108 protein-coding genes and 2 riboswitches (2 of these 110 running past the window's edge) are annotated in these 112334 nt (G+C 70.4%); of the genes, 47 read left to right on the top strand and 61 right to left on the bottom strand.

Translation table 11 applies throughout. From position 1 onward, the window contains the following. On the top strand, window positions 1-566 hold the 3' portion of the coding sequence (locus tag KME78_RS30650; RefSeq protein WP_219532857.1) for an aldo/keto reductase. 418 nt of this gene lie to the left of the window's left edge; 566 of the gene's 984 nt are visible here — the last part of the coding sequence; the start codon falls outside the window, past its left edge; its stop codon occupies window positions 564-566. Between the two features lie 9 nt (window positions 567-575). Beyond that, window positions 576-1544 (top strand): aldo/keto reductase, encoded by a 969-nt coding sequence (locus KME78_RS30645; RefSeq protein WP_219532856.1) that lies wholly within the window; start codon window positions 576-578, stop codon window positions 1542-1544. Here the strand turns inward: KME78_RS30645 and KME78_RS30640 are convergent. From KME78_RS30640 to KME78_RS30630, 3 genes are all read right to left on the bottom strand, one after another. Beyond that, a complete protein-coding gene (locus KME78_RS30640; protein WP_219532855.1) occupies window positions 1459-2034 on the bottom strand; it encodes a class I SAM-dependent methyltransferase in 576 nt (191 codons plus the stop codon). The genes KME78_RS30645 and KME78_RS30640 overlap by 86 nt on opposite strands. An 11-nt stretch (window positions 2035-2045) precedes the next feature. Then, window positions 2046-4400 carry a penicillin acylase family protein gene (locus KME78_RS30635; RefSeq protein ID WP_219532854.1) on the bottom strand — a complete coding sequence of 785 codons (2355 nt, stop codon included), beginning with the start codon at window positions 4398-4400 and terminating at the stop codon, window positions 2046-2048. Window positions 4401-4509: 109 nt separating this feature from the next. After that, window positions 4510-5796, bottom strand: a complete 1287-nt coding sequence (locus KME78_RS30630; RefSeq protein WP_219532853.1) for an alpha/beta hydrolase family protein — start codon at window positions 5794-5796, stop codon at window positions 4510-4512. A gap of 237 nt (window positions 5797-6033) precedes the next feature. Here KME78_RS30630 and KME78_RS67365 point away from each other — a divergent pair, with 237 nt between their 5' ends. Both KME78_RS67365 and KME78_RS30620 read left to right on the top strand, forming a co-directional pair. Then, a complete protein-coding gene (locus KME78_RS67365) occupies window positions 6034-7515 on the top strand; it encodes a sensor histidine kinase (protein WP_308127195.1) in 1482 nt (493 codons plus the stop codon). Beyond that, window positions 7506-8201, top strand: coding sequence for a response regulator (locus tag KME78_RS30620; RefSeq protein WP_219532852.1), 696 nt, complete (start codon window positions 7506-7508; stop codon window positions 8199-8201). The genes KME78_RS67365 and KME78_RS30620 overlap by 10 nt, the downstream gene beginning before the upstream one ends. 136 nt (window positions 8202-8337) lie before the next feature. Here KME78_RS30620 and KME78_RS30615 read toward each other — a convergent pair whose 3' ends face one another. The 4 genes from KME78_RS30615 to KME78_RS30600 all read right to left on the bottom strand — a co-directional run bounded on the left by KME78_RS30615 (window position 8338) and on the right by KME78_RS30600 (window position 11380). Continuing rightward, window positions 8338-9303, bottom strand: a complete 966-nt coding sequence (locus tag KME78_RS30615) for a methyltransferase domain-containing protein (protein ID WP_246652110.1) — start codon at window positions 9301-9303, stop codon at window positions 8338-8340. A 378-nt stretch (window positions 9304-9681) separates the two neighbouring features. Continuing rightward, window positions 9682-10143, bottom strand: coding sequence for a hypothetical protein (locus KME78_RS30610; protein WP_219532850.1), 462 nt, complete (start codon window positions 10141-10143; stop codon window positions 9682-9684). A gap of 9 nt (window positions 10144-10152) precedes the next feature. Further along, window positions 10153-10407 (bottom strand): hypothetical protein, encoded by a 255-nt coding sequence (locus tag KME78_RS68465; RefSeq protein ID WP_246652106.1) that lies wholly within the window; start codon window positions 10405-10407, stop codon window positions 10153-10155. A 178-nt stretch (window positions 10408-10585) separates the two neighbouring features. Continuing rightward, window positions 10586-11380 (bottom strand): L,D-transpeptidase family protein, encoded by a 795-nt coding sequence (locus KME78_RS30600; RefSeq protein ID WP_246652101.1) that lies wholly within the window; start codon window positions 11378-11380, stop codon window positions 10586-10588. Window positions 11381-11514: 134 nt separating this feature from the next. Between KME78_RS30600 and KME78_RS30595 the strand changes: the two genes are divergently transcribed. The 4 genes from KME78_RS30595 (at window position 11515) to KME78_RS30580 (ending at window position 13984) form a co-directional block, all read left to right on the top strand. Next, window positions 11515-11991 carry a YbaK/EbsC family protein gene (locus KME78_RS30595; RefSeq protein WP_219532849.1) on the top strand — a complete coding sequence of 159 codons (477 nt, stop codon included), beginning with the start codon at window positions 11515-11517 and terminating at the stop codon, window positions 11989-11991. Between the two features lie 10 nt (window positions 11992-12001). Continuing rightward, the gene (locus KME78_RS30590) at window positions 12002-12721 is read left to right on the top strand and encodes a GNAT family N-acetyltransferase (protein WP_308127194.1); all 720 of its coding nucleotides are present in this window, start codon (window positions 12002-12004) and stop codon (window positions 12719-12721) included. A 186-nt stretch (window positions 12722-12907) separates the two neighbouring features. Next, window positions 12908-13399 (top strand): hypothetical protein, encoded by a 492-nt coding sequence (locus KME78_RS30585; protein ID WP_219532848.1) that lies wholly within the window; start codon window positions 12908-12910, stop codon window positions 13397-13399. 141 nt (window positions 13400-13540) lie between these two features. Continuing rightward, complete coding sequence (locus tag KME78_RS30580; RefSeq protein ID WP_219532847.1) at window positions 13541-13984, top strand: hypothetical protein; 444 nt, start codon at window positions 13541-13543, stop codon at window positions 13982-13984. A gap of 164 nt (window positions 13985-14148) precedes the next feature. On the opposite strand, the gene metF is transcribed toward KME78_RS30580, so the two are convergent. Next, window positions 14149-15072 (bottom strand): methylenetetrahydrofolate reductase [NAD(P)H], encoded by a 924-nt coding sequence (gene metF / locus KME78_RS30575; RefSeq protein WP_219532846.1) that lies wholly within the window; start codon window positions 15070-15072, stop codon window positions 14149-14151. Window positions 15073-15145: 73 nt separating this feature from the next. Here metF and KME78_RS30570 point away from each other — a divergent pair, with 73 nt between their 5' ends. Then, complete coding sequence (locus tag KME78_RS30570) at window positions 15146-16213, top strand: polyprenyl synthetase family protein (RefSeq protein ID WP_219532845.1); 1068 nt, start codon at window positions 15146-15148, stop codon at window positions 16211-16213. 30 nt (window positions 16214-16243) lie between these two features. Here KME78_RS30570 and thiE read toward each other — a convergent pair whose 3' ends face one another. Genes thiE through KME78_RS30555 form a run of 3 tightly spaced genes read right to left on the bottom strand, consistent with a single transcriptional unit; the run spans window position 16244 to window position 18425 of the window. Next, complete coding sequence (gene thiE / locus KME78_RS30565; protein ID WP_219532844.1) at window positions 16244-16879, bottom strand: thiamine phosphate synthase; 636 nt, start codon at window positions 16877-16879, stop codon at window positions 16244-16246. Continuing rightward, window positions 16857-17231 (bottom strand): Rv2175c family DNA-binding protein, encoded by a 375-nt coding sequence (locus tag KME78_RS30560; RefSeq protein ID WP_219532843.1) that lies wholly within the window; start codon window positions 17229-17231, stop codon window positions 16857-16859. The genes thiE and KME78_RS30560 overlap by 23 nt, the downstream gene beginning before the upstream one ends. Before the next feature lie 30 nt (window positions 17232-17261). After that, window positions 17262-18425, bottom strand: a complete 1164-nt coding sequence (locus KME78_RS30555) for an NAD(P)/FAD-dependent oxidoreductase (RefSeq protein WP_308127193.1) — start codon at window positions 18423-18425, stop codon at window positions 17262-17264. A gap of 58 nt (window positions 18426-18483) precedes the next feature. Continuing rightward, a riboswitch (TPP riboswitch) is annotated at window positions 18484-18601 on the top strand. On the opposite strand from KME78_RS30555, the gene KME78_RS64800 reads away from it, so the two are divergent. The 4 genes from KME78_RS64800 (at window position 18591) to pknB (ending at window position 23388) form a co-directional block, all read left to right on the top strand. Continuing rightward, window positions 18591-20036, top strand: a complete 1446-nt coding sequence (locus KME78_RS64800) for an FAD-dependent oxidoreductase (RefSeq protein WP_246652098.1) — start codon at window positions 18591-18593, stop codon at window positions 20034-20036. It overlaps the preceding riboswitch by 11 nt. After that, window positions 20033-20233 (top strand): sulfur carrier protein ThiS, encoded by a 201-nt coding sequence (gene thiS / locus KME78_RS30535; RefSeq protein ID WP_219532841.1) that lies wholly within the window; start codon window positions 20033-20035, stop codon window positions 20231-20233. The genes KME78_RS64800 and thiS overlap by 4 nt, the downstream gene beginning before the upstream one ends. Next, window positions 20226-20981: a thiazole synthase gene (locus KME78_RS30530; protein ID WP_219532840.1), complete on the top strand. Its 756-nt coding sequence runs from the start codon at window positions 20226-20228 to the stop codon at window positions 20979-20981. Before thiS ends, KME78_RS30530 begins: the two co-directional genes overlap by 8 nt. 484 nt (window positions 20982-21465) lie before the next feature. After that, complete coding sequence (gene pknB, locus KME78_RS30525) at window positions 21466-23388, top strand: Stk1 family PASTA domain-containing Ser/Thr kinase (RefSeq protein WP_308127192.1); 1923 nt, start codon at window positions 21466-21468, stop codon at window positions 23386-23388. A 13-nt stretch (window positions 23389-23401) separates the two neighbouring features. On the opposite strand, the gene alc is transcribed toward pknB, so the two are convergent. The 10 genes from alc to uraD all read right to left on the bottom strand — a co-directional run bounded on the left by alc (window position 23402) and on the right by uraD (window position 31860). Further along, window positions 23402-24346, bottom strand: a complete 945-nt coding sequence (alc, locus tag KME78_RS30520; protein WP_219532838.1) for an allantoicase — start codon at window positions 24344-24346, stop codon at window positions 23402-23404. Next, window positions 24347-25657 (bottom strand): allantoinase AllB, encoded by a 1311-nt coding sequence (allB, locus tag KME78_RS30515; RefSeq protein WP_219532837.1) that lies wholly within the window; start codon window positions 25655-25657, stop codon window positions 24347-24349. It lies immediately after the preceding gene. A gap of 48 nt (window positions 25658-25705) precedes the next feature. Next, the gene (locus tag KME78_RS30510; protein ID WP_308127191.1) at window positions 25706-26845 is read right to left on the bottom strand and encodes a glycerate kinase; all 1140 of its coding nucleotides are present in this window, start codon (window positions 26843-26845) and stop codon (window positions 25706-25708) included. A 66-nt stretch (window positions 26846-26911) separates the two neighbouring features. Then, on the bottom strand, window positions 26912-27127 hold the full coding sequence (locus KME78_RS30505; RefSeq protein WP_219532836.1) for a hypothetical protein: 216 nt from the start codon (window positions 27125-27127) through the stop codon (window positions 26912-26914). A gap of 284 nt (window positions 27128-27411) precedes the next feature. Next, window positions 27412-28788 (bottom strand): 8-oxoguanine deaminase, encoded by a 1377-nt coding sequence (locus tag KME78_RS30500; protein ID WP_219532903.1) that lies wholly within the window; start codon window positions 28786-28788, stop codon window positions 27412-27414. Between the two features lie 74 nt (window positions 28789-28862). Next, window positions 28863-29336 (bottom strand): (2Fe-2S)-binding protein, encoded by a 474-nt coding sequence (locus KME78_RS30495; protein WP_219532835.1) that lies wholly within the window; start codon window positions 29334-29336, stop codon window positions 28863-28865. Next, window positions 29336-30196 carry an FAD binding domain-containing protein gene (locus KME78_RS30490; RefSeq protein WP_219532834.1) on the bottom strand — a complete coding sequence of 287 codons (861 nt, stop codon included), beginning with the start codon at window positions 30194-30196 and terminating at the stop codon, window positions 29336-29338. The genes KME78_RS30495 and KME78_RS30490 overlap by 1 nt, the downstream gene beginning before the upstream one ends. Before the next feature lie 4 nt (window positions 30197-30200). Further along, the gene (gene pucL, locus KME78_RS30485; protein WP_219532833.1) at window positions 30201-31073 is read right to left on the bottom strand and encodes a factor-independent urate hydroxylase; all 873 of its coding nucleotides are present in this window, start codon (window positions 31071-31073) and stop codon (window positions 30201-30203) included. Window positions 31074-31075: 2 nt separating this feature from the next. Then, window positions 31076-31378: a hydroxyisourate hydrolase gene (gene uraH, locus KME78_RS30480; protein WP_219532902.1), complete on the bottom strand. Its 303-nt coding sequence runs from the start codon at window positions 31376-31378 to the stop codon at window positions 31076-31078. Continuing rightward, complete coding sequence (uraD, locus tag KME78_RS30475; protein ID WP_219532832.1) at window positions 31375-31860, bottom strand: 2-oxo-4-hydroxy-4-carboxy-5-ureidoimidazoline decarboxylase; 486 nt, start codon at window positions 31858-31860, stop codon at window positions 31375-31377. Before uraD ends, uraH begins: the two co-directional genes overlap by 4 nt. Before the next feature lie 147 nt (window positions 31861-32007). Here uraD and KME78_RS30470 point away from each other — a divergent pair, with 147 nt between their 5' ends. Beyond that, window positions 32008-32847: a deoxyribonuclease IV gene (locus KME78_RS30470; protein WP_219532831.1), complete on the top strand. Its 840-nt coding sequence runs from the start codon at window positions 32008-32010 to the stop codon at window positions 32845-32847. Window positions 32848-33533: 686 nt separating this feature from the next. Here the strand turns inward: KME78_RS30470 and KME78_RS30465 are convergent. The 3 genes from KME78_RS30465 to KME78_RS30455 form a co-directional block, all read right to left on the bottom strand. Beyond that, complete coding sequence (locus KME78_RS30465) at window positions 33534-34274, bottom strand: LytR/AlgR family response regulator transcription factor (protein ID WP_219532830.1); 741 nt, start codon at window positions 34272-34274, stop codon at window positions 33534-33536. A gap of 66 nt (window positions 34275-34340) precedes the next feature. After that, window positions 34341-35504, bottom strand: a complete 1164-nt coding sequence (locus tag KME78_RS30460) for a sensor histidine kinase (protein ID WP_219532829.1) — start codon at window positions 35502-35504, stop codon at window positions 34341-34343. A gap of 44 nt (window positions 35505-35548) precedes the next feature. Beyond that, window positions 35549-36145 carry a molybdopterin-dependent oxidoreductase gene (locus KME78_RS30455; RefSeq protein WP_219532828.1) on the bottom strand — a complete coding sequence of 199 codons (597 nt, stop codon included), beginning with the start codon at window positions 36143-36145 and terminating at the stop codon, window positions 35549-35551. A 254-nt stretch (window positions 36146-36399) separates the two neighbouring features. Here KME78_RS30455 and aroF point away from each other — a divergent pair, with 254 nt between their 5' ends. Together aroF and KME78_RS30445 are read left to right on the top strand one after the other, a co-directional pair. After that, the gene (gene aroF, locus KME78_RS30450) at window positions 36400-37431 is read left to right on the top strand and encodes a 3-deoxy-7-phosphoheptulonate synthase (RefSeq protein WP_219532827.1); all 1032 of its coding nucleotides are present in this window, start codon (window positions 36400-36402) and stop codon (window positions 37429-37431) included. A gap of 110 nt (window positions 37432-37541) precedes the next feature. Beyond that, window positions 37542-37832, top strand: a complete 291-nt coding sequence (locus KME78_RS30445; RefSeq protein ID WP_219532826.1) for a YiaA/YiaB family inner membrane protein — start codon at window positions 37542-37544, stop codon at window positions 37830-37832. A 60-nt stretch (window positions 37833-37892) separates the two neighbouring features. Here the strand turns inward: KME78_RS30445 and thiI are convergent, their stop codons facing one another. From thiI to macS, 3 genes are read right to left on the bottom strand one after another with little or no spacing between them, the layout of a single operon-like run. Beyond that, entirely contained in the window at window positions 37893-39089 is a 1197-nt protein-coding gene (gene thiI / locus KME78_RS30440; protein WP_219532825.1) for a tRNA uracil 4-sulfurtransferase ThiI, read from the bottom strand. A gap of 58 nt (window positions 39090-39147) precedes the next feature. Further along, entirely contained in the window at window positions 39148-39789 is a 642-nt protein-coding gene (locus KME78_RS30435) for a response regulator (RefSeq protein WP_246652093.1), read from the bottom strand. A 26-nt stretch (window positions 39790-39815) separates the two neighbouring features. Continuing rightward, window positions 39816-40916 carry a MacS family sensor histidine kinase gene (gene macS / locus KME78_RS30430; protein WP_219532824.1) on the bottom strand — a complete coding sequence of 367 codons (1101 nt, stop codon included), beginning with the start codon at window positions 40914-40916 and terminating at the stop codon, window positions 39816-39818. Window positions 40917-41029: 113 nt separating this feature from the next. Here macS and KME78_RS30425 point away from each other — a divergent pair, with 113 nt between their 5' ends. Together KME78_RS30425 and KME78_RS30420 are read left to right on the top strand one after the other, a co-directional pair. After that, entirely contained in the window at window positions 41030-42001 is a 972-nt protein-coding gene (locus tag KME78_RS30425) for an MHYT domain-containing protein (protein ID WP_246652090.1), read from the top strand. A gap of 137 nt (window positions 42002-42138) precedes the next feature. After that, window positions 42139-42915, top strand: coding sequence for an MHYT domain-containing protein (locus KME78_RS30420; RefSeq protein ID WP_246652089.1), 777 nt, complete (start codon window positions 42139-42141; stop codon window positions 42913-42915). Between the two features lie 136 nt (window positions 42916-43051). Here the strand turns inward: KME78_RS30420 and KME78_RS30415 are convergent, their stop codons facing one another. After that, entirely contained in the window at window positions 43052-44077 is a 1026-nt protein-coding gene (locus KME78_RS30415; RefSeq protein ID WP_219532822.1) for a 6-phosphofructokinase, read from the bottom strand. A 77-nt stretch (window positions 44078-44154) separates the two neighbouring features. Between KME78_RS30415 and KME78_RS30410 the strand changes: the two genes are divergently transcribed. The 4 genes from KME78_RS30410 to KME78_RS30395 all read left to right on the top strand — a co-directional run bounded on the left by KME78_RS30410 (window position 44155) and on the right by KME78_RS30395 (window position 48206). Then, on the top strand, window positions 44155-44754 hold the full coding sequence (locus KME78_RS30410) for an IS607 family transposase (protein ID WP_219532821.1): 600 nt from the start codon (window positions 44155-44157) through the stop codon (window positions 44752-44754). 173 nt (window positions 44755-44927) lie between these two features. After that, window positions 44928-46439 carry a glycerol kinase GlpK gene (glpK, locus tag KME78_RS30405; protein ID WP_219532820.1) on the top strand — a complete coding sequence of 504 codons (1512 nt, stop codon included), beginning with the start codon at window positions 44928-44930 and terminating at the stop codon, window positions 46437-46439. A gap of 30 nt (window positions 46440-46469) precedes the next feature. Continuing rightward, window positions 46470-47414, top strand: coding sequence for a hypothetical protein (locus KME78_RS30400; RefSeq protein WP_219532819.1), 945 nt, complete (start codon window positions 46470-46472; stop codon window positions 47412-47414). A 57-nt stretch (window positions 47415-47471) separates the two neighbouring features. Beyond that, complete coding sequence (locus KME78_RS30395; RefSeq protein ID WP_219532818.1) at window positions 47472-48206, top strand: Clp protease N-terminal domain-containing protein; 735 nt, start codon at window positions 47472-47474, stop codon at window positions 48204-48206. On the opposite strand, the gene KME78_RS30390 is transcribed toward KME78_RS30395, so the two are convergent. Together KME78_RS30390 and KME78_RS30385 are read right to left on the bottom strand one after the other, a co-directional pair. Continuing rightward, window positions 48203-49549 carry a N,N-dimethylformamidase beta subunit family domain-containing protein gene (locus tag KME78_RS30390; protein WP_219532817.1) on the bottom strand — a complete coding sequence of 449 codons (1347 nt, stop codon included), beginning with the start codon at window positions 49547-49549 and terminating at the stop codon, window positions 48203-48205. The genes KME78_RS30395 and KME78_RS30390 overlap by 4 nt on opposite strands. Window positions 49550-49603: 54 nt before the next feature. Further along, window positions 49604-50521 (bottom strand): lactonase family protein, encoded by a 918-nt coding sequence (locus tag KME78_RS30385; RefSeq protein ID WP_219532816.1) that lies wholly within the window; start codon window positions 50519-50521, stop codon window positions 49604-49606. A gap of 22 nt (window positions 50522-50543) precedes the next feature. On the opposite strand from KME78_RS30385, the gene KME78_RS30380 reads away from it, so the two are divergent. Continuing rightward, window positions 50544-51455 carry a bifunctional helix-turn-helix transcriptional regulator/GNAT family N-acetyltransferase gene (locus KME78_RS30380; RefSeq protein WP_219532815.1) on the top strand — a complete coding sequence of 304 codons (912 nt, stop codon included), beginning with the start codon at window positions 50544-50546 and terminating at the stop codon, window positions 51453-51455. On the opposite strand, the gene KME78_RS30375 is transcribed toward KME78_RS30380, so the two are convergent. After that, window positions 51424-53649, bottom strand: a complete 2226-nt coding sequence (locus KME78_RS30375) for an MMPL family transporter (protein WP_246652087.1) — start codon at window positions 53647-53649, stop codon at window positions 51424-51426. The two genes, KME78_RS30380 and KME78_RS30375, sit on opposite strands and share 32 nt — an antisense overlap. A gap of 93 nt (window positions 53650-53742) precedes the next feature. Here KME78_RS30375 and KME78_RS30370 point away from each other — a divergent pair, with 93 nt between their 5' ends. Beyond that, window positions 53743-54336: a TetR/AcrR family transcriptional regulator gene (locus KME78_RS30370; RefSeq protein WP_219532814.1), complete on the top strand. Its 594-nt coding sequence runs from the start codon at window positions 53743-53745 to the stop codon at window positions 54334-54336. A 348-nt stretch (window positions 54337-54684) separates the two neighbouring features. On the opposite strand, the gene KME78_RS30365 is transcribed toward KME78_RS30370, so the two are convergent. Then, a complete protein-coding gene (locus KME78_RS30365; RefSeq protein WP_219532813.1) occupies window positions 54685-55707 on the bottom strand; it encodes an alkaline phosphatase PhoX in 1023 nt (340 codons plus the stop codon). Between the two features lie 468 nt (window positions 55708-56175). Beyond that, window positions 56176-56643, bottom strand: a complete 468-nt coding sequence (locus KME78_RS30360; RefSeq protein ID WP_219532812.1) for a Dps family protein — start codon at window positions 56641-56643, stop codon at window positions 56176-56178. A 108-nt stretch (window positions 56644-56751) separates the two neighbouring features. Here KME78_RS30360 and KME78_RS64795 point away from each other — a divergent pair, with 108 nt between their 5' ends. From KME78_RS64795 to KME78_RS30345, 3 genes are all read left to right on the top strand, one after another. After that, a complete protein-coding gene (locus KME78_RS64795) occupies window positions 56752-57666 on the top strand; it encodes a helix-turn-helix domain-containing protein (RefSeq protein WP_246652085.1) in 915 nt (304 codons plus the stop codon). Then, window positions 57663-60212 (top strand): VIT domain-containing protein, encoded by a 2550-nt coding sequence (locus KME78_RS30350; RefSeq protein ID WP_219532811.1) that lies wholly within the window; start codon window positions 57663-57665, stop codon window positions 60210-60212. Before KME78_RS64795 ends, KME78_RS30350 begins: the two co-directional genes overlap by 4 nt. Window positions 60213-60473: 261 nt before the next feature. Continuing rightward, window positions 60474-61727: an RNA-guided endonuclease InsQ/TnpB family protein gene (locus tag KME78_RS30345; RefSeq protein ID WP_308127190.1), complete on the top strand. Its 1254-nt coding sequence runs from the start codon at window positions 60474-60476 to the stop codon at window positions 61725-61727. Window positions 61728-61779: 52 nt separating this feature from the next. On the opposite strand, the gene KME78_RS30340 is transcribed toward KME78_RS30345, so the two are convergent. Beyond that, a complete protein-coding gene (locus KME78_RS30340) occupies window positions 61780-62046 on the bottom strand; it encodes a YciI family protein (RefSeq protein ID WP_219532810.1) in 267 nt (88 codons plus the stop codon). Between the two features lie 72 nt (window positions 62047-62118). Between KME78_RS30340 and KME78_RS30335 the strand changes: the two genes are divergently transcribed. The 3 genes from KME78_RS30335 (at window position 62119) to mmuM (ending at window position 64629) form a co-directional block, all read left to right on the top strand. Continuing rightward, window positions 62119-62814 carry a Crp/Fnr family transcriptional regulator gene (locus KME78_RS30335; protein ID WP_219532809.1) on the top strand — a complete coding sequence of 232 codons (696 nt, stop codon included), beginning with the start codon at window positions 62119-62121 and terminating at the stop codon, window positions 62812-62814. A gap of 42 nt (window positions 62815-62856) precedes the next feature. Continuing rightward, window positions 62857-63675 (top strand): trehalose-phosphatase, encoded by an 819-nt coding sequence (gene otsB / locus KME78_RS30330; RefSeq protein WP_219532808.1) that lies wholly within the window; start codon window positions 62857-62859, stop codon window positions 63673-63675. Between the two features lie 87 nt (window positions 63676-63762). After that, on the top strand, window positions 63763-64629 hold the full coding sequence (gene mmuM, locus KME78_RS30325; RefSeq protein WP_219532807.1) for a homocysteine S-methyltransferase: 867 nt from the start codon (window positions 63763-63765) through the stop codon (window positions 64627-64629). 146 nt (window positions 64630-64775) lie between these two features. On the opposite strand, the gene KME78_RS30320 is transcribed toward mmuM, so the two are convergent. Then, entirely contained in the window at window positions 64776-65204 is a 429-nt protein-coding gene (locus KME78_RS30320; protein ID WP_219532806.1) for a DoxX family protein, read from the bottom strand. Window positions 65205-65287: 83 nt separating this feature from the next. Here KME78_RS30320 and KME78_RS30315 point away from each other — a divergent pair, with 83 nt between their 5' ends. Next, entirely contained in the window at window positions 65288-65743 is a 456-nt protein-coding gene (locus KME78_RS30315) for a MarR family winged helix-turn-helix transcriptional regulator (protein WP_219532805.1), read from the top strand. Window positions 65744-65747: 4 nt separating this feature from the next. Here KME78_RS30315 and KME78_RS30310 read toward each other — a convergent pair whose 3' ends face one another. Further along, entirely contained in the window at window positions 65748-66449 is a 702-nt protein-coding gene (locus KME78_RS30310; protein WP_219532804.1) for a lysophospholipid acyltransferase family protein, read from the bottom strand. Between the two features lie 147 nt (window positions 66450-66596). On the opposite strand from KME78_RS30310, the gene KME78_RS30305 reads away from it, so the two are divergent. Beyond that, window positions 66597-67355 carry an alpha/beta hydrolase gene (locus KME78_RS30305; RefSeq protein ID WP_219532803.1) on the top strand — a complete coding sequence of 253 codons (759 nt, stop codon included), beginning with the start codon at window positions 66597-66599 and terminating at the stop codon, window positions 67353-67355. 46 nt (window positions 67356-67401) lie between these two features. Beyond that, window positions 67402-67866: a hypothetical protein gene (locus KME78_RS30300; RefSeq protein WP_219532802.1), complete on the top strand. Its 465-nt coding sequence runs from the start codon at window positions 67402-67404 to the stop codon at window positions 67864-67866. A gap of 31 nt (window positions 67867-67897) precedes the next feature. Here KME78_RS30300 and KME78_RS30295 read toward each other — a convergent pair whose 3' ends face one another. The 7 genes from KME78_RS30295 to KME78_RS30265 are packed head-to-tail and all read right to left on the bottom strand — an operon-like array spanning window position 67898 to window position 73513. After that, window positions 67898-69031: a hypothetical protein gene (locus KME78_RS30295; protein ID WP_246652083.1), complete on the bottom strand. Its 1134-nt coding sequence runs from the start codon at window positions 69029-69031 to the stop codon at window positions 67898-67900. Between the two features lie 38 nt (window positions 69032-69069). Continuing rightward, window positions 69070-69762 (bottom strand): endonuclease/exonuclease/phosphatase family protein, encoded by a 693-nt coding sequence (locus KME78_RS30290; RefSeq protein ID WP_219532801.1) that lies wholly within the window; start codon window positions 69760-69762, stop codon window positions 69070-69072. A gap of 14 nt (window positions 69763-69776) precedes the next feature. After that, a complete protein-coding gene (locus KME78_RS30285) occupies window positions 69777-70709 on the bottom strand; it encodes an ROK family glucokinase (protein ID WP_219532800.1) in 933 nt (310 codons plus the stop codon). Window positions 70710-70724: 15 nt separating this feature from the next. After that, window positions 70725-71135 (bottom strand): DUF5304 domain-containing protein, encoded by a 411-nt coding sequence (locus KME78_RS30280; protein WP_219532799.1) that lies wholly within the window; start codon window positions 71133-71135, stop codon window positions 70725-70727. Then, the gene (locus KME78_RS30275) at window positions 71128-72285 is read right to left on the bottom strand and encodes an ArsA family ATPase (RefSeq protein WP_219532798.1); all 1158 of its coding nucleotides are present in this window, start codon (window positions 72283-72285) and stop codon (window positions 71128-71130) included. Before KME78_RS30275 ends, KME78_RS30280 begins: the two co-directional genes overlap by 8 nt. Before the next feature lies 1 nt (window position 72286). Further along, window positions 72287-72724: an SRPBCC family protein gene (locus KME78_RS30270; RefSeq protein WP_219532797.1), complete on the bottom strand. Its 438-nt coding sequence runs from the start codon at window positions 72722-72724 to the stop codon at window positions 72287-72289. A 21-nt stretch (window positions 72725-72745) separates the two neighbouring features. After that, window positions 72746-73513, bottom strand: coding sequence for a metallophosphoesterase family protein (locus tag KME78_RS30265; RefSeq protein ID WP_219532796.1), 768 nt, complete (start codon window positions 73511-73513; stop codon window positions 72746-72748). A gap of 104 nt (window positions 73514-73617) precedes the next feature. Between KME78_RS30265 and KME78_RS30260 the strand changes: the two genes are divergently transcribed. Continuing rightward, window positions 73618-75387, top strand: coding sequence for an AMP-dependent synthetase/ligase (locus tag KME78_RS30260; protein ID WP_219532795.1), 1770 nt, complete (start codon window positions 73618-73620; stop codon window positions 75385-75387). 143 nt (window positions 75388-75530) lie between these two features. Beyond that, window positions 75531-75872, top strand: coding sequence for a hypothetical protein (locus KME78_RS30255; protein ID WP_219532794.1), 342 nt, complete (start codon window positions 75531-75533; stop codon window positions 75870-75872). Between the two features lie 56 nt (window positions 75873-75928). Here the strand turns inward: KME78_RS30255 and KME78_RS30250 are convergent, their stop codons facing one another. From KME78_RS30250 to KME78_RS30235, 4 genes are all read right to left on the bottom strand, one after another. Beyond that, window positions 75929-76756: a carbohydrate ABC transporter permease gene (locus KME78_RS30250; protein WP_219532793.1), complete on the bottom strand. Its 828-nt coding sequence runs from the start codon at window positions 76754-76756 to the stop codon at window positions 75929-75931. Beyond that, the gene (locus KME78_RS30245) at window positions 76756-77706 is read right to left on the bottom strand and encodes a carbohydrate ABC transporter permease (RefSeq protein WP_219532792.1); all 951 of its coding nucleotides are present in this window, start codon (window positions 77704-77706) and stop codon (window positions 76756-76758) included. Before KME78_RS30245 ends, KME78_RS30250 begins: the two co-directional genes overlap by 1 nt. 63 nt (window positions 77707-77769) lie before the next feature. Further along, entirely contained in the window at window positions 77770-79062 is a 1293-nt protein-coding gene (locus KME78_RS30240) for an ABC transporter substrate-binding protein (protein ID WP_219532791.1), read from the bottom strand. A gap of 186 nt (window positions 79063-79248) precedes the next feature. Then, window positions 79249-80016 (bottom strand): DeoR/GlpR family DNA-binding transcription regulator, encoded by a 768-nt coding sequence (locus KME78_RS30235; RefSeq protein ID WP_219532790.1) that lies wholly within the window; start codon window positions 80014-80016, stop codon window positions 79249-79251. A gap of 212 nt (window positions 80017-80228) precedes the next feature. Between KME78_RS30235 and KME78_RS30230 the strand changes: the two genes are divergently transcribed. Genes KME78_RS30230 through KME78_RS30220 form a run of 3 tightly spaced genes read left to right on the top strand, consistent with a single transcriptional unit; the run spans window position 80229 to window position 83307 of the window. Next, entirely contained in the window at window positions 80229-81521 is a 1293-nt protein-coding gene (locus tag KME78_RS30230) for an ABC transporter substrate-binding protein (protein ID WP_246652081.1), read from the top strand. Next, complete coding sequence (locus KME78_RS30225; protein ID WP_219532789.1) at window positions 81521-82393, top strand: carbohydrate ABC transporter permease; 873 nt, start codon at window positions 81521-81523, stop codon at window positions 82391-82393. Before KME78_RS30230 ends, KME78_RS30225 begins: the two co-directional genes overlap by 1 nt. Then, entirely contained in the window at window positions 82390-83307 is a 918-nt protein-coding gene (locus KME78_RS30220) for a carbohydrate ABC transporter permease (protein WP_219532788.1), read from the top strand. The genes KME78_RS30225 and KME78_RS30220 overlap by 4 nt, the downstream gene beginning before the upstream one ends. Here the strand turns inward: KME78_RS30220 and KME78_RS30215 are convergent. The 6 genes from KME78_RS30215 to KME78_RS30190 all read right to left on the bottom strand — a co-directional run bounded on the left by KME78_RS30215 (window position 83304) and on the right by KME78_RS30190 (window position 91488). Next, window positions 83304-84389 carry a glycosyltransferase family 4 protein gene (locus KME78_RS30215; RefSeq protein WP_219532787.1) on the bottom strand — a complete coding sequence of 362 codons (1086 nt, stop codon included), beginning with the start codon at window positions 84387-84389 and terminating at the stop codon, window positions 83304-83306. The genes KME78_RS30220 and KME78_RS30215 overlap by 4 nt on opposite strands. After that, complete coding sequence (locus KME78_RS30210; protein WP_308127200.1) at window positions 84386-85600, bottom strand: M48 family metallopeptidase; 1215 nt, start codon at window positions 85598-85600, stop codon at window positions 84386-84388. Before KME78_RS30210 ends, KME78_RS30215 begins: the two co-directional genes overlap by 4 nt. 512 nt (window positions 85601-86112) lie before the next feature. Then, entirely contained in the window at window positions 86113-86904 is a 792-nt protein-coding gene (locus tag KME78_RS30205) for a basic secretory family protein (protein ID WP_219532785.1), read from the bottom strand. A gap of 677 nt (window positions 86905-87581) precedes the next feature. Further along, a complete protein-coding gene (locus tag KME78_RS30200) occupies window positions 87582-88100 on the bottom strand; it encodes a C40 family peptidase (RefSeq protein ID WP_219532784.1) in 519 nt (172 codons plus the stop codon). A 73-nt stretch (window positions 88101-88173) separates the two neighbouring features. Continuing rightward, window positions 88174-88331: riboswitch (cyclic di-AMP (ydaO/yuaA leader) on the bottom strand. 775 nt (window positions 88332-89106) lie between these two features. Further along, window positions 89107-90066 carry a C40 family peptidase gene (locus tag KME78_RS30195; RefSeq protein ID WP_219532783.1) on the bottom strand — a complete coding sequence of 320 codons (960 nt, stop codon included), beginning with the start codon at window positions 90064-90066 and terminating at the stop codon, window positions 89107-89109. Between the two features lie 99 nt (window positions 90067-90165). Then, window positions 90166-91488 carry an NYN domain-containing protein gene (locus KME78_RS30190; RefSeq protein ID WP_214637816.1) on the bottom strand — a complete coding sequence of 441 codons (1323 nt, stop codon included), beginning with the start codon at window positions 91486-91488 and terminating at the stop codon, window positions 90166-90168. Window positions 91489-91641: 153 nt separating this feature from the next. On the opposite strand from KME78_RS30190, the gene KME78_RS30185 reads away from it, so the two are divergent. Then, window positions 91642-92718, top strand: coding sequence for a phosphotransferase family protein (locus KME78_RS30185; protein ID WP_219532782.1), 1077 nt, complete (start codon window positions 91642-91644; stop codon window positions 92716-92718). Here the strand turns inward: KME78_RS30185 and KME78_RS30180 are convergent. Both KME78_RS30180 and KME78_RS30175 read right to left on the bottom strand, forming a co-directional pair. Further along, window positions 92693-93349 carry a response regulator gene (locus KME78_RS30180; RefSeq protein ID WP_219532781.1) on the bottom strand — a complete coding sequence of 219 codons (657 nt, stop codon included), beginning with the start codon at window positions 93347-93349 and terminating at the stop codon, window positions 92693-92695. The genes KME78_RS30185 and KME78_RS30180 overlap by 26 nt on opposite strands. Next, entirely contained in the window at window positions 93346-94542 is a 1197-nt protein-coding gene (locus KME78_RS30175) for a sensor histidine kinase (protein ID WP_308127189.1), read from the bottom strand. The genes KME78_RS30180 and KME78_RS30175 overlap by 4 nt, the downstream gene beginning before the upstream one ends. 111 nt (window positions 94543-94653) lie before the next feature. Here KME78_RS30175 and KME78_RS30170 point away from each other — a divergent pair, with 111 nt between their 5' ends. The 3 genes from KME78_RS30170 to KME78_RS30160 are packed head-to-tail and all read left to right on the top strand — an operon-like array spanning window position 94654 to window position 96925. Further along, window positions 94654-94881, top strand: coding sequence for a hypothetical protein (locus KME78_RS30170; RefSeq protein ID WP_219532780.1), 228 nt, complete (start codon window positions 94654-94656; stop codon window positions 94879-94881). Further along, a complete protein-coding gene (locus KME78_RS30165) occupies window positions 94878-95366 on the top strand; it encodes a PH domain-containing protein (protein WP_219532779.1) in 489 nt (162 codons plus the stop codon). Before KME78_RS30170 ends, KME78_RS30165 begins: the two co-directional genes overlap by 4 nt. Next, the gene (locus tag KME78_RS30160; protein WP_219532778.1) at window positions 95363-96925 is read left to right on the top strand and encodes a PH domain-containing protein; all 1563 of its coding nucleotides are present in this window, start codon (window positions 95363-95365) and stop codon (window positions 96923-96925) included. The genes KME78_RS30165 and KME78_RS30160 overlap by 4 nt, the downstream gene beginning before the upstream one ends. A gap of 271 nt (window positions 96926-97196) precedes the next feature. Here KME78_RS30160 and KME78_RS30155 read toward each other — a convergent pair whose 3' ends face one another. From KME78_RS30155 to KME78_RS30145, 3 genes are all read right to left on the bottom strand, one after another. Further along, window positions 97197-98717 carry a hypothetical protein gene (locus tag KME78_RS30155; protein ID WP_219532777.1) on the bottom strand — a complete coding sequence of 507 codons (1521 nt, stop codon included), beginning with the start codon at window positions 98715-98717 and terminating at the stop codon, window positions 97197-97199. A gap of 74 nt (window positions 98718-98791) precedes the next feature. Next, window positions 98792-100219, bottom strand: a complete 1428-nt coding sequence (locus KME78_RS30150; protein ID WP_219532776.1) for a serine/threonine-protein kinase — start codon at window positions 100217-100219, stop codon at window positions 98792-98794. After that, a complete protein-coding gene (locus KME78_RS30145) occupies window positions 100209-101717 on the bottom strand; it encodes a serine/threonine-protein kinase (protein WP_219532775.1) in 1509 nt (502 codons plus the stop codon). Before KME78_RS30145 ends, KME78_RS30150 begins: the two co-directional genes overlap by 11 nt. A gap of 86 nt (window positions 101718-101803) precedes the next feature. Here KME78_RS30145 and KME78_RS30140 point away from each other — a divergent pair, with 86 nt between their 5' ends. Then, entirely contained in the window at window positions 101804-103504 is a 1701-nt protein-coding gene (locus KME78_RS30140; RefSeq protein ID WP_219532774.1) for a DEDD exonuclease domain-containing protein, read from the top strand. A 10-nt stretch (window positions 103505-103514) separates the two neighbouring features. Beyond that, window positions 103515-103802: an Lrp/AsnC family transcriptional regulator gene (locus KME78_RS30135; protein WP_214637825.1), complete on the top strand. Its 288-nt coding sequence runs from the start codon at window positions 103515-103517 to the stop codon at window positions 103800-103802. Between the two features lie 360 nt (window positions 103803-104162). Here KME78_RS30135 and KME78_RS30130 read toward each other — a convergent pair whose 3' ends face one another. Beyond that, complete coding sequence (locus KME78_RS30130) at window positions 104163-104873, bottom strand: hypothetical protein (RefSeq protein WP_219532773.1); 711 nt, start codon at window positions 104871-104873, stop codon at window positions 104163-104165. 132 nt (window positions 104874-105005) lie between these two features. Between KME78_RS30130 and KME78_RS30125 the strand changes: the two genes are divergently transcribed. Together KME78_RS30125 and rph are read left to right on the top strand one after the other, a co-directional pair. Further along, entirely contained in the window at window positions 105006-107102 is a 2097-nt protein-coding gene (locus KME78_RS30125; RefSeq protein ID WP_219532772.1) for an ABC transporter substrate-binding protein, read from the top strand. A 469-nt stretch (window positions 107103-107571) separates the two neighbouring features. Beyond that, window positions 107572-110169 (top strand): rifamycin-inactivating phosphotransferase, encoded by a 2598-nt coding sequence (gene rph, locus KME78_RS30120; protein ID WP_219532771.1) that lies wholly within the window; start codon window positions 107572-107574, stop codon window positions 110167-110169. A 20-nt stretch (window positions 110170-110189) separates the two neighbouring features. On the opposite strand, the gene KME78_RS30115 is transcribed toward rph, so the two are convergent. Next, a complete protein-coding gene (locus KME78_RS30115; protein WP_219532770.1) occupies window positions 110190-110750 on the bottom strand; it encodes a TIGR03086 family metal-binding protein in 561 nt (186 codons plus the stop codon). Window positions 110751-110818: 68 nt separating this feature from the next. On the opposite strand from KME78_RS30115, the gene KME78_RS30110 reads away from it, so the two are divergent. Then, window positions 110819-111460, top strand: coding sequence for a TetR/AcrR family transcriptional regulator (locus tag KME78_RS30110; RefSeq protein WP_219532769.1), 642 nt, complete (start codon window positions 110819-110821; stop codon window positions 111458-111460). A 76-nt stretch (window positions 111461-111536) separates the two neighbouring features. Here KME78_RS30110 and qcrB read toward each other — a convergent pair whose 3' ends face one another. Further along, window positions 111537-112334, bottom strand: the end of a protein-coding gene (gene qcrB, locus KME78_RS30105) for a cytochrome bc1 complex cytochrome b subunit (protein ID WP_219532768.1). Its footprint extends 861 nt past the window's final position; only the last 798 of its 1659 coding nucleotides appear in the window; the start codon falls outside the window, past its right edge; its stop codon occupies window positions 111537-111539.

Raw genomic sequence — 112334 nt, 5'->3', positions numbered from 1 at the left:
AAGAGCAGGTGAGCACCCTCGACCACATGGTGCGCACCGGCCGCGTCCTCTATGTCGGGGTCTCCAACTTCTCCCCCGAACGTACGGCGGAGGCCGCCCGGCTGGCCCGTGACCTGGGCACCCCGCTGGTGGTGCACCAGCCGGTGTACTCGATGATCAGGCGCGGCATCGAGGAGTCGCTGCTGGGCGTGCTGGAGCGCGAGGGCATGGGCTGCGTGGTGTACTCGCCGCTGGCCCAGGGCCTGCTCACCGACCGCTACCTGAACGGCATCCCGGCCGACTCGCGGGCGGCCGAGGGCCGTTTCCTCACGGCCGACCGGGTCACGCCCGAGGTGCTGACGTTCGTCCGCGCGCTGGGCGAGCTCGCCTCGGCCCGCGGGCAGACGGTGGCCCAGCTGGCGCTGGCGTGGGCGCTGCGGGACCCGCGCATCACGTCGGTGCTGGTGGGCGCGTCGAGCCCCGAGCAGCTCGCGGCGAACGTCGCGGCCGTCGACCGGCTCGACTTCACCACTGACGAACTGGCCCAGATCGACCGGGCCATCAAGGAAGCAGGTGTCGATGCGTAGCGGCACACGGTGACTCCCTCACTCGCCCTCCCCAGGGTGGGCCTGGGCGGCGGACCCCTGGGCAACTACCTCCAGCCCATCTCCGACGCCCAGGCCCAGGCCGTGATCGACACGGCCTGGGCGGCCGGGATCCGCTACTTCGACACCGCCCCCTTCTACGGCCTCGGCCTGGCGGAGCGGCGCCTGGGCCGGGCCCTGCGCTCCCGCCCCCGGTCGGACTACCTCCTGTCGACCAAGGTCGGCCGGCTGGTGAAGCCCGGCTCCAGCGGGTCGCGTGAGGCGAGCATCTTCGCGGTCCCCGACGACCACCATGTCGAGTGGGACTTCACCCGCGACGGCGTCCTGCGCAGCGTCTCGGACTCCCTGGACCGCCTCGGCCTGGACCGGATCGACATCCTGCTCATCCACGACCCCGACCACCACTGGCCGCAGGCTCTGGACGAGGCGTACCCCGCCCTGGCGGACCTGCGCGCCCAGGGCGTGGTGCGGGCGATCGGCGTCGGCATGAACCAGTCGCGGATGCTCGTCGACTTCGTCAAGCACGCCGACCCCGACCTCCTGCTCGCCGCCAACCAGTGCACGCTGCTGCGCCGGTCGGCGTTCGAGGAGCTGTTACCCCTGTGCCAGGAGCGGGCCATCCCGGTCGTCGCGGCCAGCCTCCTGCATCGCGGCCACCTGACCAGCCCGCCCCCGGACTCTGCTTCACCGGAGGTCCAGCGGATCGCCGCGGCGTGCCAGGACCATGACGTCCCGCTGACGGCCGCGGCCCTGCAGTTCCCCCTCCAGCACCCGGCGGTCCACTCCATCCTGGTGGGCGCCCACGAACCAGCCCAGATCACCACCAACCTCACCGCCCTGGACCATCCCATACCCGAGGCCCTCTGGCGGGCTCTCACGCCCGGTAAACCAGCAGGTAGCGCCAGAACAGGAGGCGGCGGATCGAGGCTCCGGGAAGCAGCGTCGCCGCCTCCGCCTTGATCTCCGGCAAGGTCATCATCGCCTTGGCGACCACCATCTCCTCCTCTTTCGCACCGGTCCTCGACAGCAGGCGCGCGACCGCGTTCACCGGCACCGCGCACAGGCTCGTCGCGTAATCCGCCGGTGTGCTCTCCCGGTAGCAGCCGAGGATCGCCAGCACCCCACCGGGAGCGAGCGAGCCACGCAACAGGCTCACCGTCTCGAACGGCACATGGTGGATGCTCGCCAGACACGAGACGAAGTCGTACCGGCCGCTCGGCAGCTCGGCCAGGGCGATGTCGGCCTGCTCGTACCGTACGGATCCCGGGAGCGAGCGGGCCATCTCGATGGCTTCCGGGGACGAATCGATCGCGTCCACTTCGAGCCCCCGCCCGGCCAGGAGACGAGCGAACCGGCCGGTCCCACAGCCGACGTCCAGGGCGGTACCGGCCCCTTCCGGGATCTGCTTGAGCAGCAGCGGATGATAGTGATCATTGTGATTGAACGCCATGACACGCGAAGCTAGCGCGCGGGTCCACCCGGCCGCAGCGTGATCCTGATCGCGGCGTACCGGTCCACCTGGGCGCGGCTGTACAGCAGCGGGAAGTACTCGCCTGACCTCCAGCGTTCGGCCAGGTCCCGGTAGTGCGGGCTCCGCGGATCGCCGGACTGGCCGGGAGCGTTGACCGCGCGGGAGTTGTCCCACTGACCGACGTCGAGCACCATCTTGAACGACGCTCCGGACGACTGCCGGTACGTGGCCGAGTCGTAGGTGGAGGCGTCCACCGTGTACGCCGAGCCGCCCCGGGGGAAGGGACCCACGTTCGCGCCGACAGGACCGGCGAACTCGGTGTACTGCAGCGCGCCCCACTTCCACACTCGCGGGTCGGCACCGAGCCGCCCGGCGACCTCGCGGTAGGCGGCGGCCAGGGTCGTGGCCAGCAGGTCGTCCCGCGCGGCCTTCCCTCCGGAGCCGAACCAGCGTTCCGGGTTCTCCAGCGCGTCGACCAGCAGGCGGGCATCGGTGACCGGGATGAAGTCCGCCACCGCCGGCGGCAGCACCGCGCGGCGGAAGGCCGGCACGAGCTGCCGCGAGAACCACGACTCGAACAGGGCCGCCGCCGGCGAGTCCGCCTCCGCCGCCCCGTCGTAGGACCGGAGCAGCTCCAGCGCCCGCGCGGTGTCCGGATCCGTGCTCGTCAGACCGGCGAGCACGCGTACGATCCGCTGGGCGGGCTTGGACACCTTGTCGGCCTGGAGGCGGATCGAGTTCGCGACCGAACTGCGCGGGCTCGACGCGAGCACCTCGTCGATCCGCTGTTTGCGGTAGGGCGGATCCCACTCGTACCCCACCTGCACGGGGTGGTTCGCGGGCAGGTCGAACTCGTTCGCCGAGGTGACCAGGCCCCGGCGCGGATTGTAGGAGCGGGGCAGGCGGGCGCCGTCGTAGAAACCGTCCCATTCGTAGCGGCCGTCGCCCGGGACGGGCAACAGGCCGTCGTAGCCGGTGCGCTTGGGAGTGAGGCCGCCCGGCACCCAACCAATATTGCCCGATTTATCGGCGTAAACCTGGTTCTCGGGTGGCCCGCCCCAGGTGCTCATGGCCGCGGCGAACTGCGTGAAGTCGCGGGCGCCCATGTACGTCAGGCTGCCGAAATAGGGCGACGTGCCGGGCTCCAGCCAGGTGGTGCGCAGGGCGTACGCGAGGTTGCGCTGCCGGTCGATCTTGAGCACGGGGCCGTGCCTGGTGAAGGGCAGCTCCACCTCGACCGGCGCGCCGCCCGCGACGGGCACCTGCTCGGTCGTCGTCCTGAAGCGCTCCCAGCCGTCGCCGTACCGGTACCTGCCCGGGTCGTCGGGGTCGAGCTGGTAGACGTAGAGGTCCTCCTGGTCGGTGCCGAAGATGGTCAGGCCGAACGCGACGGTGCCGTTGTGCCCGATCGAGATTCCCGGAAGCGCGGGTTCACCGGCCCCGATGACGTCGAGCCCGGGGGCCGACAGATGGGCCAGGTAGCGCAGCGAGGGCGCGGTCAGCGACCGGTGCGGGTCGCTGGCCAGGATCGGGCGGCCCGTGGTGGACCGGCCCGGCGAGATCGCCCAGGCGTTGCTGCCTTCAGTGCCCGCGGGGTCGGCGGGGGCTTGGCGTAACGTGCCGTTTTGGACGACCACCCCCCGCGTGGCCAGGTCGTACGTCCGCAGCACGTCCACGGGCACGGCGCAGGGGTCGAGTCCCTTGGGCAGGGCTACGGTCCATGCGGGTTCCAGCTGCCACAGGGATCCGGCGGCCTTGATGCCCCCCGCGCAGACGAGGAGCGATCGGAGGACCTCGCTGAAGACGTTCTTGGAGATGCCGTGGCTTCTGATCCGCACCACGTCCTCCGGCCGCCAGAGCGCGGGCGCGTACTCGAGCTGCTGGAACTCGGGCGGCATGCTCTCCGGATTCGCCGCGAGCCACCGTACGTAGGCGTTGATGCCGTCGGTGAAACGGGTCGCGGCCTGTTTCGCTCCGGGGCCGTAGCTCGACCATTCCCGGTCCATGTCTCCGCGGTACAGGAACATCCTCGTCGCTCTGTCCTGCTCCACGTAGGCGGAGCCGAACACCGCTGACAATTCGCCCAGTCCGCGCCGCCGCCAGAGGTCGATCTGGAACAGCCGGTCCCTGGCGGCGTTGAATCCCTGGGCGAGGAAGAGGTCGTCGGTGTTCTGGGCGTAGATGTGCGGCACACCCCACTGGTCCACCAGCAGCTCGACCGGCTGCCGGAGCCCCGGGACGTACTGCTCCGTGGCCTGCCGCGACTGTGCCGCGACGGACGGCGCCGTCAGGCTCACCACGAGTCCGGCGACCAGCGCCACTCCGGCACGCAGGCGTCTCCGCATGGCACAGCACCCCTCGTTCCCCTCGGCGACTTCCATGACAGGACGCCTGAGGTGATTTCGGCCAGCGAATTCGGGATATTTAGGGGGCGCGGAGGGGTCGGTTAGGGGGCTAAGCGCACGTCTTCTGCTCGACGTCACACAGCTTGACCGCGGGGAAACGTGATGACGGCCCGTTGAGCAGCGGCTGCGGCTTCGCGCGCAGGTGCAGGTCGAAGAACGCCGCCACGTATGTGCGGGTGATCTCCATGGAACGGGCAGGGGGCAGGGCGGTGTTCCGGTAGATGCCGATCTGTTCGCCCAGCACGGCGATGTCGGTGAACGAGACGTGCTCCGCCCCCGCCACCACGAGCCAGCGCTTCCACCCCGCCAGGTTCTTCCAGGCGGCGTCCCACGTGACGTCTCCGCCCGGGCTGTGTTTCGCCTGCGTGCCCAGGAAGAGGAACGGCCGCGCCAACCCGCTCTCCGGAACCGGGACGAACGCGGTGCCGTCGATGTCGATCCCCGCGCGTACCCTCGAGTCCTTGAGCATGGCCCCCACAGCGCTCGCGCCGCCCGCCGAGTGACCGGCCATCGCGATCCTGGCTGGGTCGATCTTCCATGTGGAGTGTGCGCGCGTCAGCTCGTCCAGCACGAAGGAGACGTCGGCCGCCCTGGTCGCCCCAACCTTGTCCCAGAAGGTCTGGTCCTTCTTCTTGACCTGGCATGCCACACAGGTGGTGATCCGTCCGCCGGGGAAACTCGTCGCGGTCTCGTACGTGTGGCCGATGGAGACCACCGCGAACCCTCTGCTCGCCAGGTCCTCGGCCAGTGCGGTGAGCGAGCTCCGGGGCTCGGTGAAGCCGGTGGAGAGCACCACCAGCGGCAGTCCGCGCCGATGACCCGCCGGTTTCGCGTCGATGGTCGCGTTGGTTCGCGTCTTGCTGAGCAGGTCGGGCGGCAGATCGGTTATCCCCCCGTCCTTCATGAGAAGTTCTGATTCCTTGGGAGTCATGTACGGGGCTGTCTTCCCGCCACGGGATCTCGCCGGGTACCACAGGGAGATCATGAGTTCCCTCGCCTTCACGCTGGGCACCCAGGGGTCGGCGCGGGAGGTGTCCTTGAGGTACAGGGACGTGGTGCCGACCGGCTGGGATCCGGTCGGTTTGGGGAGGTACGGCGCGCCGCCGCGGAGGGACGCCAGACCGGCGGAGGCGGGCCGGCTGGAGGCGGACGACGGCGTGCGCGAGGGCCCAGCGGAGGCGAGCCTGGCAGAGGCGGCGGACGGCGTACGCGAGGGCCCGTCGGATCGGAGCGGGCCGGCCGCGGACGCGGGGGCGCAGGAGGTGGCGCCCACGAAGGCGAGCAGAGCCGCGACGGCGGTGACGCCCCGATGCCCTGTTTTCCGCGCATAACCCATGAACTGTTGTCCTTTCTGATCGGAGCGGCCGCCTCGATGGAGTCTCCACGGGCGGCCGATGGCAGCAAGCAAGCTATGCGCGCAGGAGATTCGCCCGCGTCGGCTGTCCTGCCGATATCGGCCCCTTCTTGAGGACGACCGCCGGCCGGGTCATCCCTGAGATGTACTCCTGGAGGACGTCGGGCCCGGTCACCGAGGCTGACGCGGGACGTACCGTGCGGTCGGGACAATGCATCCGTGACAGTGAGCGAACGACGCGGATGGTGGCAGCTCGGGCTGGATGTGCTGCGCCCCGAGCAGAAGCCCGCCCGGCCCTCGCGCCGGTCCCTCCTCGCCGACCTGCTGCTCGCGATCGTCCTGACGGTGGTCGCGGTGGCCGCGACCACGGTCAGCACGCCAGACGGTGGTCTCCATCGCGTCGAAGGGCAGCCACCCTCCCTGACAGCGCCCTTGCGGCTGCGGCCCGCTCCGCAGCCACGGAGCAGCGCTGTCCGGCCTGACAGTCCGATACGGCCGGACAATCCCGCCGCCGACGCCCCAGCAGGCTCTGCGAACGACCCGGCAGGTTCGGGCGCCGACCCGGCAGGTTCGGGCCCGCTTCCGTTCCTGGTGGTGCTGACCGCGTTGCCGCTGGCGGTGCGGCGGCTCTATCCGCTGGTCACCTTCTGGGTGGTGCTGGGCGCGGCGTTGGCCACCCATGACGACGCGACCTGGATCACCGTGCTGACGTTCGCCATCGCCGCATATGGCGCCGTGGCCCACAGCCGGCACCGGGCGCTGGCGATGGGCGGTCTCGTCCTCGCGACCGTCCTGGCCGGCGCGGCCTTCCAGGATTCCGTACCGCCGTTGCCGAGCTGGCTGGGGCCGTTCGTGGTGCTGCTGAGCGCCGGAGTCGCCGCGAGTTCCGGCCGGTTCTGGAGGCAGCGGCTCGACGCCGGCCGTCGCCGGTTCGCCGCGCTCCAGCAGGCTCAGGAGGAGGCCATGCGCAGGGCCGTCGAGGTGGAGCGCTCCCGGATCGCCGCCGAACTCCACGACGTCGTCACCCACAATGTGAACGTGATGGTGATCCAGGCCGGAGCGGCACGCAAGGTGATGGACACGGCCCCGGCCCAGTCGAAGCAGGCCATGCTGGCGGTCGAAGCCGGCGGCCGGGCCGCCATGGCCGAACTCCGCCACGTCATGGGCCTGCTCGCCGGTCCGGAAAGCACGCGGGCGGGCGCGGACGGGCTCGAACCCCAACCGGGACTCGACCAGCTGGACTCCTTGATCAAACGGGTTCGCGCGGCCGGAGTTCCGGTCAGCGTCGAGGTCGCTCCACCGCCCGGCCCGCTGCCGCCGGGGGTGGATTTGGCCGTTTACCGCGTCGTACAGGAGGCCTTGACCAACACGATCAAGCACGCGGCCGGCGCGACGGCGTCCGTCACGATCGGCCACAGCGGCGACTGGCTGGAGATCGAGATCACCGACACCGGCGGCGGGCAGCCGATCGACGTCCCCAACCCCGGCAGCGGGCAGCCGATCGACGTCCCCGACCCCGGCGGCCGACAGGCGATCGATGCCACCGACACCAGCGGCAGGCAGGCGATGGTGGCCGGAGACGGCCAGGGCAGGGGTTTGATCGGGCTACGGGAGCGGCTCGCGCTCTACGGCGGCACCCTGCGGGCGGGACCAAGGGACGGCGGCGGCTACCAGATCAAGGCGAGGGTTCCATGGACGTGAACAGGCCACTGCGCGTGGTCATCGCCGACGACCAGGCGCTGGTACGCAGCGGGTTCGGGATGATCCTCGCCGCCGACGGCATCGAGGTGGCGGCCGAAGCGGCCAACGGCGCCGAAGCCGTCGCCGCCGTCTGGCGCACCCGGCCCGACGTCGTCCTCATGGACATCCGGATGCCGGAGATGGACGGCCTCGAAGCCACCCGGCAGATCATGGCAGGCGCCGCGGACGAGACCCGCGTCCTCATCCTGACCACCTACGACCTCGATCACTATGTCTACGCCGCGCTCACCATGGGGGCCAGCGCGTTCCTGCTCAAGGACGTCACGCCCGAACACCTGGTGGCCGCGGTACGCCTGGTCCGCGCGGGCGACGCCCTGCTCGCCCCGACGATCACCCGCCGCCTGGTCGAACGGTTCGCCCGCCGTGACGAGGCCAGGGCGGCCGTCCACCGCGACCTGTCGGAGCTGACACCCCGGGAGCTGGAGGTGCTGCGCCTGCTCGCCACCGGGCTGAGCAACGCCGAACTCGCCGGACGGCTGAGCCTCAGCCCGACGACGATCAAGACCCACGTGGCGCGCATCCTGTCCAAACTCGGCCTCAGGGACCGGGTTCAGGCGGTCGTCCTCGCATACGAGACGGGGTTGATCACCCCGGGCTCGGAACGCCCCTCAGCTCCTCAAGCATGATGGACGAATCGAACTGCCCGCCCCGCACACCGTCCAGGAAGGCGTCCGGTCCCCGCTGTGGCGCACACCGCGTCCGGCCACCCTGGGGATGTGGTCGCCTTGAACGCCATCGATGCCGGAGCTTCGATGGGGACAGTCAGCGGATAACGCCCTTCCAGGTGCCCCGCCATACGCGAATGACCCCCTTGGGCGTAATGGAGACGCGAGCGCCGTACAACGGCAGTGACCCGCTGGCCAGCCAATGGAAACGGAGATCGTCGAAGATGTCCCACAACCTGCGAGGTCCCGCCTGGTGCACGGTCGGACAGTCCGTCCCCTGCGCACTGGCCCGAGCCCACGACCCGTCTTCGTGCAGGAGCCAGGCCGTCCGACGACCGTCCTCATCCTCTTCGTAGCGGTCCTCGATCCCCGGTGCCGTGACCTCCAGCATTGACCGCAACTCCCACCCGGCTCCAGCGTCGACGACGGGATACCGCCCCTGCCGGACATCCTCGCCGGACTGGTCGCGGATCGCCTCGTACATGTCGGTAAGCCGCGACACGTATGCTCCGCTGCCCGAACGGGTGGGCATGAACATCGCCCAATCACGTTCGATCTGCCCGTGTGCCCAACCGTCGTCGGTCTTGTTCGCCGTAACGATCAGCGAGGTGTTGGCGATGCACGTGACCAACCGCCCTCCGGGGCGCAGGGCTTCCAGCCAACTCACGGGTATCGGCCGCACCGCGACCATCGACACGATCCGGTCGTACCGGCCGGGCAGCGGGCCGTTCCCATCACAGGTGACGACCTTGGGGTGCAGACCGACGCGGTCGAGCCGCTCGGCGGCGGCCTCCGTCAAATACGGGTCTACGTCAATGCTGGTGACGTGCGCATCGCCCAGCAACCGAGACAGCAGCGCGGCACTGTAGCCCGAGCCTGTAGCCAGGTCGAGCACGTCCGCGCCGTCGTAGATCTCCCCGTGGCGCAACATACGAACAACCAGACCAGGCAGTGTGGAACTGGAGGTCGGCCGCCCGGTGAGGACCTGTCCGGGGGCGGCATGATCGGCGTGCACGCCCGCCACCTGCGTGATCAGACTCTCATCACGGTAGCCCGCCGTCATCCACTCCTGCTCGTCAGCGAGCCCGTCGCGCAGTTCCCAGTGGCCGAACGAGACGCCGACTGGGGTGTCCCACCACCGGGGAACGAACAGGTGGCGGGGAGTGGTCGTGACGGGCTCGCGCCACCGTGACCCACGCGGAGTCACGCTGGCGGCGAGCCGAGCGGCGTGTTCATGCCAGGTCACTGATGGATCCTCAGGAGTCGGGGTCGCAGAACGAGGGATCACATGCCTCGGTCTCCGCGGGTGCACAGTCTGATCCGTCTCCTGTGCCCGGTTTGCACTCGGGATTGCATATGTTGGTGAGGCTGCGGGCAGCCGGGATCGTTGAAACGAGCTGGCGGCACGCTTCGCTGCCGATGATCGCCGTCAAGGGCGCACCTAGAGAAGCGGCGTTTCACCAATGGCGGCGAGTAACAGGATCGGGAACTCCGGATCAGCCTGACCGACCGCGAGTGCAACCCATCGGCCGGCGCCCGGATGCCAGACGGACATCCTGCCGCTGAACTGGCTGAGCTCGTTCATCGGCTCAGGCACTGGCGGGCTATCACCCCCCAGGTCACGCCACAGATCGACTACTTCGGGCCGTCCCCAGCGCGACGTCAGTGCGGTCACCAGCGCCTCGAGGGCGGCGGCGATCTCTTCCTCCGCCGCCTGGACGACATCCTCGCTGCGGTCGTCCCAAAAGTCCTGGCTGGCCATCAAGAAGCACAAGTGGCTGCGCTGTCCACTGGAGCGATACCCCTCCCACGTCTCGCTGGCCGGCGCCGCTCGTTCTTCTTCTATCGGAAAAGGGCGGGCCAGTAGACCATCGATAGTGGCGAGTCGGTCTTCCATGGTCATGCGGCAAGGCTAGTGCGGTGACCACGAGCGTTCACCGGGTTGGTTGATCAAGCGGCTCGGGTGGTGGTGGGCCGTCCCCAGCGGCGTTGTTTCTCGCTGGGGATTCGGGCGCGTTCGCGCCGTTGGGCGGCCAGCACTGTGGTCGGCGCCTTTGCGGGTGCGGGTGATGCCCCACAGCTGATCGTCGCCCAGGCTGTAGCAGCCGTGGAAGTAGCGGATGCCGTGGGTGCGCCGGTAGATGGCCGGCAACCGGTCCATGTTCATCAGCGATCGACTCCTTTCGAAGCGGTCCGTCGATACGCTCACGGTTAGTGGGAACACGCTCCGTGACGGAACTTTTCGGGAGTTGCCCAGCGATCATCTGCAGCACCCAGGATGCCAAAAGGTCCGCGAACTCCAGGACGATAACTTCCCGAAGCTCACGGACCTATCGCCGGCGCAGCTAGCGTCGCACGTGCACCGGTACGCCCTTGCCCAGCAGTCCAGGCAGTTCGACCGCCACGTTCATCGGCATCCGCACGCACCCGTGAGACGCCGGGTACAGCGGCACCGACAGCGCGCCGTGGAAGGCGATGCCGCCGTTGAAGAAGATCGGGTTGTACAGCTGCCCCAGGTACGACCGGTGCCAGCCCTTCGCGCGCCACGTCGTCTTGAAGTCGCCCGTGGGCGTGCTGGCCGAGCCGCAGAAGCGCTGCTTCTTGCCCTGCCACGTCGCCGTCTCGCAGTAGGGGACGCCGCTGCCGGAGGAGATGTGGGTGATCAGCTTCACCTCGCCGCCGACGTACAGGACCATGATCTGCTTGGTCAGGTTGACCTCGGCGCGGGTCGGCTGGCCGTTCTTGACCAGGACCTTGGGGGTCCTGGGGTTCTCCAGCGCGGTCCACGTGCGCTTGGCGATCGTGCTGGTCGGCCTGATGCCGTTGACCTTCTGGAACGCCCACACGGCCGTCAGCGTCGAACCGCCGTAGCGGCCGTCGGCCTTGCCCGGGCGGTAACCGAGCCCTCTGAGCCGGTTCTGCAGCCACATGACCGCTTCGCCCTTGGCGCCCAGCTTGAGCGTCCGCTTCGGCGCGGCGATGGCACTCGGTCCCGCTGTGGCGGCCGCCGCGGGAGCCGTCGCCGTGGGCGTTGCCGCAGTGGGCGTTGGCGTGATGGAAGTGATGGCGGGCGCGGCGGCCAGCCGCACCTGGGTCGCGGATGTACCGCACCCCGTCAGGAGTACTGCACCAACCGTCAAGAGAGCAGCCACGCCGGGCAGCCGTCGGTCCCCCACCCCGTACCACCTCTCATACCATGAACATTCGAATCAAAGGACCCTACACCACCACCATGTCCAGGTAATGCAATGGTCAATCTGTTTAGAGTGTGCCCATGTCTGAGAAGTTGCCGGCTAACGCCGTTCTGGTGGAAACCGCCCTCCGCGCGCTGGGCGCCGAGGGAGAGATCATCGTCCTGCCGGAGAAAGCTCCCACTGCGGCCACCGCCGCCGCGCAGGTCGGCTGCGAGGTCGGCGCCATCGCCAACAGCCTCATCTTCGATGCGGACGGCGCGCCGCTCCTCGTGCTGACCAGCGGTGCGCACCGCGTCGACGTCGAGTTGATCGCCCGCACGGCGGGGGTTCTGAAGGTACGGCGGGCGACACCGGAGTTCGTCAGGGCCGCGACGGGCCAGCCGATCGGCGGCGTCGCGCCCGTGGGGCATCCGGCCCCGGTGCGGACGCTGGTGGACAACTGGCTGAGCAAGCACGAGGTCGTATGGGCCGCGGGCGGGCACCCGCTCACTGTCTTTCCCACCACATTCGATGAGCTGGTGCGTATCACCGGTGGTACGCCCGTCGACGTCGAGTAGTGTGCGACGCGTGATCGAGTTTCGCGGGGCGGGCCAGGCGGAGTTCACCGAACGTCTGGACACGGTGATCGACATCTATACCGCCGCCATGCGCCCGCCCACGGACCAGATCACCGGCCGCAAGGCCATCATGCGAAATCACGGCACATATCCCTACTTCCAGTGCTACTTCGCTGAATTGCGTGGCGGCCCGGAGACTCCGGACGCGCCTTCGGCCTTCGCCGAGGTTCCCGGGGCCGGGGTTCCGACGCTGAGTGAGCGCAGGCGGTGGTTCACGGCCTCGGCGCCGGGCACCTCGCCGAGCAACGGGATGGGCGCAGACCCGAACGCTGGAACGCGACACCCCGGCGACGCGTCCAGCCCGAAGATCGTCGGCTTCGCCTACGGTTTCCGGGGCGCCCCGGGCCAGTGGTGGCACGACGTCGTGTTCCGCGCGCTGGAGAGCCGCGCGGGCAGGGAGGCGGCCGAAGCCTGGCTGGGCAACGCGTTCGAACTGGCCGAGATCCACATGCACCCCGACTACCAGGGCAAGGGCATCGGCCGGGCCATGATCACCACCCTGTGCGCGGGCCGCCCCGAACGTTCGGCGGTCCTGTCCACGCACGACCGCCCCACCATGGCCCGCCACCTGTACGCCAGCATGGGCTTCACCGACCTGCTGAGCCCGTTCCTGTTCCCCGGCGGTTACGAGCAGTACGCGATCTTGGGCCGACGCCTCCCCCTGACCTGATCCTCGGGCTATCCAAGAACAGCGGAACGTACCAGCGCGGCTCCCTCCCGTCCGCGACACGATCGACATAATCGAGCTGATCAGCCTGGTCAGGCGGGATACTCGAGGCCACTCCCCCTTCACCGACACCCGTGACACGCCACTCGGCGAGTATGCCGCCGCCCGGGCGTCCGGCAGGAGGAACACATGCGTCTCGTCGCACAGATCGGCCTGGCCGCCACCCTCATGATGAGCCCAGGCGCCCCACTCACCGCTACAGCCGGAGTTACGACGTCGCCGTCCTCCTCAGACGACGGCAAGGGCCCCATTCCCAAGGCGCTGAAGAAGGTCGCGTGGCTCCGTATCCTCCCTGGGAACCCTCGCCAGGCCAGCCATGTCCGGATATTCGTGCACTGCCCCAAGAAGGCCAATCACGCGATCATCGGCTCCACCGCGTTCCAGTTGAAGGGGTCGAGACGTATCTACCGGGAGGTGGGGATGGGATTCTCCGACCGGGGCCTGGGGCACCGCGGCGTGTCCATCTCGTACTACGCCCTGCCGGGGTGGCACAAGGCGCTCCTGAAGTGCGTCAAGGTCACGATCAACAAGAAGACCCGCATCAGCAGGACCCGGGTGCTCGGCCGGGACGCCATCCCCCTCTACGTGCGCAGGTTCAGCATCTGGCAGTACTTCGGCTAGGCCATCACGTTCAGGCAACCGACAGCGGTCTGCATGCGGACGTAAGCCCGCTGTAAGCACGCTACAGGCGACCTGCGCATCAATGGTGACGCAAGCCTTCAACGGGCCCGCACGGTTCACGCCATCACATAGGAGATCCCGATGAACCGCACCATCCGCAGCCTGCTCGGAGTCACCGCCACCGCCGGCCTCCTCGCCCTGGGCGTCCCCGCCCTCAGCGCCGCCGCGAACGCGTCGACCACCTCCACCGCGGGCATCACCAGCGCGACCTTCGAGGGTCTCCGGCAGGCCCAGCCCTTCCTGTTCACGTACACCTTCAACGGCCACCTCAAGGTCGCCGGCGGCAATTTCACCGTCAACCGCCGCGTCTACCTGGCCGTCAAGTTCACCACCGGCCGGGTGGCGTTCGCCAAGTGGGAGATCGCCCGGCCGCACCCCATCACCCCCGGCGGGGCCATCTATGTGGAGACGACGATCGCCGCTCCCTGCTCCGGGTTCAAGAACGGGTACGCCCGCGCGTACGACGAGGCCACCAAGACGTGGTCTCCTCAGCTGCCGGTGGAGATCTGCCAGCGGATCGACTGACCCGGGTCAGCGCGCAGACCACGTAGACGGTCAACAAGGCGCACGTCACGGCGGCAAGCTGGGGAACCTCGTAACCGTTCCCCTGGACAGGCCCCAGCCACGGTCGGCGGTTGGGGCCCACCGGGCTTAGCCGTACAAGAAACTGCTTTTCCGTTGAACGCGCATCACGCGGACAGCGCCTCCACCACCGACAGCCGCTCGAACACCTCTCGCGTCGCGCTCGACCGGTTGAAGGTGATGAAGTGGATGCCCGGCGCGCCCTCATTGAGCAGCCGCTGGCAGAGCTCCACCCCGTGATCGATGCCCAGCCGCCGCACGGCCGCCGGGTCGTCGGCCACCTGCTCGAAGCGGGCCGCCAGCTCGGGCGGGAACGGCGCCCCCGACAGCTGCTCCGACCTGGCGATCGTGCTCATCTGCGTGACCGGCATGATGCACGGGATGATCGGCGTGTCGCAGCCCTGCGCCGCCACCCGGTCGCGTAGCCGCAGGTAGTCGTCCGCCTGGAAGAACATCTGGGTGATCGCGTAGTCGGCCCCCGCCCGGCACTTACGGACGAAGAAGTCGGTGTCGGACTCGATCGACGGCGAACGCGGGTGTTTGTACGGGAACGCCGCCACGCCCACGCAGAAGTCGCCCACCTGCCGGATCAGCCGCACGAGCTCCTCGGCGTAGAGGACGCCCTCAGGATGCTGCACCCACTCCCCCGTCGGGTCACCCGGAGGGTCGCCCCGCACGGCGAGGATGTTGCGCACCCCCGCGTCCGCGAAGCGGCCGATCAGGTGGCGCAGCTCGCGGATCGAGTGGTTGACGGCGGTGAAATGCGCCACAGGAGTGAGCGTGGTGTCGTGGGCCAGCCGTTCGACGATGTCGACCGTGCGGTCACGGCTGGAGCCGCCCGCCCCGTACGTCACGGACACGAACGTCGGCCGCAGCGACTCCAGCTCCCTGATCGCCCGCCACAGCTGCCGCTCCCCCTCATCGGTCTTCGGCGGGAAGAACTCGAAGGAGAACGACCGTGCACCGGAGGCGAGTAGCTCGCGGACGGTGGGGACACGATCGGGCAGGATGGAGGGTCGACCAAGCGCCATGGGAACCAGGCTACCGCCACATGCCCCGTCCCTGGAGATCCGCCTTCGCTGCCTGACCACTAGTCTCAGTGCTATGACCACTGACGCCGCGAGCCTGGACGCCCTGCGTACCGAGGTGGACGCCGCGCTGCGGAAGTTCGTCGAACGGCAGCTGCCCGCCCCCGGCGACACCGAACTCGAACCACTCCGCGCGGCCGCCGACGACCTGCTGTCCGGCGGCAAGCGGCTGCGCCCGGCCTTCTGCTACTGGGGCTGGCGTGGCGCGGGCGGCACCGACGTGCCCGAGATCTTCACCGCCGCCGCATCGCTGGAGCTGCTCCAGGCCAGCGCCCTGGTGCACGACGACGTGATGGACCGGAGCGACCTGCGCAGGGGTATGCCATCGGCGCACCGCCGCTTCCAGGCGATCCACGAGAAGTCGGGCTGGCACGGCTCGGCGGAGCAGTTCGGCGAGGGCGCGGCGATCCTGCTGGGCAACCTGCTGCTGATCTGGTCCGGCGAGATGTGGCGCAGCAGCGGCCTGCCGCCCGAGTCGCTCGCGGCGGCGCAGCCGGTGCACGACCACATGCGTACCGAGCTGATGTGCGGCCAATACCTCGACCTGCTGGAGCAGGCGCACGGCGAGAACACCTTCGAGTCCGCCCTGCGCGTCGCCCTCTTCAAGAGCGGCAAATACTCCGTCGAACAACCGCTCCGCCTCGGCCTGGTGCTCGCCGCCGGCAGGCTGGCGCCGTGGATGGACGAGCTCTGCATGGAGTACGGCCGGCGCGTCGGCATCGCGTTCCAGCTGCGTGACGACATCCTGGGCGTGTTCGGCGACCCGGCGCAGACCGGCAAGCCGGCGGGCGACGACCTGCGCGAGGGCAAGCGGACGATGCTGGTCGCCAGGACGCTGGCCGCGGCCTCGCCCGGCGACGCCGAGACCGTGCGCGCCCTGCTCGGCGACCCGGGGCTCGACGAGCACGGGGTGAGCGTGCTGCGGGGCATCATCGAGGGCACGGGGGCGCTGCGGGAGTGCGAGGACATGATCGGCGACTACCTCGGCGAGGCACTGACGTTCCTCGGCAAGGCGCCCATCACGCCGGAGGCCCGCGCGGCCCTGTCGAGCCTGGCGGTGGCCGCCACCTCACGCACCACCTGACCCCGGCGACCGCACGAAGGACGCGCGGAATCAGTTGGCCAGGCGCTTGGCGAACTCCGCTGCCGCCGCGCCCGGATCGTCGGCGTCCGTGATGGCGCGTACCACCACGACCCGTTCGACCCCGTACGACCTGACCTCGTCGAGGTTGGCCAGATCGATCCCGCCGATCCCGAACCACGGCCGCCCGCCGCCGAGCGACGCCGCGTGCCGCAGCAGCGACGGCCCCGGCGCGTGGCGGCCCGGCTTGGTCGGCGTGGGCCAGACGGGACCGCAGCAGAAGTAGTCGACGCCCTCCTCCACGGCCGCGGCGGACGCCTCGGCGGTGGAGTGGGTGGACCGTCCGATGAAGACGTCGTCGCCGAGTATCTCTCGCGCGACCTTCACCGGAAGATCGTCCTGCCCCAGGTGGAGCACGTCGGGCCGGGCGGCGTAGGCGATGTCGGCCCGGTCGTTGACCGCCAGCAGCCTGCCGTGCCGGTCGCAGGCGTCGCGGAAGACCTCGAGGAGCGCGAGCTCTTCGCGCGCCTCAAGCCCCTTCTCCCGCAGCTGGACGATGTCCACGCCGGCGGCCAGCACCGCGTCGAGGAAGTCCGCCAGATCACCGCGTTCGCGGCGGCCGTCTGTGCAGAGGTAGAGGCGGGCGTCAGAAAGCGAGGGCTTGGGCACGCCGCTTGACCTCGGTATGACGACCGGCCTTGATGGCGTCGACAGGCGAGCCGGGCAGGGAGTCGTCGGGGGTGAAGAGCCACCGGAGCGACTCGACATCGTCGTAACCGGAGTCCCGCAGCACCGAGAGGGTGCCAGGCAGGCCCTTCATCACGTCCTTTCCGTCAAGGAACACCGCGGGCACTTGAGGCCCGCCACCACCCCGGCGTACACCCAGCAGCTTGCGGTCCTTGAGGAGTTGCTTGGCCCGCCCCATGGAGAGGTCGAGGCGCGCGGCCACTTCGGGGAGAGTGAGCCACTCGGCGACGAGTTGGTCGGTCTCCCGGTCGATCTGCGCAACAGAAAGCGTCACGAAACCACAACTACCACATGCCGTGCTTGCTCAAACAACACAATCCCGTAGGGAGACGTCGGGATCTACCAGGCGTTCGGCGTCTACGCGGTGGCCGCCTTCGATGATTCTGCGGCCCTGTACGAGATCCCGTGGCCGATCCACGGCGAGGACCGCAGCGAGAGTGTCGTCCGAATTGAGCCAGCAGGCCGACCATTTGCCTTCGAGCTCGCCCCGGTAGAGGAGGCGGTCTCCGGCCGGGTGGTGGCCCGCGTACTGGACCATGTGGCCGAACTGCTCGGACCAGAAATAGGGCACCGGGTCGTACACCGAATCCCCGCCCAGCAGCGTGACGGCGGCCACCTCGGGTGAGTTGAGCGCGGCGTCCCAGTGCTCGACCCTGAGCCGGGTCTGGAAGCGGCGCGACCACCAGGCGGCGCAGTCGCCCACCGCCACGACGTTCGGCAGGGAGGTGCGCATGTGTTCGTCGGTGATGACGCCGTTGTCCAGGTCGATGCCGGAGCCCGCCAGCCAGCCGACGGTCGGGCGCACCCCGACGCCGGTGACGACGACGTGCGCCTCGATGAAGTCGCCGTCGGCCAGGGTGACGCCGCCCTCGTCCACGGAGCCGACCAGGGTGTCGAGCCGCAGGTCGATGCCCTCGTACCAGCCCTGGGTGCGGGCACCGATCTCGGGCCCGACCGCCTGGGCGAGCGGGGTGGGGCCGGCCTCGATCACGGTCACCTGGCAGCCGGCCCGGCGGGCGGCGGTGGCCACCTCGGCGCCGATCCAGCCGGCGCCGATGATCACCACGCGGGCGCCCTTGACGAGCCGGGCGCGCAGCTCCAGAGCGTCGTCCAGGGTGCGCAGCACGTGCTGCTGGCCGTCGCCGGGCAGCGTGATCGGATCGGCTCCGGTGGCGATGACCAGACCGTCATAGCCGAGCTCGCCCTCGGAGGTCTCGACGACGCCCGGCCGCAGCGACTTGGCCGAGACGCCCGGCCAGAAGTCCACCTCCAGCACCGCGAGGTCGGCGTCGACGAAGCTGGAGTCACTGCTGCCGGACAGGACCGCCTTCGACAGGGGCGGGCGGTCGTAGGGCCGGTGCCGTTCCTGCCCGATGAGGGTGATCCTGCCGTCGAACCCTCTCGCGCGGAGCGCCTCGACACTACGTACGCCCGCCAGTCCGGCGCCTGCCACCACGACATGATTCACGCTCAAGACCATAACGGGGGCCGTGCCGCATCGTCGCGCCGAGGCCGTAGGCTGGGGACGTAAGACGCGCGGGAGTCCGGCCGTTTACCGGGCTGAGAGGAAGGCTGCACCGGGCCTTCGACCGCAAGACACCTGATCCGGATCATGCCGGCGAAGGGAGCGGATATGGACATCGTCGTAGGCGGCGGGATCGTCGGGCTGTCCATCGCCTGGCGCCTGGCCCGCTCCGGGCGTTCGGTCACCGTGGTCGACCCGGCTCCGGCCTCGGGGGCCTCGCACGCGGCGGCCGGCATGCTGGCCCCGGTGAGCGAGGTCACGTACACGGAGGAACCACTGCTCCGGCTGGGCCTGGCCGGCCTGCGCCGCTGGCCGTCCTTCGCCTCCGAACTCGCCGCCGACGCCGGCCTTGACGCTGGTACGGGCCTTGGGGCTGGTACGGCTGGTACGGAACTTGGGGCTGGGACGGGACTTGGCGCCGATGCCCGTGTCGACAGGCCTGGGGCGGATGGCAGCGAGCCCGGCGGGTCGAAGGCTGGCGGCAGCGGGTCTGGGGAGGCCGTGAGTGGGCTCAGCGACGCGGCGCGGGCCGGGCTGGACTTCCGGGTCGATGGGACGCTCGCCGTGGCGTTCGGGGCCGACGATCTGGCGGCGCTCGGGGAGCTGGCCGCGTTCATGGAAAAGTTGGGGCTACCGGTCGAACGGCTGACCGGGCGCGAGTGCCGCCGCCTGGAGCCCATGCTGGCGCCCTCCGTCCGTGGCGGGCTGCTGGCCCGGAGTGACGCGTGGGTGGACCCGCGCCGCGTCACCACCGCACTCCTGGCCGCCCTCGAGCGCCTGGACGTCCCGCTCGTACGGGCTCGCGTGAGCGACCTGCTCCGCGACGGCAACCAGGTCGTAGGCGTACGCCTCACACCCCCGGACCGGCCACCGACCCCGGACCGATCGCCCGTTTGGAGCGGGTCACCCACTCTGGACCAGGAGTCGGCCCGACGCACGCCCCATGCCCACCAGCCCTCGGGCGAGGACCCCATGCGACCTGCGCCTCCGATCGGCGAGCCCGCCATACCCGTGGGCGGCCTCACCCAGGCGAACGTGCCCGACGAGATCCGGGGCGAGCGGGTCATCCTGGCGGCCGGGGCGTGGAGTGCTGGGCTGGTCGATGTCCCGGTGCGGCCGGTCAAAGGGCAGATCATGCGGCTGCGTTCCCCCCAGCCGCTGCTTGGCAGGTGCGTGCGCGGGACGGTGCACGGGGCGTCCGTCTACCTGGTGCCGAGGGGTGATGGGGAGCTGGTGGTCGGGGCGACGCAGGAGGAGCTGGGGTTCGACACGAGGGTGACGGCGGGCGGGCTGTACGAGCTGCTGCGGGACGCCCGCGAGCTGGTGCCGGGCGTCACCGAGTTGGAGGTGGCCGACGTGGAGGCGGGGTTGCGGCCGGGCACTCCGGACAACGTGCCGCTCATCGGGCCCAGTGGCACACCGGGACTGGTGCTGGCCACCGGGCATCACCGGGGCGGGGTGCTGCTGGCCCCGCTCACGGCGGCCATTGTGCTGGGCGAGGAAGGCGAGCTGGCGGAGCTGTGCTCGCCGCTGAGGTATCGGGATATTTCATGAATGTGACCATCAACGGGGCCGCGCATGAGGTGCCCGACGGCACCACCGTGGCGCAGGCCGTACTCACTCTGACTGCGGCCACGACCGGCGTGGCCGTGGCCGTGAACGACGAGGTGGTGACGCGGAGCGCCTGGGAGACGACGGCGCTCGGCGACAGCGACCGCGTGGAGGTTCTGACGGCGGTGCAAGGTGGATGATCTGCTGATCGCCGGGGAGAAGTTCTCCTCCCGGCTCATCATGGGCACCGGCGGCGCGCCGTCGCTGGAGGTGCTCGACCACGCGCTGGTCGCGTCCGGCACCGAGCTGACGACCGTCGCCATGCGGCGGCTCGACCCCGGTGCGCCCGGCTCGGTGCTCGACATACTGCGCGAGCGCGGCATCAAGGTCCTCCCCAACACCGCCGGCTGCTTCACCGCCGGCGACGCCGTGCTGACCGCCCGGCTGGCCAGGGAGGCGCTCGGCACGAACTGGGTCAAGCTCGAGGTCATCGCCGACGAGCGGACGCTGCTGCCGGATCCGATCGAGACGTTCGACGCGGCCGAACGGCTGGTGGCCGACGGGTTCGTGGTGCTGCCGTACATCGGTGACGACCCGGCGCTGGCGCGCCGCCTGGAGCTGGCGGGGTGTGCGGCGGTGATGCCGCTCGGCGCGCCGATCGGCTCGGGCCTCGGCATCCGCAACCCGCACAACATCGAGCTCATCGTCGAGGCGGCCTCGGTGCCGGTGATCCTCGACGCGGGCATCGGTACGGCCAGCGACGCCGCCCTGGCCATGGAACTCGGTTGCGACGCCGTACTCCTGGCCACGGCCGTCACCCGGGCACAGCGGCCGGACCTGATGGCGACGGCCATGAGAGCGGCGGTCCAGGCGGGCCGGCTCGCCCACCAGGCGGGCCGCATCCCCCGCCGCCGCTACGCGGAGGCCTCCTCCCCAACGGGCCCGTAGCCCCGGGCCCGGACCACTGACCCGCAGGCTCACAGACCCACAAACCGCCGACCCACAAACCGCGGGCCCGTAGACCGCGGGCCCGTAGACCGCGGGCCCGTAGACCCAACACCTCGTCGGCGGTCTTCCGCTCGGACTGCGCATCCGAACCTCGGCGCGCCCCCCGGCGGCCGCAGCATCAGACCGGCGCCCGACGGTGCCCGGCCGGGCCACGGTCTTCCGTCCGGATGGGGAGCCGCTCGAACACCCGGCAGCGCCCGCAGACCTCACGCCCGCAGACCTCACGCCCGCAGACCTCACGCCCGCAAACCCCACGCCCGCAAACCCAACCGCCCGCAGGCCGAGGCCCGCCTGGGAGTGGCGGGACGTCGGTGCCTTATGTCCGGATTAGGCGGAAAATGAGGGCATTCCATCGAGCACGGCTCGGCATCAGTTTCGGATGGTCAGGCCTTGCCAGTGGCAAAACGCCCGTAAACTCAGCGGGGTGGACACGACGACTGCGGACCCCCTGGTCGGCCGGCTGCTCGATGGGCGCTATCGCATCGAGTCCCGGATCGCGCGGGGCGGTATGGCGACCGTCTACCTGGCGCTGGACGTCCGGCTTGACCGCACGGTCGCGCTGAAGGTCATGCATCGCTCGCTCGCCGAGGACCCGGCGTTCGTGCGGCGATTCATCGGCGAGGCCAAGTCTGTGGCCAGCCTCTCCCACCCCAACGTGGTGCACGTCTTCGACCAGGGCACCGACACCGACGTGGTCTATCTGTCGATGGAGTACGTCCCCGGCAAGACGCTCCGCGACACCCTGCGCGACCGGGGCAGGCTGCCCGCCCGCGAGGCGCTGGAGATCATGATACCGGTGCTCGCGGCCTTGGGCGCGGCCCATCAGGCCGGGATGGTGCACCGCGACGTCAAGCCCGAGAACGTGCTGCTCACCGACGACGGCCGGGTCAAGGTGGTCGACTTCGGCCTGGCCCGGGCGATCGAGGCCACGAACCAGACCCGTACCGGCGTGATGATCGGCACGATCGGCTACATGTCGCCCGAGCAGGTCATGACGGGCGGCGCCGACGTGCGGAGCGACGTCTACGCGGCGGGCATCATGCTGTTCGAGCTGGTGACCGGGCAGCAGCCCTACGACGGCGAGACGCCGATGTCGGTGGCCTACCGGCACGTCCATGACACCGTGCCGCCGCCGTCGTCGGTGGTGCCGGAGGTGCCGCCGCTGATCGACACGCTGGTGACGCACGCCACGGCGCGCTCCCCCGACGACCGTCCCGCCGACGCGACCGCGATGCTGGTGGCGGCCGTGGACGCGCACCGCATGCTGCCCCGTACGACGACACCGCCGGCGCACACGCGCACGTCCGGGGCGCACTCCATGCCGTACTCCGCGCCGAGCTCCAGGCCCGGCACCGCGCCGCTCCAGATGCCTCAGGCGGCGGCGAACCACACGTTGATCCAGCCGCGCGAGGAGGTGCCCGCGCGGCGCGCCGGTTTCCGGCCCAACTGGTTCCTGGTCGCGCTCGCCGTCGTCATGGTGGTGGCGGTGGCGCTGACGGGCTGGTACTTCTCGCAGGCCACGTACGTACCGGTGCCCGACCTCGTCGGCAAGGACCTGGCGGTGGCCCAGAAGGCCGCCACCACCAGTGGCTTCAAGGTGAAGACGGCCCCCGGCGAGAACGACGAGAAGATCGCCGAGGGCCTCGTGCTCCGCACCGACCCGGGACGGAACGTCGAGCTCGAGCGCGGCGCGGTCCTCACGCTGGTGCCCTCGCTGGGGCCGAAGCGGGTGCTGGTGCCCAACGTCGAGGGCATGACCGAGCCCGAGGCCCGCACCGCGGTCGCCAAGGCCGGGCTCGACGTCAATCGCGTCAGCCGGCTGGCCAACCAGGGGGTCGAGCGCGGCAAGGTGATCCGCACCTCCCCCGAGGTGGGCGAGAAGGTCAAGGAAGGCTCGAAGGTCAACATCTACGTCAGCGCGGGGCTGGTCATGCCCGACGTCGGCGGCATGCCCAAGGACGAAGCGGCCAACTACCTCCAAACCCAGGGCTTCCAGGTGCAGGTCAACGAGGTCGACGACGACGCCGAGCCGTGCACGGTGATCGCACAGACGCCGAAGGCCAAGTCCGAGGTCGACCAGGGCGCACAGGCCATGATCACGGTGGCCCGGTGCCAGACCGACTTCTGGGACTGGTTCAAGGGTGACAACGAGGCGCGGGACGACCAGGAGTTCCAGCTCGTCCCGTCGGTGGTGGGGAAGAACGTCAACGACGCCCGCAACGAGTTACAGGGGCTCGGCTTCAAGGTGCAGGTCCGCAAGCTCACGAAGGACGGAGTCGTCCGGTTCCAGCGCCCGGCGGGCAACAGCGAGCGCCCGCCCGGCGCGACGGTCGTCCTCTGGCAGTGACCTCGGCGGCCGGTCAGGCGAGGTTGCCGTGGAGCCGGACCCTCGCCAGGCCGCCGTCGGGGTAGATGTCGACGCGCACCCGCGTGACCGGCTCGTCGCCCTCAAGGCGGAACCGGTGCGGGGTGTCGGGCTGCAACCGCGTCCTGGCCAGCAGCCCGACCTCACGCTCACCGTCGTACCCGGTCAGTGACACCCATCCGGGCGCGTTGAACAGCAGGTTCGTGGTGTCGATCTCGGCGAGCCTGATGATGCCGCGCGCGGCGAGCCGGATGACCAGCCACTCGTTCCCCTCCTCGCGCCGCCGCGCGGTCTCCCAGCCCTCCGCCTGGTGGCGGGCCAGCCCGGGGGCGAGGACGTTGTCGGGGGCCGAGTAGAACTCGTTGGAGCAGGCGATGACCCGGCCCCCGTTCGCCAGGGCGGCCAGGTCGAGGCTGAGCCCGTCGTACAGGGACAGATCCGGCCGGACCTCACCGTGCACGCGTAGCCGCGCGATGCCGCCGTCGGGGTACATGTTCAGCCGGACGTGCGTGTAACGGGATTCGTCGGTCACCTCGAAAGCGTGCTCGGCGTCGCCTTTGAGGTCGCTCCTCGGCACGATCTCCGCCCACGCGGCCTCGGCGAGCTCGGCGGGCGACGGGTAGCCGTCCACGGCCACCGCCTCGACCGAGGCGTGAGGCGGGTAGTTGCCCTTGAACCAGGCCGTGTCGATCACCACGCCGCGCACGACACCCGGCAGGCCGAGCCGGACGATCGCCCAGTCGTGGCCGGGCTCGCGGCGGCGGCGGGTCTCCCAGCCGTCGTAGACCTGGCCCTTGTTGCCGAACGTCTCCGCCTGGAAGCCGGGCCGTCCCGGCCGGATCAGGCTCTCCTTCTCGGCGAACGACTCGTCGCTGGCGGCGACGACCGACCCGCCGAGGGTACGGAGCGCGAGGTCGGGCAGCGCGGTGAAGCGGGGCATCTACTGCTCTCCAAACAGGAAGGTTCCGTGCGGTACACCGTCGGCGGGCCGGCCGCGGAGCCAGGTGGTGAGGACGGCGCCCTTGAGGAGGTGGCCGTGGTACGGCGTCACCGGGTTCTTGTGGTGCAGCCGGGCCGCGTCGACCGTGTTCACTCCCGTGGGATCAAACGCCACCAGATCAGCGTCATTGCCCACCTTTATCGCGCCCTTTCGGGAAATATGGGCCATTGCCGCTGGTTGGGTGGACATCCAGCGCACCACGTCCGCCAGCCCGTGACCGCGACGCGACGCCTCGGTCCAGACGGCCGGCAGGCCGAGCTGGAGCGAGGCGATGCCGCCCCAGGCCGCCGCGAACGAGGGCACCTTGAGATCCGCCGGAGAGGGCGAGTGGTCGGAGACCACGCAGCTCAGCACGCCGCTCGCCAGCCCGTCCCAGAGCCGGTCGCGATTGGCGGCGGAGCGGATCGGCGGGCAGCACTTGTAGGCGGTGTCGCCTTCGGGCACCTGTTCGGCGGCCAGCGTCAGGTAGTGGGGACAGGTCTCGGCCGTGACGCGCACCCCTTCGGCCTGCGCGGCGGCCAGCGGCTCCAGGCAGTCGGCGCTGGAGACGTGCAGGATGTGCACCCTGGTGCCGGTCTCCCTGGCCAGCCGGATCACCTGCTCGACCGCGCTGCGCTCGGCCGCGCCCGGCCGGGAGTCCACGAACTCCCGGTACGTCGGGCCCACCGGCTCGGCGAGCAGCGCCGGGTCTTCGGCGTGTACGACCATGAGGCCGTCGAACCCGGCGAGCTCCGTGAGCGCTGACCGTACCTCCGAAGGACTCAACGGCGGGAACTCCTCCACGCCCGACGGCGACAGGAAGCACTTGAAACCGAAGACACCGCGGTCGTGCAGCGGGCGCAGGTCCTTGACGTTGCCGGGGACCGCCCCGCCCCAGAAGCCGACGTCCACGTGGCACTGCCCGGCGGCGGCGCGCAGCTTGGCGTCGAGCGCGTCCACCGTGACGGTGGGCGGGAGTGAGTTGAGCGGCATGTCCACGATCGTGGTGACCCCGCCCGCCGCGGCCGCCCTGGTCGCCGAGGCGAACCCCTCCCAGTGGGTGCGGCCCGGCTCGTTGACGTGCACGTGGGTGTCGACCAGGCCGGGCAGCAGCGCGAGGTCGCGCAGGTCGATGTCCTCGGCCGCCGCGAGCGCGTCGTCGTACGCGCCGATCGCGACGATCCGACCGTCGCGAACGGCCACCGAAGCGGCCCGCTCGCCGTCGGGGGTGACGGTCCTGCGCGATCGGACCACGAGGTCGTAGCCGGTCATGTGCGCCCCTTCCTGGTCAAAGGTCCTGGTCGCAGCGGTCACGGGCGGTCACAGGCGGTCGGCGGCGAGCTTGGCGGCCAGGCGTTCGAGGAGCGGGCCGGCGTCGGCCATGCAGCGGACCGTGTCGGGTTCCAGGTCGGTGAGCGCGTAGGCGGCCTCGATGCCCGCCGCCCGGAGCTCGGCGTCGGACAGGGTACGGCGGCCGCAGACGGCGACCACGGGCACCCCTGCCCGGGCGGCCGCCTGGGCGACGCCGATGGGGGCCTTGCCGCGCAGCGACTGCTCGTCCAGCGAGCCCTCACCGGTGACCACCAGACGGGCACCCTTGACGTGCTCCCCGAACCCGAGCAGATCGAGGAGGTAGTCGATGCCCGGCTGAACCTCGGCGTGCAGGAACGCCAGCGCGGCGAACCCCACGCCGCCCGCGGCTCCCGCGCCGGGCGCCCCGGCGACGCCCATCGGGCGGGGCACGTCGTCATGCTCGACGGCGCCCGCGAGTCCGTGCGTACGCGTGGCGACGGCGGCGAGGCGGCTGAGCGCGCGCTCCAGGACCGGCACGTCCTCCAGGGTCGCGCCCTTCTGGGGCCCATAGACGGCCGCGGCGCCGTGCGGGCCGAGAAGCGGGTTGTCGACGTCGCTGGCCACCACCACCTCAACGCCCGACAGATCCGTGAAACCGGTGATGTCGATGCGGTCGAGCCTGCTCAGGGCCGCTCCGCCGTACTCGAGCTCGTCGCCCTGAGCGTCGAGGAAGCGGGCGCCGAGAGCCTGCGCCATGCCCGCGCCCCCGTCGGTGCAGGCGCTGCCGCCCAGGCCCAGGACGACGCGCTTGGCGCCCTGGCGGATCGCGTCGGCGACGAGCTCGCCGGTGCCGTAGCTCGTGGCGGTGAGCGGCTCGTGGCCGCCGGGCAGGCGGCGCAGGCCGGACGCCTCGGCGAGCTCGACGACGGCCGTGTCCCCGCGCCGCGCGTACGAGGCCTGGATCGGCTCGCCCGTCGGCCCGGTGACCTGGCGGGAGATCCGGGTGAAGCCGCAGGCCACGACGGCGTCCACGGTGCCGTCGCCGCCGTCGGCGACGGGCAGCTCGACCGTCGGGACGCCGAGCCCCGCCGACACGTGGGCCGCCACCTCGGCGGCGGTCAGCGACCCCTTGAACTTGTCGGGGGCAACGAGCACATGCTCAACCACTACGAACTCCCACACGGTGACGAACGGCGAACGACCCCGCCTCCGGGGAGGCGCGACGATTCATCATCACATCCCGGCGAGCGGCGACTCGAACTGGCGTCGGGTTCCGGCCCTGCTCGCCTCCGACGTTCCGGGCCCTCGGCTGCTCGCGGCGCGGGCGACCCGCGCGCCCCAGTCGGCCCGCAACTCGCCCCGGGCGACCCGCGCGCCCCGGGCCGCCCGCACGCCAGGGGCCAGCGCGCCCTGAGCGGCCTGCGCGCCCCGGGCGACCCTACGCCGCACGCCCCACGCGACCCTCACACCCCACGCGACCCTCACACCCCACGCGAGCATCACACCACGCGACCCTCACGCCTCACGGGACTCTCAGGCCCCGGACGACCCGTGCGCCCTGGACAGCCCGCGTGGCCTGGACGGCCTGCGTGGCCTCGACGGCTGAGGAGACGAGGGCGAGTGCGATGCCCATCAGCGCGCACAGCCCTATCGCGGCCCGCGCACTACACGGTCCCGCCGACCAAGCCGCCGCGAGCCCCGCCGCGGCGAGCTCCGGAGCCCGCAGGGCGTCGTTACGAGTGGACCTCCTTGGCGGCGGTGATGCCGCGTTCCTCGGCCAGCCGGGTCAGGCGGTGGTGTGCCTGGGCGCCCGCGCGGCCGGTGGCGTCGTGGGCGACGGTCCGGAGTTCGTCGTTCTCGACGACCGTCTCGCCGCCGACCAGCAGGCGGGCCAGTGGCGGTTGGCGGGTGGCGAAGACCAGGCGGCAGACCGGGTCGGTCACGGCCGTGGCGAAGGGTTCGTCCACCCGCCACAGCGCGATGTCGGCGAGTTTGCCTGCTTCGAGCGTGCCCAGTTCGTCCTGGCGGCCGAGGTTGCGGGCGCCGCCGAGTGTGGCCAGTTCGAGCGCCTGCCTGGCCGTCAGCGCGCCGGGGCCGTGCACGGCCCGCTGGAACAGCAGCGCCTGGCGCATTTCGCCGGACAGCGTGGTCAGCTCGGAGGAGGCGCTGCCGTCAACGCCGAGACCGACGTTCGCGCCGCGGCGCAGCATCTCCGACACCCTGGCGATTCCGGCGCCGAGCCGGCCGTTCGACGAGGGGCAGTGCGCGGAGCCGGTGCCGGTGGCGGCGAACTTGCCGATGTCCGCGTCACTGAGGTGCACGGCGTGCGCGAACCACACGTCGGGGCCGAGCCAGCCGAGCTTCTCCATGTACTCGACGGGCCGCATGCCGAACTGCTCGCGGCAGTGCTCCTCCTCGTCCAGCGTCTCGGCCAGGTGGGTGTGCAGGCGCACTCCCCGGTCCCTGGCTAGGGCGGCGGCCTCGGTCATCAGCTCGCCGCTGACCGAGAACGGCGAGCAGGGCGCCACCGCGATCCGCAGCTTCGAGGAGAACGAGGGGTCGTGGTAGGCGTCGACGGCCTCGGCGGTGGCCGTGAGGATCTCGTCGAGCTGCTCGACGACGACGTCCGGGGGCAGGCCGCCCTGCGACTCGCCCCGGTCCATGGAGCCGCGTGCCGGGTGGAAGCGGATGCCCAGCTCGCGCGCCGCCTCGATCTCGGCGGCGAACAGGTCGCCACGGCCCTTCGGGAAGACGTAGTGGTGGTCGCTGGAGGTGGTGCAGCCGGACAGGGCCAGGTGACCGAGTCCCGCGCTCGCGGCGCCCCTGACGACCTCGGCGTCCATGGCGGCCCACACCGGGTAGAGAGCCGTCAGCCACTCGAACAGCGTCGCGTCCTGGGCCAGCCCTTGCGAGGCCCACTGGTAGAGGTGGTGGTGGGTGTTCACCAGGCCGGGCGTGGCCAGGCAGCCGGTGCCGTCGATCCGGGTGGCCGCCGGGGTGGCGGGCGCCTCGGCCATCGGGCCGACGCCGGTGATCCGATCACCCTCGATCCTGATATATCCGGATCGGATCTCGGGCCCGGCGACGGGCGCGATGTAGACGTTGTCGATCTGCACCGACCCCGACTGCACCGACCCCGACTGCGCGGGGCCGGACTGTCCAGGGCCGGGCTGCGTCGGAGGCGTCACCTGGTCGCCGCCTTTCGCGAGGCCGCGAGCCGTACCGCGTCCAAGATCTTCTCGTAGCCGGTGCAGCGGCACAGGTTGCCCGCGAGCGCCTCGCGGATCTCCGCGTCGGACGGCTGGTCGACGCGTGCCAGCAGGTCGTGCGTCTGCACGATCAGGCCGGGCGTGCAGAAGCCGCACTGCACGGCGCCGCTCTCGACGAACGCCTCCTGCACCGGGTCGAGCCGGTCGCCGTCGGCCAGGCCCTCGACGGTACGCACCTGGCGGCCCTCGGCCTGACCGGCGGCGACCAGGCAGGCGCAGACCGGCGTGCCATCGAGATAGACCGTGCACGATCCGCATTCGCCCTGCTCGCAGGCGTTCTTGGAGCCGGGCAGGCCGACCCGCTCGCGCAGTACGTACAGGAGGCTCTCGCCCTCCCACACGTCGTCGGCGCACTCCTCGCGGCCGTTGACGGTGAAGGTGACACGCATCAGGCGGCCCTCTTTCCTCGGTAGTCGTTCCAGGCCCAGGTCAGCGTGCGGCGGGCCATCACACCGATCGCGTGCCTGCGGTAGTCGGCGGTGCCGCGCACGTCGTCGATCGGCGCGGCGGCCTGGGCGCACAGCTCGCCGAACCGCGCCAGTACGGCGGGGTCGAGCCGGGCGCTCCAGTCGAGTTCGCGGCGCAGGAACTCCTCGGCCGCGAACGCCCGGCGCGGCGTCGGCGCGGCCGAACCGAGGCCGGTGCCGACCCGGCCCTCGCCGGGATGCAGCGCGACCGCGAACGAGCAGACCGCGATGACCATGGCGTTGCGGGTGCCGACCTTGGAGAAGTACTGGGGGCCCGCGGCGGGTTCGAGGTGGACGGCCCTGATCAGCTCGTCCGGCTCCAGCGCGGACCGCTTGACGCCCAGGTAGAACTCGTGCGCGGGGATCATCCTGACACCGCGGTCTCGCGACTCCACCTCGATCACCGCTCCGGCGGCGAGCAGCGGCGGGTGGCTGTCGCCCGCGGGTGAGGCCGCGCCGAGGTTCCCGCCGACCGAGCCGCGGTTGCGGATCTGCGGCGAGCCGACCGTCCGCGACGCCTGCGCCAGGCCCGGCAGCGGGCCGCCGAGCTCCTCGATGATCGTGGTGTACGGCACGGCGGCCCCCACCCGGTAGCGGCCGTCCTCCAGGGACCAGGTCCGGAGCTCGGGCACCCGGGTCAGGTCCAGCAGCGCCACCGGCCGGCGCACGTCGAAGTTGATCTCCACCATCACGTCGGTGCCGCCCTGGATGGGCACCGCCTCGGGCTGGTCCGCCTTGGCGGCCAGCGCCTCGTCCCATGTCGTGGGGCGAAAGAATTCCATCGCTCTACTCCCAGGCGAATGCGGCGTCGGGGGCGTCCTCGCGGAGTACGCCGCCCTCGATCAGGCCATAGGGGCGGTCGGCCGCGAAGTAGACCTCGTTGTCGTTGTCCAGGCCGAACGGCGACAGGTCCACCAGGAAGTGGTGCTTGTTAGGCATCGCGAACCTGATCTCGCAGACCTCGCCACGGGTGTCCAGTACCCGTTTTCCCATCGCGTACAGCGTCTGCTGCAGCGACAGGCTGTGCGTGTCGGCGAACGCCTCGAGCAGGCAGCGCCGTACCTCCTCGTAGGACTTGCCGTAGGCGGACCCTTCGGCGCCGTGGCGCCAGCGGGCGGCGACGGCGGTGGCGAGGACGCGGTCGGTGGTCGGCGGGAGCGTGGTGTACTCGTCCTGGATGTAGCCGTGGAACTCCGAGCCCGTCGAGTTGAGGACGACCAGGTCCTTCAGGCCGGAGACCACGGTGGTGCGGCCGTCCCGGTCGTGGTGGACGACGCAGGTGCGCACCTCGCCGCCCTTGCGGGCGAAGGAGTGCGGTCGGTCGCCGGAGATCCGCTCCCAGGCGTACTCCTCGATCTCCACCCTGGCGTGGTGGATCGGCGGCTGCGACTCGACGAAGTGCCGGGCCAGCAGCAGCGCGAAGTCCTCGATCTGGTCGACGCCGTACTGCTTGGCGAAGGCGTAGACGGTGTTCTTCTGCGAGTCGGTCGGCAGGACGGTGGCGTTGTCGCCGGTCAGGTGGACGGCCTCCATGTCGCCGGAGAGCGAGGAGCTGACGGTGACGTCCTTGAGGTGGTGTACCTCGCCCTCCCGGACGACGCGGACGAGCCTGGTCTCCGCCTTGCCGTAGCGGTTGGGACCCAGGATGACGTCGGGCACGTTTAGCTCCCTCGGTAGGTGGAGTACGCGAACGGGCTGAGCAGCAGCGGCACGTGATAGTGCGCTGCCGGGTCCGTCACCGTGAAGGTGATGACGACCTCGGGGTAGAAGGTGTCGGCCAGGTAGGCGCCGGTGTCGAAGACCACGCGGTTGACGCCGGGCCCGGGGTTCCAGCCCTTGATCCGGCCGTCGGCGTCGGTGCGGCCGTCGGCCACGACCTCGCCCGCGTGCTCCAGCCGTACGGCGACTCCTTCGGCGGGGCGGCCGGTGACGGCGTCCAGGACGTGTGTCGAGAAGCTCATCAGGACCCCTCCAGCAGCTTGACCAGCCGCAACTTGGTGATCTTGGCCAGTTCGTCGCGGACGGTCTCGCGTTCGGTCTCCTCGTCGTTGCGGAGGCGTTCGCGTAGCCGGGCGAGCATCTCGGCGCCCGTCAGGCCGGTGGCGCAGATCAGGTAGACGTGGCCGAAACGGTCCTCGTACGCCCGGTTGCCCTCGGCCAGCTCGGCGCGCGTGTCGTCCTCGACCCCCGACTGCTCCTGCCTGGACCAAGCGCCGGCGGCGCGCTCCCCGATCCTGGGGTGCGCGCTGAGCGCTTCGAGGACGTCGGGCCAGGCCAGGCCGCGCACGGCCGCGTCGGCGGCGGCGGTGAGCCGATCCGGGTCGCGGTAGGGGCGCTGGGCCGCGACGGACTCGGCGAAGGCACGGGAGGCGCAGCAGGCGAGCAGCTCCGCCGCGACATCGTCCCGGGCGTTGAACTCGGCCAGGCCGGTGAGCGTCTTGGGCATAGCAGCAGTACACACATCCGCGTGCTGCCCGGTCCATCCGCAAGAACTCTCAAGCGGCCCAGCGATTGGCTATGACTTTTCGTGTCATGCTCCAACTTCCAGGCCCAGCCCAGCCCGGTGCGCGGCCCGCCTAAACTGGTAGGCATCATGACCCCAACCTCTCTCATCGGCGGACACGTCTCCGTCACCGGCGGCCTGGCGACGGGCGGTCTGGCGTACATGGCCGAGATCGGCGCCGAGATGATCCAGGTGTTCGTCACCAATCCCCGCGCCTGGGCGCTCACGGCGGGCAAGCCCGACCAGGACGCCGCGCTGGCCGAGTCGGGCGTCGACACCTTCGTTCACGTTCCCTACCTGGCCAACTTCGGCTCGCCCAACGCCGAGACGCTGGCCGGTTCCGTGGCGCTGGTCCGCCACACGCTGCGACGCGGCGTCGAGATCGGCGCCAAGGGGGTCGTGGTGCACACGGGCTCGGCGGTGACGCAGCCGCGCGAGGACGCGCTGCGCCAGTTGCGCGAGCACCTGCTGCCGCTGCTCGACGAGATCCCCGACGGCGGCCCCGACCTGCTGCTGGAGCCGATGGCGGGCCAGGGGGCGATGCTCTGCGCCACGGTGCAGGACCTGGAGCCCTACCTGGAGACGCTCGACTGGCACCCGCGAGCCGGCATCTGCCTCGACACGTGCCACGCGTTCTCGGCCGGGCACGACCTGGTCGCGGCGGGCGGGGTGAAGGAGACGTTCGACGCGCTGCACGAGATCGCGCCGGGGCGGCTGAAGCTGATCCACGCCAACGACTCCAAGGACGCGTGCGGCTCGAAGAAGGACCGCCACGAGAACATCGGCGCCGGGACGATCGGCGCCCAGCCGTTCGCCGACCTCATGCGCCACCCGGCCGTGGCGGGCGTCCCGATCTGCATCGAGACCCCGGGCAAAGCTGACAAGCACCGCGAGGATATAGAAACGCTGAAGAAGCTCCGCGACGGTTAACCACCTTTTGCTTTTACGGCCAGCCCGGTGAGCCCCACCCGCCATACGTGGCCGGGCCCCGTCCAGGGGCACGCTCCTGCGGTTCATGGGGCTGGGCGCCGTGACGTGCGCACTCTTGGCCGTCTGGGTGGTATTTCCTCGTGCACGTGTCGGGACGCCCGCTCTCGCGATCCGGCCGCCCCCGTTAGCCGGATCGCGGTCCTTCCGCGGCCACAGCGGGCGTCCCACACGTGCTCGGCAGGCGGGCCCTGCCCCCCGGTAGAGGGCCCGACAGCCGTGGTGACCAGGAAGGTCACCGTGGATCCGGCGCATCAGTCCAAAGCAGTGAGCCTTGCGGCTCGTCCCCCCGATGCGCCGGGTGGCTTCCGATGCGCAAACACTACGGTCGCGATCTTGCGGGCGAACCCCAGTTTACGGACAGCTCGTCGAACGGTATGTAGTCATCGCCATACGGAGCGTAGAGCTACGATGAACGGCCGGTCCGACACGACGAGCGGTCGATTCCGGGGCCCCGCGCGCTCGGGCACGATGGCCCTCCGGCCCGCCACGGAGCCGGCCAACCCGGTTGACCAGGGAACTCGCGCCCATCACGAAGAAACACCCCGCGCCGCGAACGGCGCGGGGGGCCGTTCACACTCCCCGCGTTCACGCCCACCCCGGCCGAGGGGGTCGGGCGGGCGGAACGGTCAGGAGATGGCGCCGCGGTGCTGGCGGACCAGCTGCTCGCGCACCTGGCGGCTGTGCCGCCTGCTCACCTGGAGCGTCTCGGTGCCGACGGTCAGCATCACCCGGCCGCCCTCGAATCTGAGCTCGCTCACGTGCCGCGCGGAGACGAGAGTGCTCCGGTGCACCCTGATGAACCCGGCGTCCGCCCAGCGGCGTTCCAGCGCCGCCAGGGACATGCGTACGAGGTAGCTGCCGTCCACCGTATGGAGGCGCACGTAGTCGCCCTTGGCCTCGGCGAACCAGACCGCCTGCTGCGGAATGAACCGGGTGATCCCGCTCAGCTCAACCGGGATCACATCGTCGAGCCCCGGCTCGGGAAGCGGAGACACGGCCACCTCCAGCCGGCGCACCGCCTCGGCCAGCCGTTCGGCCCGGACCGGTTTCAGCAGGTAGTCGACGGCCTCCAGCTCGAACGCCCGCACCGCGCACTCCTCATGCGCCGTGACGAACACCAGCTTGGGCGGGCTGGGGAAGCCGCCGACGAGCCTGGCCAGGTCGAGCCCGTCCATGCCCGGCATCCTGATGTCGAGGAACACCCCGTCGAGCCGCTCGCCGGCCCCGATCATCTGCACCATCCCCTGCAAGGCGGCGACACCGTCGCTCGCGGTCGTGACCCGCTCCACCCTGGAGTCCTTGCGGAGCAGGTAGGCCAGCTCTTCCAGGGCGGGCACCTCATCGTCGACGGCCAGCACACGCAGCATGACCTCAACGCTGCCTTAATAACGCTGAGGTCACAAGCGACTTGCGAACGCAGCGCGAATAATTGACTACAGAGGGCTAAGGCGCGTCTTGGGCACGCGGAGCCGCACCGTGGTGCCCGAACCCAGTGCCGTCTCCACGACCAGCCCGTAGCCGTCGCCGTAGATCTGGCGCATCCGCACGTCCACGTTGGCCAGGCCGATGCCGTTGCCCTCGCGCCTCGGGTCGTCGTCGAGCACCCGCCTGGCGTGTTCGGGATCCATGCCGGTGCCGTCGTCCTCGACCGTGATGTGCGCCTCCGGCCCGGCGTCGCGGGCCACGACCCGTACCTCGCCGGTGCCGCCGCGGCTGCCCATGCCGTGCTTGATCGCGTTCTCCACCAGCGGTTGCAGGCACAGGAACGGCACGGGCACCGGCAGCACCTCGGGCGCCACCTGCACGCTGAAGCGCAGCCGGTCGCCGAAGCGCGCCCGCTCCAGCAGCAGATAGCGGTCGACGCAGGTCAGCTCGTCGGCCAGGGTGGTGAAGTCGTGCGCCCTGCGCAGCGCGTATCGGGCGAAGTCCGCGAAGTCCAGCAGCAGTTCGCGGGCCCGCGCCGGATCGGTGCGGACGAAGGAGGCGATCGTGGTCAGCGCGTTGTAGATGAAGTGCGGCGAGATCTGCGCGCGCAGGGCCCGCATCTCCGCCTCCAGCGCGCGCCGCCGCGAGGTGTCGAGCTCGGCCAGCTCCAGCTGGCCCGACACCCACCGGCCGACCTCGGCGACGGTCCGCACCAGCGCCGCGCTCACCTCCTGGTCGAAGGCCGCCAGCGTGCCGACGAGCTTGCCCTCGACGAGCAGCGGCACGACGACCGCGCCGTACGGCTCGCCGGCGAACACCTGGGCCCGCCCGGACGCCAGCACGGTCCTGGCGTAGGTGAGCACCTCGTCGGTGCACGGCCCGTCCCAGGCCAGCGCCGCCTCGGTCGAGGTGATCGCGACGGCGTACGTGCCGAGCAGGGCGTGCAGATGGCGTACGGCCTTGCGGGCCGAGTCGCGGTTCAGGCCGGCGCGCAGCGAGGGGGCCGCCAGCGCGGCGATGTGCAGCGCGGTGAACGTCGCCTCGTCCTTCCAGTCGCCCGCGGGAGGCTCAGCCGGCTCGGGCGGCCCCGGACGCCCGCGCGACAACCGGGCGACCGCATAGCCGAGGAAGAAGGTCAGGCAGGAGAGCACCACGCACGCGGTGGTCGACATGCGGGCAACCGTAGCCAACAACGGACCGTGTTCGGGGGAAAACCCTACGGAGGGCCTTCACCGGGTTCTTCCTGGTAGGAGTAGCGTTGCTCGCGCCAGGGATCGGCCACGTTGTGGTAGCCGCGTTCCTCCCAGAAGCCCCGGCGATCTTCGAGAAGATACTCGATGGCCCGCACCCATTTGACGCTCTTCCACGCGTACAGATGGGGCACGACAGCCCGTACGGGGAAGCCGCGCTCGGCGCTGATCGGCTTGTCGTCCAGTTCCATGGCGAACAGCGTGTCCGGGGCGATGAAGTCGGACATCCGGATGTTGGCGCTGAAGCCGTACTCGGCCCAGATCATCACATGCCGCACACCCGGGTCGGGCGGCGCCGCCGCGACGATGGTCGCCGGGCTCACGCCCCGCCATTCGTTGCCCATGATCGAGAACTTGGTCACGCAGTGGAAATCCGCGATCACGTCGGTGCGCGGCAGGCTCTCGAACTCCGGCCAGGTGAAACGGTGCTCCGCGCCCGAGGCGGTGGCTCCGAAAACGCGGAAGTCCCAGCTGTCGGGCCGGAACTGAGGCACCCTGCCGTAGTGGATCACCGGCCGGCCGCGCGGGACGTACTGGCCCGGAGGCAGGCGCGATTCCTCCACGTACACTCCCCTCGCCGGTTTCCGTGGTCTTGGGCCATCCTGCCACCGGCCCGTGCGTGCCTCGCGCCCGGGTGCGGTGCGGTAGCATCGGGTCCATGCGTAACGCGTTCCTGTTTTGGTATGGCGACGGACCCGAGTCCGTTCGCCAGCTGATGCTGCGTTAGCACACAGGCGAACGAAAGGCCCCGGGTCCACAAGGACCCGGGGCCTTTCGGCGTTTCCAGGGGTTTTTCGTTCTATCAGAGGAGCAGCAGATGGTGATCGTGATGGGCCAGGAGGCCACCGGGGATGATCTCGCGTCGATCGTGGCGGTCGTCCAGGCGGCCGGGGTCGAGGCGTTCGTGAGCAGGGGTGTGCGGCGCACGATCGTCGGGCTGGTGGGCGATGTGGCCCAGCTCGACGAGGCGAGCCTGCGCGGCATGCCGGGGGTGCGCGACGTGATGCGGGTGAGCACCCCGTACAAGCTGGTGAGCAGGGAGAACCACCCCGAACGGTCCACGGTCCACGTGGGCGGCGTGCCGATCGGCCCCGGCACCGTGACACTGATCGCGGGACCGTGCGCGGTGGAGACGCCCCAGCAGACGCTGGAGGCGGCCAGGATGGCCATGGTGGCCGGCGCGACGCTGCTGCGCGGCGGCGCCTTCAAGCCGCGCACCTCGCCGTACGCCTTCCAGGGGCTGGGCGAGCAGGGCCTGCGCATCCTCGCCGACGTGCGCGAGGAGACGGGGCTGCCGATCGTCACCGAGGTGGTCGACGCACAGGACGTCGAGCTGGTCGCCTCGTACGCGGACATGCTGCAGGTCGGCACCCGCAACGCGCAGAACTTCGCACTGCTGCAGGCGGTCGGCGCGGCCGGCAAGCCGGTGATGCTCAAGCGCGGCATGAACGCGACGATCGAGGAGTGGCTGATGGCCGCCGAGTACGTCGCGCAGCGCGGCAACCTCGACATCGTGCTGTGCGAACGCGGCGTCAGGACGTTCGAGACCGCCACGCGCAACACGCTCGACATCTCGGCCGTGCCGGTGGCGCAGCGGCTGTCGCACCTGCCGGTGATCGTCGACCCGTCGCACTCGGGCGGCCGGCGCGATCTGGTGCTGCCGCTGACCCGCGCGGCGATCGGCGTGGGCGCCGACGGCGTCATCATCGACGTGCACCCGCATCCGGAGCAGGCTCTTTGTGACGGGCCGCAGGCGCTGGTCGACGGGGATCTGGGCGAGCTGGCCCAGGTCATGCGGGACTTCCCGCCGCTGCTGGGCAAGAGCGCCGCCGCCGCGATGGTGGTCTGACCCGCCCCTGACGGGTACGGCCGGCGCCGCGCCAGGTCGGCCGTACTCATCAGTAACTTGAGTATGTGACCCCATGCGCTGACATAGCGCCCGGCGTGACGATGGTCGGCATGACGAAGCCCATCCAGCCCACCCAGACCACCGCCTATTACGTCCAGGCGATCCTGTCGTTCGCCGTCTCCGTGTCGTCAGTGGTGATCGCCCTGGTCTATCTCCCGGCCTCCGGGTGGATCAGGGCCTTCCTCGCCCTGGGCACCCTGTACGTCATCACCTCGACCATCACACTCAGCAAGGTCGTCCGCGACCGCCAGGAGCTGTCGGGGGTCAGCACCCGCGTCGACCAGGCCCGCCTGGACAAGCTGCTGGCCGAGCACGACCCGTTCAGGGTGGACTCGGCCTGAGGAAGCCTGAGGCCGGGCCCACCCGGCTGGATGGCCCCCTACGGGCGGCCCGGCCTCAGCTCAGAGTTTGTACTCCTGGATCGAGTCGGCGAGCTGGACGGCGAGCTCTTCGGCGTCCAGCCGCTTCTCGATCTGCTTGAGGTCCTCGATCTTCGCGCGCGTCTCGGCCCGCTTGGGCGCCAGCAGCGAGCAGCAGTCCTCGTCGGGCAGCTCGGAGATCTCCAGCGTGCCGATCCGCCGGGCCTCGGCCATGATCTCCGTCTTGTCCCAGCCCACCAGCGGGCGCAGGATCGGCAGCTCGACCGCGTGGTCCTGAGCCGTGATGTTGGTCAGCGTCTGGGAGGACACCTGGCCGAGGGCGTCGCCGGTGATCAGCGCGGCGGCGTGGATGCGGTGCGCGACCTCCTCGGCCGTCTTGAGCATGAGCCGCCGCTGGGCGATCACCGCGAGCCGGTCCTGCCCGGAGGTGCGGATCGACTGCTGGGCCTTGCCGAACGGCACCACCCACAACCGCGACCGGCCCTGGAACCGGTCGAGCTTCCTGACCAGCGCGTACGCCTTGTAGATCGACTCGGACGTGGTGAACGGGATGCCCGAGAAGTGCAGGAAGTCGACGTGCAGCCCGCGGCGCATCATCCGGTAGGCCGCCACCGGGGAGTCGATGCCGCCCGACATGAGCACCAGCGCCCGGCCGCTGCTGCCGACCGGCAGGCCGCCCTGGCCGGGGATGCCGTCGGTGAAGACGAACACCTCGTCCCTGTCGACCTCGATGAACACGGTCAGCTCGGGGTCCTTCAGCCTGACCGGCAGGCCGTAGGCGTCGTTGATGGCGCCGCCGACGAGCCGGTCGAGCTCGTTGGAGCGCAGCGGGAAGCGCTTGTCACGGCGGCGCGAGCGCACCGCGAACGTCGCCCCGCGCTTGACCTCCTCGCGCTCGGACACGAGCTCCAGGCTCGCCTTGAGCACGGCGTCGGGGTCCTTGGCGACCCGCCAGGCCGAGTGGATCCAGACCAGCCCGGGCACGTCGGCGACCCGCCGCGCCACGATCTCCGACTGCTCGGCCGTGGCGCCCTCGGGTAGGAAGATCGCGATGACGCCGTGCCGCTTGCGCACGTCGAGCTTGAGGCCGAGCTCTTTGACGGCTTCGCGGATGTTGTCGACCAGGCGGCGTTCGAAGAGATCACGGTTCTTGCCCTTGAGGACGATCTCGCCCAGCTTGAGCAGAACGCAGGGCTCGCCCAGGGCGGACATCGACATGGCAGAACCTCCGGGAGTGATGGGGACGCGCTGAGGGCAACGCCTCGACCCACCGATTTTAGTCCGCGTCGAGCCCCTGCTCGATCGCATATCGCACCAGTTCCACCCGGTTGTGGAGCTGGAGCTTCTGGAGGGTGTTCTGGACGTGGTTCTGTACGGTCCGGTGCGAGAGCACGAGCCGGTCGGCGATCTGCCGGTAGGACAGGCCCTTGGCGACCAGCCGCAGCACCTCGGTCTCCCGGTCGGTCAGCCGTGGCCCCTCGGCCGGTGCGGGCTGGGCGGCGAGCCGCCGGTACTCCCCCAGCACGAGCCCGGCCAGGCCGGGCGTGAACACCGCGTCGCCGTCCGCGGTCCGCCGGACGGCGTCGAGGAACTCCTCCCGGCTCGCCGACTTCACCAGATATCCGGAGGCTCCGGCCTTGACCGCGTCGAGCACGTCGTCCGGCTCGGCACTCGCCGACAGCACCAGCACCCTCGGCGACGGCGACATCCCGGCCAGCCCCTTGGCCACCTCCGCCCCCGACATGTCGGGCAACCGCAGGTCGAGCACGACCACCTCGGGCAGCACGGCCCCGGCCACGCGGAGCGCCTGCCGCCCCTCGCCCACGGCGGCGACCACCTCGTAGCCCGCCTCGGCCAGATCCCTGGCGACCCCGTCACGCCACATCGGATGGTCGTCCACCACCATCACCCGCACCATGGCCGCCACTCTAGGGTCACGGAGCACTAGGCAGGGACCGTGAGCTCGATCTCGGTCCCCTCTCCCGGAACGCCGGTGATCAGGACGTGGCCGCCGAGCCCCTCGATGCGGCCGCGGATGGACTGGGAGACGCCTAAACGGCCGGCCGCGGCGGCCTCCGCCAAACGGCCGGCCGCGATCCCCGGGCCTTCGTCGCGGACGCTGACCGTCACCGTGCCGTCCCCCGACTCGGCGAACACCCACGCCCGCGCCGCGGGCCCGCAGTGCGCCCGGACGTTGTCGAGCGCCGCCCCGACGGCCGCCGCCATCTCCTCGGCCACCGGTCCCGGCAGCACCAAGGGCGTCGCCGGGGTCGAGATCGTCACCTGCTCGGAGCCGTACCGCATGAGCAGCGGCCGCAGATCCACCACCCCCGTGGGCGGGGGCTCGGGCCGGATGAAGAGCGCGCGCAGGGCCGATTCCTGCTGACCGGCGAGCCGGCCCAGCTCCGCGGCCTCGCCGCCGAGCTCCTGGCCGCGGCGCTGGACCAGCGCCAGGACCTGCAGGACCGAGTCGTGGACGTCGCGCGCCAGCCGGTCGCGTTCACGCTGCGCCGCCTCCATCTCGACGGCCCGCTGCATGCGTTCCTCCGCCTGTTTGGCCAGCCGCGCCACGTGGCCCACCACCGCGCCCGTCATGAACAGCAGCACCGCGCCGTTGATCAGGACGGGCGCGTCGGGCCCGCTGACCCGCAGCCACAGGTCCGCCGCCGCCACGACGGCCGCGGCCACCGTGCCGAGCCGCCGCCCGCCGTGCACCGCCCAGGCCAGTACCGGGCCGGCGATCCAGGTGGCCGGGACCGGCATGGTGCCCTCCCCGGGCGGCCGGGCGCCCTCCACGTACGGCGAGGCCAGCAGGCAGGCCACGGCCACCAGGAGGTCGAGCACGAGCAGCGGCCACCGGCGCAGCGCCTCGACGGAGTAGGCGAAGATCGCCGCGGCGGTCCACAACCCCATGACGCCGATCACCAGCCACCCGGTGAGCGGCTCGGCGTACCCCCGGTGCTGCGCCAGCAGCACGGCGGCGTACAGCAGCGAGGCGACGCGGAAGACCGCTATCGCCCGCCAGAACGGCCTTTCGATGCCCATGAGCCCTTCTCATGTTTCGACTTGACAAGTTGACAGATAGTCGAGATATCCATGTGAATAGGACAGGTCAACTGGCAGAATCCGGTGCACCCTAATGCAAGGAAACTGACTTAATGTCCGCTGTTAACCATTTCGTCCACGGCCCGCTCACGCCAGTCCTCGCCTACGTGATGTCGTGCATGGGGTCGATGCTCGGACTGCGGCTGACCGCCCAGGCGCACGCCTCCCGAGGCGCCTCGCGGATGCGCTGGCTGCTCGGGGCGGCCATCTCCATCGGCGGCACCGGTATCTGGGTCATGCACTTCGTCGCCATGATGGGTTTCGAGGTCGAGGGCACCCAGATCAAGTACGACGTGCCGCTCACCGTCGCCTCCGCCGTGGTGGCCATCGTGGTCGTCGGCACCGGCCTGTTCCTGGTCTCGTACGGCGGTGGCCGGGTGCTCGCCCTGCTCGGCGGCGGCCTGCTGACCGGCCTGGGCGTGGCCAGCATGCACTACCTCGGCATGTACGCGATGAACATGTCCGCGCACGTCTCCTATGACCGCAAGATCGTGGCCGCCTCCGTCCTCATCGCCGTGGTCGCCGCGACCGTGGCCCTGTGGTTCACGCTGCGGGTCAAGCGCGCCGTCTGGATCACCGGCGCGGCGCTGGTCATGGGCGTGGCGGTTTCGGGCATGCACTACACCGGCATGTACGCGATGCTGGTCACGGTCGACGCCGAGCCCTCTCCCGTGGCGGGCGCCGACGCCCTCGACTTCCTCGTGCCGCTCATGACCGTGATCAGCCTGATCACGCTGACCATGCTGCTCATGGTCATCCTGTCGCCGTCGGAGGAGGAGCTGCACGAGGACGCCGAGCTCGTCGCCCGGCTGGAGCTGCGCAGGCGCGCCACCCACCAGCAGCAGACCCTCCCCGCTCCCCCGCAGCCCGTCCAGCAGCGGCCCGCTCGCCCGCAGCCCGCTCGGTCGCAGCCGCTCTTCGCCGCACCCGTCCCGGAGCCGCAACCGATCTTGGAAACTCCTGGATCCCCGATGCAGCAGGGGTTCCCGCAACAGCAGCCTCGCCCTCAGACACGCCGGAGATAGTTGCAAATCCCCTTGAGCCCTGCTCATACTCCCTTATTCACTTTTAAGGGACGTGTGGGCGTATGTCACCTATTGACCACTTCTCTCATGGGCCGGTAACCCTCCTCCTGGCCTATGCCATGTCCAGTGTGGGCTCCATGCTCGGCCTGTTGCTGACCTCGCGGGCCCGGCTGGCCGGTGGCAGGGACGCCAGGTTCTGGCTGGCGGGCGCGGCGGTCGCCATCGGTGGCACCGGCATCTGGACCATGCACTTCATCGCCATGATGGGCTTCGCGGTGCACGGCACGGTGATCCGCTACGACATGCCGCTCACCGCGGCCTCCGCGGCGCTCGCGGTCGTGGTGGTGGGCGCCGGGCTGTTCGTGGTGTGGCGGGGCGGCGAGCGGGCCCCGTACCTGCTCGGCGGCGGCGTCCTGACCGGTGTCGGCGTGGCCGGCATGCACTACCTGGGCATGTACGCGATGAACATGTCGGGGGACGTGAGCTACGACCCGCTGCTCGTCGCGCTGTCGGTGCTCATCGCGATCGCCGCGGCCACCGTCGCGCTCTGGTTCACCCTGCGGGTCCGCGGCGCGGTCAAGATCGGTGGCGCGGCCCTGGTCATGGGTGTCGCGGTGGCGGGCATGCACTACACGGGGATGTACGCGATGTCGGTGCGCGCGCACAGCCCGTCGGTGCCGGTCGCCGGCGCGCCGGCCATCGACTTCCTGCTGCCGCTGATCGTCGGGATCAGCGTGATCACCATGGGGCTGCTGCTCGCCGTCATGCTCTCGCCCTCGGAGAAGGAGATGCGCGGCGAGGCGGAGTTCCTCGCCCGGCTGGAGGGCCGCAGCGGGACGGAGCCGGCCGGCAGGCCCGAGGAACGCGGCGGGGGCGCGCCGGATGTTGATCTCTTCGGCACGCCCCGCTCTTGATCTATGTCCTAGGTACGGCTTGCGGCGCGTAGGTGGGCCGCCGACTCGTCGCGGCGCAAGCCGTACCTCGAGGGGGTTGTAGCGGTAACCCCGCTGATTCAGAAGGTACGGCCGCCCGCTTGCAGGCCGCTTTCAATCAGCCGAAGAACACCTCGGCCTCCGCGTAGCGGGACACCGGCACCGTCTTGAGCTCGGCCGTCGCCACGTCGAGCCCGACGCGGACCATGTCGGTGCCGCGCAGCGCCACCATCTTGCCGTAGTCGCCCTCGTGCACCGCGTCGATCGCCTGCAGCCCGAACCTGGTGGCCAGGACCCGGTCGTAGGCGGTCGGGGTGCCGCCGCGCTGGATGTGGCCGAGCACGGTGGTGCGGGCCTCCTTGCCGGTGCGCTTCTCGATCTCCTTGGCCAGCACCTCGCCGATGCCGCCGAGCCGTACGTGGCCGAACGAGTCGAGCTCGCCGGCCTGCAGCGCCATCTGGCCCTCGACCGGGTGCGCGCCCTCGGCGACCACGAGGATCGGCGAGTAGCGGGTGCGGAAGCGCGACTCGACGTATTCGCAGACACGGTCGATGTCGAACGGCCGCTCGGGGATGAGGATGACGTTGGCGCCACCCGCCATGCCCGCGTGCAGGGCGATCCAGCCCGCGTGGCGGCCCATGACCTCGCAGATGAGCGCCCGGTGGTGGGACTCGGCGGTGGTGTGCAGGCGGTCGATGGCCTCCGTCGCGATGTTGACCGCGGTGTCGAAGCCGAAGGTGTAGTCGGTGCCCGACAGGTCGTTGTCGATCGTCTTGGGCACGCCGACGACGTTGACGTCGCGGTCGTAGAGCTGCTTGGCGACACCGAGGGTGTCCTCGCCGCCGATGGCGATCAGCGCGTCGACGCCGGTGGCCGCCAGGTTCTCCTTGATGCGGTCGACGCCCCCCTCGATCTTGATGGGGTTGGTCCGCGAGGAGCCGAGAATGGTGCCGCCGCGCGGGAGGATGCCCCGTACGGCCTGAATGTCCAGCGGCATCGTGTCGCCTTCGAGCGGCCCGCGCCAGCCGTCACGGAACCCGACGAACTCGTGGCCGTAGACGCTCACCCCCTTGCGCACGACCGCCCTGATCACCGCGTTGAGACCGGGACAGTCGCCGCCTCCGGTGAGCACTCCGATTCGCATGACGGGTTCCTCCTATAGGTTTCTTGCCGTTAGTGGAAACATCAGTTCTTCTCAGCTTTGTCTGAGATGGTCGATACGTGAAGCTCTCGGAGTGGGCGCGGCGGAACGGGGTCCATTACCAGACTGCCTGGCAGTGGGCGCGGGACGGGAAGATGCCGGTCCCGGTGGTCAAGACCGCGACCGGTAGGTACATGGTCCTGGATCGGACGGCGGAGGTCACGGGACGAACGGTGGCGTACTGCCGCGTCTCCGGCACCGACCAGCTGGCCGAGCTCGACCGGCAGGCGGCACGGGTGGTCTCCGCGGCGACCGGGATGGGCCTGACGGTCACCGAGGTCGTCGGCGAGGTCGGCTCGGGCATGGACGGCGACCGGCCGAAACTGGCCCGGCTGCTGCGCGACGCGTCGGTGGGCGTGATCGTGGTCGAGCGCCGCGACCGGCTCGCCCGGTTCGGGCTGGAGCAGCTGTCGGCCGCGCTGGAGGCCACCGGCCGCCGCATCGTGGTCATCGACGACACCGAAGGCGGCGAGGGCGCCGTCCCCGGCGCCCGGGTCGATGACGAGCTGCTACGGGACATGGCCGAGGTCCTCACCTCGCTCTGCGCCCGTTTGTACGGCCGGCGCTCGGCCGCCCGCAGGGCCAGAGCCGCCCTCCGGGCCGCCTTCGAGGCAGCGTGAGGCGGCGCATGTCCCCGGACGACCGGGACGCATGCCGATGGAGCCGGCACAAGGATCAATAAAATTCTCCGAACGCTTTCACAACCAGCATCGCATTCTGCCCGCCCGTGCGGGCAGTGGTCTAGACCAAATCGCGAGCGTAGCGAGCGAAACCCCTTCCGGGAGGCGATTTCGTGAGTGTGTTGGCCATCGACGCCGGGACGACCGGGGTGACGGCGCTCGTCGTGACCGAGGACGGCCGGATCGAGTCCAAGGGCTATGAGGAGTTCGCCCAGCACTTCCCCGAACCCGGCTGGGTCGAGCACAACCCCGAGGACATCTGGCAGGCCACGCTGAGCGCCTGCGCGGCGGCTCTGCGCGCGGCCACGTCCAGGCCGGCCTGCCTCGGCATCACCAACCAGCGGGAGACCGCGGTCCTGTGGGACCGGCGCACGCTGGCCGCGCCGCGCCGCGCGATCGTCTGGCAGGACCGCCGCACCGCGGGCATCTGCGAGCGGCTGCGCTCGGCCGGCCACGAGCCGCGCGTCTCGGAGCTGACCGGTCTGCGGCTCGACCCCTACTTCACCGCCTCGAAGCTGACCTGGCTGGCCGAGCACGACCAGGGCTCGTGGGAGGGCGTGCTGTCGGGCGACGTGGTGGTGGGCACCGTCGACTCCTATCTGATCGCCCGGCTCGCCGCGGGCGCGCGCCACGTGACCGACGCCTCCAACGCCTCGCGCACCCTGCTGTACGGCCTGGCGTCCGGGTCGTGGGAGCCCGAGCTGTGCGAGCTGTTCGGGGTGCCCGAGTCCGCCCTGCCGGAGATCGTGCCCAGTTACGGCCCGATCGGCCGTACGGACCCCGGTGTGTTCCTCGGGCTCGACCTGCCGATCAGCGGCGTGGCGGGCGACCAGCAGGCGGCGCTGTTCGGGCAGACGTGCTTCCGGGTGGGCGAGGTGAAGTGCACCTATGGCACCGGCTCGTTCATCCTGACCAACACCGGCGAGGAGATCGTCCGCTCCGATGCGGGCCTGCTCACGACCGTCGCCTGGCAGACGCCGTCGGGAGACATCACGTACGCGCTGGAGGGCTCGGTCTTCGTGACCGGCGCGGCCGTGCAGTGGCTGCGCGACGGGCTGGGGCTGATCGGCACCGCGCCGGAGTCTGAGGCGGTGGCCCGCACGGTGCCCGACAGCGGCGGCGTGGTGTTCGTGCCCGCCCTGACCGGGCTCGGCGCGCCGTACTGGGACCCGGAGGCACGCGGCCTGATCACCGGCATCACCCGCGGCACCACCAGGGCCCACCTGGTCAGGGCGACACTGGAGGCGATCGCCTTCGAGGTGCGCGACGTGGTCGAGGTGATGACGGGCGGCTCCGCGTCTGACGGCGCCGGGTCCGCGCCAGCGTCCAACGGCGCCGGGTCCGCGCCGGCGCTCAAGGCCGACGGCGGGGCCAGCGGCAACGACCTGCTCATGCAGGTGCAGGCGGACCAGCTCGGCGCGGCCGTGGAGCGGCCGGTGGTCCAGGAGACGACCGGGCTGGGGGCGGCGTTCCTGGCGGGTCTCGGCTCGGGCGTCTGGGGGTCGGCGGACGAGCTGCGCGAGACGTGGCGGCTGGACCGCCGTTTCGAGCCCGGAACCCGCGACGACGCCGCGTACGAGCGATGGCGGGCGGCCGTCGCCCTGGCATCCGGCTCCCGGCGATAACCGTCACCCTCAGACGATCAAGGAGCTGCTGTGCGACTGACACGGCGATCAGGCACTCTTCTCCTGGCGGCCGTGCTGTCGGTCGGCACCGGAGCTCCGGTGGAGGCGACGGCGGCGAAGGACCTCGTCCGCTATGCCGACGGCAGTTGCCCCGGCAAGGGGTTCGGCGTGCAGCACCTGTGCGCGCCCTGGCGGCTGCGGCTGAGAAGCGGCAGGGTGGTCCGCCTGACCGACGCGAGGTTGTACGTCGACCCTGGGTCCAAGCGCCCCGGCCTTGCCCCGTTCGCCCTGTCACCACATGGCAGTCAGGCGGCCTATTTCCGCTTGAAGGACGATGCGCTGGTCATCCGCGACGTCACCACGGGCAAAGTGCGCGTCGTGCCCGGAGTGAAATGGTCACTCACGAACCGGTTCCGGATAGGCCTGTCTCCTGCCGCTCAGTTCGTCGTGACCAGGCGCGGCGAACTCCACCAGGTGCTGAACTCCGTCACCGCGCAGGCGTACACCCTGCCCGCGGGGCAGTACCCGATGAGCTTCAGCCCGGACAACGAACATCTCCTCGTCCGGCAGCGGGATGGCACGTCCGTCGTCTATTCGACCGAGACCTGGAGCGTGGTACGGACTGGGCCACGAGCCGCGTTCTTCCCCGCGCTTCATACGAACGGGACGACGATCGCCTACATCGACTCGGACCCTTTCGGCAAGGAACCCGACTCCATCCGATTCCTGGACCTGGCCGGCGGACCGGTCAGCTCCCCCATCAAGCTTCCCGCCGGCGAAGACGGCAACGCGCTGCTCTGGGACCGGGCGAACCACCTCGACATTCTGACCAGGGCCCATTCCGGACACGACCTCGTTTGGCGCTGGCGCAGGGCGAACGACGGCATGCGGGTGCTCGACACCTTCGTGCAGCCGCCGAGCGAGTTCAGCGTCGATGACGAAATCGATGTCTTCAGCGGAGTGCTCGACTACTGAGATCCGTAGCGTCAACCCAGGGTTGACGATCCAGAATCGTCAACCTATGGTTGACCCATGGATCAGACCGTACGTCTCGACGACCTCATCAACGCGATCAAGCGCCGTCACCCCGACGACGACCCCCTGGGCCAGCTCTCCGACGCCGTGACGCTGGGCGAGCACCTCGGCGAGGTGGCCGACCACCTCATCGGCCACTTCGTCGACCGGGCCCGGCACTCCGGCGCCTCCTGGACCGAGATCGGCCGCAGCATGGGCGTGACCAAGCAGGCCGCCCAGAAACGGTTCGTGGCCAAGGAGGGAGGTATGGCCGAAGACATCATCGCCCGCGCCTATGACCGCTACACCAGCAAAGCCCGCAACGTCATCGTGGAGTCCGAGAAGGCGGCCCAGAGCTCGGGCAGCGACCACATCGAGCCCGAGCACCTCGTCCTCGGGCTGCTGCGCGAGCCGGACGCGCTGGCGGCCAAGACCATGGTGACGCTCGGCGCGCCGCTGGAGCGGGTCGAGGAGGTCATGAAGGCCCTGCTCCCCCCGGCGAGCGAGAACGCGCCCGACAAGCCGCCCTTCGCCCCGCAGAGCAAGAAGGCCCTGGAGCTGACGCTGCGCGAGGCGCTGCGGCTCGGCCACAACTACATCGGCACCGAGCACATGCTGCTCGGCGTGCTGTCGCTCGGCGAGGGGACGGCCGCGATCGCGCTCGACGGGCTCGGCGTGACCAAGGAGGCCGCCGAGGCCGAGATCAAGCGGATGCTCGCCGAGCTCCTCCTCGGGCGCGACAAGAAGTCCTAAGGTGCCCCCGCCGGACCCTGGGCGAACCTGGTCAGGATGTTGCGCGTCGCGTGGCGGGTGAAGGGGGCGGCGGCCTTGGTCACCCCGTGGCCGCACCGCCTTCCCCGCATCCCGCACACCCAGCGCATCGTGCCCGAGGCGAACACCCCGGCCCCTCCCGGGGCCGTGTAGTAGGTGCTGTCGGAGCTCGTCGCCCGGCCGCCGCAGTCGACCGGCGAATGGGCCAGGACCTTGACGTTCCGCGGCGAATCGGTGGACACCTTGTCCGTCTCGACGCCCGCCAGGCCGGGGAAGCGCCTGCCCCGGGTCCCCTCGAAGATCCAGTGGCCGGGCCTGCTCACCACGTAGGTCGCTTCGGCGGGGAAGCAGTCGTACTGCTGCCCCACCAGCTCGCTCTCCGGCGTTGACGCGCGCCAGAGCGGGCACTGGGTCTCCTTGTCGCACATGATCATCCGGCCGTACAACCCGATCCGCCAGTAGACGGCGTTGGCACCGAGGAAGGCCAGGTTCGTGCCGGCGTCGCGGGCGCGGGTGACGGCGGCGCGCATGCCGGGCGACCAGTACTCGTCATGCCCCAGGGACACCACGGCCCTGGCCCCGTCGAGCACGCCGGGCCGCAGGTCCAGGCTGGTCAGGTAGGCCAGCGGCACCCCGCTCCGCTCGGCCAGCGCGATCGCGGACCGCTCGAAGTCGAGGAAGAGCCGCGCGCCGGAGGTGTCGTAGGGCCGGTCGAAGGTCACCTTGCGCGAGCGTCCGTCGAAGCCGCCCGGGCCCTGGTAGAGGCTGCGGCCGCCCCACAGGTTGTACGCCTGCCAGGTGGTCACCGCGTTGACCAGCACCACCCGGCCCGTCGTCGAGGCCGAGCGCACGGTGATCGGGACGTAGCGCTGGCCGCCGGTGGAGGCGTCGAGGCGTACCAGGTAGGCGCCCTCCCGCCAGCCGGTGGTGTCGACGGTGAGCGAGGGCTTCCAGTGGGCGGCCGTGACCATGCCCTCCACCGTCTGGGGCGGCGCCTGGCGAACCCCTGGGAGACGGCCGGAGCGCCACACCTCGGCCGGGCGGGCGCCCATGCGGAAGGCGTACGCGGTGAAGTGCGGCGCGGTCGTGGAGACGCGCATCCGGAACCGCTCGCCGGGCAGCACGCTGACGCGATCGGCGTATCCCTCGATCTCGTGCTCCGCGCCGCGCTCGGTGATGCGCCAGCGAGCCGGCCGGGCGGCGGGCGGGTCAGCGGGCGGGGTGACTCGCGGAGCCGTGACCGAAGGTGACGGGCGAACCGGGGCGGCGGGGACTCCGCCGCACGCGGTCGCCAGCAGGAACAGGACGACGAGGGACTTTCGCACAGCGCACCACGGTCACGACCGGCCGCCCGCCGGGCCCGCGACTTGGCGAAGTCCTTACGCCGGCAGTACGCAAGAAGGGCTGTCGACCTCCAGCACCTGCCCCGTGGGCTCGGGCACGCCGTCCTTCAGCGCGAACTCGGTGACCACTCCCGAGTGCTGGTTGGCCACGTACAGGCGGTCGCCGTCGATGGCGAAGTGCCGGGGCCACTCGCCGCCCGACGGCACCTCGGCCACCAGCGACAGGTCTTCGGCCCGCAGCACGGTGATCGTGTCGGGGCCGCGGTTGGCCACGTACAGGAAGTCCCCGTCGAGATCGAGGTGGGAGGGGTGGTTGACGCCCTCGGCCCGTGAGGCGAGGGTGCCCGCCGACTTCTCGCCGTCGATGAGCGTGACGATGCCGTCGAGCTCGCCCACGACGTACAGGCGCGAGCCGGAGAAGACCATGTGGCGCGGCCCGGTGCCCGGGGTCAGGCGCAGCGGCTCCAGCGCCTCGCCGTCGGGCCGGTAGCGGCGGATCTGGTCGGTGCCCAGGTCGGAGACGTACAGCAGGCCGTCGTGGAAGACCGTCTGGTGGGCGTGCGGGCCCTGCTGGCGCTCGGGGTGCGGTCCGGAGCCCTCGTTGCTCAGCACGATCGGGCGTCCCTCGAACGCGCCGCGGGAGTCGAGGTGATGCAGGCTCACCACGCCGTCGCCGTAGTTGGCGACGGCGAGCAGCGTGCCCTCCGGATCGACGGCCACGTGGCAGGGGCTGTCGCCCATGCTGGGCCGCTCGTCCAGCGGGAGGAGCGCGCCGCCCTCTTCCACGCTGAACGCCGTCAGCCAACCCTGGGCCAGCTCGCCCACTGCGTACAGCACCGGCAGCTTCGGGTGCGCTGCCAGGAACGAGGACGAGGTGAGGCGGGTCAGCTCTCCGCCGGGGGTGACGATGCCAGGCCCATATCCGCCTATATACAGGTGCTTCACAGGAGGCATCTTCTCATGGTTGACTGCGGCAATGAGTTCGTTGACAAAGGCAAGGGTTGCTGAGGTCAGGGCCTTCAATCGCTTCTATACGAAGGTCATCGGCGTCCTGCAGGCCGGAATGCTCGACTCGCCGTACTCGCTGACCGAGTGCCGGGTGCTGTTCGAGCTCGGGCACGCGGGCCGGCTGGAGACGGGTGAGCTGCGTGCCCTGCTCGGCCTCGACGCGGGCTACCTGAGCAGGATCCTGACCCGTCTCGAGGGCGATGGGCTGATCTCCAGGGAACGCTCGGCCACCGACGCCCGCAAGCAGCTGGTCCGGCTCAGCGCGGCGGGCGCCGAGTCGTACGGGCGGCTGAACGTGCGCTCGGACGAGGAGGCCGAGCGGCTGCTGACCTCGCTGCCGGAGCAGGGACAGGAACGCCTGATCGCCGGCATGGCCACGATCAGGACGCTGCTGGAGGGCACCGGCGAACGCGAGCCGTACGTGATCAGGCCCCTGCGGACCGGCGACCTGAGCTGGGTCGTCTACCGGCACGGCGTCCTCTACAGCAAGGAGTACGGCTGGGGCATGGACTTCGAGCGGCTGGTCGCCAGGATCATCGGCGAGTACGACCCGGCGCGCGACATGGGCTGGATCGCCGAGGTGGGCGGGGAGCCCGCCGGGTGCGTGTTCTGCGTCCGCGAGGACGACACGACCGCGCGGCTCCGGCTGCTGCTGGTCGAGCCGTCGGCCCGCGGGCTGGGCCTGGGCGGCCGGCTCGTCGGCGAGTGCCTGCGCCACGCCAAGGCCGAGGGCTACAAGCGGATCACGCTGATGACCCGCGACTGCCTGGCCAGCGCGCGGCGCATCTACCAGGCCGCCGGGTTCGAGCTGGAGTCGGAGCACATGGAGACGGAGAACGGGATCGAGCTCACCGAGCAGGAGTGGAGCCGCGACCTCTAGGCCACCAGTTGAGCGGCCCGGCCAGGCGCATCAGGCTGGGCACCAGCACGGCCCTGATCACGGTGGCGTCGACGAGCACGGCGACGGCCATGCCGACCCCGAGCATCTGGACGAACGCGACCTGCGCGGTGGCGTAGGCGGCGAACGACAGCGCCAGGATGCCGCCCGCCGCCGTGATCAGCGGCGCCCCGCGCCGCAGCCCGGCGGCCACCGCCTCGTTCGTGTCGCCCGTCCGGTCGTACTCCTCCTTGATCCGCGACAGCAGGAACACCTCGTAGTCCATCGACAGCCCGTAGGCGACGCAGAGCATGAGGACGGGGATGCTCGCGTCGAGCGTGCCCGTCGGGGTGAAGCCGAGCAGGCCCGACAGGTGGCCCTGCTGAAAGATCCAGACGATCGCCCCGAACATGACGCCCAGGCTGAGCACGTTCAGTACGGTCGCCTTGAGCGGCAGGATCAGGCTGCGTGTCATGAACAGCAGTAGCGCGTACGTCACGCCCAGCATCAGCGCGATCACCAGCGGCAGCCGGTCGACCACCGAGGCGCGGTAGTCGGCCAGCTCGGCCGGATAGCCGCCGACCAGCACCTCGAACGGCGCGTCGACCGCCCGTACGGCCGTCACCAACTCCACCGGATCGCCGGACAGCGACGCGGCCGACGGCACCACCGACAGCCAGGTGCCCGCTCCCCCGGCGAACCGGGCCGGATCGCCGTCGCCCGTCCGCGTCCCTCCCGCGAAGGAACCGGCGGCGGAGTCGACCTGGGCGACGCCGGGCAGCCTCGACAGCCGCACCGCGTAGCCCGTCACGTCCGTGGCGGCCCCCCGGGACACGATCTGGATCGCGTCGGTCTCCTCGGCGGGGAAGCCCTGGCGGATCATCTCCTGCACCTGCCGCGCGGGCGCCTCGGCCGGCAGGATCCGGTCGTCGGCGGCGCCGAACCGCAGGCTCAGGAACGGCGAGGCCAGCACGAGCAGCAGCACCGTGGCCACGCCCCCGAAGATCAACGGCCGGCGCATCACTCGCGTGGCCAGCCCGTGCCAGAACCCGCCCGGCCGCTCGGCCCGCTCCCGCCGCGGCAGCATCGCGCCGCCCGCCGAGGCCAGGACGGCCGGCAGCACCAGCACCGCCACGCCCAGGCCACCGGCGACCACGGCGATGCCCGCGTAGGCGAACGAGCGCAGGAAGCCGAAGGGCAGTGCGAACAGTACGGCCAGCGAGGCCGCCACGGTGAGACCGCTGAAGATCACCGTACGACCGGCGTGCTCGACGGCTCCCGCCACGGCTTCGGCCCGGCCCGCGCCGCGCCGTACCTCTTCACGGAAGCGCGAGATCACGAACAGGCAGTAGTCGATCCCCAGACCCAGGCCCATCGCCAAGGTGAGGTTCAGGGCAAACGTCGATATATCCGCAAATATCAGGATGCCGCGCAGCAGCGCGAGCCCGATCACCATCGCGAACACCCCGGCGAGGATCGGCACCAGCGCGGCCAGCGTACGGCGCAGGTAGAGCCAGAGCAGCACGAACGCCAGCGGGAAAATGACCAGCTCGGCCCGGACGAAGTCCTGCCTGGCCAGCGGCACGGCCTGCCGGAACACCTCCTCCCCGCCCCCGGCCCGCACCTCGAACGGCCCATTCCCGGCCCCCACCTCGAACGACTCATCCCCGGCCCGCACCTCGAACGGCTCGCCCTCGCCGGTGATGCGTGGCACGAGCTCTGGAAGCACCCGTGTCCGCACGTGGTCGGCGTCGCCGGGCACGCGGACCACGATCAGCGCCTGCCTGCCGTCCGCGCTGCGCAGCGTCGCGGGCCTGCCGCGCGACCAGTAGGACGCCGCCTCCGCCACGCCGCCGGAGCGGGCTACGCGGGCGGTCAGCTCCTGCCCGGCGGTCGCGTTGGCCGGGTCGTCGACGGTGCCGGCCTTCGCGGTCAGCAGGAAGACCAGGTCCGGGCTGCCGGTGCGGAACCGCTCGGCCAGCTCGGCCTGGGCCCGGTCCGACTCCGAGCCGGGCGCGTCGAACCTGGACAGCGACAGCCGCGGCACCGCCCCCGCGGCCAGGGCTCCGGCGATCACGAACGCGACGAGGGCCAGCGACAGCACCAGCCGGCGCCGCCGTACCAGGAGGAACCCGAGCCTGCGGAGCGGCGGCCCGGTCGCGCGCGTCCCTGCCTGTGCCATGACTTCGGTCTTCATGCGTTCTCCCCGACGAAATTCGGTAAACTACTCGTGTTTTGTCCGCCCATCAGAAATACAAGTAAATGCTCGCATTTGTCAACGCGGTGTGCCATGGCTGAGCGCACGGTGCGCCGGCAGGCGCGCGGGCTCAAGCGCATGGCGGAGATCCTCGACGCGGCCGAGGCGGTGATCGCCGAGATCGGCTACCCCGCCATGACGACGAACCAGGTCGCCGCCCAGGCCGGGCTGTCACCCGGGTCGCTCTATCAGTTCTTCCGCAACAAGGAGGAGATCCTCGACGGGCTGGTGTCTCGCTACACCGACGAACGGGCGGTGTTCTGGACCGAGCGGCTGTCGGCCGTCACGCCGGACCTGCCACTGGAGACGCTGGTCGGGCAGGTCGTGGACCAGAGCGTGGCGTTCAAGGCGCACTCGCCCGCCTACTGGGCCGTGATGCACGGCTCGGCGACGGGCGACACGCTGGCCGGGGCGGCCGACCGCCTTCAGGAGGCGGTCGGCGAACAGGTGGCCGCCATGCTGCTGCGGCGCGCCCCGGACCTGGATCCCGCGCGGGCGCGCCTCATGGCCGCGATGGCGGTGGCGATGGTCTCGGCCGTCATGGCACTGATCTCCACGGCCGAACCCACCCGGGCGGCGCAGCTGATCGAGGAGCTGAAGGTCGCGCTGGTGCGGTACCTGAGCTAGTTGTTCCGTCCTGTGACGTTGGTGACGCGCCCGACGGGTGGCCGGCCGCTCAGCGCGGTGTGTCGGCCAGTGCGGAGTCTCCCGCTCAGCGCGGAGTCTCCCGGCCAGTGCGGCGTCTCCCGGCCAGCCGGGGTAGAGACGCTCAGGCCGGAGTGGAGAGACTCAGGCCGGCGATTGGGCCGTCCGGGGCCCAGGACCGCGGCGATGTCAGCCCGGCGGCCAGGGTCGTGATCGCGGGTCTACCCGGTGGTGGACTTGTCCCCCGCAACCGGGCCCTCGTCTGCTCGCCACGTTCGTTCGCCGCGTTTTCACCCCAGAAGCCGTCCGTGGGTCACGCGCTGAGGTCCCTCAGGCGCGGAAGGGGCCGGCCACCTCGAAGGTGCGGCCGTCGTCGCGGCCTCGTCTGGCCGAGAAGTAGAGTCGGCCGCCGCCGGGCGCGAACGCCAGCCCCGTGAGCTCGGCCCCGCTCGGGCCGCCGAGCTTGAGGAACGGCGTGACCTCCCGGTCGGGCGTGATGAGGTCGATCTCCGTCGACTGCCTGGCGACGTACAGGTCGCCCGACGGTGCCGCCGTGATGGCACGTACGCCGTCGCAGATCCGGTCGAGTGTGGAGGTCTCGGCGTCGTAGGCCCACAGGCCGCTGTCACCCTCGGTGGTGAAGTAGCAGACGCCGCCCGCGTAGTGGCAGCCCTCGCCGCCGTCGAAGTGGCGGGCGTCCTCTATCTGGTGGCGCACGGCCTTGAGCAGGGCGGCGGGCGAGGGCACCGGCTTCCAGTCGCCACCGTCGCAGAGCACCTCCAGGGTGCCCTCAGTGAGATCGCCCCAATCGCCCGGCCTGAACCGGTAGAAGCACCCGTCGGACTCCCCCTCCGTCAGGTAGACGACCTGCCGGTCGGGGTCGCAGGCGGCGGCCTCGTGCTTGAAGCGGCCCATGGCCAGGCGGGGGCGCCCGGCGCGGGCGCCGTACGGGTCGCATTCGAAGACGCGCCCGCGGTGGCCGAGCTCGCACGAGAGCCAGCTGTCCCACGGCGTCGCGCCGCCCGCGCGGTTGAGGTCGGTGCCGGACAGGATGCGGTACGCGTCCGCGATCGAACCGTCGGCACGGAAGCGGAGCGCGGACGCCCCGCCGAGCAGCGGCAGCTCGGAGTTGGACACGTAGATCCAGCCGGTGCCGTCGGGGAAGCACGCGCCGCCGTCGGGCGCCGCGTGCCAGGTCAGCCCGGCCACCTTCTGACCCGAGCGGGCCACGACCCGGCCGCTGAACCCCCCGGGCAAGGCCAGATCGTCGCCGCCGGGCGGCTCCAGGGGGCCATACGGGCTCATCCCGCCCTGCCGGAGCGGACCCGTGCGGAGGAGCGTCTTGCTGGACATCGTGGAGCCTCCCTCTAAGTGCCACGCTAGTCGACCTCACCGACATGAATGACAGGGATGTGCGAGATCAAACTCTGCGCGAACCTCAGGCGTGATCCGGTGACACCCAGCACGGCTGACACCAGTACGGCTCACTTCAACACCGGTCACCGGTCCTTCCAGAGTGCTCACTTCAGCGCTGCTCACTTCAGGACGGCGGACCGGCGGCCGGCCGCCCCGTGGCAGCCGGGCCCTCCGCGGCGTCCGCCGCGCAGAAACCGCTGCCCCGTATCGGCCCTGCCGCCGCGATCCCCGCGCGCACGCGGGCGGCCACGGGGGTGCACGCGGGCGGCCACGGGGGTGACGGTGCGCAGGGGGTCGAGGGCGACGGACGGACGGACCGGCCGTCGCGGCGAGGCTGTTGGGCGGGCACGAGGCGCGCACGGCACGGAAGCGGGCGAGCTCCCGAGCCGGTGCGTGGTGCCGAGGTCAGCTCTGGGCCTGGAACATCCAGTGCTGCTTGTCGATGTCCTGAGCCACGGCGATGAGCCGGTCCTGGGAGACGGGGTCCGGTTCGTCGGTCGCGGCGATGCGCTCGCGCATCCGGTTGCCGATGCTCTCCAGGATGTCCGTCATCGTCGCCACGACCTTGCCGTCCTCGATCCAGCCGTTCTCCGGCTGCGCGAGCTTGGTGGACTTGGCGACGGTGGCCGCGCGGCCGTCCGGGCTGAGTCCCAGGGCGACGGCGCGTTCGGCGATGGTGTCGGCGTGCTCGCGGGCCAAGGCGGTGAGCTCGTCGAGCTGGAGGTGGATCGGCCGGAAGTGCGGGCCGGTCAGGTTCCAGTGCATCTGCTTGGCGAGCAGCGAGAGATCGATGAGATCGACCAGTGCTCCCTGGAGGGCCGTCGCGACCGTGTTCTTCGCCTCGCCCGAGAGCGGACCGGTGATCGTAGCCATGATGTGTTCCTCCCCGTGGTTCGACATCAGGGTCTTTTGCGTAGAACACCCCGCTTACCCGCAGCCCGCCGATTGACACTGCAATAGTGACAGTGTAATTGTGAAGGTATGAGCGACACCTGGACCATCCGCGAGCTGGCGGAGCACGCCGCCGACGCGTTGCGCGCCCACGCGCAGCCGCTCAACGGCCGGGTCCGCGACGTGCCCGGGGAACGCTTGATCAGGTGGTACACCACGATCGGCCTCGTCGACCCGCCGCTGACCAGGCGCGGCAGGATCGCCCAGTACGGCAGACGGCACCTGCTGCAGCTCGTGGCCATCAAGCGGCTCCAGGCCGCGGGGCGGTCGATCGCGGAGATCCAGACCACCCTGACCGGCGCGACGGACGCCACCTTGGAGCGGACGGCCCACCCCGAAGGGCTGATCTTGGACGAGGATGTCGCCGCGGTGGGGGCCCTCCTAGACGGCCCGAGCCTCAGTGAGGATGCTCGAACTGCGGGGGGTCACCTCAACGGTGAGACGCCCGAGACGGCGACGTCCGAGACGGAGACGCCCGAGACGGAGACGCCCGAGACGGCGGATCTCCTCGACGGCTCGGCGGCCGGATCCAGGAGCCCACGTGGCCGCTTCTGGACCGAACGTCCCACCGACGGCACCGGCACCGCCCTGCCCGCCAACGGTTCCTTGCCCACCGGCACTATCCATCCCGCCGACGCTCTCCCGCCCTCCAGCGCCGCCCCGCCCCCTGGCGCCGCCACACCCGCCGGTGCTCTCCCATCCCCCAGTGCGGCCCCGCCCGCCGGCAGTGGCCGGCCCGCCGGCCCTCCCCCGCCCAGTGATACCGGCCGGCCAGCGCGTGTCACCCCGCCCATTGGGGCGCTGGTGCGTGGGGTCAGGCTCGCCGACGGGGTCACGCTCCTGCTCGACGGCGCCGGCCGTACCCCGGCTGAAGACGACATCCAGGCGGTACTCGCCGCGGCGGCGCCGCTGCTGGCGCTGCTCGAAGAGAGGAAGCTGATATGAAGATCACTTCGCTGGAGCCCGCCCGGTGCCTGCCGGTGCCGGACGCCGGGTTCGGCGCGCTGCGGACCGCGCGCGGGAACCTGCCCCTGGAGAGCGTGGCCGTGTCCGCCGACATTTCCGGGTTGGTGGCCGGGGTCGAGGTGACGCAGGGCTTCCGCAATCCGTACGACGTCACGCTGGAGGCCACGTACGTCTTCCCGCTGCCGGACCGGGCGGCGGTGACGGGGTTCCGGATGGAGGCCGACGACCGGGTGATCGAGGGCGTGCTCAAGGAGCGCGGCCAGGCCAGGGCCGACTACGACCGGGCGCTGCGCGAAGGGAAGCGGGCCGCGATCGCCGAGGAGGACCGGCCGGATGTGTTCACGATCAGGGTGGGCAACCTGCTGCCCGGTGAGCGGGTGACGGTCAGGCTCACGCTGAGCCAGCCGCTGCCGTACGAGGATGGCGCGGCCACGTTCCGCTTCCCGCTGGTCGTCGCCCCCCGCTACATTCCGGGCGTCCCGCTCGACGGCCCCGGTTCCGGTGACGGCACCGCGCCCGACACCGACGCGGTGCCCGACGCCTCGCGCATCACGCCGCCGGTGCTGCTGCCCGGCTTCCCCGCCCCGGTACGCCTGTCGCTGACCGCGACGATCGACGCCGCCGGGCTGGACCTGCGCGACATGGCCTCCAGCCTGCACGTGGTCGAGGAAGAGGTTCACGAAAAAGAGGGCCACACTGTACGGCTGCGGCCCGGCGAGCGGCTGGACCGCGACTTCATCCTGCGGCTGTCGTTCGACGCCTCGACGGCGCTGCAACTGGACGGCGAGGGCGCGTTCTCGCTGACCGTGCTGCCCCCGGCGCTGGAGTCGCCGCGCGCGCCGCGTGACCTCGTACTGCTGCTGGACCGCTCGGGCAGCATGGGCGGCTGGAAGATGGTCGCCGCGCGCCGGGCCGCGGCGCGGATCGTCGACACGCTGACCGAGCAGGACCGGTTCGCGGTGCTGACGTTCGACTCGGTGGTGGAGCAGGCGTTCGAAGGGCTCGTGACGGCCTCGGACCGCAACCGCTACCGCGCCGTCGAACACCTGTCGCGGGTGGACGCCCGCGGCGGCACCGAACTGCTGGAGCCGCTCCGCCAGGCCATCTCCCTGCTCCACGACGAGGCCGGGCGGGAACGCGTCCTCGTGCTGGTCACCGACGGGCAGGTGGGCCACGAGGACCAGATACTGGAGCAGACCGGCGGCGCGCTGTCGTCGATGCGGGTGCACACCGTCGGCATCGACCGGGCGGTGAACGCCGGGTTCCTGGGCCGGCTGGCCGGCCTGGGCGCGGGCCGCTGCGAGCTGGTCGAGTCCGAGGACCGCCTGGACGCCGCCATGGAACAGATCCACCGGCGCATCGGCGCACCCCTGGTGACCGATCTGTCCCTCAAGGACCTCGATGTGGAGCCCGGCACGGTCACCCACCTGGGCTCCATCTTCCCCGGCGTCCCGCTGCGGGTACACGGCCGCTACCGGAACGGCTCGTCGGTGACCGTACGCGGGCTGGCCTCGGGCACCCCGTGGGAGCAGCAGGTGACGGGGACCGTGGTCGACAACCCGGCGATCCGCGCCGTCTGGGCCCGCGCGTACCTGCGCGAGCTGGAGGACCGCTACGCCATGGGCGAGCACGAGCTGGAGGCGCAGATCGTCCGGGTCTCGCTGGAGAACGGCGTCCTGTGCCGCTTCACCGCCTACGTGGCGGTCGACACCAGGAAGGTGGCGGAAGGCGAGCCGGAGCACCGCGTCATCCAGCCCGTGGAGCCGCCGAGCGGCTGGGAGCTGCCGCAGAACCCGCCGATGATGCCGTTCATGGCCCAGGCCGCGGTGATGGCCGCGCCGTCGTTCCGCGCCATGTCGGTGCCCGACCCGGGCTTCGCCCCTGGCCAGGGCCACGGCTTCGCGGGCGGCGCCCAGGACACAGGCGCTTCAGACATAGCCGGCCGCGCCCGTGACGCCGGAGACGTCGACTGGGACACGGATGCGGGTCCCGGCAGCGCGCCGCGCGCTCCGGGCGCTCCGGGCGCTCCACGCCGTGCTCCGCGCAGGGCCCCGGGCGGTGCTCCGGGTAGTGGCGGGGGCAGTGGCCCGGGCGGTGCTCCAGGCAGCGGCGCAGGCGGTGGCGGAGGCCACGGCTATGGTGGCGGCTCGGCTGGCGGGCGGATGAGCCCGCCGCCGCGGTACGCGCCGCCCCCGGCTCCGCGTCCGGGCGCATCCGGCGTGGAGTCGGTCAGGACGCAATTGGTAGCCGAGCTCGACCGGCTCAAGGCGCTGCCCAGCGGCCCCGACCCGCTCTACCTGGCGGACCTGGGCTCCCGGCTCTCGGCGCTGGCCGTCTTCCTGGGCGGCCCCCCGGAGCTGTCCGCCCTGGCCGAGGAGCTGCAGGCGGCGGGGCTGCCGGGCACCGACGCCAAAGCTCTGAGGACGCACGCCATCGAGGTGCTCACGGCACTCACCAGCGGATCGCCCTCACCGAGCCAGTCCACACCGGGTACGCCCCGCCGCCCGTTCTGGAAGCGCACCTGACAGGACCGGCGAGCGCCCTGAGGTGGTGGCGGTGTCCAGAAATTTCCTTACACCGCCACCACCAGCACCGCCCTCGGCCAGCCTCTGGTCGGCGCTCGGTGCCATCCAGCGGCAGACTCCGAGGTCAGTCGGCCGCTCAGGGTCAGTCGAGGTCAGCTGGCCGGGGTCGGTCAGAGACCAAGTGGGCGTGCAGCACGAAAGCCGTGTCCTTAGGTTCTCATATCACCACTCTGGGTTACGGGTCGGCGATATGATCAACGTGTGCGGCTCCGTTACAACTACCGCTTGGATCCGGCCCCCGCCCAGCGGATCGCGCTGGCGCGAGCGTTCGGGTGCGCGCGGGTGGTGTACAACGACGCGCTCGCGCTGCGCCGTCAGGCGCACACGGACGGGCTGCCGTTCATTACCGATGGCGAGTTGTCCAAGCAGGTCATCACCGAGGCCAGACAGCGCCCCGATCGGGCGTGGCTGGGCGAGGTGTCGGCGGTGGTGCTCCAGCAGGCCCTCGCGGACGCCGCCATGGCTTACCGTAACTTTTTCGCCAGTCTGTCCGGCAAACGTAAGGGGCCGAAGATCGGCGCGCCTCGGTTTCGTTCCCGTAAGGACAATCGGCAGGCGATCCGGTTCACCAGGAACGCCCGGTTCAAGGTGGGGGAGAAGCTGTCCCTACCGAAGATCGGTGACATCGCGGTCCGCTGGTCACGCCCTCTGCCGTCCGATCCGTCCAGCGTGACGGTGATCAAAGACGCGGCGGGCCGGTACTTCGCCTCGTTCGTGGTCGAGGTCGCCGAACGGCCGTTGCCCCGCGTCGAGGCTGAAACAGGCATCGATCTGGGGTTGGCGCATTTCGCGGTGCTTGCCGATGGCCGGAAGATCGACTCGCCCCGGTTTCTACGGCGGGCAGAGAAGAAACTCAGACGCCTTCAGAAGGCGTTGTCGCGTAAGGAGAAAGGATCGCAGAACCGGGTCAAGGCCCGGGTGAAGGTGGCCCGTCACCATGCGAAGGTCGCCGATGCGCGCCGCGAGTTCCACCATCAGGCCTCCACGCGGATAGTTCGCGAGAACCAAGCGATCTATGTGGAGGACTTGGCGGTCAAGGGGCTGGCCCGCACGAGGCTGGCCAAGAGCGTGCACGATGCGGGCTGGTCCGCGTTCGTGGGCATGCTGAAATACAAGGCGAAACTGCACGGTCGCACCTTCGCCCAGATCGACCGGTTCCATCCCTCCTCCAAGCTCTGCTCGGCGTGCGGGAGCCTGGCAGAGGTGATGCCGCTCAACGTCCGGGAATGGGCGTGCGCCTGTGGCGTGAGTCATGACCGAGATGTGAACGCCGCAATCAACATCCTGGCCGCCGGGAGGCGGCAGGTCGCCGCTGGACGGAAACCCGAACCTGAGATGGGCGGGAAGCGGAGACCCGAAACGCCTGTGGAGGCCGGTAAGACCCCACGCCCAGCGCGCAAGCGCCGGGCACGGGGCACGGCCGACGAAGCAGGAAGCCACCGAAGTGCCGCATGACACCATGCGACACAGGCGGAATCCCCGGAATTCGTTCATCCCGGAGAGCACGTCAAAAGATCGGCGTCCACTCCTTGAGCAGCACCACCTCACACCCCCCGTTCACCGCCGCATAAGGATCACGCCGGAGAATCTCCCTCAACTCCTCCTCATCAGCCACCTCGTACACGTGCAACGCCCCACTGTCATCCGCCCACGGCCCCGCCATCACCAACCGCCCCTCATCGCGAAGCACCCGCAGATGCTCCCGATGCGCGGGCCGGGCCGCCAGCCGCCCGAGGTCGCCGTCGAACGCCAGCTGCACCACATATCTCGCCATACCCGCACGTTAAGCCCGCCATCGAGACGGCCGCCGCATCACCGGGCACACCCGTGGTGTATCACCTGATACATGACGCACACGCTGGCCGACCTCCCGATGTTCCGCGAGCTGGGCCAGGAGGGGCTGCGCAGGCTGGAGGCCGTGGCGCGGTCGCGGCGTTACCCGGCGGGGCAGGTGCTCTGCACCGAGGGCGACCCGGCCGACCAGCTGATCGTCCTGCTCGACGGCCGGGTCAAGGCCGGGCGGGTGAGCGTGGACGGCCGGGAGGTGGTGCTGGCCGTGGACGCCGCGCCCGTGGCGTTCGACAAGACGACGCTCCTGGTGGAGGGCACGCACCGGGCCACGCTGACGGCCGTCACGCCGGTGGAGGTGGCCTACCTGCCGCGCGTGGCCGTACTGGAGGCGATCGCCACCGAGCCGTCGGTGGCGGCCCGGCTGATGCGTACCCTGGCCGAGACCGTGCGCGACCTCGACGAGCGGCTCACCGACGCGGTGGTGCTGGACGTCTCCGCGCGGGTGGCCAAGTGGCTGGTACGCCACAGCGAGGACGGCCGGGTGCGGCTGCATGCCGGGCAGGCGGGGCTGGGTGCCGAGATCGGCGCGACCAGGGTGAGCGTCAACAGGGCCCTGCGCTCCTTCGAACGTCGCGAGCTCGTCGAGATCGGCGACGGCGAGGTGACGGTGAAGGACGCCGAGGCGCTCGCCCGCATCGCGAAGACCGCCCCTGCCGACGCCGGCGGTAAAGTCCGCCGGAAATACGAATAGGCGTCTATCGGAGTCCGGCGGCCTGTTCTATCGTCACCGTACATGGCGACCTCTCGCGCACCGCTGCGCTTCGCCGAGGCGGTCTCCGCCACTGTTTCCGCGGCCCGGGAATCGGGTTTCTTCTTCGATTTCGACGGCACTGTCGCCCCCATCATGAACGACCCGGACGCGGTACTCCCCGTCCCCGGCGCGGTGGAACGGCTGGGCGCGCTGTCGGAGCTGTTCGCGCGCGTCGCGGTCGTCTCCGCGCGCCCCGCCGCGTTCCTGCGCGAACGTTTCTCGGCCGCGCCCGGCGTGCGGCTCTTCGGCCTGTACGGCCTGCAGACGGTGGTCGGCGGCGAGATCAGGAACGCCGGGGAGGCCGAGCCGTGGGCGCCGGTCATCCGCCGCCTGATCGCCGACGCCGCCCGCGAGCTGCCGGGCAAGGTGCTGGTGGAGGACAAGGCGCTGATGGTCGCGCTGCACTACAGAGCCGCTCCGGCGCTGCGTGGCGTGGTGGAGAGGTGGTCGTCGGCGAAGGCCGCCGAGCTGGGCCTGGCCGAGCAGCTGGGCCGGATGGTGGTCGAGCTGAAGCCACCCGTACCCGGCGACAAGGGCACGGTCGTCGCGACGGAGGCCGCCGACCTGACCAGGGCCTGGTACTTCGGCGACGACCTGTCCGACGCCCGCGCCTTCGAGGCACTGCGTACGCGCGAGGAAGGCGATCCTGCGTTCATCGGGGTCAAAGTGGCGGTGGCGAACTCGGAAACAGGAGACGACCTGGCGCGGCAGGCGGATTTCGCCGCCTCCGGCCCGGCGGACGTCCCGGCCATGCTCGACGAGATAATCCGCGCTTTCCATGACAAGCGGGATTCCCGATAAAGTTATGTGATTAATTCGAGCCGTTCACCGGGTGGCCATCAACCGGGAAAGTCCTGTCCGGTACACGGGGCACCATACTCTGGACGGGTGAGCACCCTTGTCCTGGACGGCGGCCTGGCCACCCGTCTCGAAATGCTCGGCGCCGACCTGAGCGACGAGCTGTGGTCCGCGCGGCTGCTGCTGGAGGATCCGGCGCTGATCCGGCAGGCGCACGCCGACTACTACGCCGCGGGCGCCGATGTGGCCACGACGGCGAGCTATCAGGCGTCGATCCCGGGGTTCGTCCGGCACGGGCTCGACGTGGCGCGGGCCGAGCGGCTGATGAGGCTCTCGGTGGAGCTGGCGGCCCAGGCCCGCGACGAGGCCGGGGGCGGGCTGGTGGCCGCCTCGATCGGTCCCTACGGGGCCTACCTCGCCAACGGCGCCGAATACACCGGCGACTACGACCTCGACGAGCTTGGCCTGCTCTCCTGGCACCGGCCACGCTGGGAGATCCTCGCCTCGGCCGGGTCCGACCTGCTCGCCTGCGAGACCATCCCGTCCTACCCGGAGGCGCGGGCGCTGGCCCGGCTGCTCGCCGAGACGCCGTCGGTCAAGGCGTGGGTGAGCTTCTCCTGCCGCGACGCCGCGCACCTCAACGACGGCACCCCGATCGGCGAGGCCGCCGCGCTGTTCGCCGGCAGCTCGCAGGTGGTGGCCGTCGGGGTCAACTGCACCGCGCCGCGCCACATCTCCGGCCTCATCGGCGCGCTCTCCGGCGGCCTGCCGGTGGTCGTCTACCCCAACTCCGGCGAACGCTGGGACTCCGGACAGGGCCGGTGGCTCGGCACCGCCGACCCCGTCGAGTACGGCCAGGCAGCCGAGGAGTGGCAGCGGGCCGGCGCCTCGCTCATCGGCGGCTGCTGCCGTACCACTCCCGAGCACATCAAGCAGATCCGCGCCCACGTGTCCTGAACGCCCCGCCCCGCCGCGGCGAGCGGCGGGGCGGCAGAACGGGGACAGCGGCACCGCGACGGCCAGGCCGCGCAGGTCACACCGCGCAGGTCACACCGCGCAGGTCACGCCGCGCAGGTCACGCCGCGCAGGTCAGGCCGCGCAGGTCAGGCCGCGACGTGCGCAGGGGTGCGGCGGCGCGACAGCAGGCGGTCGAGGGCGAGCGCGCCGCCGCCGCTGAAGCCGATGGCCAGCGCGCCCGCCGCCAGCGACAGGACGAACTCATAGCCGCCCTTGTCGGCCGCGAACCCGTTGGCCCCGTGCACGAACACGATCGCGCCCACCATGTCGAGCGCCAGCAGGGTCCCCACCACGGGCAGCGCCACGCCGAGGATCAGCGCCAGGCCGCCCGCGACCTCCAGCACCGCCACCGCCGGAGCGGCGGCCGCGGCCAGCGGGATCCCGGCCGACTCGAAGAACTTGGTGGTCCCGGCGATCCCCATCGTGGCGAACTTCTGGTAGCCGTGCACCAGGAAGATTACCCCGACGGCCACCCGGGCGACCAGGAGCGCTACGGAACGTGACTGGTCAAGCATGCGATCTCCAAAGATAGTCGTTCAGATTTGAACGAGCACTTTACCCGTAAGTTCAAATCTGAACAACAAGTACACTGAACGGTGTGACGAACACCCGCTGGCTCGACGAGACGGAGATGGCCGCCTGGCGCGCCTTCCTGTCCACCTCCCACCTGCTCGAGCGGCGCATCGAAGAGCAGCTCAAGGCCACGGCCGGGCTGACGCATCCGCAGTACGAGATCCTGGTACGCCTGGCCGACGCCCCCGGCCGCCAGATGCGCATGACAGAGCTGGCCAGGGGCGTCGTGGTGTCGAAGTCCGCGCTGACATACCAGATCGGCCAGCTGGAGCGGGCGGGCCTGGTCGAGCGCACCACCTGCCCGTCCGACGAGCGGGGTGTGCTGGCCGTGCTGACCGAGGCGGGCGTCAGCTGCCTGGAGCGGGTCGCGCCCGGTCATCTGGAGGTCGTCCGGGCCTACCTCATCGACCGGCTGACCCGCGGCGAGCTGGAGACGATGACCGCCGCCATGTGCAAGACGGAGCAGGCGCTGCGGCAGTGACCGCTCAGCCCTTGGCGGCCCGGGCCGCGCGCTCCATCTCGACCTTGGCGCTGGCGGCGTACTTGTCGACGTACTCCTGCTCCGACAGCTCCATGAGCGCGTACATGATCTCGTCGGTCACGGCGCGCAGCACCAGCCGGTCCTCCTCCATCCCGTAGTAGCGGGAGAAGTCGAGCGGCTTGCCGAACCGCACCCCGGGCCGGATCCCGAGCTTGGGCAGCGGGCGGCCGGGCGGCATCATCTCGAAGGTGTTGACCATGGCCCACGGGATCACCGGGACCCGCGACATGAGGGCCAGCCGGGCGACGCCCGTCTTGCCCTTGTACAGGCGGCCGTCGGGCGAGCGGGTGCCCTCGGGGTAGATGCCGAGGATGCTGCCCTCGCTCAGCACCCGCATGCCGGTGCGCAGCGCGGCCTCGCTGGCCTTGCCGCCCGAGCGGTCGATGGGCACGGTGCCGACGCCGCTGAAGAACAGCCGGCTGAAGAAGCCCTTGACGCCGCGCCCGGTGAAGTAGTCGGACTTGCCGAGCGAGATGACCTTGCGGCGCAGGTGCAGCGGCCCGAAGAAATGATCGGCGAACGACAGGTGGTTTCCGGCCAGGATGGCCGGTCCCTGCCTGGGTACATTCTCCGCACCTTCTGCCCACGGCCGGAAGACGACGCGGAGGAACGGCCCCAAGATGGCCTTGACCACCCAGTAGAACACCCGGCCACCTCTTCTCGAGAGCTCTGTCAGCAAGCAAAGTCATCTTCGCATCTCAGGACGGATGCTCCTACCTCACCTCTCGCACAATCCCCCTCGATCGTGCGACGATCGGGCAATTCCGGGATGAAATCCCATCGAGGAGCTGTTATGCCGCTCATGCCAGGCGCGGAGCCCTATCACCATGAAGCAGGTCAGGTCGGTGTACTGCTGTGCCACGGCTTCACCGGCACGCCGCAGTCGCTGCGGCCCTGGGGCGAGTATCTGGCCGGGCACGGGGTGAGCGTCTCCCTCCCCCGCCAGCCCGGACATGGCACCACCTGGCAGGAGATGAACCGTACCCGCTGGGAGGACTGGTACGCCGAGGTGGAGAAGGCGTTCGAGGACCTCCAGGGCCGCTGCGCGGACGTCTTCGTGGCGGGCCTGTCGCTGGGCGGCTGCCTGGCGCTGCGGCTGGCCGAGGTGCACGGCGAGGCGATCAGGGGCGTCGTGGTGGTCAACCCGTCGATCGTCAGGGACGCGCCGCTGCTGATGCTGGCCCCGGTGCTCAAGTGGTTCCTGCCGTCGGTGCCGGGGGTGGGGAACGACGTCAAGAAGCCGGGCGTGACCGAGCTGGCCTACGCGCGCACGCCCGTGAAGGCGGCCGCCTCGCTGCCCGGCCTGTGGTCGCTGGTCCAGGGCGACCTGGTGAAGGTGACCCAGCCGCTGCTGGTCTTCCACAGCGCGGAGGACCATGTGGTGAAACCGACAAGTGTGGCGATGATTCGCCAGAACGTACCGCAGGCCACGATCGAGGAGCTTACCGATAGCTACCATGTTGCGACGCTGGACAACGATGCCCACAGGATCTTTGCCGGTAGCCTCGACTTCATCCGGACACATGCCTCGGTACCCTTGCAGAGGGACTGATCGCACCCAGGGGGAAGTCGCGATCGCTGCGGAGAGGCCCATCTAGGTGACGCCCCAGAGTGACGAGGACGAGGTCTGGCGCCAGATCGTCGCGTCCTTCAACGACACAGCCGAGCGTGACTCGGCCGACCAGCCATGGCCGGACAGCGAGAACGTGCCGGTCGAGCCCGTCCACCGGGTGGTGAAACCGGCGGCCGACGAGGACGCCGACGTGGAGGCGGAGCAGGGCGACGAGGACGACGACGACCTCGACGAGGACGGTGAGGGGCGCTTCGAGCCACCGGTGCCGCCGCCCCTGCCCAAGCTCGACCTGCCGACCAAGCTGGCCTGGGTGGCGCTGTTCGGTGGCCCGGCCTACCTCCTGATCGCCGCGATGGCCAACTGGCAGATGGAGGGCTGGGCGCTGTTCACCGCCGTGGCCGCGTTCATCGGCGGCTTCGTGGCGCTGGTGGTGCGGATGGGCGACGGCCCGCCCAACGACTCCGGGTGGGACGACGGCGCCGTGCTGTAGGGCGGCCGGCCTCCAGGAGGCCGGCCAGGGACTAGGAGTTCAGCGAAGGGTCCCTGGGCCCGAACGACTCCACCACGTCGGTGTAGCGCTCACGGGCGTCCACGGCATGGCCGACCGCCCAGACCGTGCCCTTGCCCGCGAGGTAAGTAGCGGCCTGCAAGCGCACGCTGTCCTTGCCCTTCGCGGCGTCGCCCCGGATGATCTCGCAGTTACCCTTCTCGCAGCGCATCATGAACGGCTCGGCGGCCCGTGACGGGTCGAAGCCGGAGATCCAGAAGCGGCCCTTGCCGTCGCCGGTGACACCGTAGAGACGCGACTCGGTCACGGGCAGCTCCTCCCGCTGCCAGCGCTTGCCGTTCCACGACAGGACGAGCGGGTCCACCTCGCCGTCGCTGCGGTAGACGCCGCCCACGGCCAGCGCCCGTTTGGGGCTGTCGACCTGGATGTCGCGCAGGTAGCCGCCGGGGAGGTCGGGCACGCGCATGGGCTTCCAGGTGCTGCCCGACAGGTGCATGATCAGCGGCGCCTTGCCGGTGTCGCCGACGGCGAACCCGTTGGACACACCGTAGAGCGCGCCCGGCTCCAGGACCTTTTCGTCGTCGTCCCTGGGGGACTCCTGGGTGGCCCACTTGCCGCCCTGGCCGGTGAGGATGAGCCAGGAGTTGTCGCGGCTGCCGACGGCCACCACCCGCCCCGGGCGGGCGTCGATGCCGCCGAGCCAGTCGCCCCCGCGCATCCCCTCCGCCCTGACCCGGTCGAAGCCGCCCGCGTCGCCGTGGGCGAGGTAGGGCAGGCCGTCGTGGCCGTCTCCCACGGCCCACACGTCGGACGGCGAGGTGGCGGCCACGCCGCGCAGGTTGCCGGCGCCGGTGGCGTCGCGCAGGGTCACCTCGGACCAACTGGTGCCGTTCCAGTGGCGGACCGTGCCGCGGTTCTTCCACACATCCCAGATCTCCTGCTGGCCCACGGCCCAGACATCGCCCGACGAGAGCGCGGTCACGTCGGAGAGCGAGCCGTCGGCGTCCAGGCGGACGCTCGTCGACTGCTGCCACGCCTCAAGCGTGGCGGGGTGAGGCTCGGCATGCGCGGCGGGCGTGACCTGCGACAAGGCCACGGACGTCGCCAAGATCAGGGTGAGCGCACGCCGCTGAAAGCGACGGGTCATGAGCAAATGCTACGGGTTCGCGACCCACCCCTGCTCCGTTAGGGTCCTACTCGCAGCTCGGCGAGCACCGGCAGGTGGTCGGTGGCGGCCCCGAGGTCGGCCTCGGAGGCGTCCGCACCGCCGCACGAGACGACCGTCAGACCGCGCTCGGCGAACACCGCGTCGATGCGCTCGCGCGGCCCCCGGGCCGGGAAGGTCAGCCCGTCGCCGCGGGGCGCGGCCGGATGGCAGTCAGCCAGCTGCCCGGCCAGATAACGCCAGGTGGGCTCGGTCTCCTGCTCGTTGAAGTCGCCGCCGATCACGATGGCGGCGCCGTACGCGCGCGCCGCCCGTCGCATCAGCGTCATCGCCTCGTACGCGTGCCGCAGCCTGGCCGCGCGATGGAGGTCGAGGTGGATCGAGCCGACGGCCAGGGGCACCCCCTCGACGCGCAGGATCGCGACGGCCAGCCCGCGGATCTCCAGGCCGAGGAACACCTTCAGCGCGTGGTGCTCGGCCGCCGGCACCTCGATCCCCGGGCGGGCGAGCACGGCGACGCCGCCGAGCCGGCCCCCGGCCGCCACCCGCAGGCCGCACGCCTCGGCCAGCTCGCGCCGCCGGCCGCGCCAGTTGAGGAAGCGCGGCGCCTCCTGGAGGCACAGGACGTCGGCGCGCATCGACTCGATCACCCGGATCAGCGCGGGCACGCTGTCACGCAGCCCCCGGACGTTGTACGTGGCCACGCGGAGCATCGCGCGCGAACCGGTCAGCGCAGCCTGGCGAGGTCGGCCGCGCCGACGACTCCCGCGGAGGCGCCCAGCTCGGCCAGCCGGATCTCGGCGAGCGGCCGGTGCCCCCTGCCCGTGAGCCGGCGGGCGAACGTCTCACGGGTCCGGTCGAGGAAGAACTCGGCCGCGCGGGAGACCCCGCCGCCCACGATGAAGCAGCCCGGGTCGAGAACCGCGGCCAGGTCGGCCATGCCCTGGCCGAGCCAGTCGGCGATGCTTGCGAACGCGAGCAGGGACGCCTCGTCACCCAGCCTGGCCGCCTCGGTGACCTCCTCGCCCTCGATCGTGCCGCCCGCCAGGCCGAGCAGGATCTCGGCCCGTTTCGGCTGCACGGCGGCGATGTGCCTGGCCTCGGCGACGAGGGCGTTGCCGCTGGCGTACTGCTCCCAGCAGCCGATCTGACCGCACCCGCACAGCCGCCCATGGGGCACCACCTGCATGTGGCCGAGCTCGGCTCCCATGCCCCAGTGGCCCCTGAACAGCTTGCCGTCGAAGACGAAGCCGCCTCCGATGCCGGTGCCGACCGTGATGCAGACGATGTGCGACTGGCCGCGTCCGGCGCCGAACCTGGCCTCGCCCCAGGCCATGGCGTTGGCGTCGTTCTCGATGACGACCGGCAGCCCGATCAGACCGCTGATCTTCTTCTGCAGCGGCTCCTCGCGCCAGGCGAGGTTGGGGGCGAACCGCACGATCGACCGGGTCTCGTCGACGAACCCGGCCGCGCCCACTCCGACGGCCTCGATCTCCCTGTCCTGGGCGAGCTCGCGCACGACCTCGGCCACCGTCGCGGCGACCTGGTCGGGCCGGTCGGCCGGAGTGGGCTTGAGCGCCTGGGCGACGATCGTGCCGTCGTCATCGACCACGCCCGCGGCGACCTTCGTGCCGCCGATGTCCACACCGATCGTGAGCATGCCCCTGTGTCCCCTCTATCCCAAATCAATATGTTCGACGTTGTCGCGGCGCTGGTCGCCGCTTTGATCGTCGCGCGGCCTGCGAGGGGCCGGCCTGCTCAGCGCGTCGATCGTCTGGCGGAAGGCGGCGAACAGCTCGCCGCCGGCCGCCACCAGGTGCCCGGCGACGTCGTTGCCGGACTCCCGCTGTGCCGCTATCGCCCGGCAGACCGGACAGGCGCGGCAGATGTACTCATCGTGCGGCTCGGACACCGCCTCGCTCCACACGTCCTTGTCCCTGCTGCCGCCACCGCTTCCGCCTCCGGTGAACGAGTTGAGCACGGTCCTGCCGACCTGGCGGGTGGCCCGCCCCTGGATGGTGTCGAACAGCTTGCGTGCCTCGTCCGTGACGGTGCCGATCGGGTCTCTGTCGTTGCGCTCAGTCATCTGGCCCTCCTGCTGTGAACCGTACCCGGAGCACGCCGTCGCGGAGCGCCGCGCCGCTGATCCTCCTGCGGGCCAGCGCCGCCGGCAGGGCCAGGATCCGCCGGTACGGTCCGGCGGTGATGATCAGCTCGTCACCCTTGCGGGCCAGGTCCACGTCGGCCCGGTCGGCGCCCGGCAGGGCCAGGGCCAGCTCGTCGGCGGACAGCCGCAGCGGCGGCTCCACGCCGGGGTCGGCGAACGGATCCGCCTCGCCGTACATCGCCGCGCCCATCTCGGCCAGCGCGTCCTTGCCGACCGGCTCGGCCGGCAGATAGGGCACGACGTGGATGGGCAGCGGCGCGAACGACTCCTCGGCCTCGGCGAGCAGTCTCGACTGGGCTGCCACCCACTGGGCGCGCCACTCGTCGGCGCCCTCCTCGGGGAAGACCCGGTTGGCGATCACCGCGTCGACGCGGTAGCCGTACAGGTTGAGCGAGGTGAGGGTGCGCCTGGCCTCGGCGAGCACCACCGACTCCGGCGTCAGCACAAGGCGCACCGAGGCGTGCTCGCCGGTGAGCAGCTCGCGCACCTCCAGCAGGCCGCGGTGCAGGCGCTCCCCCGCGCTCATGACCTCCTCGCCGGGCGCGCTGACGTGGGCGACGCCGCGCACGAACGGCGAGACGATCTTCATGATCTTGCGGCCGACCGGCATCAGCCTGGTCATGTGCCAGTCGAGCGCCTCGGGCAGGGCCAGCAGGCGCAGGGTCTCGGCGGTGGGCGCGCAGTCGACGACGATGACGTCCCAGCGTCCTTCGCGGGCGTGCTCACGCAGCTCCAGCAGCGCGATGACCTCCTCGGCGCCGGGCAGGATGGTGATCTCCTCGGAGGTGACCTCGTCCAGGCCCAGCTCGGTGAGCACCCCTCTGGCGTAGTCCTGCAGCTCGCCCCAGTGGCGCTCCAGCGTCTTCTGGGTGTCGACCTGGTGCAGGTGCAGCCCCGGCGCGATCTCGCCCGGCTCGACGCCGAGCGCGTCGGCCAGCGAGTGGGCGGTGTCGGTGGACACGATCAGCGTCTTCAGCCCGCGCTTGGCGGCGAGCGTGGCGGTCGCCGCGGCGGCCGTGGTCTTGCCCACGCCGCCCTTTCCGGTGAAGAGCAGGACCCGCGGGCTCACTTCAGCGGCCTTCGACGCGCTTCTTGAGGCCCTTGAGCGCGGTCTCCACGATGACCTTCTCCGCCTTGCGCTTGATCATGCCGAGCATGGGGACCGTGAGGTCGGCGGCGAGCTCGTACGTCACCTCCGTGCCACTGCCCGTGTCGGCCAGCAGGTAACTCCCCGCCAGCTCGGAGAGCATCTTGCCCGGCTCGACGATCTGCCAGCGGACGCTCTCGTCGTCCTGCCAGGTGTAGGCGAGGGCGTAGGTGTCGCTGATCACTCCGGCGTCCAGGACGAACCGCACCTTCTCCGGCCGGCCGTCGGCCCCGGTGCTCAATATCTCGGCCTTCTTCACCTGCCCGGCCCATTCGGGGTAGGCCGGAAAGTCGGCGATGACGGCCATCACAGCGGCGCGATCCGCGCCGATGGTGATGCTCGAAGTGGTGCGATCAGCCATGCGACCACCGTACCGGTCTGGTCACCATTCGAGGATGAACGGAACCCCCTTTCCCCGGAAATGACCTACGTTCACACACTCGGTGCGCCCGATCCGGGTGCGCCGGTGAAGGGGCTGGTGCACGTGCCCGAAGAGGGCGTAGCGCGGCTGCGTCCGCTTGATCGCCGCCAGCGTCGCCTCGCTGCCGCGTTCGAAGCGCCGGGCCACCACGTCGTAGAGCAGCTCGGGCACCGCGGGCGGGATGTGGCAGCACAGCACGTCGACCTCGCCGACCGCCTCGACCTTGGCGGCGAACTCCTCGTCGCTGATCTCGTACGGCGTGCGGTAGGTGGTCTTGAGCCCGCCGCCGACGAAGCCGAACCGCCAGCCGCCGATCTCCACGCTCTGGCCGTCGAGCACCTGGTGGCCGTCCTGGAGGTAGTCGGGCCACAGGCGCGGGATGTCGACGTTGCCGTAGGTGAGGTAGGCGGGCTCGGGCATGGCCGCGAAGAGCTGCTCGTACTGGGCGCGTACGTTGCGTTCGATGTGCTCGCGCGGGTCGCCGTCAAGGGTGGACCACAGCCGCGCCGACATGGCTCTGGCCTCGTCGAACCGCTTGGCGGTGCGGAGCCGGATGAACTCCGCGGCCCGTTCGGCGCCGAACAGGTCGGGGAAGATGCCCTGCGCGTGGTCGTCGTAGTCGATGAAGAGGATCAGGTCCCCCAGGCAGATCAGCGCGTCGGCGCCCGCGCCCGCGCGGGCCAGAGCGTCGGCCCTGCCGTGCACGTCGCTGATGACATGGACCCTCATGCGGGAAATCCTATGAGAGCGGCTGCTAGCGTGAGAATCACCCCTACCCGTGGGTAATTCCACGCGATAGCGGCCAAGGCGGTCCACGAAGATGGAGTTGATCCGTGCGCGAGTACAGCGTCCCGGTGCTGGTCGACGTACCTGCCTCCGCGAGCCTGCCGGACACGGTGTTCAGGCGGGCCGAGCAGGAGCCCGGCGCGGTCGTCATGCGGCGAAAGTCCGAGGGCGGGTGGCCGGCCGTCACCGCCGCGGAGTTCCGCGACCAGGTGGTCGAGCTGGCCAAGGGGCTGATCGCGGCGGGCGTCGAGCACGGCGACCGGGTCGCGCTGATGTCGCGTACCCGCTACGAGTGGACGCTGATCGACTACGCGATCTGGTCCGTCGGCGCGGTCACCGTGCCGATCTACGAGACGTCGGCGGTCGAGCAGGTCAGGTGGATCCTGTCCGACAGCGAGCCCAAGGCGGTGTTCGTCGAGCTCGACACGCACGAGGAGACGGTACGCGAGGCCGCGCCCGGCCTGAAGCCCGTCTGGCGCGTCGATGAGACGCTCGACGGTTCCGGGGTGGACGACGCCGTCTTCGAGGAGCGGCGCGCCCGGGTCGGCTCGGCCGACCTGGCCACGATCGTCTACACCTCCGGCACCACCGGCCGCCCCAAGGGCTGCCGGATCACGCACGACAACCTGCTGTTCACCGCCCGCAACGTGGTGGCGGGCCCCCTGGAGCAGCTCTTCACCGGAAAGGGGACGGCGGCCGCCCTGCTGTTCCTGCCGCTCGCGCACATCTTCGCCCGCATGATCCAGGTCGCCATCATCGAGGCGGGCGCGATCCTGGCCCACACCCCGAACATGAAGAACGTGGCCCCGGACCTGGCGGAGTTCCAGCCGACGTTCCTGCTCGGCGTGCCCCGCGTGTTCGAGAAGGTCTACAACGGCGCCGAGCAGAAGGCCATCGCGGGCGGCAAGGGCGCGATCTTCGCCCGGGCCGTCGACACGGCCGTCGCGTGGAGCAAGGCCGAGAGCTCCGGCGGCGCGGGCCTGGGCCTGCGCCTGCGGCACGCCCTGTTCGACCGGCTCGTGTACGGCAAGCTCCGCACGGCCACGGGCGGCCGCCTGTCGGCCGCGGTGTGCGGCGGCTCGGCGCTCGGCGACCGGCTCGGCCACTTCTTCAGGGGCGTCGGCATCGAGGTGTTCGAGGGCTACGGCCTGACCGAGACCTCGGCCCCCTGCTCGGTCAACATGCCGGGCGCCAACAAGATCGGCACGGTCGGCAAGCCGCTGCCCGGCGTGTCGATCCGCATCGCCGACGACGGCGAGATCCTGGCCAAGGGCCGCCACGTCTTCCACGGCTACTGGCACAACGATCAAGCGACCGCCGACGCGATCGACGCCGGCGGCTGGTACCACACGGGCGACGTGGGCGAACTCGACGCCGATGGCTACCTGCGCATCACCGGCCGCAAGAAGGAGATCCTGGTGACGGCGGCGGGCAAGAACGTCGCCCCCGGCCCGCTGGAGGACGCGCTCCGGGCGCACCCGCTGATCTCCCAGGCCATGATCGTCGGCGACGGGCAGCCGTTCGTGGCGACACTGATCACCCTGGACCCGGAGGCGCTGGACCAGTGGAAGACGGCCAACGGCCTGCCGTCGGCCACGCTCAGTGAGCTGCGGGCGGATCCGCGTGTGCTGGCGGAGGTCCAGAAGGCCGTGGACACGGCCAATCGGGCGGTGTCGAAGGCGGAGCAGATCAAGAAGTTCGCGGTGCTGGATGTGGACATCACCGAGGACAGCGGCCATCTGACGCCGACTCTGAAGATCAAGCGCAACGTGGTGATGCGGGACTTCGCCGCGGATGTGGACGCACTGTACAAATGATTACGCTGGGTATAGAAATCGCCACCCGCTGTGCCGCATTCGCTAGCCAGTCTTGACTTCCTCGCGCTAGCCTGTGAAGGCAATCGGGACCGGAGATCCTTTACATCCCCGGTCCCTACCTTCGAAGGTAGGGGAGAAGACCCATGAGCATCAAGGATTCGGCGCTTCAGTTCGGCACCGACATCGAAAACGAGCTGATCAAGATCCGCGCCGACCAGGTCGAGGTGGCGCAGGATCTGACGGAGCGCATCAACGGCGTCGCGGACCGGGTCAAGCGACTGGACAGCAAGGTCACCGCGCTGGACGACAAGGTCACCGCGCTGGACGGCAGGGTCACCGCGCTGGACGACAAGTTCACCGCCAAGTTCGAGCAGGTGGACGCCAGGTTCGAGCAGATGGACACCAGGTTCGACCAGATGCAGGCGACCCAGACGGAGATGACCCACATCCTGCTCGCCATCCAGCGCAAGCTCGACGTCAACTAAGCAATCCCCCGAACGGCCCCCGGCAGCGCAGGCCGGGGGCTGTTCGCTGTGCGGCGTCAGCCCTTCGTCGCACCCCCCGTGAGCCCCTTGACGAACTGCTTCTGCAGCAACAGGTAGAACACCAGGATCGGCAGCGTGGCCAGGAACATCAGCGCGAACATGCCGCCGAAGTCCGCCGCGTACTGCCCGAGCGACTTGTAGATCCCCGTCATGATCGTGGTCCCCTCGCGCGGCCCGTAGATGATCAGCGGGTTGAGGAAGTCGTTCCAGATCCACACGCCGAGGAAGATCAGCACGCTGGCCGTCGCCGGCCGCAGCAGCGGGAAGACGATCTTCCAGAACGTCTGCCACCGCGTGGCCCCGTCGATGGCCGCGGCCTCCTCCAGCTCCCGGGGCACGCCCTTCATGAAGCCGGAGAAGACGAAGACCCCGAACGGCACGTAATACCCGACGTTGAAGAGCACGAGGCCCTGCAGCGTCGACATCAGCCCGAGCGCCTTGAGCACCTGCGTGATCGGGATCAGGATCACCTGCGGCGGGATCATCAGCCCGCACAGCAGCAGCACCATGATGACCCGGGACCACCAGGCGTTCTGCCGGGCCAGGTAGTGGCCGAGCATGGCCGACAGCACCGTCAGGATGATGATCGACAGCGAGGTGACCAGGACGCTCGTCCGCAGCGACGACCAGAAGAGGCTGTCGGGGCTGGTCAGCACCCGGGTCAGGTTGTCGAAGGTGGGCGGGATCGGCAGCGACATGGCCCCGCCGGCGACCTGCCTGCTCTCCTTGAAGACGTTGATCAGCGCGATGTACAGCGGGATGAAGAACACCCCGCCGACGACCAGCGCGACCAGCGGGCGCAGCCATGGCACGGTGGAGCGCATCAGAGCTGCACCTCCCTGCGCTGCAGCACGCGCAGCGTGATCACGCACAGCAGCGCGATGATGATCAGCATGACGACCGCCTCCGCCGAGGCGTAACCGGTGCGGTTCTCCACGAACCCCTCATTCAGGATGACGAGCGCCACGCTCGCGGTGGTCCCCGTCCCGGGGCCGCCGTTGGTGATCACCTTCACGTGGTCGAAGATCTTGAACGCGGAGATCAGCAGGACCACGGTGTTGATGGTGAGCGCGGGCGCGAGCAGCGGCCAGGTGACGCTCCAGAACCTGCGCACCGGCCCCGCGCCGTCGATCGCCGCCGCCTCGGCCAATTCCTGGGGTACGCCCTGGAGCCCGGCGAGATAGACGACCACGCAGAAGCCGAGCATCTGCCAGCAGACGATCGACGACAGCGAGTAGAGCGCGATGTCCGGGTCGGACAGCCAGCCCGGCGGCTCACTGACGCCCAGCGCCCTGAGCCCCTGGTTGATCGGCCCGTCGTCGGCGAGGATGCGCGTCCAGATGACGCTGATGACCACGGAACTGATCACCATCGGGGTGAAGAACACGCTGCGCAGCGCGTTGTAGAGCCAGCCGCGGCGGTCGAGGAGCACCGCGATGGCGACGCCCAGGACGTTCGGCACGATGACGACGATCAGCGTGAGGATCGTGGTCACCCGCAGCGACTGCAGGAAGGTGTCGTCCCGCAGGAGCAGCTCGTAGTTGCGCAGGCCGACGAAGTGCGTCTTGGGCCGCAGCAGCGCCTGGTCGGTCAGGCTGTAGCCGAAGCTGAGCGTGATCGGCAGCACGACGAGGCAGAAGTAGATGAGCGTGCCCGGCGCCGCGAAGGACAGGAAATGCCATAACCCAGCGCGTTTGCCGCCCGACCGTCGCCGGCGCGCTCGGGCCTGCGCATGGCCGGACTTGTGCTGGTGGATGGTGGTGCCAGCGGCCATCAGGCCAGACCCCTCCTAGTCAGGGTGGCGGGGCGGGCGCGCTCGGCGGCCCGCCCCGCCGGATCAGCCGGACTTCTCCCACTCGGTGTCGAGGAAGGACAGTGCCTGGTCGACCGTCTTCTTGCCGCTGACCAGGTCCTGGGCCGTGGACCAGAACTTGCCCTGCATGCCGGGCAGCATGGCCGTGTCCCCGGCCTCCCAGCTGAACGCGGGGACGGTCGCCTTCTCGTTCTGCGCCTTCTGCCACAGGTCGTAGACGGCCTTGAACACCGGGCCCGTGTCCGACGGAGGCGTGTAGCCCTTGATCGCCGGGAAGAGCGCGTCGGCCTTGACCGAGGCGTCCAGATTGGCCTTGGTGAGCTGGAAGGCCAGCGCGAACTTCTTGGCGGCGGCCATGTTCTTGGCCGTCGCGCTGACGGACAGCCCGCCGCCGGTGAACGTTGGCATGTGCAGGCTGCCGTCGTCGCCGGGCCAGGCGAAGACCCCGATGTCGTCCTTCATGGGCGAGGCGTCGGCCGCGGCGGCGAACCAGCTGCCCATCGGGTACATCGCGCCCTTGCCGCCGAGGAACGCCTCCTGCGTCTTGGGATAGTCCTGTCCGATCTGCCGCTTGTCGAGGTAGCCCTTGGTGGCCAGGTCGGTGAACTTCTGCGTGGCGGCCTTCATGGCCGGGTCGGTGGCGAACTTCACCTCGCCGTTGCGCCGCTTGGTCATCCAGTCGGGCGTCTTGGCATACAGGTCCGTGGCCAGGATGGCGGTCCACGGCTGGGAGGTGACGAACACGCCGCCGGACACGAACGGGGTGATGCCCTTGGCCTTCAGCTTCTCGGCGTCGGCCAGCAGGTCGGCGTAGGTCTTCGGCGGCTCGGCGATGCCGGCCTTCTGGAACAGCTTCTTGCTGTAGTAGACGTTCGGGATCGTCTGCGTGTTGGTCGGCAACTGCAGGACCTTGCCGTTGACCGCGCCGCAGGTCGGGCAGAGGAAGTCCTTGAGCTCATCCGGCGTCCACGGCGCCAGGCTCGGCTCCAGGGCGATCAGGTCCTGCATGCCGATCTGTACGTCGGGCAGCTGCCCGGAGGCGGCCAGCTGCTTGGCGTAGTCGTTGCGCTCGGACTCCGAGGGCGCGGCGACCAGCTCGACCTCCAGGTCGGGGTTGGCCTTGGTCACCAGATCGACCTGCGCCTTCCAGTACGACTCCGGCAGGTTCGGCGAAGGAAATACCAGGAAGGAGACCTTCTGCTTGCCGCCGGACGCCGGCGCCGAGGATTGGCCTCCACTGGGCGTACTGCTTGAGCAGGCACTCAGTGCGAGAGCGACGGCGAGTGTCATCGCCCCAGCCGCGAACAGCTTGTTCACTGTGCCACCCTTCTCACTCATCCGATCATTCGGTGGGGGCGCGAAAACTGATGCGTGCGATAGGTAGGACCACTACTACGGGTAACAGCCAAGCCCTGTCAAGATAGGCCTTGAGCTCGCAGATAGGTAGGATCACTCAAGCCCAGCGCATGCCATGTGATCGGATTGGTATCTCACAGGGCGAGATCAAACGATGACCAGCTCGCCCGCCTGCTCGGCCAGCGCCGTCCTGGCCGTCTCGGGCAGGCCGCCGTCGGAGATCACCATGTCGGCCTCGCTCAGCCGGGCGATCGTGCTGATGCCCACGGTCCCCCACTTGGTGTGATCGGCCAGCACGACCAGACTGCTCGCGGCCTCGACCAGGGCGCGGTCGGTCTCGGCCTCCATCATGTTCGGCGTGGTGAAGCCGGCTCGCGTGGTCATCCCGTGCACGCCCAGGAACAGCACGTCCACGTTGAGCAGCCGGATCGCGGCCACCGCCACCGGGCCGACGAGCGCGTCCGAGGGCGTGCGTACGCCACCCGTCAGCACCACCGTCTGGTCCGGGCGGCCCCCGTGCTGGAAGACGTCGGCGATCCGCACCGAGTTGGTCACCACGGTCAGGCCGGGCAGGTTCACCAGCTGCTGGGCGAGCGTCCAGGTCGTGGTCCCGGCCGAGAGCGCCACGGCGGTGCCCGGCAGCACCAGCCCGGCCGCGCGGCGGGCGATGACCAGCTTCTCGTTCTCCTGCCGGACCGACTTGACGGCGAAGCCCGGCTCATCGGTCGAGCCGGCGCCGATGACGGTCGCGCCTCCGTGCACCTTGGCCAGCAGGCCCCGTTCGGCCAGCAGCTCGAGGTCGCGGCGGATCGTGATGTCCGAGACCCCGAACTCGCGCACCAGGTCGACCACCTTGACGGCGCCGTTCAGCCGTACGAGCTCCAGAATTGTCTGCTGTCGCTGGACGGCGAGCATCGCATCACCCAGTTCTCAACAGTTTCCGACATGCCATTCGGACGCATCATGACACGCCACCTGCGGAGTTCAAGGCCTCGTGCTCGGTTGTGATGGTTCAGGGGGGACGCCGACATCAAATCGTGCGTTGACAGCTGGATAAGTGTGCTCTTCTCTGAAGGAAATCGAGCGAATTCGGGGGAATGTGAGGGTCCGGGCAAGGAGGAACCACCATGGTCCAACGTCTGCCGATCTCCCGTCGCAACCTGTTACTCGGCGCGGCGGCCACCTTCGGCGTCCCCGCCATACTGGCGGGCTGCGGCTCCAGCGAGCCGACGGCCGCGCCGCCGGGTGGTAAGTCCGCCGGAAACCTGGGCACGATCACGCTCGGCTCCAACTACTCCGACGAGGTCCCGAAGAAGTCTCTCGCCTCGGTGATCAAGGGCTTCACCCAGGGCGAGGTGAAGATCAACACCGTGGACCACAACACGTTCCAGGAGAACATCAACCGCTACCTCAAGGGCACGCCGGACGACGTGTTCACCTGGTTCGCCGGTTACCGCATGCAGTTCTTCGCCGAGCAGGGGCTCGCGACGGACATCTCGGACGTGTGGCGGGAGATCGGGGGCGACTACACGCCCGCCATGAAGGCCGCCTCGACGGGGTCCGACGGCAAGCAGTACTTCGTGCCGTTCACCTACTACCCGTGGGCCGTCTTCTACCGCAAGAGCGTCTGGCAGGAGAAGGGCTACGAGGTGCCCAAGACGCTGGACGAGCTCACCGCGCTGGCCAAGAAGATGAAGACCGACGGGCTGATCCCGATCGCGTTCGCCGACAAGGACGGCTGGCCCGCGATGGGCACGTTCGACATCCTCAACATGCGGATGAACGGCTACGACTTCCACATCTCACTCATGGGCGGCAAGGAGTCGTGGACCGACCCCAAGGTCAAACAGGTCTTCGACACCTGGCGGGGCCTGATGGAGTATCACCAGCCCGCGGCGCTGGGGCGTACCTGGGAGGAGGCCGGGCAGTCGCTGCAGCAGAAGAAGACCGGCATGTACCTGCTCGGCATGTTCGTCGCCCAGCAGTTCCCGGAGAACGAACGTGACGACATCGACTTCTTCACCTTCCCCGAGATCAATCCGACCTACGGCACCGACTCCATCGACGCGCCCATCGACGGCTACATGATCTCGGCCAAGGCCAAGAACGTCGACGGCGCCAAGGCGCTGCTGAAGCACCTGGCCCAGGGCTCGTCGCAGAACATCGCCACCAAGCTGGACCCCGGCACGCTGGCCTCCAACTCCAAGGCCGACACCAGCGGCTACAGCTCGCTGCAGAAGCGCGGCGCCGAGCTGGTGTCCAAGGCGACGCACATCGCCCAGTTCCTCGACCGGGACACCCGGCCCGACTTCGCCTCCACCGTGATGATCCCGTCGCTGCAGACGTTCGTCGGCAAGCCGAACGAGATCGACCCCTTACTGGCGAGCATCGAGAAGCAGAAGGCCAACATCTTCCGCTGATGGCCACCAAGACCCGTCGCTACTCCGCCCGCGACGTGACCATCCTGGTCATCGGGCTGGGGGTGGCCATCATCGTCAACGTGGGCCTCATCTGGGGGCCCACGCTGGCCTCCATCGGGCTGTCGGGCACCAGCTGGAACGGCATCGGGCCGATGGAGTGGGTGGGCGGCCGGAACTACGCCGACCTGGTCAACGACTATCCGCCGTTCTGGTCGGCCATCCGCAACAACGTGCTCTGGCTCGGCTTCCTCGGCCTGGTCGCGACGCCGTTCGGGCTGTTCTGCGCGGTGCTGCTGGATCGGCGGCTGAAGCTGTCGCGGGTCTACCAGAGCGTCCTGTACACCCCGGTCGTGCTGTCGCTGGCCGTGGTGGGGTTCATCGCGCAGCTCGTGTACTCCTCCGACTACGGCGTGCTGAACGCGGTGACCGGGCTGAAGGTGGACTGGCTGGGCGACCGGTCGATCAACATCTGGGTGGTCATGGTGGCGGCGGCGTGGCGGCACGTCGGGTACGTCATGATCATCTATCTGGCGGGGCTCAAGGCGGTCGATCCCGCCCTGAAGGAGGCGGCCGCGATCGACGGGGCCAACGAGGCGCAGGCGTTCTTCCGGGTGGTGTTCCCGACGCTGCGACCGGTCAACGTGATCGTGCTGGTGATCACAGTGATCGAGGCGTTGCGCGCGTTCGACATCGTCTATGCCATCAACAAGGGCAGGAACGGCCTCGAACTGCTGTCGGTGCTGGTGACCGAGAACATCGTGGGCGAGGCGAGCCGGATCGGGTTCGGCTCGGCCATCGCGGTGATCCTGCTGGTGATCACGCTCGGGTTCATCGTGGTCTACCTCTCGCAGCTGTTCAAGGAGGACCGATGACGCTCACCGCGCCCGCCTCGACGCGCGAGCTCCAGGACCGGCGCCCGCCGGTGCGCCGCCCGGCGCGGCCCCTGCGGATCCTGCTGTACGCCTTCCTGAGCCTGGTGGCGCTGGGCTGGGTGCTGCCGCTCGCCCTGGCCGTCTACGCCTCGTTGCGGCCGTACGAGGAGACGTCGCGGCTGGGCTACTTCTCGCTGCCCGAACACCTGACGCTCGACTACTACGGGGAGGCGTGGAGCCAGGCCGACCTGCCGCGCTACTTCCTCAACACGCTGATCGTGGTGATCCCCGGCGTGCTGATCACGCTGTTCATGGCGTCGTTCACGGCGTTCGCGATCGCACGGCTGCGCATCCCCGGGCGCAAGGTGCTGCTGATCACCTTCACGGCGGGCAACCTGCTGCCGCCGCAGGTGCTGATCACCCCGCTCTACACCCTCTACACGCTGGTGCCGCTGCCGACGTGGCTGTCGGACTCCCAGTCGCTGTACGACTCCTACCTCGGGCTGATCCTGGTGCATGTGGCCTTCCAGTTCGGCTTCTGCGTGTTCGTCATGTCGAACTTCATGCGCACGATCCCGGAGGAGATCACCGAGGCGGCACTGGTCGACGGGGCCGGCGTGTGGCGCCGCTACTGGCAGCTCACCCTGCCGCTGTGCCGCCCGGTGCTGGCGGCGCTGGCCACGCTGGAGTTCACCTTCATGTACAACGACTTCCTGTGGGCGCTGGTGCTGATGTCCTCGGGCGACAAACTGCCCGTCACCTCGGCCCTGAACAACCTGCGCGGCCAGTTCTTCACCGACTACAACCTGCTGGCCGCCGGGTCGATGCTGGTGGCGCTGCCGACGCTGATCGTCTTCCAGATGCTGCACAAGCAGTTCGTCGCCGGGCTCACGCTGGGGGCCACCAAGGGCTAAAGGAGAGCGCTGAAGCGGGCGGCCACCAGGTCCCAGGCCCACTCGCCGACGACCCAGTCACGGCCGCGGGCGCCCATCTTGCGGGCGCGTTCGGGGTCGCCGAGCAGCTCGATGAGGGCTCCGGCCACCTCGTTCACGTCGGTGCCGTCGACGACGAGGCCGGTCTCGCCGTGCCGTACCGCGTCCGGGGCGCCACCGGACGCGCCCGCGACGACCGGCAGGCCGCTCGCCGACGCCTCCAGGAACACGATGCCCAGCCCCTCGACGTCGACGCCGCCCAGCCTGGTCCGGCACGGCATCGCGAACAGGTCCGCAGCGGCGTAGTAACCGGCCAGGCTCCCCGCCGGGACCGTGCCGGTGAACCGGACGGACTCGTGTCCCCGCGCCAGCTTCTTCAGCCGCTCGCGGTACGGCCCGCCGCCCACGAGCAGCAGCACCGCCTCCGGCACCGCTCGCAGCACCAGAGGCCAAGCCCTGATGAGCTGGTCCTGGCCCTTGCGCGGCACCAGTCTGGACACGCAGAGCACCACCGGCCGGCCGTCCAGCCCGAGCTCGGCCTTGACCGCGTCCGGATGGAACTGGCCGGCGTCCACGCCCGGCGCCAGCCGCACCAGCTTGGCCGCCGGGATCGCGGCGGCCAGCCGGGCGCGCGTGTACTCGCCGAGGTAGGTCACCACGTCGGCGTGCGCCCCGATCCTGCGCAGCACCGTCCGGAACACCGGCGCGCTCGCCCACGACGCCTCATGGCCGTGGGTGAGCATCACCACGCGCCGCGCGCCCGCCGCCCGTAACCCCGGCGCGAGCAGGCCCAGCGGGGCCGCCGCGCCGAACACCACCGTGTCCGCCCCCTCCTCGGCCAGCAGCCGGGCCGCCCGGCGGGCGACCGCCCGGGTCGGCAGCATCAGCGAGGTGGGATGCCGGACGATCCGGTACGGCTGGCGGCGGTCGAACTCCGCGCACCCCCGCCAGGCCGGAGCGTAGACGGCCACGCCGGGGGTGCGCAGGGCCAGCCCGTGCACGAATGACTGGATGCCACCCGGCCTGGGCGGGAAGTCGTTCGTGACGATGAGCACACCGGTCACGGCTGCGGCTGACCGTTCAGCGCGGCCCACTCCCGGGCCATGGCGATGCGCTCGGGAGCGGAGGGGTGCGAGGCATAGAGCGCGTATTCCACCGGATCCAGCGACAAGTCGGAAATATTGGTGATTGCCAGGCGCTTCTGCATCGAGAGGAACGTTCCCGGATCCTTCGTGAGGTTCAGGGCGTGGAGGTCGGCGCGCGCCTCGACGTGGCGGCTGATCACGTTCTGGGCCGGGCCCACGATGATCGTGGCCAGGCTCAGCAAGCCCATGATCACGCCCACCGCCCGCGGGTCGGCCGCCGACACGATGCCCGTGCGCCGCCGTACCACTTCCAGGAGCAGGTACAGCAGGATCACGCCGAACGCGGCGCCCAGCCCGCCCACCAGCGTGCCGGCGAGCACGTCCCCGTACTTGGCGTGGCCCAGCTCGTGCGCCACGACCAGCTCGACCTCGGACTGCGGGGCCCGGAGCAGCGTGTCGTACACGACGATCCGGCGCGTGGCGCCGAAGCCGGAGACGTAGGCGTTGAGCGCGTTCGTCCGGCGCGAGGCGTCGGCGATCAGCACGTCCTCGACCGGGACATGGGCGCGCTCGGCCAGCGTCATCAGGTTCACCCTGAGCGCGCCCTGCGGCATCGGGCGGAAGTCGTTGAACAGCGGCTCGAACACGACCGGATACACGAACGACGCCAGCAGGGTCAGCGCGAACGCCCCCACGGCGGCCGGAATCCACCAGCGCCGCACCTTCCTGGCCAGCGCCACCACGACCAGCAGCATGACCGACTGCAGCACCACACCCACGGCCAGCCCCTTGAGCCGGTCGATGGTCCAGCCGCCCCAGTCCTGCGTGGACAGGCCGTAGTCACGCAGCACCATCTCGTACCAGACGCCCAGCGGCCACCTGACCGCCTCCACGATCGCGGTCAGCACCGTGACCCCGAGCACCACCCGCACCCACCACGGCCCGCGCAACCCACCCAGCACCTTGGCCCCGAACGGCGTGAGCACCAGCAGCCCCGCGAACAGCACGGTCAGGCCGAGCGACAGGTACCCGGGGACACTGGTGGCGGCGTCGAACGCGGCGGCCCTGGCGATCTCGCCTGCGCTGAAGTCACGCGCGGCGTCCGGCGGCACGGTGGGGGTGCCCGGCGGCATCACCCGCCACGGCGTGGCGAACGCCGCCACGACCAGGATCACCAGCCCGAGCAGCACCAAGGCCCAACCGGTGCCGGCCCGCCCAGGCATATCGGGGGCGGCCGGCGCGGCATTCCCGCCAGGTGTGGCCTGCCCGGCTGCCGCGGCGTTCCCGCCGGGCGCGACTTGCCCCCCTGGCGCGGCGTTCCCGCCGGATGGGGCCTGCCCCCCTGGCGTGGCCTGCCCGACTGACGCGGAGCCCTCATCTGGTGCGGCCCGCCCGCCTGGTGCGGAGCTTCCGCCTGGCGCAGCCCAGCCACCCGGTGCGGAGCTCCCGCCCGGCACAGCCCAACCACCCGGTGCGGCCTGCCCGGTGTCCGGGGCGGTATCCGACCCCGCTGACACGGCATCCGCGCCGAACGGCGCGTCGTCTCCATCGGACCGCTCAGCCGACGCGGCGTCGTCACCAGGCCGCCCAGCCGACGCGGCGTCCTCACCGGGCCGTGAGCCTGGGGGTCTGGCGGCGAGGTCCGCGTCGTCGTCAGGTGGCAGGTCGTTGATGCCCTGCAAATCGTCCATCCGCGTTCCCCTTACGCAAGCTGGTCCCGCACGTAGTCGCGCCACCGTGCGGTCAACGTCCCCGCCGAGAGCCCGAGCCTGGCGAGCCCCCGGTCGACGCCACCCGTCTGGGCATCACGGTAGAGCCTCACCAGAGTCCCCTCACCGAACCGCTCGGCGATGAAGCGACACGCCAACCACGCCTCCTGGTACGCCCGTGCCAGCCCTACAGGGTCCCGGGAAGAGGGTGCGAATGCCTCAGGCCCCGGCAACCCACCCGGCAAGCGCCCGGCCCGCACCTCGGCGGCCAGCTCAGCGGCGGCGACCCGAACCGGCAGCCCCGCGTCCCGGTAGCCCACGTAGTCGGCGAACCCCTCATAAAGCCACACAGGCAGCCGCTCCGTCCCGGCCGCGACGTGGGTGAGCTCGTGTGTGAGTACGACGTCCCGCCCGGTCGGGGTCAGCCGGCCGAAGTACTCGGGCACCACGACGACCCGCCCGCCATCGGCCACCGCCGCCAGCCCGGCGACACTCCCCACCCCGGCCACCCGCGCGGCCTCGGCCGTCGAACCAGGCACGAGCACCACGGGCCGCACCGGCCGTCCGAGCACGGCGGAGACGCGCGTCCCGGCGGCGTCGGCCCTGCGCGCGAGGTCGCGGAGCAGTTCGGTGGCCGCGTGGTGCCCGACCACGACCGAACGCGCACCGCGTACGACGTCCGCCTCGTCACCCCAGAGGCCCCGCGCCTCCACCGGCAGCTCGCGATCACCAGGCGCCGTCACCGGCTGCTCAGGACTGCCAGACGGCAGGTCACGAACCTCCACAGATTGATCGCGACTCACAGACGGCGGGTCGCCATCCGTCGCACGTTGATCGCGACTGCCAGACAACAGATCGCCAAGCGTCGCACGTTGATCGCGACTATCGGACAACGGGTCGCCAAGCGTCACGCGTTGATCGCCGCCACCAAGCGGCAAGTCAAGAGCCGTCGCCGAGAGGTCAGCCGTCCCGGCGGCCCGGTGCGGGACGGCACTGGCCGAGGCGAGGGCCAGGAGCAGCACCCCCGCCACCACGACTCGGCGGCTCACCTGCACGGACACGCCCCGATCGTAGTCGCCCACCGCAGAAGACCGGCTCTCACGGGGAGTCCCCGGCACGCGTAAGGGACCCCGGCTGGGCAGACCGGCACACATGAGGGGACATCCCGGCCGGGCAGACCGGCACACAAGAGCGGACACCCCAGCCGGACGGACCCGCACACAAGAGCGGACACCCCAGCCGGACGGACCCGCACACAAGAGCGGACACCCCAGCCGGACGGACCCGCACACAAGAGCGGACACCCCAGCCGGACGGACCCGCACACAAGAGGGAACACCCCGGCAAGACGGACCGGTACCGGCCAAAGGCCCATCCGGCGAAGTGGACCAGGACGCGCGAAGGTCCCGTCCCCAGCGGGACGGGACCTTCGTGACGGTGTTACAGGCAGGTACGCACCGCCTTACAGACCGGGACGCACCGCGCCCACGAACGACGCCTTGCGCCATCCACTGAGCTTCTCGATGCGCACCGTCTGACCAGTTCGCGGCGAATGAATCATCTTGCCCTTGCCGACGAACATGCCAACGTGGCCGAGCCCATGGAAGAACAGCAGGTCGCCTGGCTTCAGGTTCTTCCAGGAGACCTTCTTCTTGATACGCGCGAACTGGCTGTTCGTCACGCGCGGGATCTTGACGCCGGCCTTCTTCCAGGCGTACTGGACGAGACCGGAGCAGTCGAAGGAACCAGGTCCTGTGGCCCCGTAACGGTACGGGTCACCGAGCTGGTCCTTGGCCACGGATACGGCAGTGCGGGCTTTCGCCTGTTGCCGAGCGACCGCCGTCTGGCGCACGGCCTTCTTCACGGACTTGACGGTCTGACCCGCCGAAGTGGTGGTCCGGGAAATGCTGGCCGGTTCGCGCGCCGTCGTCGCCTGCGCCGTCGGGGCATGGAGGACCACACCTCCGGCCGTCACGGTCATCGTGAGCGCTGCGCCACTCAGGGCAAGGCGGGACAGACGGGGGTTATGCGGGGAGGTAGACAGGATTTCTCCTTGGATCTTCCACGAACGCCTACCGGGTTAGCTGACGGATTCGGGCCTGGAAGTCGCCCTACGGCGCGATAAGCGCCGATTCACCCCTGATCCCTGAGGGGGGATCGCTGGGTCCCCGGCTCCGTGCTCCTGGCTGCACGGACTCGGCAGATCACCGCCGCCATTGATGACATTGGGAATGGCGGTGACCGAACGGTTTTTTATCTGTCCACATCGGAGACCCGATGGAGAGCCGCGACGCCATGGCTTGTTCGCCGCGAGGCCAGAAGCTACGCCCTCAGTAACGAACTGGCAAAGCCGTCATGGGGTTGTCAGGATCAGGCAGGAGGGTCAGTCAGGGTCGCAATCCCAGATGGAACAGCGGTTTATGTTACGCAAATGTGACCCTTGTCACACTTGACGAAACCCTGATCTGTCAGGTCCCATTCGTCACTTCTGCACCACTAATCCCGTTGACACCAGACCCCTCGACGATCTCCGGCCGGACGTCGCGGATCAGCAAGCATGCGAAAAGCACAACGGGCATGACCCGACCGCAGGTATCGTCGACGCGGGCCCTGCGCCGACACTCCGCCTCCCCTACGTGGCGCTCGCGCTGACGGCCCAAGGCGATGAGGCCGACCCGAAGACGGGCGTTCTCGTGGTCTGGGGTTACTCGCACGCCGAGAGGGCCAGGCACGCCACGCTAAAGGCCGGAAAACACCACGCTGAGTTCGCGACACACGCCGAGAACAACGACACCGACGTGGCATTTCTCACTTCTCGACACGACACCGGGTGCCGAAATCCACGGACCGGGGCCAAGAATGCGCACGTCACGGCGCCCAGCCGTCTCCACCGGAGAAGCGTGCCCCTGGACAGACCCCGGCCCCGCACGGCGGGCGGGGCCCACCGTGCTTGGCCGTACAAAAAACAACGCCCTTAAAAAACGACGCTACGGACGGATAGCCCCCACCAGCGTGCCACCGTACGAGGAGAGGGTGACGACTTTGACGACGTCGCCGGTCTGGGGCGCGTGCACGATCTGCCCGTTGCCCGCATAAATGCTGACATGTCCCAGCCCCGAGCTGAAGATGAGATCGCCCGGCTGCAGATCCTTCAGATCCACCTTCCGCGAGGACCCCCACGCCCACTGCTGCCAGGTGGTGCGAGGCAGGGACACGCCCCCCGCGCGCCACGACGCCTGTGTGAGCCCCGAGCAGTCCCACCCGCGCGGGCCAGTGCCGCCGAACACGTACGGCTTGCCCACCTGCGCGTACGCGAACCTGAGCACCGCGGCGGCGTTGCCGGAGGCCGCGCCCGTGTACTTGATGCCGGTGCTGTTCGGGTCGCCGGTCTTGTAGGCGCCGAGCTTCTCGAGCAGCTTCTTCTGCTGCGCGATGAGCTTGCGGACCTCCGAGCGCTCCTTCTCGACCCCGTCGCGCTCCTTGTCGGCCGCCTGCAGCGCCGTCTCGGCCTTGTCGCGCTCGTCCTTGAGGCCGCGGTTCTCCCGGTCGAAGGCGGCCAGCCGCGCCATCTTCTCCTGCGACAGCCGGTCCGCGAGCGCCAGGCTGCCCAGCATGCCCGTGGGGTCCGGCTGGCCGACCATCGTGGGCCAGGAGCGGGCGTCGGGGCCGAGCTTGTAGGTGTCGACGGCCATCGCGACCACCTGGGCGCGCAGCGTTGCGACCGTCTCCAGCTTGCGCTTGTAGCTCGCGTTCAGCTTCCCGTACTCGCCCTGGGCCGCCTTGTACTTCTCGGTCGCCGTGTTGTAGCGGTCGACGACCTTGTCGGCCTTGTCGTTCAACTTCTTCAGCTTGGCTTTCGCCTGCTTGATCGTGGGCTTCGGCGCGGCGAGTGCCTCGCTCGTTGGGGACAGCAGCAGCCCGATCGCGAGACCCGCAGCCAGTGGCACCCGGCCAAACCTCACAGTGTCGCCTCCCAGGGAATACATCTGGGGCGAAATGGTACAGAAGTGGCGGGTGAGCTTTGAACTGAACGGCCGATTCGTAATCTAGGCGCGGCCCAGCCTGCGCAGCAGCAGACCTGACGGAACCGGTCTGGCTCCCATGCGGCGGACGGACTCGGCCACCTCGCGATCGGAGGAGACCACCGCCATGGCCCGGCCGGGCGGCTCGGCCCGGACGAGCTGGCGGATCAGGTCGTCGGCGATCTCGCCGGGCGCGCTGAACAGCACCCGCACGCCGCGCGGCGCCACCACCTGGACGGGCGCGTTGAGCTCGGCGCCGTCGAAGACCACGGTCACCTCGACCCTGGTCTGCGCGACCAGCCCGCCGAGGCCGGTCATCAGCCGGGTGCGCTGATCGGCCAGGGTCAGCGTGCCGTAGCCGGTCTTGGTCACGTTGTAGCCGTCGATGATCAGGTGCACCTGCGGCAGCGCGAGCAACTGGTCGAGCAGCTGCGGATCGTCGTCGGCCAGGGCGCGCGCGGGCACGCCTCTGACGCCCGGGCGCTCGCCCGTGAGCGCGGCGACCGAGTCGGCGGGCCTGCTGATCATGGTGGGCAGGGCCAGCTCCCTGCGCAGCCCGGCGGAGGCGTCCTGGAGCGCGTCGAGCAGCACTCTGACGCGGGCGTCCTCGATGCTCCTGCCCTCGCGCGCGGCCCGGCGCGAGGCTTCGAGCTGTTTCTCCACGTCGGCCAGCCGCTCACGGAGCCTGCGCAGCTCCGACTCGCCCGCGCTGCCCGCCGCCGAGGCGGCGGACTTGGCGTCGTCGGCCGCGTGCTCCATCTCCTCCGCGCGGCGCACAGCGGCCTTGCTCCGCTCGCGGGCGTCGTGGAGCTTGCGGCGCAGGTCGGAGTTCTCGGCGCGGGCCAGCCTGAGCTGCTCGCGCAGCCGGTCGGACTCCTCCTTGGCGGCGCTCTTCTGGGCGGCGAGCTGCTCCCGCAGCCGGTTGACCGCCTCTTCACGCTCGGAGCCCTCGGCCGCGACCGCCGACTGCTCCAGGTCGGCCCGGGCGGCCTCGACCATCTCCGCCCAGCCGACCGGGCGCGTCAGGTAGGCCGCGGCGGCCACCAGCACGGGGTCGGCGGCGGGCGGCACGTTGCCCTCGACCAGCGAGGCGACGAGCTCGGGCCAGCCGGCGGCCACCGACTCGGCGACCACCTCGCGGAACTCCTTGTCGTTCTCCAATTGCGCGGCGATGGGCGCGCTGCCCAGTTTGGCGCGCTTGCGCGGGTCGAATTTGGCGATCCCGCGCAGCGGCGGCGGAATCGTGGCAGCGGGCATGGACCCGAGAACCTGTGCCGCCAGATCGACGACGTTGAGTCTCACCTGCTCGGGAAGCGGGCGAGACAGGCCTTCACCCGCTGAACTCATCCCACGGTCCCTTCGTGACATGCCCTTTCAGACAAGGGTACGGCTGTCGTGTACCTGACCGTAACGGTAGGTCGCATATGGACAAGCGCTTGCTAGGGGTATACGACTGTGCCGGGGCCCGCGTTCACCCCGTGTTCACCCTGGAGGCCGACCATGACGGACCAGATGCGTACCTCCACCCGTGACCTGGATGAACTGCGTGATCGGGTGGGTGCCTGGCTCAGCGGACGCGTCGAACGGCCGGTGACGGTCTCCGAACTTTCGCGGCCTACGGGAAACGGCATGTCGAGCGAGACCCTCTTCTTCACCGCGTCGTGGTCCGGCGAGCGTACCCGGTGCGTGGCCAGGATGGCGCCCGCCCAGGAGGCCGTACCGGTTTTCCCTTCGTACGATTTGCGGACCCAGTTCGAGATCATGCGTTCTGCCAGGGAAAAAGCTGGAATCCCAGCACCGAGGGCCCTGTGGTTCGAGCCCGACCCCGGCCCACTGGGCACCCCGTTTTTCGTGATGGAACGGGAGGATGGGGACGTACCACCCGACGTCCTGCCGTACACCTTCGAGGGCTGGCTGCTCGACGCGGCGCCGCCCGATCGACGACGGCTGCAGGACGCGACGGTGGCGATCCTGGCGGCGCTGCACGACGCGCCGTTCACCGCGCATGACCTGGCCGTGCTTCCCGAGGGCGGGCTGCGCCGCCACGTGGACGAGCAGTACGCCTATTACGAGTGGGCGCACGGCACCACGCGCATCCCGCTGCTGGAGCGGGGCTTCGACTGGCTGGAGGCGCACTGGCCGGCCGACCCGGGGCCCGACGTGCTCTGCTGGGGCGACGCCCGCATCGGGAACGTGATGTATCGCGACTTCACGCCGGTGGCGGTGTTCGACTGGGAGATGGCGGCGGTGGGGCCGCGCGAGCTCGATCTGGGGTGGATGATCTTCCTGCACCGTTTCTTCCAGGACCTCACGGAGTCCGTGGGTATGCCCGGAATTCCGGACTTCATGCGACGCGCCGACGTTTGCGGGAAATATCGGGAGCTGACGGGTTATCGGGCGCGGGACATGGAGTTCTACGAGATGTACGCGGCGCTGCGGCACGGCGCCATCATGGCCAGGGTGTGGCAGCGCCGGATCCACTTCGGCGAGCAGCCCAGGCCGGACGACCCCGACGACCTGGTGCTGCACCGGGCCACGATCGAGCGGATGCTCAAAGGCTGGCGTCGTACACCATGAGCGCGATCTGCACCCGGTTGTTCAGGTCCAGCTTGGTGAGGATCCGCGAGACGTGCGCCTTGACCGTGGCCACGCTCATGTAGAGCTCGCCGCCGATGGCGGCGTTCGACTTGCCCTGGCCGACGGCCAGCGCCACCTCCCGCTCACGCTCGCTGAGCCGGTCGAGCAGCCCGCGGGCCCGGTCCGTACGCCGGTCCGCGCCGCCGTCGGAGACGTGCGCGATGAGCTGGCGGGTCACGGCGGGCGACAGGATCGGCTCGCCCGCCGCCACCTTCCTGATCGCCTCGACCAGCTCGCGCGGCGGGATGTCCTTGAGCAGGAAGCCCGCCGCTCCCGCCCGCAGCGCCCGCACCACCTGGGCGTCGGCGTGGAAGGTGGTCAGCACCACCACCTCGGGCGGCGACTTGGCCGTACGCAGGGTCTCGGTCGCGGTGAGCCCGTCGACGTCGGGCATCCGGATGTCCATCAGCACCACGTCGGGCCGGTGCTCGGCGACCAGCGGCGGCACCTCGGAGCCGTCGCCCGCCTCGGCCACGATCCGGATGTCGCCGGTCCCGCCCAGGATCATCGACAGCCCGGCGCGCACCAGGGCGTCGTCGTCGACGATCAGTACGCGGATCGGCGCGGTCATGTGTCCTCCCGGGAAGTCTCCACCGGCCACGGTAACCAGGCACGCACCAGGAAGTCGCCCTCCCGGGTCGCGCCGTGTTCGAGTCGCCCGCCCGCGAGCTGGGCCCGTTCGGTCAGGCCGATGAGCCCGGCTCCGGCTCCGGGGATGCGGGTGATCTGCCGTACCCGGAGCGGGTTGCGGACCTCCGTCGTCAGGCCCGTGCCCGGACCGCCGGCGACGGTGACCGTCACCGGAGCGCCGCTCGCGTGCTTGCGCGCGTTCGTGAGCGCCTCCTGGACGATGCGGTAGACGTTGCGCCCCAGCCCCTCCGGCGCGTCCCCGGCGTCCAGGGCGAGGTCCACCTCCATGCCCGCCTCGTGGCACTCCTCGATCAGCGGGTGCAGGTCGGCCAGCGTGGGCTGCGGCCGGTCGGGGACGGGGTCGCCGGCCGGGGGCGCCGAGTGGCGCAGCACGCCGATCACCTCGCGCAGGTCCTGCAGCGCGTGGTGGGCGCTGTTCCTGATCGCCCCGGCGGCCCTGGCGATCTCCTCGGCGGGCGCGTCGGGCCGGAACTCCAGCGCGCCCGCGTGCAGGCTGAGCATGGAGATGCGGTGCGCGAGCACGTCGTGCATCTCCCTGGCGATCCGCTCGCGTTCGAGCCGCTTGGCCTCCTCCGCCGCGATGTCGGCGCGCTGCCTGAGCGACCAGACGAGCTGCCGCCTGGCCCGGACCACGATGCCCCAGGCGAACACCGTCAGCCCGATGGCCACCCCGATGATGGCCACCCCCAGCACGCCCAGCTCCGCGTCGGGCCTGAGGAAGGAGAACGGGATCAGCGTCAGGAAGCCGAGCAGCAGGATCGGGCCGGAGATCTTGAACGGGCGGTGCACCGCCACGGTGAACAGGGCGACGGCCGCGGCCCCGCCCACCATCGTCAGGTACACCGACAGCACCGACGTCACCAGCGCCAGGGCGACCGGCCACCTGCGGCGCAGCCACACCGCCGCGCACGACAGCGCGCCGACCACCTGCTCGATCACCACCACGGGCGCCGGCTGACCCTCCAGGTCCGGCAGGGTCAGCAGGGCCAGCCCGCAGGCGGCCAGGAACATCAGGACGTCGACGATCCAGTCCCGGGTCGAGCGCCGCACCGGACGCCGCTCGTCGCCGTCCCCCAGCAGGACCGAGGGCAGCAGCCAGCGGTATTCCGTCACGTTCCCCGAGGTTAGGCCCTTCCCCCGGCCGGGGAACAGCGACCAAAGTCGATACCCGCCGAGACCTACGGCCGACGCGCCGGAGCCTCCGCGCACGGAACGCTGGGTGACATGAAGGCGATACTCGACGTGGCGGGCTGGCTGCTGGTGGTGCAAGGCGTCGGCGGCGTGGTCAACACCCTGCTGGGCTGGTGGCGCTGGGCCCACGACCTGCTGCTGGTCAACCACCTGCCGTTCCTCCAAGGCCGCGAGATCTTCGCTTCCATCGTCATCGGCGTCCTCGGGCTGGCGCTGCTGTCGGCCTCGGCGTCGATGAGCGGGAAGGCGGACCGGACATGAGCACGACACTGCGTCCGCCGCGCAACCAGGCGGACCGGCGGGCGATCTCCTGGTGGACGGTTCAGGCGATGCTCCTGGCCGGGCCGGTGGCCGCCGCCGCGGTGGCGGCCTACTGGCTGTTCACCGGCCGGCCCGCCTGGCTGGGGGTGGTGACGGCCGTGTTCGCCGTGGGCTGCCTGGTGCTGGCGGTGGCCGCGCCGCGCGCGTACTACCGGGTGGAGCGCTGGGAGGTCACCGGCGAGGCCGTCTACACACGGAAGGGCTGGCTGACCCACACCTGGCGGGTCGCGCCGATGTCGCGCATCCAGACGGTCGACACCGCGCGGGGGCCGGTGCAGCGACTGTTCGGGCTGGCCGACGTCACGGTGACCACGGCCTCGGCCGCGGGCGCGATCAAGATCGAGGCGCTGGACCATGAGCTGGCCGCCGAGTTGGCGGAGCGGCTCACCGCGATCACCCAGGCGACGCCGGGTGATGCGACGTGAGCTGGCGCAAGCTCTCCTCGCGGAGTCTGGGCGCGTCGTCGGTCCTGTCCCTGGCGATCGTGGCGCCCGTGGTGACCGTCCTGGCCCGTACGCTGATCGGGCTCGACTGGTCGCCCGGCGCGACGGTCGCGGCGGGCGGGGGCGCCGCGGCGCTGATCGTGGCCGGCGTGCTGGCGTACGACGTCGCGCGGCTCCGCTCGACCCGGTGGCGGCTCACCGCGGAGCGCCTGGAGCTGCGCTCGGGCATCGCCGTACGCCAGCACCGCTCGATCCCGCGCGACCGCGTGCGCAGCGTCGACCTCAGGGCGGATCCGGTACGGCGGGTGTTCGGGCTGACCGTCGTCAAGGTCGGCACCGGAGAGCACGCGGGCGAGGGGACCGAGCTCACCCTGGACCCGCTGCCCAGGCAGGAGGCCGAGGCGCTGCGCCGCACCCTGCTGCGGACCGGCGCGGTCCCGCTCGGGGACGGCGGCGCGGTGGCGGAGCTGCGGTGGGCCTGGATCAGGTACGCGCCGCTGACGGTGTGGTCGTTCGCGGGCGGCGCGCTGGTGCTGGGAGCGCTTTACAAGCTGCTCGACGCGTTCGGCGTGAACCTGTTCACCACCGGGACGGCCTCGGACGCCTGGGGCTGGGTCACCGGGCGGCCGTGGTCGGCGGTGCCGCTGCTCGTGGCGGTCAACGTGGTGGTCGGGGTGGCGGGCGCGATGCTGCTGTTCGCCGAGTCGTGGGGGCGCTACCGGCTGGAGCGCGAGCCTGGCCGGCTCCGGCTGCGCAGAGGGCTGCTGACCAGCCGGTCGCTGACGCTGGAGGAGCGGCGGCTGCGCGGCGTGGAGCTCAGCGAGCCGCTGCTGTTGCGGCTGGGCGGCGGAGCGCGGGTCAAGGCCGTCGCCACCGGGCTGGGCAAGGCCGCGGAGAACGAGACGGAGGACGTGGCCGCGCTCACCCCACCGCTCCCCCGCGCGCTGGCCGAGCAGATCGCCGAACGCGTCGCGAACCTGGGCCGGTCCGACGCGGCGACGCCCGAGACTGAACCGTGGCGGTCCACCGCGGACCCATGGCAGGCCGCAGCGGCGGCGGGTCCGTGGCGGGCCGGGCTGGTGGCGCATCCGGCGGCGGCCGGGCGCCGGCGCGTCGTTCGCGCGCTCGCCACCGTCGCGGCGCTGGCGGCTCTGGCCGGGCTGCCGCCGCTCCTGTGGACGTGGCCGGGCGGCTGGATCTGGCCCGCGGCCGTGCTCGCGATCGGGTTCCCGGCCGGCCTGTGGCTGGCCGCCGACGCCTACCGGGGACTCGGCCACGCGCTCGGCCCGCGCCATCTGGTCACCAGGAAGGGCTCGGCCGTGCGGCGTACGGTCGCGCTCGACCGGAGCGGCATCGTCGGCTGGACGATCGAGCAGTCGTTCTTCCAGCGCCGCGCCGGCCTGCTCACGCTCTCGGCGACGACGGCGGCGGGCGAGGGGCACTACGACGTGGTCGACGTCGGCACGGGCGACGGGCTCGACCTGGCGGCGCGGGCCGTGCCCGGCCTGCTGGAGCCCTTCCTCGCCCGAGGACAACAGTGAGCCGCGGATCTCCCCCGGCTTGCCCATGCCCCTGTCTTGGACAAGCGAGACCACGCGGCTCATTTGCTGTTCGGGGTCAACATTATTTGCCGTACTTGCAGGCCACTTGCAGCCTTGTTGAGGGTTGTCGTCAACATCGTGCCTGGTGAACGAGGTACCGGCCCCAAGGAGCTGAGCGGCCCCCAGACGTCCGGCGCGGCGCCGTCCATCCCAGTGACCGCGACCGGCCTCGCCGCCCGCGACAGAGGCCACTGGACGCCCGGACGGGCGGTCAGCTGCCGATCGGCTTCTTGGCCAGCTCGGCCAGATACGTCTTGGCCAGGGAGAGTGCGCCGTCGCGGGCTTCCTTGTCGGCCATCATCTTGACCTTGGGCGAGTTGGCGGGCTCGTCCTTGGGCCGCTCGGCGCCCGAGTAGTCGACCACGATCACCGTCGCCCCCTGCCGCAGCAGCACCGTGCCCGTGGCGGCGTGCGTGTCGCCGTGCCTGAGCTGCGCGTACTGGCTGAAGGCCGCCTCACCCAATCCCTTGACCTCGGACAGCTTGCTCCAGGTGATGCCGCCTATGGAGGAGTCCGCGGTGCTGCCGCGGCTGCCGCGCTGGCCCGTGTAGAAGGCGCGGGCGGCGGGCGCGTCCTCGGCGCCGGCGCGGTTGGTGAAGCGGTGTGTGGTGATCAGCGCGCTGCGGATCCGCTTGACGTCGTCGCCCACGGGGATGTCCATGTTCAGCCACCGGCACTCGGTCTGCGCGTCGCCGCCCGCCTCGGTGCCGCGGGCCCGCGGCGTGGGCGAGGGGACCAGGCGGGTGGCCAGTTCGGTCACGCCCTGGCAGGCGGCCGGGAAGACGGCCAGGACGGTGGGCGAGGGCGTCGCCTCGGGCTTGGGCGTGGTGGTGACCGCGGCCTTGTCCGGCTGGGCCAGCACGTTCGGGTGCTGCGCCTTCCACGCGGCGATGCCCTTGGCGATGTGCCCGAGCACGCCGCTGGCCTCGCGGATCGCGTTGGCCTCCGTGACCGACTGGGTGGTCGCGTTGCTGAGGATCTGCGAGTCCTTGCGCTGCTGGTCGGCCTGGTACTTGACCTTGATCGTCATGTCGTCGACGCGGGCGTGGGCCTCGCCGAAGGAGTACCAGAGCAGCTTGCCGGAACGGCGCCAGGTGTACTGGGCGAACGCGGCGTCACCGATGCCCGGCACGTCCTTGATCGGGGAGATGTACTCCTTCTCCCCCTTCTTCGGGGTGGGCTTGGCCGTCTCGTTGTACTTGCCGCTGCCGTAGTCGATGTCGTAGGTGTTCTGGGCCATGGTCCGGCCGGTCTTGGCGCCGTCGCCGCGGTGCTGCTCAACGCGTACGTCGACCTCCCGGCTGCGCCAGTATTCGCCGAACGAGATGCGGCGGTTGATCCAGTTGCAGGTGAAGTTGAGCGTGTACTCGGAGTCCCGGGAGTCCTTGGCCACCGTCGCCTGCGGCACGAGGCGCTCGGCCTCGCTCTTGGGCAGCATCGAGCACACGTCGAGCGCCGCGGCCGTCGCGGCCGTCGCGGACGCGGGCGGCTTGACCGGCTTGGTCCCCGTCGACGGCGTGGAGCCGGAGACCTCCCCGTACACCAGGTAAGCGCCCGCGCCGCCCGCGATCAGCACGACCACGGTGACGGCCACCACCGGCAGGATCCATGACCTGCGCGGCGGGGGCGGCGGCGGCCCGGACGGGCCCGGTGGCATGGTCGGCTGCTCGAACTGCCTGCCCGGGATCCGATAGGGGTTGGTCGGCGGCTCGAACGCGCTACCGGGTTGCACGAGGGACTCCTGAGGTTGCCCTGACTTAGGGGGAAACATGCTAGTCACACCGCTTGCAAGACACTTGCAAGGGCTCAGTTGTCCAGCGCCGCGGAGACGACACGCGCGGCCTCGATCGCCGTCTTCCTGTCGGCCGGAGTGTTCGGCTTGACGTCCTCGCGGTGCAGGATGACCTCGCCCACGAGGTTACTCGTGCGGAAGAGCAGGGTGCTGTCCGATCGGCCGGATTCGGTGCTGCTCAGGTAGAACTCGAAGGTGTCCTGGACGAACGCCGCCTCACCCACGCCGGACACGTCGGCCAGGAGACCGGTGGTCTTGCGGAACACCGTGCCCTTCGCCGCGGCGCGGCTGCCGTGCTCGCTGTCGAACCGCAGCCGGGCCACGGCGGGACCGCTGTAGTCGGCGTCGGGCTGCTCGGCCCTGGTCCGCACGATGATCGAGCGGGTGATCTGGGAGCCGTCGCGCACCTGCCACACGCACTCGCCCGGCCTGGTGCGCAGCCGCTGCACCGTGTCCTTCAGCAACTGCCCGGCCCGCGCGTCACCGATCAGCCCGCACGGGTCCGGGGCGGAGGCGAACCTGCCCGTCTCCTTCGGCCCGTTCAGAACGGCCAGGCCGTACCAGCCGCCCACGCCCACCACGGCGACGGCGGCCAGCGCCGCCGGAACGAGCCACCATCGGCGCCGGCGAGCCCGGGGCGAGCCGCTCAACCGTTCGCCGATCTGCTCGGCTGTCGGCCGGGCCGCGGGGTCCTTGGCCAGCATGGCCATCAGCAGCCCGCCGAGCTCGCGCCCCGCCCTGGCCGGGAACGGCGGTTCGTGCAGCAGCACCGCGGCGGCCACGGCGGCGGGCAGGGCGCGCTCGAACGGCGGCCGGCCCTCCACCGCGGTGTAGAGGCTCGCGCCGAGCGACCACAGGTCGGAGGCGGGGCCGGCGGCATGCTCGTTCAGCCGTTCGGGCGCCATGTAACCGGGTGAGCCCGCGGTGCCCTGCCGGTCTCCCCGCCCGCCCATCGGGGTGGCGATGCCGAAGTCGGTGAGCATGGCCGAGCCGTCGGCGTCGAGCATGATGTTGGCCGGTTTGACGTCCTGGTGCAGAATGCCGTGCGCGTGCGCCACCCGCAGCGCCGACAGCACCTGGAGCCCGATGCGGGCCACGGCCTCCGGCGGCAGCGGGCCCCGTTCCTTGATGACCTTGTCGAGTGAGCGCCCGGCGACCAGGTCCATGACGATCCACGGCTGATCGCCGTCGAGCACCACGTCGTGGACGAGCACGATGGCGGGGTCGCGCAGCCGTCCCGCCGACCTGGCCTCGTGAATGGCCCGGTCGGCGAACTCGGCCCGCTGGCGCGGCGTCAGCTCGGCCGGCAGCCGCATCTGCTTGACCGCGACCTGCCGGTCGAGCGTCTGGTCGATCGCCCGCCACACGGTGCCCGCGCCGCCTTCGCCGAGCCGCTCGACCAGGCGGTAACGGCCGGCCAGCAGGTAGAAGTCAGCCTGCACTGCGCAACGCCTGCTCGCTGGCCCGCGCGGCCTTCAGCGCGGACTGCTTGATGTCCTCATCGGTGGGCTTGGTGGCGAGTGTGGTGTATTCGACGCTCACCACCAGGTTCGCCAGGCGATAGTAAATATGAGCGGAGTGCACCCGGCCCGAGGGCCCGGTCAGCTCGAAGGTGAACGCCTCCTCGCCGACGCCGGTGAGCGTGCGGACCGGGGTGCGCTTGGCCTTGAGCGAGCCTTTCGCCCCGATCTCCGGCCAGGTCCAGTCGACCTCGTTGTACTTGGCCCAGTAGCGCTGCTGGTTGCCCAGCAGCGTGTGAGCCGTCACCGGGGTCATCGACCAGGGGTCGGCGGTGTCGGAGTCCTTCTGGAGCTGCAGTCCGACGCCGGTGCCCTGGACCGGCCAGCCGCACTTGGGGCCGACGTCGTCGGAGCCGGGCTGCGGCTTGGGCGGCTGCTGGGTGTGCAGCAGCTCGCCGATCTCCGCCTGGGCGATCAGCGAGCACACGTTCATGGGGACGGTGAAGGCCTCCGGCACCTCATCATGATTTTTCAGGACATTCAGCACCACGTACGTACCGCCCGCACCGACCGCGAGCACCGCGGCCGCCGCGGCGGCGATCCAGACGATCGCCCTGCCGCGGCGCTTCACCCGGGCGGGCGCGGTGATGTCGTGATGCGCCGCGAGCCGGGCCGTCCGGCCCGCCGCGACCTCCTCCAGCGCGTGGATCCCGGCCCGCGCGTCAGGACGGGCCGCGGGGTGGCGCGCCATCATGGCGGCGAGCAGCGGCCCGATCGGGCCCCGCGCGAGCGGAGGCGGCTGCGTCAGCGTGGCCTTGATCCGCTCGGCCGGCGAGCCGTCGTAGGCCGCCCTGCCCTCGGCGGCCGTGAACAGCGTCGCCCCCAGCGACCAGATGTCGCTGGCCGAACCGCCCAGCTCGCCCTCCAGCCGCTCGGGCGCGATGAACCCCGGCGAGCCGATCATCAGCCCCTGCTCCGTCAGCGTCGCCTGCCCCTCCTGCCGGGCGATGCCGAAGTCGGTGAGCACCACCCGGCCGCTGTCGGTGAGGAACACGTTGCCCGGCTTGACGTCGCGATGCTGCAACCCCTGCGCGTGCGCGGCGGCCAGGGCGTCCAGGACGGCCGCGCCGATCCTGGCGGCCTGCTCCGGCGGCATCGCCCCGCGCTCCCGGACCGCGTCGGCGAGCGTACGGCCCCGCAGCAGCTCCATGACCAGCCACGGCCGGTCGTGCTCGACGATGACGTCGTGGAGCGCGACGATGCCCGGATGCCGCAGCCGGGCGGTGGCCTGGGCCTCGCGGACCGCCCTGGTGACGAGGTCGCCGCGCTCCTTGGCGGGCAGTCCGTCGGGCAGCGTGAGCTCCTTGACCGCCACCTCGCGGTCAAGCATCTCGTCCCTGGCCAGCCACACCCTGCCCATGCCGCCGCTGCCGAGCGGCCGCAGCAGTGAATAGCGGCTGGCGAGTCTTCCCCCGGACATAAACGGAAGGGTAACGAAGGTTCAAGAGGAACAGTTATTCACCCGCGACGGCTAACTGTCGGTCTTCCTCTCTATGGTCTTGGTTCGTGGATCCGGTTCAAGGCACTCTCGACGAGCTCGGCACGCCGCTGAGCGACGTCACGTTCGTCGTGTTCGACCTCGAGACGACCGGGGGCTCCCCCGCCGATCACATGATCACCGAGATCGGCGCGGTCAAGGTGCGGGCGGGCGAGGTGCTCGGCGAGTTCTCCACGCTGGTCGATCCCGGCGGGCCGATCCCGCCGTTCATCTCCGTGCTGACCGGCATCACCGACGCCATGGTGGTGGCCGCGCCGCGCATCGAGTCGGTGCTGCCGGCCTTCCTCGAGTTCATCCGCGGCACGACCCTGGTCGCCCACAACGCGAGCTTCGACACCCGTTTCGTCAAGGCGGCCTGCGCCGCCCACGGCTATCCCCCGCCGGCCAACCCGGTCGTCGACACCGTCGACCTGGCCCGCCGCGTGCTGACCCGTGACGAGACGCCCAACGCCAAGCTCGCCACGCTGGCCAGGTTCTTCCGCAGCCCGACCGATCCCTGCCACCGCGCCCTGCAGGACGCCCGGGCCACCGTCCACGTGCTCCACGGCCTGATCGAGCGGGCCGGCTCCTTCCAGGTCCACACGCTCGAAGAGCTCAAGTCCTTCGTCCGCGCACCCACCCCCGAGCAGCAGGCCAAGCGCCACCTGGCCGAGTCGGTGCCGCACTCCCCCGGCGTCTACCTCTTCGAGGACGAACGCGGCGAGGTCCTCTACATCGGCAAGAGCACCAATCTGCGCAACCGCGTCCGCTCCTACTTCACCGCCAGCGAGACCCGCCCGCGCATCCGCGAGATGATCGGCATCGCCGAACGCGTCCGCCACATCGTCTGCACCACCGCCCTCGAAGCCGAGGTACGCGAGCTACGCCTGATCGGCGGCGCCAAACCCCGCTACAACCGCCGGTCCCGCTTCCCGGAGAAGGTGGTCTGGCTCAAGCTGACCGACGAGCCGTTCCCCCGCCTGTCGATCGTGCGCGACCTCAAGGACGACGGCGCCGCCTACCTCGGCCCGTTCTCCAGCAGCCGCTCGGCCGACGACGCCCGCATCGCCCTGCACGAGGCGGTGCCACTGCGCCAGTGCACCCAGCCGATCAGCCTGCGCACCCACCGCGCGGCCTGCGTCCTGCATGAGATGGGCCGCTGCGGGGCGCCGTGCGAGGGCAGGGAGAGCCCGACCGACTACGCGCTGCACGCCCAGGCCGCCCGCCGGGCCATGACCCTCGACGCCTCGGCCGTCTTCTCCGCGGTCTCGGCCCGCATGGAACGCCTCTCGGTCGAGCAGCGCTACGAGGAGGCGTCCGTCGACCGCGACCGTCTCGCGGCCTTCGTCCGCGCCGCGGCCCGCATGCAGCGCCTGACGGCCATCACCCGCATCCCGCAGTTGGTGGCCGCGAGCCCGGCCTTCGACGGCGGCTGGGACATCCACGTCGTCCGCTACGGCCGGCTCAGCGCGGCCGGCGTCATGCCGCGCGGCGCCCATCCCGTCCCCTTCGTGGAGTCCCTCGTGGCCACGGCCGAGAGCGTCATCCCCGGCCCCGGGCCCGTCCACGCGGCCAGCGCCGAGGAGACCGAGTGCATCCTGCGCTGGCTGGAGTCACCGGGCGTCCGCCTGGTGGAGGTCGACGGCGAGTGGAGCCTGCCCGCCCACGGCGCCGCCCGCCACAAAGCCCGCATCGACCTCGCCTACCGCGGCCTCGACCAGGGCCGCTAGAGTTGGGGCCATGGTCACGGCTATCGTCCACATCAATGCCGAGGTAGACCGCATCCCGGAGGTCGCCCAGACGATCGCCGAGATCGACGGGGTCAGCGAGGTCTACTCCATCACCGGCGAATACGACCTGCTGGCGATGGTGCGGGTGGCCGCCTACGAGCAGATCGCCGAGGTGATCCCGGGGCGCCTCAACAAGGTGGCCGGCGTGCTCCACACCGAAACCCACATCGCTTTCCGCACCTATTCCAAGCATGACCTTGATGCGGCGTTCTCCATCGGCTTCGGGGAAAGCGACTAAACCCCTTTTTGCTGTTTTACGGCCAGCACGGTGGGCCCCAATGCGAGTGCGGGGCTGGGCTCTGTCCAGGGGTACGGGCCTGAGGTGTTCGGGGCTGGGCGCCGTGACGAGACGGTGAGACCGTGGCTTCCGTCGGCTTCTCGCCGTATGTCAGCCCTCACGTGGCCGCACTTCGCCGAGCGATCCATGTCGGCCGTACATCCGCGCGATGATCCGCGGAACCTGCCGACCGGCCCAATCCCGTCGGTCTCCACAGGGTTCGGGTGCTCGCGGTCGACGCGCTAGGGCCGGGAGCCCTTGTGAGAGTCCCGGCCGTGACTCGTCTGCCGTGTGAGTCAGGTCCCGCCGCGGCGGGCATCGTCAACTCAGGCGGTCAAGCGCCCGTTCCCAGGCCTTCACCGTGAACTTGGCGGCTTTGCCGTCCACATGGCCGAAGACATCGGTGTAGGTCTCCAGAACCAGTGCCCCGGACCTGACCACGATGAGGTTCCCCTCGCCAGGCTTGGCGTTCCCCCACACACCCGTCGGCACCACGGTCTTGAACCCGCTCACCGTCGCCCCGGGAATGTCCGGCAGCGCGTCTCCCGAGAGCTTCTTCACCCGGACCGTGATGCGCTTCCCCTTGTGCGTCGCGCGAATTTTGCCGCACCCTCGCGGGAGCTTCCCCCGTACCACCGAGTCCGGTAAGTCGGCGGGCACGGAGACGAGCGTCTCGCCCAGGGTCTGCTCGCCCCACAGCTCGATCGCGGCCGCCGGAGCATCGGGGATCCGCGCCACCGTCTTCGGGTCGAACAGCAGACCGGCCGTGGCCGAGGACCTGCATCGACTGGGCATGAAGCTGAGGGCCCAGCTCTCCTGCTTGGTCCGGCCGGCGAGGAAGCGTGACGCCGTACCGGCCGCCACATGGTGCACCTTGTAGCCGGAGAAGCCGTCCTTCTTCGTGAGCAGGGCCTTCCGCAGCTCTCCCACGGTGTGTTCCGGCTCCGGAGCCGACCGGGCCGTGGCGTGGGCTGGGGCGGGGACGGACAACACCAATGCCGCCGCGGTCATGAGTATCGGGATGCGTTTCATGCCGATCACCGTGCCTGATGGCCCGTATAGCCAGCCGTATATACGCGCATATACGGCTTTTACCAGGGATCTTGCGGCCGAGCCCTCCATCCGCTATCCCGATGTCTACAACGAACAGGGGGCACACGGGGCATGAGAATCCGCGTTTTAGGGGCCATCGAGATCCAGCACGGGGACGGGCCCACCCGGCTCACCGCGCCGAAGGAATGCGCGCTTCTGGCCGCGTTGCTGACCACGCCCAACGAACCGGTGCCGACCGTCCGGCTCATCGACGCCTTGTGGACCGGCGACCCACCGCCTTCCGCAGGTCAGAACCTCAGGCTGTACGTGGCCAGACTCCGCCGAAGGCTCGGTGACGCGGACCGGATCGCCCACCTGGAGCGCGGGTACGCCCTCATGGCTCAACCGGAGGAGGTCGACGCGCTCCGGTTCGAGGAGTCGCTGGACCGGGCCCGCGCGTCCGGCCGCGCCGATGGCACCACGCCGGACCCCGCTCACGTCGCCGCGATGTACCGAGAGGCGCTCGCGCTGTGGCGGGGCAGCGCGTTCGAAGGCGCCGACCTGGGCAGCGGTCCCGCGCAGGACTACGCGGTGCGCCTGGACGAGCTGCGCGCCGCGGCGATCGAGGAATGGATCGACGTCGAACTGGATCTCGGCCATCACCGATCCCTCGTCGGCGAACTACGTGGACTCACCTCTGCCCACCCCCTGCGCGAACGGTTGCACGCGCGACTCATGCTCGCCCTCTACCGTTCGGGACGGCAGGCCGAGGCACTGGACGCCTACCGAGCCGCGCGGAAGGTCGTCGTGGCGGAGCTCGGCCTGGAGCCCGGCCCCGAGCTGCGTGCTCTGGAGGCAGCCATCCTGGCCGCCGATCCATCGCTCGACCCCGTCGAACCTGCTCCGGTAAAACCCTCCGCAGCGGTACGACCCGCCCGTACCTCACGGATCTGGAGGGTCGCGGCCGGGCTCATCCTGGTTGTCGCGGCCGCTGTCTACGTCACTCGTTCGACCCCGGAACGGCCCTCGTCACAGCCCACGGCAACGATGCCTCAGGCCACTCCAGCGCTGCGCGGGGCCAAGGGCGACGGTGTCCTCACCGTGGGCACGCTGCTGCCACGCACCGGACTGCTCTCCTTCATCGGCCCGTCCATCAGCAGCGGTGCGAAACTGGCCGTCGAGGACGTGAACGCGGCGGGCGGCATCCTCGGCAAGCCGGTCCGGCTCCTTGAGACGGACTCCGGCGATGTGGAGCCCGACATCGGCGTGACGGGGGCGGAGGAGCTCATCGACAAGAAGGCAGACCTCATCGTCGGCCCGGCATCCAACACGCTCTCGCTTGACATCATGGACAAGGTCGCCGACGCCGGCGCCGCGATGATCTCTCCGGCCGCGACCTCGGACCGTCTCACCATGGCGAACGACCAGGGCATGTTCTTCCGAACCGCGGCCGCCGACACCCTGGAGGGCACGCTCCTGGGCCAGCTCGCCGCCGAGGACGGTAACCGCAGCGCGATGATCATCACGCTGGAAGACAGCTATGACAGCTATGTGCAGGAGGTGGCCGACAGCGCCGAGCAAGCGCTGGCCACCCGGGGCGTGGCACTGCTCGACCGTCTGGAGTACCCGCCCGCAACCGAGAGATTCGCCGGGTACGCCTCTCAGATCAGCAAGGATCGCCCGGAGGCTCTCATAATGATCGGATTCGACGAAACCATCTCTCTGGTCCGGGCGCTCCACAAGCGTGGCCTCACCGCCCAAAACCAGCACTGGTACCTGGTGGACGCCAACCTGCTCGACTATTCGGACGAGGTTCCCGCGAAGGTGATGGCGGGTGCGAAGGGCCTGCTCGCCGGCGCAGATGCCACCGGCGAGTTCGCGGCCCGCATGGAGGCCGCCGATCCGAAGCACCACGACACCAGTTACGGGGTGGAGTCGTACGACGCGGTCGTCTTGGGAGCGCTGGCCGCCGAAAGTGCCCAGAGCGACCGCGGCCAGTCGATCGCGGCGCACCTGGCGGACGTGAGTTCCGGCGGGCGACGTTGCGTGTCCTACCGGGACTGCGCCGCGCTGGTGCGGGCGGGCGTCGACATCGACTATGACGGACTCAGCGGGCGCATCGAGTTCGACAGCAATGGCGACGTGCGTGAAGGCAAATTCGGCATTTACCAGTATGACGAGTCCAACATGTACCAGCGGGTCGCCACTCACCTGGTCAAGGACTCTTGACATCCCTTTTCTGGGATGGGATTCGCGGACGGGGAGAGACGCTGACCGCCGGCACCGCTTCCTACGACGACAGCAAACTGTGGGTCACCACCCTCGCGGCCCGGTGGGCGGGAACCTCGAGCCGTGCGGTCGACCCCGGCTGGGTCCCCACACGCATGGGCGGTGCCGGCGCACCGGATGACCTGACCGCCGGGCACCAGACACGACCCGCGGCGGACGGCAAGAGCAAAGGCAAGAAGATCTACTCCTTGCATTTCCAACGTATAGCGCACAGGGGGGCTTGCGGCAAGACCCGGGTCGTGCTGCAGAATCGGCGGCCGGACTCAGCACCGACGAGGAGACGGGGGCACGACGTGGGTGTGTTGTCGACGTACGGGAGAGGCCACGACCTCGAACCGCTGATGAGATCGGCGGTGCGGTGGCGGGCGCTCCCGATCGAATCACCGACGGCTGCCTCGGGGGTGTCGCGATGATCGAGCCGTACGTGATGGATCTTCAAGAGGTTGACGAGACGCAGGTCGCGGTCGTTGGCGGCAAGGCCGCGCACCTGGGTGTGCTGTCGCGGATCGAAGGCATCCGCGTGCCGGCCGGGTTCTGCGTGACGACGGCCGCCTTCCGGCGGACCGTGGCGGAAGCGCCGTCGATCGACGGTCGGCTCGATCAGCTGTCGCGCCTGAACCCGGACGACCGGGACGCGATCCGCACGCTCAGCGCGGAGATCCGCCGGACCATCGAAGGGATCGCCGTTCCGGGCGATCTGGCGGCGGCGATCACCCGCCCGCTCGCCCGGCTCGGCGAGCAGGCCGCCTACGCCGTACGATCCAGCGCGACGGCGGAGGACCTGCCGACGGCATCCTTCGCCGGCCAGCAGGACACGTACCTGAACGTCGTGGGGCCGGCGGCGATCCTCCAGCAGGTCAGCCGGTGCTGGGCGTCGCTGTTCACCGAGCGGGCCGTGACCTACCGCCTGCGGAACGGCATCGACCACCGTACGGTCCACATGGCCGTGGTCGTGCAGCGGATGGTCTTCCCGGACGCGGCCGGCATCCTGTTCACGGCCGACCCCGTCACGGGCAACCGGAAGGTCGCCACCGTGGACGCCGGCTTCGGCCTCGGCGAGGCCCTGGTTTCCGGCCTGGTGAACCCGGACGTCTTCAAGGTGCGCGACGGCGAGGTCATCGCCAAGGCGGTCGCCGCCAAACAGCGTGCCGTTCACGCCCTGCCGACCGGCGGGACGCAGGAAGTGGCGATCGACCCGCGGCGGCAGGAGCAGCCGGCGCTGACGGATGCGCAGGTCGTGCGGCTCGTCCAGCTCGGGCGGCGGATCGAAGCGCACTTCGGCCGCCCGCAGGACATCGAATGGTGCCTGGCCGACGATGACTTCCAGATCGTGCAGAGCCGGCCGATCACCACGCTGTTCCCCATCCCCGCGACCAGCGACCGGGAGAACCACGTCTACCTCTCCGTCGGCCATCAGCAGATGATGACCGACGCCATGAAGCCACTGGGGCTGTCCATGTGGCAGCTGACGGCCATGACGCCGATGCACGAGGCCGGCGGGAGGCTGTTCGTCGACGCCACCCGGCGCCTGGCCTCGCCCGCGTGGCGCGCCGACTTCCTGAAGATGGCGGGGAGGACCGATCCACTGACCAAGGACGCGCTGGAGACCGTCCTCGACCGCCACGACTTCGTCCCGACGCTCCCGGACGCTGGTCCCGGCGGGCCGCCGGCCGGCGGCCCGCCCGCCCCGATCGAGACCGATCCCGCCATCGTCACCGAGCTGATCGAGCGCAGCCAGGCCTCCATCGCCGCCCTGCGCCGCGACATCCGGACGAAGACCGGACCGGCGCTGTTCGACTTCCTGCTGGAGGCCTTCCAGGAGCACAAGCGATCCCTCAGTGATCCCTTGAGCATGCAGGCGATCATGGCGGGCATGGAGGCCACCTGGTGGCTCAACGACCGGCTCCAGGAATGGCTGGGCGAGAAGAACGCGGCCGACACCCTCACGCTGTCCGCCCCCGACAACGTCACGTCGGAGATGGGACTGGCGCTGCTCGACGTCGCCGACGTGATCCGCCCGCATCCGCAGGTGGTGGCGTTCCTGCGGGACGTCGAGGACGACGGCTTCCTGGACGAGTTGCCGAAGCTCGCGGGCGGGACCGAAGCGCGCCACGCCATCGAGGCCTACCTCGACCAGTACGGCATGCGCTGCGTCGGCGAGATCGACATCACAAGGCCGCGCTGGCGCGAACGCCCCACCACGCTCGTGCCCGTGATCCTCGACCACGTCAGGAACTTCGAGCCGGGCGCCGCCAAGCGGCGCTTCGAGCAAGGACGGCAGGCGGCACAGGAGAAGGCGCAGGAGGTGCTCGAACGCCTGCGTGCCCTGCCGGACGGAGAGCACAAGGCCGACGAGACCAAGCGGATGATCGACCGGGTCCGGACCTTCATCGGTTACCGGGAGTACCCGAAGTACGGCATCATCAGCCGCTACTTCGTCTACAAGCAGGCCTTACTGGAAGAGGCCGAGCGCCTCGTGCGGGCCGACGTGGTCCCCGAGCAGGAGGACGTCTTCTACCTCACGTTCCAGGAGTTCCACGACGTCGTGCGCACCAACCAGGTGGATGACCAGCTCATCCAGCAGCGCAAGGAGGCGTTCCGGTCGTATCAGGCGCTCACGCCGCCCCGGGTGCTCACATCTGACGGCGAGGCCCTCTCCGGGGCGTACCGACGCGACGACGTGCCGGCCGGCGCCCTGATCGGCCTACCGGTCTCCGCCGGGACCATCGAAGGGCGCGCCCGCGTCATCCTGGACATGGCCCAGGCTGAGCTCGAACCGGGTGACATCCTCGTCACGGCCCACACGGACCCGAGCTGGACGCCCCTCTTCGTCGCCATCTCAGGCCTGGTGACGGAGGTCGGAGGATTGATGACGCACGGCGCGGTGATCGCACGGGAGTACGGCCTGCCGGCTGTCGTCAGTGTGGTGGATGCCACCCGGCTGATTCCCGACGGGCAGCGGATCCGCGTGCACGGAAGCGACGGCTACGTCGAGATCCTGCCTTGACCGACCACCCACGTGGGTAGTCAGACGGCTCGGCCCAGGAAGGCGAGGAGTTGTCGGTGCGGGGGCGCGTCTTCGGTGGTCTGGGTCTCGGGGTCGAACACGCCGGGGATCCGGTACGCGTCGATGCCCATGGAACGCATCGTCACCAGTAGGTCTCCGCACAGCCCCTCGTCGACCAGGGACTCCTGGCCGGTGGCGAGTGCCAGGTCGGTGCCGTGTACGAGGACCTCCGTCAGGTGGACCACGGCGGCCAGTGGCCCGGGGAGGGCGCCGAGGGAGATGTGCACGGTCTGCTCCAGCGCATCCGGTCGGCGCCACGCGGCGCGGTCGGCCGCCGCGGCCTTCTCGTACGCGCCCACGGGGTCCGCGCCCAGCCAGTCCGCCTCGTGGTCGGCACCCGGGTCGGTCCCGTCGAGCTCGGCGGCGAAGATCCGCATGCCGCCCACCACGTGGTTGAGCAGCGTACGGACGTCCCAGCCCGAGCACGGCGTGGGCCGGTCCCACTGATCGGCGGCGATGCCGGTGACGATGCCGGCCGTCATGTCGACGGCCCGTTCGATCTGGTCGACTACCTGGCTCATGGCTGATCCCCTCATAAGTTAACGAGCGTAAGGTTACATCCATGAGCTAACGGACGTAAAGTCATGGCATGAGCAGTGAGACGCACCGCACACGGAACAGGCGCGGCGAGGGTTCCCGGCTCCGCGGCGAGATCATCGCGGCGGCGACCGCGCTCCTGGAACAGGCGGGCAGCGAGGACGCGATCACGCTCCGGGGGGTGGCTCGCCAGGCAGGAGTGTCCGCCCCGTCGATCTACGCCCACTTCGCCGACCGCGAGGAGATCATCGGCGCGGTGGTGGCGCGGGCGTTCGCCGAGCTCGATGAGGCGCTCGTCACGACCGTCGAAGGCGAGACCGATCCCGCGCGGCGGTTGTGGAAGCTGTGCGAGGCCTATCTGGACTTCGCCGAGGGCAAGCCGCACCGCTATCGGGTGGCGTTCGGCAGGCACGGCACCGCCGACCCGACCACCACCGGCTCGGCCACGCGGCTGGAGGATCTGTCGGGCGGCCGGGCATTCACCCGCCTGATAGAGGCCGTCGCCGACTACGGGAAGACCGACCGCGCGAACGACGGCACCGCGGGGAGCCAGTCGCCGCAGGTCGCGGCCACCGCCCTGTGGGTGGCCCTGCATGGATACGCGTCGTTGACCGCGAGCGTCCCGCTGTTCCCCTGGCCCGATCGTCGCGAGATGCTCAGCACGCTACTCGCCTCCATAACCCCGGCCCCATAACGGCAGAAGAGAGTACGCGCAAAGGAGCGGGCCCGGACGGAAAGATCCGTCCGGGCCCGGAGATGAAGAGGAAGAACTATCGCGTCAGCGTATGGTCATCGCCGGCACCGACAGCCGCGTGCTCGTCTTCATGCTCATGCCCATGCCCGTGACCGTCGTCGAGAGGGATCTTCTCCCCGCCGTACGCCTTGGACATGAGGGCGCGCAGCTTGCCGAGCGGGCCGCGCATCCCCTTCGGCGGGATGCCCGAGCTGTCGGGCGCGACCGGCAGCATCAGCACCGGCTCCTTGCCCCGCACGTGCGCCTCGATGTCATCGTCGGCCGGCGTGTGGAGCTCGATGTACTCGCCGTGCGGCAGCCGCTTGATCACGCCGGACTCGACGCCGTGCGAGACGACGGCCGCGTCGTAGCGCTGCAGGCCGAGACACGTGCGATACGTGATCAGGTACGCCAGCGCGGGCAGGACGAAGATCGCCACCCGTCCCGCGTACGTGGTCATGTTGAGGCTGATCTGGAAGTTCGCCGAGAGCTCGTCGTTGGCGCCGAGCAGCCAGAGCACACCGTAGAACGTGATGGCCGTCATGCCGATCGAGGTGCGGTGCGGGTTGTTGCGCGGGCGGTCGGCGATGTGGTGCTCGCGGTGGTCGCCCGTCACCCAGCGTTCGAGGAACGGATAGAGCGCCAGGCCCGTCATGATGATGCCCATCGGCACCAGCGCCGGGATGATGACGCTGAGCGGCAGCGTGCCCGCATGGGACGTGCCGAACAGGTTGATCTCCCACGGCACCATGATGCGCAGCGCGCCTTCGAGGAAGCCCATGTAGAAGTCGGGCTGCGAACCGGCCGACACGTCGGCGGGCGTATAGGGCCCGAA

This window comes from Nonomuraea guangzhouensis, from assembly GCF_019396345.1.
GTDB classification, from domain to species: Bacteria; Actinomycetota; Actinomycetes; order Streptosporangiales; family Streptosporangiaceae; genus Nonomuraea; species Nonomuraea guangzhouensis.
Note: the sequence above shows the minus strand (reverse complement) of the source record. Positions and strands in the feature narration are given on the sequence as shown.

Excerpts from the sequence above, each read along its gene's own strand:
- KME78_RS30230 (WP_246652081.1), top strand. The coding sequence starts at position 80,229 with ATGGTCCAACGTCTGCCGATCTCCCGTCGCAACCTGTTACTCGGCGCG.
- KME78_RS30420 (WP_246652089.1), top strand. The coding sequence starts at position 42,139 with ATGCTCGGCCTGTTGCTGACCTCGCGGGCCCGGCTGGCCGGTGGCAGG.
- KME78_RS30265 (WP_219532796.1), bottom strand. The coding sequence starts at position 73,513 with ATGAGGGTCCATGTCATCAGCGACGTGCACGGCAGGGCCGACGCTCTG.
- thiI (WP_219532825.1), bottom strand. The coding sequence starts at position 39,089 with ATGTCGATGTCCGCCCTGGGCGAGCCCTGCGTTCTGCTCAAGCTGGGC.
- KME78_RS30415 (WP_219532822.1), bottom strand. The coding sequence starts at position 44,077 with ATGCGAATCGGAGTGCTCACCGGAGGCGGCGACTGTCCCGGTCTCAAC.
- KME78_RS64800 (WP_246652098.1), top strand. The coding sequence starts at position 18,591 with ATGGACATCGTCGTAGGCGGCGGGATCGTCGGGCTGTCCATCGCCTGG.
- KME78_RS30225 (WP_219532789.1), top strand. The coding sequence starts at position 81,521 with ATGGCCACCAAGACCCGTCGCTACTCCGCCCGCGACGTGACCATCCTG.
- KME78_RS30220 (WP_219532788.1), top strand. The coding sequence starts at position 82,390 with ATGACGCTCACCGCGCCCGCCTCGACGCGCGAGCTCCAGGACCGGCGC.
- KME78_RS30280 (WP_219532799.1), bottom strand. The coding sequence starts at position 71,135 with ATGACTGAGCGCAACGACAGAGACCCGATCGGCACCGTCACGGACGAG.
- KME78_RS30235 (WP_219532790.1), bottom strand. The coding sequence starts at position 80,016 with ATGCTCGCCGTCCAGCGACAGCAGACAATTCTGGAGCTCGTACGGCTG.
- KME78_RS64795 (WP_246652085.1), top strand. The coding sequence starts at position 56,752 with ATGAGCGACACCTGGACCATCCGCGAGCTGGCGGAGCACGCCGCCGAC.
- KME78_RS30125 (WP_219532772.1), top strand. The coding sequence starts at position 105,006 with ATGAGAATCCGCGTTTTAGGGGCCATCGAGATCCAGCACGGGGACGGG.
- KME78_RS30630 (WP_219532853.1), bottom strand. The coding sequence starts at position 5,796 with ATGGGTTATGCGCGGAAAACAGGGCATCGGGGCGTCACCGCCGTCGCG.
- KME78_RS30375 (WP_246652087.1), bottom strand. The coding sequence starts at position 53,649 with ATGAAGACCGAAGTCATGGCACAGGCAGGGACGCGCGCGACCGGGCCG.
- KME78_RS30435 (WP_246652093.1), bottom strand. The coding sequence starts at position 39,789 with ATGGTGCGGGTGATGGTGGTGGACGACCATCCGATGTGGCGTGACGGG.
- KME78_RS30130 (WP_219532773.1), bottom strand. The coding sequence starts at position 104,873 with ATGAAACGCATCCCGATACTCATGACCGCGGCGGCATTGGTGTTGTCC.
- KME78_RS30490 (WP_219532834.1), bottom strand. The coding sequence starts at position 30,196 with ATGGAATTCTTTCGCCCCACGACATGGGACGAGGCGCTGGCCGCCAAG.
- KME78_RS30635 (WP_219532854.1), bottom strand. The coding sequence starts at position 4,400 with ATGCGGAGACGCCTGCGTGCCGGAGTGGCGCTGGTCGCCGGACTCGTG.
- KME78_RS30495 (WP_219532835.1), bottom strand. The coding sequence starts at position 29,336 with ATGCGTGTCACCTTCACCGTCAACGGCCGCGAGGAGTGCGCCGACGAC.
- KME78_RS30110 (WP_219532769.1), top strand. The coding sequence starts at position 110,819 with ATGAGCAGTGAGACGCACCGCACACGGAACAGGCGCGGCGAGGGTTCC.
- KME78_RS30365 (WP_219532813.1), bottom strand. The coding sequence starts at position 55,707 with ATGTCCAGCAAGACGCTCCTCCGCACGGGTCCGCTCCGGCAGGGCGGG.
- KME78_RS30165 (WP_219532779.1), top strand. The coding sequence starts at position 94,878 with ATGAGCACGACACTGCGTCCGCCGCGCAACCAGGCGGACCGGCGGGCG.
- KME78_RS30270 (WP_219532797.1), bottom strand. The coding sequence starts at position 72,724 with ATGGCTGATCGCACCACTTCGAGCATCACCATCGGCGCGGATCGCGCC.
- metF (WP_219532846.1), bottom strand. The coding sequence starts at position 15,072 with ATGGCGCTTGGTCGACCCTCCATCCTGCCCGATCGTGTCCCCACCGTC.
- KME78_RS30350 (WP_219532811.1), top strand. The coding sequence starts at position 57,663 with ATGAAGATCACTTCGCTGGAGCCCGCCCGGTGCCTGCCGGTGCCGGAC.
- KME78_RS30200 (WP_219532784.1), bottom strand. The coding sequence starts at position 88,100 with ATGACCGTGACGGCCGGAGGTGTGGTCCTCCATGCCCCGACGGCGCAG.
- KME78_RS30615 (WP_246652110.1), bottom strand. The coding sequence starts at position 9,303 with ATGACGGCGGGCTACCGTGATGAGAGTCTGATCACGCAGGTGGCGGGC.
- KME78_RS30305 (WP_219532803.1), top strand. The coding sequence starts at position 66,597 with ATGCCGCTCATGCCAGGCGCGGAGCCCTATCACCATGAAGCAGGTCAG.
- allB (WP_219532837.1), bottom strand. The coding sequence starts at position 25,657 with ATGACCGGCTACGACCTCGTGGTCCGATCGCGCAGGACCGTCACCCCC.
- KME78_RS30580 (WP_219532847.1), top strand. The coding sequence starts at position 13,541 with ATGAACCGCACCATCCGCAGCCTGCTCGGAGTCACCGCCACCGCCGGC.
- KME78_RS30460 (WP_219532829.1), bottom strand. The coding sequence starts at position 35,504 with ATGTCGACCACCGCGTGCGTGGTGCTCTCCTGCCTGACCTTCTTCCTC.
- rph (WP_219532771.1), top strand. The coding sequence starts at position 107,572 with ATGATCGAGCCGTACGTGATGGATCTTCAAGAGGTTGACGAGACGCAG.
- KME78_RS30340 (WP_219532810.1), bottom strand. The coding sequence starts at position 62,046 with ATGGCGAGATATGTGGTGCAGCTGGCGTTCGACGGCGACCTCGGGCGG.
- KME78_RS30395 (WP_219532818.1), top strand. The coding sequence starts at position 47,472 with ATGGATCAGACCGTACGTCTCGACGACCTCATCAACGCGATCAAGCGC.
- KME78_RS30610 (WP_219532850.1), bottom strand. The coding sequence starts at position 10,143 with ATGACCATGGAAGACCGACTCGCCACTATCGATGGTCTACTGGCCCGC.
- KME78_RS30585 (WP_219532848.1), top strand. The coding sequence starts at position 12,908 with ATGCGTCTCGTCGCACAGATCGGCCTGGCCGCCACCCTCATGATGAGC.
- KME78_RS30445 (WP_219532826.1), top strand. The coding sequence starts at position 37,542 with ATGACGAAGCCCATCCAGCCCACCCAGACCACCGCCTATTACGTCCAG.
- KME78_RS30465 (WP_219532830.1), bottom strand. The coding sequence starts at position 34,274 with ATGCTGCGTGTGCTGGCCGTCGACGATGAGGTGCCCGCCCTGGAAGAG.
- uraD (WP_219532832.1), bottom strand. The coding sequence starts at position 31,860 with ATGCCCAAGACGCTCACCGGCCTGGCCGAGTTCAACGCCCGGGACGAT.
- KME78_RS30335 (WP_219532809.1), top strand. The coding sequence starts at position 62,119 with ATGACGCACACGCTGGCCGACCTCCCGATGTTCCGCGAGCTGGGCCAG.
- KME78_RS30385 (WP_219532816.1), bottom strand. The coding sequence starts at position 50,521 with ATGCCTCCTGTGAAGCACCTGTATATAGGCGGATATGGGCCTGGCATC.
- KME78_RS30470 (WP_219532831.1), top strand. The coding sequence starts at position 32,008 with ATGACCCCAACCTCTCTCATCGGCGGACACGTCTCCGTCACCGGCGGC.
- KME78_RS30250 (WP_219532793.1), bottom strand. The coding sequence starts at position 76,756 with ATGCGCTCCACCGTGCCATGGCTGCGCCCGCTGGTCGCGCTGGTCGTC.
- thiS (WP_219532841.1), top strand. The coding sequence starts at position 20,033 with ATGAATGTGACCATCAACGGGGCCGCGCATGAGGTGCCCGACGGCACC.
- KME78_RS68465 (WP_246652106.1), bottom strand. The coding sequence starts at position 10,407 with ATGAACATGGACCGGTTGCCGGCCATCTACCGGCGCACCCACGGCATC.
- KME78_RS30255 (WP_219532794.1), top strand. The coding sequence starts at position 75,531 with ATGAGCATCAAGGATTCGGCGCTTCAGTTCGGCACCGACATCGAAAAC.
- KME78_RS30190 (WP_214637816.1), bottom strand. The coding sequence starts at position 91,488 with ATGAGTTCAGCGGGTGAAGGCCTGTCTCGCCCGCTTCCCGAGCAGGTG.
- KME78_RS30640 (WP_219532855.1), bottom strand. The coding sequence starts at position 2,034 with ATGGCGTTCAATCACAATGATCACTATCATCCGCTGCTGCTCAAGCAG.
- KME78_RS30285 (WP_219532800.1), bottom strand. The coding sequence starts at position 70,709 with ATGCTCACGATCGGTGTGGACATCGGCGGCACGAAGGTCGCCGCGGGC.
- KME78_RS30145 (WP_219532775.1), bottom strand. The coding sequence starts at position 101,717 with ATGTCCGGGGGAAGACTCGCCAGCCGCTATTCACTGCTGCGGCCGCTC.
- KME78_RS30245 (WP_219532792.1), bottom strand. The coding sequence starts at position 77,706 with ATGGCCGCTGGCACCACCATCCACCAGCACAAGTCCGGCCATGCGCAG.
- aroF (WP_219532827.1), top strand. The coding sequence starts at position 36,400 with ATGGTGATCGTGATGGGCCAGGAGGCCACCGGGGATGATCTCGCGTCG.
- KME78_RS30320 (WP_219532806.1), bottom strand. The coding sequence starts at position 65,204 with ATGCTTGACCAGTCACGTTCCGTAGCGCTCCTGGTCGCCCGGGTGGCC.
- KME78_RS30170 (WP_219532780.1), top strand. The coding sequence starts at position 94,654 with ATGAAGGCGATACTCGACGTGGCGGGCTGGCTGCTGGTGGTGCAAGGC.
- KME78_RS30115 (WP_219532770.1), bottom strand. The coding sequence starts at position 110,750 with ATGAGCCAGGTAGTCGACCAGATCGAACGGGCCGTCGACATGACGGCC.
- KME78_RS30570 (WP_219532845.1), top strand. The coding sequence starts at position 15,146 with ATGACCACTGACGCCGCGAGCCTGGACGCCCTGCGTACCGAGGTGGAC.
- KME78_RS30185 (WP_219532782.1), top strand. The coding sequence starts at position 91,642 with ATGACGGACCAGATGCGTACCTCCACCCGTGACCTGGATGAACTGCGT.
- KME78_RS30380 (WP_219532815.1), top strand. The coding sequence starts at position 50,544 with ATGAGTTCGTTGACAAAGGCAAGGGTTGCTGAGGTCAGGGCCTTCAAT.
- alc (WP_219532838.1), bottom strand. The coding sequence starts at position 24,346 with ATGCCCCGCTTCACCGCGCTGCCCGACCTCGCGCTCCGTACCCTCGGC.
- KME78_RS30370 (WP_219532814.1), top strand. The coding sequence starts at position 53,743 with ATGGCTGAGCGCACGGTGCGCCGGCAGGCGCGCGGGCTCAAGCGCATG.
- otsB (WP_219532808.1), top strand. The coding sequence starts at position 62,857 with ATGGCGACCTCTCGCGCACCGCTGCGCTTCGCCGAGGCGGTCTCCGCC.
- KME78_RS30595 (WP_219532849.1), top strand. The coding sequence starts at position 11,515 with ATGTCTGAGAAGTTGCCGGCTAACGCCGTTCTGGTGGAAACCGCCCTC.
- KME78_RS30180 (WP_219532781.1), bottom strand. The coding sequence starts at position 93,349 with ATGACCGCGCCGATCCGCGTACTGATCGTCGACGACGACGCCCTGGTG.
- KME78_RS30360 (WP_219532812.1), bottom strand. The coding sequence starts at position 56,643 with ATGGCTACGATCACCGGTCCGCTCTCGGGCGAGGCGAAGAACACGGTC.
- KME78_RS30295 (WP_246652083.1), bottom strand. The coding sequence starts at position 69,031 with ATGACCCGTCGCTTTCAGCGGCGTGCGCTCACCCTGATCTTGGCGACG.
- KME78_RS30135 (WP_214637825.1), top strand. The coding sequence starts at position 103,515 with ATGGTCACGGCTATCGTCCACATCAATGCCGAGGTAGACCGCATCCCG.
- KME78_RS30425 (WP_246652090.1), top strand. The coding sequence starts at position 41,030 with ATGTCCGCTGTTAACCATTTCGTCCACGGCCCGCTCACGCCAGTCCTC.
- KME78_RS30290 (WP_219532801.1), bottom strand. The coding sequence starts at position 69,762 with ATGCTCCGCGTGGCCACGTACAACGTCCGGGGGCTGCGTGACAGCGTG.
- macS (WP_219532824.1), bottom strand. The coding sequence starts at position 40,916 with ATGGGCATCGAAAGGCCGTTCTGGCGGGCGATAGCGGTCTTCCGCGTC.
- KME78_RS30620 (WP_219532852.1), top strand. The coding sequence starts at position 7,506 with ATGGACGTGAACAGGCCACTGCGCGTGGTCATCGCCGACGACCAGGCG.